A 115,343-nucleotide genomic window follows, 5' to 3' on the forward strand; every position below is an offset into this window, starting at 1 on the left:
AAAAAGGATCAGGATGGTTCTTTTAAAAAGGGAACTGTTCCAGGAGCGCTTATTCCTCACAGCGCAGCTTCTGCATCAGCAGTTGCATTTGTGATGTTCAGTAAATGTTTTATGGGACTGCCTTATTACAGACAGGAATCAGCATTTGATCAGCTTGGAGCAAAAATCCCAAGGGAAACTCTTGCTAACTGGTGTATCATTGCGGCAGAAAAATATCTTCTTCCAATCTATGAACGTATGCATATGGAATTAATCACCCGCGAAGTAATCCATGCAGATGAGACTACCTGCCAGGTATTGCGTGAAAAGGGAAAAACTGCACAGTCCACATCTTATATGTGGATTTACGCTTCCGGAACTGACGGTCTTCCTAAAATCGTCATGTATGAATACCAATCCGGCAGAGGGGGGATCCATCCACAGGAATTTCTGGAAGGATTTCATGGCCTGCTTCAATGCGATGGCTATCAGGGATACAATAAGGTTATCGATGTATTGCTTTGCTGCTGTATGGCTCACTGCAGAAGGAAATTTTTCGAAGCTCTACCGGCAGAGAAAAAGAAAACCATGAAACTTCTTGATATCAATTCGGAAGCAGCCATCAAAGAACCTGAAATCCCGGAATCAGACCTTGATAAATACATTCCTGCCGAAATCGGTGTTGCTTATTGCAACAAACTGTTTTATCTGGAACGGGAATTCAAGGATCTGCCACCGCAAGAACGTAAAGCAAAGCGTTTGGAGTTAGAAGTAACGATATGGGATAACTTCTGGAAATGGGTTGACTCCTTGAACACAACGAAGGGCAGCAAGCTCTCGAAAGCGGTGGACTATGCCCAAAATCACAGGGATAGTTTATGCAATTATCTACAGGATGGACGTTGCGAATTATCCAACAACGCCGCCGAACGGATGGCAAAATCTTATGCAATTGGAAGAAAAGCTTCCCTGTTCCATGCATCAGTCGCTGGTGCAAATGCAAGTGCCATCCTATATAGTCTCGTAGAGACTGCAAAAGCAAACAATCTGAACGTGTTCCAATATATCTATACATTGCTGTTGTACATGCCGGGTTACAAAAATGGGCCTGATGGTATTGAACAATTACTGCCATGGAGTGATTTCATAAAAGAGCATTGTTCCAGATTAATAGATGTTGAAACAGTAACGGTTGAAGATCATCCAGCCATGACTGTTTAAATTTATTGAAAACTAGTAAACGTTGGGAAAGTCTATACGCTATGTTATTCATCGCTTACCTTATATCGTCAAGTATTGTTTCCAAAGGTGTTTTGCTTAATGATATTTGCTTTAAACTTCTACCTAATGAAGATGTATAGGACAATTAGTCCAATATATCTTTCGAAATAAAATCATGATATTTTCCCTTATTCACTCTGATAATAGTTTCCAATTTGTATAAGAGATATTATAACATTATTGTTCCAATTCTCAAAAGAGTTTTATATAACAAAAACTGCACCAACCATGAAAAGTCAGTGCAGTCACTATAAATCTTGATTCTATGCAGTTTTCTTAGAACTTCCCAGCCTTAGCAGCTTCTTCAATCGAGACTGTGAGGGCTGGATTTATTAGGCTTTAGCTACCACTTGTGAGTTATATGTGTGCTACAGACCACATCTGACAATGGCTTAGAGCAAAAATAATGCAATGATCATATATGACTTCCAATATGAATTACTATTATTTTCCCATCATGAACGCCTAGTACTCCTGGATGAAAATATATTCTATCCTGCTTTTCTCTATCTCTGTTATAATTTTTAAATTTAGTATGTAATTCACAACATAAAGTTATATTTTCTTTAACAATGTCTGAATAAAATGTTCTAGTTAACTCTCGAGTTTTTGATCTTGAAGCTTGCGGAGAACATTCAATTCCAGAAAACTCCGAAAAATCATTACTCAGCATCCTATTGTCAGTCCCTAAGCTTCTATGCTTAAGAAACATTTCATAATACTCATCAAGCATTTTTAAATGATTTACTATCTCATATTTTAAATTATTAAAAGTATTATTTAGACTATTTAGTGATCTTTTAATTGTATTTTCAAAATATATATGTTGATAACATTCACCAACATTATTTAAAAAATCATCTTTGCTATCATAGTGTAATAAGAATCGCCTTTTAATATCATAATAATCATTTGTTGTCCATACACAAAAATCATTCTCTTTAATTAAGCTAACTAAAAATATTTTTTTTAGTTTGTCATATATTTGAATACTTTCCCTTTCAATCATATATTGATCATCATCAAGCTCTATTGCCTTTTCTATTTTAATCATCAATTCTTTTTTTAAATCTCTTAACTCACAACACGAATAATCATAGAGCCATTCTACAAATATAGTATTATTTATTTCTTGAGAATAAAGAGTGGAACTTTTATAATATATAGTGCTATATTTATTGGATATATCAATCATATCTAACATTTCTTCTATTCTTTCATATAAATGATCTTCAGAATCAAATTGCCTTGGTACATTATTACTCCAAAGTCCTTGTGTCTCCATATAAGTAAAATACCCTCTTTCGTATTCATTTACATTTTGCGCGAAGTTTACGCAACTCTTTCAAATCTTTCTCTTCTTGATCAAAAAATCCATCAGGCCATCTTTCTATATCCATACGTTCATTCAAACAAATTCTATTTACAGTATGCGATTGTTCAATAAAGGAAAAGTAATTAATACAAATATCAGATGGTTTTATTTGATTTTTTAATGAATGAATTCTTATTCCATTAATTACATGTTCACTATGCGTTTCTATGATTACTTGAACATTATCGGCTGCAATCTGGGAAAGGAAATATCCAATTCTTGACTGCCCACTTGGATGTAAGTGGGCTTCAGGATTTTCTACAATAAGCATGGCCCCTTCTTTCATTAATAAACCCATAACTATAATAGGTAATACATAAGATATACCAAATCCAAAATTGTTTGGTGATTGGAAACCAGTATCCATTAGCGGTTGACTGACTTGCATTTGAGTAAGCCTCATAGTTTGCTCATTTGAAAAGTTGACTTCAACTCCAGGCACTATATAACTAAGCCAATACTCAACTTGTTTTTCTAACCTATCAATTTGCTTCTTCTCATCAAACCCAAATTTACGCTTTTTTGATATTGATTTCATTTGGTTCTTATTAATAACATCAAAGGTATATTCACCATGAAAACCACAGAACCGCCCATCTATATTACCCATTTTTTGATAATTTCGTGGACCTAATCTCTCAGCATTTAAATAGCCAAATTGAACTAAAAAAATACTATCATGTTCCATTAATTGATCTAAAGTATACTCTGTTTGCAAAAATAGTGAACCATTATCTTTCTTATTCTTTTTTAATTCAAATTTTATATCATCAACTTGAATGCAAACTATATCGGTATCATGAGATGACATAATCTGTTCACTATCACCCAATTGTAGAGCATATTCTTTATTTAAATCAATATAAAACTCATTAATAGGATAGCCATCATATCTTTCCATTATATCATAAATTTGTCTAATTATTAGCAACGCTTGTATTAATGATGATTTTCCAACTGAGTTCATACCCACATTCGCCGTCAGTTTCGACAATTCTATCTCTGTCTTTTCTGAAAAACATTTAAAATTTTGTATCAATAGTTTTTTAATCATAGTAAATACCTTTCTAATAATTTCTTAATAGTACTAAATGTTATATCAACATTACGCGCATCATTAGTTGCCATTGATAATGCATTACTAAATTTAGTATTATTATCAATTTCCTCTTTCAATGCATTTTCTATTTTTTGCTCAATATGTTGCTCCGATATTTTATTACTATCATATTTATATAATGTTCTAGACATTGCTAAAAACAAAGATTTATTAATGAAATTAGTTTTTCTAAATGCTCTTTCACCAAATAATAAATATGCATTATACATAGCATTGGTGAAATTAGTCTCTATATCATTTAGTATTTGTACATTTTTTACACTATTTAAATAATCTAATGTATCATCTAAAAAAGCATCCATACCCCCCCTATATTCTTTTCTATTTAATAAACCATTGTCTAGCAAATAAAAAGCGATGAATCTAAGTACAATTTCTTTATCTGCCATTCTAGTAGAGCTAATGCTACCTTTCGTAGCTCTCAAAAACTCTTCTGACTGTGCCATTCTTTTAATGTATTCTCTTGTTTTTTTACTGGCTAAACAATTTCTAATTTCTTGGGCATTCAGAGATTTTCCGCCTGTATTTATCCTTTTAAATATATCAAACTTTACTTTTTCTGGTGTTTGAGGATCTATAACATTAAAATATAATTGTGTCTGCTTAATTCGTCTTATATATATAGGTTGTAAACTATCTGATGGCGGTTTTCCCTCTGCCATATACCACTTACCTTCACAATCTTTTAAATACTCTAAATTCTTCAATCTAAATTCATTATTAATAAATGAATTTATAACATTTAATCGCTGGATACCATCTACAACTGAAAAAATACCTTCCTTATCCTGAGATACATAAAACATTGGAAGCGGTATTCTTAACAAGAGTGACTCAATTAATCTTGATTTTCTTGTAATATCATTCCATACTAACTCTCTTTGAAAATCAGGCGAAATATCCATATCTCCATCTTTTATCATTCCCACAATCTGCTCTATAGGAAAATTTTTGGGATCAACTCGAATAAGTTTTGGATCATATGGATCATTATCTAATTCATTAATAATCTCGTCAGAATTATGAATATGTTCAAACCCATCAATTTCATCTTCTTGCCTAGTAATATCTAAAGCAAATAAGCATTCTATAAACTGCTGCTTTATTTCTTGTACATTTTCAATGATATTTTTACCTTTTTTTATTCCCATTATATTTTTCACTTCAGAATCTGTAATTATTTCCAAAGAATATTCAGGACCTACAGGATAATCATCTGTTTTGTTCCATATAATCTTATCTTCTTGTTTTTCTCCTACCAAAATAATATCAATATCTTCTTGATCAGTATCCAATATATTTAATAACAATTCGACTTTCATACGGTTAGTTACTCCATTTCTATAGTGTGAAATTTTTATCATACTTGAATAAAATACAATATGCTTACTTTGGCAATCTCTGGTTGGTTTATATCATATCATTTATTATGAAATATTTTCACAGTAGTCTTATCTGCCACTCACTACATCAAGTTAAATCACATTCTAAATTTAACTTTAACGTGGAAAAATATCTTTACTGTACTGGCCACTATTACAGTTTTTCACGTATCACTAATGGTAAACGTCGTAAAAAATAACAAGCAAGCAGCTCCGCTTTCCTTTGTAATTCCATTTTCCAAAAGTTATCTTCCTTTAATCTACTACATAAATTATTTCCGATATATCCAAGCATTTCAACTTTCATGTTACTATCACATGTATTTGGAATTAAGAAGCGAAAATTAAACGATCACCTCATTATATATTTGTAAATATTATACATGAATAAATGGGAAAAATCAAATTTTATTGTATTTTACTATTTATTCCTAAAATGAAATTTTAAATTCCGCTCCCTTATTCCCCAGTGGAATTTACTCTCGCACAGTTGATATTTACTCTTTCATATATTAGTGATACGGTTATGTCTCCTTCTGACAGCAGTAGGAGGAGATTTTATGAGCAAATATATTCCCGGCAACCAAAAACATTTTACCCTTGAAAACCGTATATACATTGAAAACTCTCTGAATAAAGGCTGTACCTTCAAGGCCATTGCCAAATCCCTGTGTAAAGATCCGACTACCATCTCTAAAGAAGTCAAGGTACATCGCCTGTCAGACTGGTATCATAAGGGCACTTTTTACAATTCAAAAAACTTCTGTGTCCATCGGTATCACTGCAAAAAGACCAATGCCTGTGGGAAGATTCTCGTCTGCGGTATCAAATGAGCTTCCTGCCCCACCTGTAACTAGACCTTCCCGATTTTGAGCAGGAACGCTGCACCAGACTTGATAAAGCTCCTACGTTTGCAATGGCTGTAACAAGAAAATCAATCACTGTACCATCGCACACAAATATAAATATGATGCCCGGTTTGCAGACACCGTGAGAAACTAAGCGATTCCCGTGCTGGAATTAACATGACAAAACACGAACTGCATAAAAGGACATGCTTATCACTCCTTTGATAGAGCAGGGGCAGTTCCCCTATCAGATCGCCACAAATCATCCGGAACTGGATATGTCTGTCCGCACCATGTACACCTATCTTGACAACGGATTATTCACAGCTAGGAACATTGACTTAATACGCAAATCTAAGTTCAAACCGCGCAAATACCATAAAACACAGATCACTGACCGGTCTATTTTTGCGAGTCGGACTTATGCGGATTTTCAGTCATTGAATCCTACGTTCATGTGGAAATGGACACCGTCCATTCTTCGCGGGAATCTAAGAAAACACTTTTAACCTTCCTTTTCCCGAAAGAAAAACTCTTCCTGGCATTCCGGATGAACCTCTGTACGTCTTGTTTTCGATCATCTAGAAAAACGTCTAGGAACCTATGAGTTCCTCTCTATGTTTGAATACCTGCTTACAGACAGAGGTTCTGAATTCGGCGATTCAGAGGCACTTGAAACAGGTGTTAAAGCAATCCAGCGCACCAGCATTTTATTGTGACCCTATGAGAGGTGGACAGAAAGGCGGTGTAGAAAATGCCCACACCATGCTCCGCATGGTAGTCTCTAAAGGGACAAGCTTTGAGTATCTGACTCAATGGGATGTGAATCTGATTGTGAACCACATCAACTCCACTCCCAGGAAAAGTCTGGATGGAAAAACACCTTATGACGCTGCATTGGAATCATTCGGTGAAAATACCCTGAAAGCACTTCAGCTTAAGCGTATTTCACCCGATGAGGTTAATCTGACGCCTAAGCTGATTCGCTTCAATCACTAACTATCTTATAAAAATCTGCTGTCGGACGGGAAGTAACCTTTTCACATTATTTGAAAGTGGCTGGTGGAATTTAGTCTCGCACTCAGAATTCCAGTAGCTCGTTTGCCATGTCCGGAAATCGGTTTTTTATAAGAAGTCAGCCTGATTATAGCAGATATCTGGAATCTTTACATTAAAAACCTCATAATTCAGGCTAAATTTTAAAGACCGGTGGAATTTAGTCCCGCACTGGAATTTACTTTTTCAATTTCTATACTCGTATTTTCGCACATGTTAAATATCCGAGTATAGACATATACTTTAAACATGAGGTGACAATATGATTAGCTATCAACCATTATTTGAGACTATGAAAAAAATGAATATTAGCTCCTATGAACTCTCTAAAAGGGGATTTTCACGATCTACTTATTATGCAATAAAAACGGGTAAAAGCATCACTACCCATACTGTAAACCAACTATGCAAAATTCTGGATTGTACAGTATCTGACATCATGGAATTTCTGGACGAAGATTAAACTTCCATCTTCCTTGACCTTTTGTATTACATGGTGCTTGCACCATGTAATATAATAAGAAACCAAGGATATATGTCCCTGTTTCAATCAATGTGGTTCCTCTCCAATAAACTACTGCTCCAGTTGCCACAATTAATGTTTAGCTCCTGCTGCTCCTCATACAGTCTATCCCGCTCCATGCAAATCTTTTTTCCATGCTTCAAGGCTTCTTTTATCCCTTTCCTCCGTTCCGGCTCTTTATGTTTATATTAACCTATCAAATTACGTATTTTAGTATTATGTTCTTTCACCAATTGTTTCTTAACTACCTTGTTTACTAATTTCTTTGCATCTTTATCTTCTTCCAAATCCGCATATTGAAGAAGTTTTGTGCACAGTAGTACCATAATACTTTTTTCTTTATTCGTCATATTCTTACTACTGACCATCTCATTTATCCATAATACATCAGCTAATTATCTACTAATACCACTATATTTTCGAGAGGACCGATTTTTATTTTTTTCTATCAGCTCTAATGATGCTGCCTGTGACAAAATATCATCCATCGGACCCTCGCCAATAATTCTCTTTATTCGATTTAGATCCTTCTCCTTCTCCTTCAACTGATCAATTACTTCTTTCTGATCGAGCATCCTATCTGATAATGCATTTATCCGCTCTTTCAATCGATCCATCCTTAATATCATATCCCTAATCTTTACAATCAAGCTTATACATTTAATTGTTAAAGACTTTACGACTTCTATCAGACGAGCCACTAAGGGTTTTACCTTGTTTTCCTTATAACTTCTTGCACTCATCAAAGGATTCGGATCAGGCAACTGCCAATCTGGTGATTCGTCATAAACACTCACATTTCTCTGTATAATATGTTTCATCTCGGAAAGCTGATTTATCTCTTTTCGTATGTGCTGTTGCCGCATTTCCATTTTTTCATTATCTTTAACAAGTTGCTGATTTTTATATTGTAACTCTGTATTACCAGATGTCAGCGACTCTTTTTCCATGACCAAGTCAACTACTTCACCTTTCAGTTCTTGCTCCTCATCGGAAATCTTTTTTAGATCCGATCTTTTAACTTCCTCCTTTTCTTCTAACTGATTTACCTCTTTTTGTCAATGCTGCTTTTCAAAATCCAGAACACTTAAGTGCTTATTGTGTGTCCCCTTCTGCTGCCACTTCAAACAAAACCATTCCATTTCTTTAGCCAGTTCCTTCTTCTCCGATTCTATCCACTGATTCCATTCAGTATTTCCTCTGGAACCACCTTTGAATCCCTGCGCCGCCAATGCACTCTTCAAAGAAACTCTGGTATCTAATCCTTTTTTACTGTTTTCTGTAAATGGCACAAAATCTATATGTAAATGAGGTGTTTTTTCATCCATATGCAAATATGCTGAAAATACTCTAAGATTTGGGTTTCGCTCCATAAAATTCCGAAAAAATAAACTTAGAATCATCTTGGCTAATTCACCATCTTTGGTTTTCGCATTCATATCATCTTTATTGCCAATTTGGAAAATAGCTTCATAAAATAACTTCTCTTGCTTACCGGTACGAATTTTCTCATAATAATCCTTTATCTGTCTGTCTTTTCTTCTCTGCTTGACATTATAACGCTCTAAGGCTTCGTCAAACAACTCATGGTACACTTGTTTAATATCTTTATAACAATACACCACATTCAGGGAGGTTCGTTCTTTATCAACATTATGTGCCGAAAACTTCCGGCTATTATGTGTAATGGAACCTTTACCCATCATCCCACTAATTGTTCTTTCCAAATAAAATATATCCCACCTTTCATTATCCATTTACCATTATGTTCACAGTTTTCCCGGGACATAGCCCCTGTTTTGTTACTTTTTCCAAAAGTAACGCAAAAGCACTTTCGACACCTGTGGCATCAAAAGTCCAGACCTGCAAGCAGGTTTCGCGCCCTGCTGGGGCTTTACATATCCCATCAATCTTGATTTCTTCGCCACTGCTCTTCAGTTAAGGCAGCAAGATTCCCCTTTCTTTAAGAACTGGTAATCTTGCCATCTTCTTTACTGGCACAATGACCAGTACCACTTATGACCTACCTTCACACTATCAATATTCATTACCTTTTTGGCATTCCATAGAGTTTTTTTCTTAATTCCCCTGTCTTTTGCTACCTCATCAATCTCATTACATGAAACCTGTCCATTAGCTAATATCTCTGTTAGAAATGCTTTAGCCTCTTGTGTTTTCTGCCCTCTCCGTTCTCCTGACAAAAGTTCTTCTACTGATATGTCACAGATTCCTTCCCATGAAAATCCTGTTTCCTTGTCCAAACGAAACGCAATAGATGAACCTTCCGGTGCCAGACTGCTTTTATCATGTGCGATAACCCTCATTGAGTTATCATCTTTTATCCGCCCCACCACTAATACACTTCTGGCTGTCGCCTGGAAATCGATGGAACCTAATCCCCGGTATGTTGATTTACTGCCGCTAGCTTTATTCATATGCCCGATCAGTATAATGGCGCTTCCAAACTTCTCTGCCATATCTCCCAGACGCTTCATAACAGGCCTAATTTCATTCGCCCGATGCATATCAACACTTGCTCCCAAATAGGCCTGAATCGGGTCTAATATCACGAGTTTGCTCCCGTTTCTTGCATTGCTTTTTCTAAGCGTTCATCTGTCATCGAAAGTTGTACTTCGGTTTCATCAATGACTAGTATACGGCTACATTCCGCATTAGCTTCTAACAGTCTTGGCTTGATCGTATCTTCCAGACCATCTTCGGCGGTTTGATAGATGATATTGATTGGTTTACGCTTTTTGTCATCGCACGGCAACATCTCTCCTTTTGACAGCAATGCCGCTATATGCAAAGCAAAAGTAGTCTTACCTTCACCTGGGTCACCCTGTACTATCGTGATCTTCCCAAATGGAATATATGGATACCATAGCCAATCCACTTCTCTGGCCTCTACCTCTGCCATATTGATTAATCTCAATTCATTTTTATTTTTTTCCATCTATATCCTTTCTTCGTTTGTTTATATTCCACCAGAGTATCTGATACACTACGATTGATGCTAAAGCATATCATAAACTCCGGTTTTTTAATAATCTATTCAATCCCCCTGCATCTTACAGCAGACATTTTTCTTTCGTATCTTCCACATCCATTTCTCTAAAATATCCTAGTTCTTCCCATACTTTTCGATCCGGGCAGAAATAGTTATACTCTGATGAGTGTTCTGATTTTATTGCATAACCAAAGTTAAAAAATCCATTCTGCAACCCGTATCTAATATACTGCGGATCTTTCCCCGTTGCTTTTGCAATTTCTGTAATCGGTACATTTCGCCCTGTGAAGTTTGGAAGGTTAATATAGTAACCTTTATTCATTGGCATCCCCCCTTTCATTTTCTTGTTGACTTTGCTGATGTCATAATCTATAATAACATTACAAAAAGTTTATAAAAAGAACTATTTATTATTCAAAGGAGGATTCTATGTTTAAAAAGTATAATATTGGAGCTGTTTTGAAAAATTTAATTAAAGAAAGGGGGTATACACAAGAAGAATTTGCAGAAGAGATAGGAATCGGATTATCTACTCTTAAAAAGTATATTACTGGTCAAGTTTGCTATTCTATTGAAACGCTAGAGCTATTCGCAGATTTTTTCAAATGTTCATACGATTATTTATTAGGCAAAAGCCTAACACCATATCGGGAGATACAAGACGTAAAACAAGCAACCCGCCTAACTGACGGAGCCTTAGATCGCTTAATCGGACATGGAAAAAATTATGATGAAAGCATTGATAGTAAAAGGTACTTAGACACGTTAAGCAACTTAATTCAATACGATTTTCTAATTGACCGTATCGTTGATTACTTTTATATTGACTCTGATGAAGAATTTATCTTTGAATCAGATACTTATTTACCTGGCAACTTTATTTCGGTTGGTAGTCAGATTCTCCATACACCTGATATTGAAGATGCCTATATATTCGGAATTGTCCGAGCATTGATAAATGCTAAAGAACATATTGGACAAGATGTACCTACAACATTGAGAAACTTGAAAACTAATCACGGAAATTTATATATTGATGAGGAGGATTAAATGGCAAAACAACTTCAAAGAGGTAAAGGCTCTGGCTCTGTTTACTACATGGGAAAACGACGCAGAAATCCATGGCGTGCAGTAAAAACAGCAGGATGGGAAACCCATCCCGAATCAGAAAAACTGGTTCAGAAACGTATCACCATTGGATACTTCCCTACAAAAGATGAAGCCTTAAAAGCATTACTCAATTACAACGATAACCCCTATGATATCAGAACGAACAGTATAACCTTTTCAGAAACATATGAAAAGTGGAACAAAGAATACTTTCCAACACTATCAAGTAAATCAAGCATTCGTACCGTTGAATGTGCTTATAGTTACTGTACATCTCTCCATAAGATGAGAATGAAAGATATCCGTGTCGAACATTTGGAAGGCACCATACATAATGCTGATGTAGGCAACGCTACTAAGGGTCGTATGAAATCCTTATTTAACATGATGTTCCGTTATGCACTTCGACACGAAATTGTAGAAAAGGACTATGCCGCACTCTGCAATCCAGTCAAACAAGACCCTCCTCTAAAAGAAGTAATTCCTTTTACAGATGAAGAGGTATCTCTTCTATGGAAAAATCTAAATGAAGTACCTTTTATAGATATGATATTAATCGGAATTTATAGTGGATGGCGACCACAGGAATTAGCAATCCTAAAAACAGAAGATATTAATTTAGTAGAAAAGACTATGCTTGGTGGCTTAAAAACCGATGCCGGTAAAAATCGTGTTGTTCCAATCCATCCGCTGATCTATCCTTTAATTGAGAAAAGATATGACGAAACAGAAGAATATCTGTTTAATGATGTAAATTCCACACAAGGAGTCGGTAAACGACTCTCTTACGACAAGTATAGAAACCGTTTCAACAAGGTGATGTTCCGTCTTAAACTAACACACCGCCCCCATGAAGCCAGACATACATTCATTACAAAAGCCAAAGCGTACCATATGGACGAATACATTTTAAAGTTGATTGTCGGACACGCAATCACGGATATTACAGAAAAGGTATATACCCACCGTACTATGGAGCAATTACATTCTGAAATAAAGAAAATCAAAAGATAAAGAGATGTACCAATCAAAATTGATACACCTCTAAAATACTATTTCTTTTCATTCTGATATTTGTGAGCTGTTTGTGTGAGTTACTTGTGAGTTGCATGTGTGCTACACAGAAATTTTCACACTATTTCACCAAATCTAACAATGTCTATAACCCTTGAAAACAAAGGATTCCTTAGAATTTCCCAGCCTTAGCAGCTTCTTCAATCGCAACTGCAACTGCAACAGTCATACCAACCATCGGGTTGTTACCAGCGCCGATCAGACCCATCATTTCAACATGAGCAGGTACGGAAGATGAACCAGCGAACTGAGCATCAGAGTGCATACGTCCCATAGTATCTGTCATACCGTAGGAAGCAGGACCTGCTGCCATGTTATCCGGGTGAAGTGTACGTCCTGTACCACCGCCTGATGCTACGGAGAAGTATTTCTTACCCTGATCAACACATTCTTTTTTGTAAGTACCAGCTACCGGATGCTGGAAACGAGTTGGGTTTGTGGAGTTTCCTGTGATGGAAACGTCAACAGCTTCTTTGTGCATGATAGCAACACCTTCTGTTACATCGTTTGCACCGTAGCAGTTAACTTTTGCACGAAGTCCTTCAGAGTATGCTTTACGGAATACTTCTTTTACTTCGCCTTTGTGGTAGTCCATCTCTGTTTCAACATATGTAAATCCGTTGATACGAGCGATGATCTGAGCTGCATCTTTTCCAAGTCCGTTTAAGATAACGCGTAATGGTTTTTTACGAACCTTGTTTGCTTTTTCTGCAATACCGATAGCGCCTTCAGCTGCTGCGAAAGACTCATGGCCTGCTAAGAATGCAAAACATTCTGTGTCTTCTTCCAGTAACATTTTACCAAGGTTACCATGTCCAAGACCTACTTTACGCTGGTCAGCAACGGATCCCGGGATACAGAAAGACTGAAGTCCTTCACCGATAGCTGCTGCTGCATCTGCTGCTCTTCTGCAGTCTTTTTTGATTGCAATTGCTGCGCCTACAGTGTAAGCCCATTTTGCATTTTCAAAACAGATTGGCTGAATACCTTCAACCTGATTATATACATCTAAGCCTGCTGCTTTTGTAACTTCTGCTGCTTCTTCGATAGAGTTAATACCATACTCTTTTAAAACAGCCAGAATTTGTTTTTCTCTTCTTTCATATGATTCAAATAAAGCCATTCTTTTCCCCTCCTCTATTATTCATGTCTTGGGTCGATGATTTTCACTGCGTCTGCAACTCTACCATACTGACCTTTAGCTTTTTCAAATGCTGTGTTAGCATCATCACCTGCTTTGATGAAATCCATCATTTTACCAAAACTTACGAACTGGTAACCGATGATTTCGTCATCTGCATCTAAAGCAACACCTGTAACATAGCCATCTGTCATTTCAAGATAACGAGGACCTTTTGCAAGAGTTCCATACATTGTACCAACCTGAGATCTGAGGCCTTTACCTAAATCTTCAAGTCCGGCACCGATTGGAAGTCCGTCTTCTGAGAAAGCACTCTGTGTTCTGCCATAAACAATCTGTAAGAATAATTCTCTCATTGCTGTATTGATAGCGTCACATACTAAGTCTGTATTTAAAGCTTCAAGGATTGTTCTTCCTGGTAAGATTTCGGAAGCCATTGCTGCGGAATGAGTCATACCTGAACATCCGATTGTCTCTACTAATGCTTCCTGGATAACGCCCTCTTTAACATTTAATGTTAATTTACAGGTACCCTGCTGAGGTGCACACCAGCCTACACCATGTGTTAAACCGGAAATGTCTTTAATTTCTTTTGCTTTTACCCATTTTGCTTCTTCTGGGATCGGAGCAGCACCATGAGCCACGCCTTGCGCTACTTTACACATCGTTTCTACTTCATGTGAATAAATCATTTTAAGACTCCTTTCAAAAATGAATTCTTTGGATATGTACGTGTTCATATCGTTAGATATTTAACACCATACTTGATATCATTTTCTCATAAAACGTCAAAATAGTCTAGTGTTTTTTGTAAAAAAGTGTTGCCTAAAACAGGGAAAACAGGAGAATACCCCTTTTAAGCCCGACAAACACCGCAGCAGTAAGAAAGAGAATGGAATTTTCCACTCTCTTTCTTTCCCTTAACTGGCAGCATTCTTCAATCGTACAACGCATTGATCATCACATTCTACATATTTAATCTGTTTAAGGGGTGCCTCGGAGCCCAGCCTGCATGCCGCATTATAATATTCTACTTTAAAATTAATGTGGTCCAGATTGCTTTCCAGTTCTTCTATATGCTTTTCCACTACGCGCTTATGCGCGATAACCATCTGACGGCGTTCTTTCAGAGTTACATCTCCCTTTGCGCACAGTGCTACAAATCTGCGAATGTCGGCTATTGGCATATCCGTTGCTTTCAGGCAGGATATAATCGATATCCAGTCAAGATCTTTGTCATTGTAAATCCGAACACCTGCTTCATTTCTCTTTACAGTTGGCAGCAACTGTTCTTTTTCATAATAGCGCAGTGTTGATGCCGGTAATCCCGTTATTTCAGAAACTTGCTTTATTTTATATTCCATAATATGACCCCCTTATCATACATTAAAGTAACTTTAACATTTGTCTTTTATTATAATATGAATCAGGGATAATTTCAATCAATAAAAAATACAAATCATGATTCCCCTAATAACTGCACGGGTTCAGGGATTATTTCCTTTATTTTATGTATCCGATTTCACCACATCACCTCTCAAATGAGGTTCTGAGATATATTTCATTTTCGGAAAGTACTTTTTCATTACATGGTCGGGAAAATATTTATCCAACCTCATTTCCACCACATTTTTAGCAGGTCTGTTTAACTGTCTCTCTGACATACGAAGCAGCGCCACACCAGATATGGTTGCAGTCACTACCATAAAACATACCGCTATTTTTGTTACTAATATCCCTGCTTTTCTCGGCGCCCGTTCAATTAATCCGGAAAGAAGCGGATAAACCCATTTTGCCCAGGCGATCGCTACCACTCCCCAGAAAATACAGAATATTAAATTCACATAATGTCCCAGGGTAAAGGGCAATCCGGAATAGTCCCAAAATGTAACCCCCAGCATCACCTGGCAGACATAACCGCAGATAAATTCAAATATGCCCCCTAAAACATATCCTTTAATGAATATATTAAAAGTTTTCATTTCTTTCGTGCTATGTAAAAAAACAGTAAATAAGGCGCATCCAAGACCCCATACGGAACTGAATGGCAGGAATAGGTTACTGGTTCTGCTGGAAATTTCCCCAAATGCAAAATAGCACCAGATTGTCTCCAGGATGCATCCCATTATCCCTCCCATCATAAAAATCCAAAATATTTTATATTTATTATATCCTACTGCAAATCTTTCTCTTTTCAAACTTCCCTTTGTGTTCATAGTTATACCTCCCGCATATCGCAGTCCTGCCTGCGATACTGCCTTAATAAATAGTTTGAAAGCGCTTTTCTTTCAAACTTTGCCTCCTTCATTTATAATGTGCTTCCCAGTCTGTGGCAGGAATATGCCACAATCCCCGGGATACATTCCATTAATTAAATCCATAAAGTCTTTGAAGTAAATGATAACAGCCAAGTACTGTGCGCCTTCCTAATCTACCCGGAAGATTTACACCAATACCAATGCAGCTATATCTCACTTTTCGATACATGCGGCTGTCAAGATTTTTTAAATATCTCCAAATCTGTTTCAGTTCTTTACCGCTGTCCGGTGTATCTTTCAGCATTGCCAGGATCGTGGCAATTGCCATTGCCAGTTTCAGATTTGTATACATCGTCTTACGCAAAGAACGTTCTTTGATCATAAACTGTTTCTTATGCATATAGTCAATTAAGTTACGGGTTACCCGGTAATGCTGATCCATTCGTCCAATCATTACGGATTCCTGAACCGACTGATCTTCTCTTCCTATAAAATACCGGTAGAAATTTAAATCCAGGTACCGAATTGTCCGAACATAAGGCAGGGGTTGAAAGACATAAATATTATCTACATAAAAAGTATGTTCAGGCAATACCAGCCCACTGTTTCTCACCAATTCTGTGCGGTAAATAAGGGAATGCATCATCAGATAATTGGTTACCGGAAGTCCTCTGGTATCTTTCCAGGTAAATGTTTCTCCGGTTTTCATATACCGCCGGTAATTAATTACCTTCTTCCGCTTTGCACCCTGTTTTTCATATACAAAATTAGATACTACCAGATCCGGCATTTCATCTGAAGCAATTAGTTCTTTCAGTTCTTCCAGAATCTTTTTGTATGCCTCCTGATTAACCCAGTCGTCACTGTCTACAACTTTCAGGTAGAGTCCTTTTGCATTGGCAATTCCTGTGTTCAGAGCTCCGCCATGCCCCTTATTCTCCTGATGTATAGCACGCACTATGTTTGGATATTTTGATTCATATTTCTGTGCAATAGATAGTGTATGGTCTTTTGAACCGTCATCAATTACAAGTATTTCCACATCATCCTGACCGGTCAGTAAGGTCTTGATACAATGTTCCATATAATCCTGTGATTGATAACAAGGTACTATGACAGATAAAATTTTCATAGGCTTCTTCCCTTCGTATAAATTCTGCTTTCGTTTTTCTATCACTCTAACAGACAAATATCAAGAATTTATCAACTTATTGTAAACTACTCTTCTGCGCTGATAGAGATTCTGGCGTTATATTCAACGCTTACTCTGATCTGTTTATCTTTTCCGTTATCCCTGGTATAATCGTCTCCGTAATGCTCACCGTTAATGCTGACTTCTCCATCATCCGTATCCAGATAAAAATCATATTCTTTTTCTGATTTTGCCAGAGTCAGGTCAACATCACCGTATTCGTTCTTGATATTAGTATCTGACGTGTTCAGGTTATCTATACTGCATTTTCCGTTTTCCTGACGAATATTATTTTTTACAGCCGTAATATCTGTTCCTTTGACTGTTCCATAATCACTTTCTATGTTCAGACTATTAGTCTTAACGTTTCTAAGACCGATAGCTCCGTATTCACCGTTTACTGTAAGCAGATTCATTCTTTTATTTTTCGTGTTTCCTTCCATATTACGCAGGTCCACAGAGCCGTTGTTATTCATAATCTCTACCTGATCGGCTTTCATCTGATCAACTGTAACATTACCGTAGTCTGTGCTTATTTTCACATTTTTTGCAGTAATATTTTTCAATTCCAAATCACCGGAACTGGTATCATTATCAATCTTCAGTTCTGGAACAACACAATTTTCCATTTCTAATTTACCATAATCCAGATTCAGACTGAGTTCTTCCATATTTACATTCGTAATATTGATATTTCCGCTGTCGCCTTCTAATATCAGTTTCTTAATATCTGCCTGATTCAGACTCAGCTCACCATAATCTGATCGTACTTTCAGCTGATCCAATTCAATACCTTTTGGCAGAATCAGTTTAATATAATCTTCTTTTTTCTGATTAGCGAAATTACCGATGCCAATGAGACTGATCCCGTTTTGATGGACACTTTTCAGGTTGAAACTAACCTTCCCATTATCAGCTTTATATTCCGGTTTGGCGAACATATCATCGTAGCCATATTCCAGCCGGAATGAATCCCCCTGTTCTATATAGATATTGCCATAACCCGCACTTATTTCTAAATTTTTTATATCTTTTAAACTTTTTGTTTCTTCTAAATATTTTCCCTGATCATTTCCAGTATAAATTCCTTCTGAAGTCAGTCTCAATCCCAGGCTGCCACCCAGTGCAAGACCGGTTACCATAACAATGCCTCCTGCAAGTGTCAGGCATCCTGCGGTGATCAGCAAAACTTTCTGATACTTTTTCATGACTTTTTCCTCCTCTTTAAAATGTTTCTGAACATTTTACCAATCCCTTTTACCATACGTCTGCCGATTCCGATAATCCCAAATCCTACAAAGATTCCAATTCCAACAGCTGCCATTCCAAGTCCGAGCAATGCAATGCCGGTCGCTGGTTGGGTAAATAAAAGGTAAATTCCACAAAATGCCGTAACAATCCCTCCGGCCAATGCACACAGGTCTACCAGAATTGCAGACCCCACAAACGCAACTACCACCAGGAGCATAGAAGCAAACAGGGCTACCATCGCAAATGCCATTGGAAGTGCCACAGGAGCTGCACAGATCCCTAATATTATGATCCAAAGAGTGCTGAATCCTTTTTTTACATCTACCTGTTCTTCCATCCGCTTAATTGCAGCATCCGTAATAATCTGATATGCTACTTCACGGGGAGTTCCAAGTTCCTGAATGATCTCCTGTTCCTTTTCCGGTCCGGCATCTTCAAAATATTCCGTATAATAATCCATCGCTGTATCGAACTCTTCCTTTGGCAGCTTTCGAAGTTCACGCGCCAGAGTCCGCAAATATTCATTCTTGCCCATTTTTAGTTCCTCCCAAAATTATTTCTTCTATTCCTGCTCGATAAGTAATCCATTCATCTACAAAATGCTGATATTGTTTCTTTCCTTCGGGAGTCAGATAATAATATTTTCGATTCCTCCCCTGAAATGGCTGGTCATAAGTTCCCAGATAGCCATGATTCTGTAATCTTCTCAATACCGGGTAAAGCGTAGACTCCTTTAAATCCGTTACCTTTTTCATTTCCTGGGAAATAGAGTATCCATACGTATCTCCCTTTGCAATAATCGCCAGGACAATTGCATCTGTAAGTGCCGCTCCCAATTGATAAGTCATCTTACCGCCTCCTCTCGTTTTGTTCAAAAAGTAAATCTAATACCTTTTGTTTGACTATATTATATGTCGTATAATATACTTTGTCAACATATATAATTATTTTTTTTATATAATACAGTCCGCTATATAGAATTATAGAATATATTATATTTCTCACTGCGTTTTGAAGAACAGGAACAGCAAAAAGGCTCCGCCAAAAGCAGCAGACTCATACTGCTTCTTCTGACGAAACCGTTAACCTGATATGATCCAGAGGCATGTCTAAACTCTTGTTTTTTTAATCAGTACTAAAGTAAGCGCAAAAATTGCTGCTGCAAATCCTACCTGCACCAAAATCCCCATCCATACATCCGTTCTCATCTGGTGGGTAATGCCGATTGCTCCTCCCAGCATATCATTCACTTTTACATACCAAAAGGACGGTACAAACTTACAGAATGCCAATACTTTTTCACTCATGACTTCCTGGGGAACAAAGACCCCGCCCATAAAGCAGAAGCCGAGACTGATAATATTTACCAGCGCCGTAAGGGCATTATCACTTTTTACCAGCATGCCCACCATAAATGCTATTGATGCTGCGAGCAATAAAAACGCTATTGTATTTAATATACCGTATTTTATGTTCCCATCTAATAACTGTCCCCTGTAAAGCACGACTGCCATGATCATAAATACACCCCATACGATGGCCGAAAATGCCACGCAGGCAATCATAATCTGTTTATTCCTCTGATTCATTGTCATGGCACCGCACTCATTCCTTTTTTTCAGATCCCTGTTTTGAAAAGCACGCAGTGCCGGACTGATTCCATATATCAGCACCGCCATCAGCGCATATGGAATATACCTCAGATAATAGTAAACAGATGGCATACTCGCCTTTACTGTATCCCCCTGCAGCGTAACCTGGCCTTTTAATTCCAGATCCTCAGATACATTTTTTGCTGCATCTGTCACCGAATAACCCGCCGCTAAATATGTTTTCAAAGATTTTAAATATTGGCTTACCTGACTGTCTGCAAAATATCCGGTATAGGAGCCGGGAACCTTAATATTTTCGGTATAAACCTCTTCCCCATTCTTTATTTTCTCTTCAAATCCAGCAGGGATGATCAGAATATATTCTACTTTTCTGGCAAATAAATTGTCCTGCATCTTTTCCTTATCATCTTCTATCTCAACCAGATTCTGTCTGGATCCCATATATTCCTTAAGTGCCCTGCTAAGTTCACTGCCGTCACGGTCAATGACTGCTATCTGTATCTTAGTATCCTGAAAACTCTGCATCTCTGTACCGGAAGTAACATTAGACATTAATATTGCAAGGCCGATAAAAATCCCAAAATAAAGTAATAATCCTCCTATGTTTTTTTTAATAATTTTGTAAAAACAATTAAAGACTTGCATATTTCTTCCTCCTTGCCAGCAAAAATCCCCCTATGCAGAATATTGCGGTAAAAATCAATAATATAATAATATTCTTAAAATAGCGGTCGTAAGTATCATAAATATCAAGTGCGTAAAATGCATCTGACAGCACCACTGCAGGATTGATACGGTTTATAATAGGGCAGACCTGTTCCACGTCATTTTTAATTGTATTTATGAATAAACCGCTGAAAAAGCATAAAAACATATTGAGTGCAATCATGATACCCGTTTTTACACTCAGGGATGTTCTTCCGATACAGCCTGCAAAAAATCCCATGGATACGCCAAGTAAAGTGCCGACAAATGCCAAAAACAGAATTGCCGGTATTTTATTTCCAAAGTTTACCCCAAGTACAAACCGCAGATATCCCATCAATATCAGCAGGGAACAAAATTGCACAGAGACTGCTGCCGCAAATTCACCCATTATCATAGTCATACGGTGGACAGGCGAAGTCATCTTTCTGGCAGCCAGTGTGGTAAGGTTTGCCTGAATATATCCTGCATTGTATAATCCCAGAAAACACCCGTACAGACATACCATCGCAAGAAGGGCATAGAAATACTGCATCATTGCATCCTGATTTCCGCTGCTCAGGGTTATTTCTTTATTTACGGTCACATCTTCATTCAGATTTTTCATTATAATCTCCGCAGAAGCCGGATTTAATTTTATTGCTTTTTTAATCATATTTTCCGCCTGGAGATAACTGTCCAGTGAGGAACTTAAAATACTTTGATTGATTCCAGTCTTTTTAACCATTAATTGTACTGTATCCGACACATAAAACACACCATCTACGTCACCGTCACTCAGGAGTTTCCCTGCGGCATCCTCATTCGTATATTGAATGTTCATTATCTGGTCTGCCCCCGGTTTGGATAATTCATCCAGTAGTTCTTTAAAATAGCTGTCCTGGTTTTCCATCACTGCTGCCACCGGAATCGCCTGTAATTTTTCTTCCCGATTCATAAAGTTTCCAAAGGTCACGAAGAAAAGAGTACCCAGAATCATGGGAAAAGCCAATGTCCAAAATAATCCCTGCCAATTTCGTACCAGCCCTTTCAGGCGGTATTTATAAATATGAAAAAACATAACGCCCTCCTAATCTCTCAGCTCTCTGCCTGTAATCTCTAAAAACACATCGTTTAAAGTTGGCATTTCTGAGAAAACCCTGCCAAAAGAAATTCCCTGATCCTGAAGATAATTCAATATTCTTATAAGATTATGATTCGCACTGCTGCACTTTATTTTTAATACGTTCTCTTCATATGCCACTGAATAGACATGTGGAAGTTCTTTGATTTTCAACAGAATGCTGCTTTCCAGACCCAGTATTTCGATCCGGATGGTTTCACCAACTTTGATCATGTTCTTAAGTTCTTCCGTTGTCCCAATTGCCAGATTCTGCCCATTATCCATAATGGCAACCCGGGTACAGATCTGTTCCACTTCCTCCATGTAATGGGAAGTATAGATGATTGTTGCCCCCTCTTGATTCAGTTTCTGTATTCCTTTTAGTATGTGGTTTCTGCTCTGGGGATCCACTGCTACGGTAGGTTCATCCATGATAATCAGTTCTGGTTTGTGGGCAATCCCGCATCCGATATTTAATCTTCTAAGAAGTCCACCGGATAACTTTCTGGGATAAAATTTTTTAAATTCCTGAAGTCCTACAAAGTCAATTGCCTCTTCTACCAGTTTCTTCCTTTCCTGTTTATCATTCACATACAGTCCACAAAAATAATCCAGATTTTCATGGACTGTCAGTTCCTCAAAAACGGCTACATTCTGCATAATAACCCCGATCTTCCGCTTGCTGTCATAGCTGTCCGGATGCATCGTTTTACCAAATACCTCTATCTTTCCCTTATCATAAGAAAGCAGGGATAAGAGACAGCTGATTGCCGTTGTCTTTCCCGATCCATTTGGGCCCAGCAGCCCAAAGATCTCTCCCCTTTTAATATCCAGATTGAAATGATCTAATGCTACCAGTTCTTTGTATCGTTTTACAAGATTTTCTATTTTAACAATTGTTTCACTCATTCTTAGCACCCTCCATTTATTTGATACTGCCATTATAAACCAATCAGCAGACCCAGAGAAGTGCCGTATGTCAGGATGTTAGATGACATTTGTCATAACATCCTGTTTTGATGAATCTGTTATTGAGATTTCAATCGCTAATAGGTATAATAAAGAAGTAAACTACAGCAGAGCATGTCTGTAAATTCATCACTTTCGACTGTAACATGCAAGGAGGAACCCCCATGGATACATTAATTGATAAATGCATTATATTGATTTGCTGCTGTATATTTTTAATCGACAGTTCCCTATCTATCCTGCCCGTATTTGTATTTGTCACTGCATTTGGCATCAGCTGTCTAAATACTTATTTCGATCAGCTCAAAGTCACGGTTCTCACAGGCTGTCTGTATCTTTTCCTGTGTTTTCTGATCCCGCCATTCTGCCTGCTGCTTCCTCTGATTATTTACGACTTTTGCACCTGGAAACTAAGGATCCTGACTATTATCGGCGCAGCAGCATGCTTTCGATATCTGGCAATCGATTTCCATCCGTTAAACCTGTCTGTTTTCGTCTTTTTTATATTGAGTTACCTGCTCTGCTACCGGACAGAAACCTTTCAAAAACTGTCCCAACAGCTGAAGATATCCCGGGACAGCAGCCGTGAACTCAATCTTTTATTGGAAAACAAAAACAAAGACCTGTTAGAAAAGCAAGACTATGAAATACACCTTGCCACGCTGAAAGAACGAAACCGCATTGCAAGAGAAATACATGATAATGTGGGACATATGCTGTCCCGCTCTATATTACAGACCGGTGCACTTTTGGCGGTTAATAAAGACAATAGCCTGAAAGCACCTCTGCTTTCCGTAAAAGATACGCTTTCCAGTGCTATGGACAGCATTCGGGAAAGCGTCCACGATCTCCATGATGACTCCATTGACCTTTATGATACCATCCGCACTATTTTGAAAGATTATAAAACTTACGAAACAACGTTAGAATACGATATGAGTGATACCATTCCAAGAAATGTAAAGTATTGTTTTATCATGCTGATCAAGGAAGGACTTTCAAATATAGTAAAACACAGTGATGCCAGCAATATTGTTATCATCGTCAGAGAACATCCTTCCTTTTATCAGATTCATATCAGCGACAATGGCAATCCTGTTCCCGGGAACATTTCTTCCCACGGAATCGGGCTTGAAAATATGCAGGAACGGGTTCAGGCTTTACATGGTACTTTCCGTACCGGCATTGATCACGGTTTTAAGATATTTGCGTCAGTTCCAAAAACGTACTGACTCTTATCAGAAAGGAAAATATATGAATATAATAATTGTAGATGACGACCAGCTGGTTGCCCTGTCACTGAAAACAATCTTAGAAAGTGATCCGGAGATAAAGGTCACTGCCGTTGGAAGCAGCGGCAATGAAGCAATTGAACTTTTTGAAGCACATCAGAAAGAAACGGACATCCTTTTAATGGATATCCGTATGGTACATATGAGCGGCCTGGAAGCCGGAGAGAAAATTTTAAAAAAAGATCCATTGGCAAAAATCCTTTACTTAACTACTTTTTCGGATGATGAATATATTATCCGGGCATTACATATCGGTGCAAAAGGTTATCTTCTGAAACAGAACTACGAAAGCATTGTACCTGCCCTAAAAGCTGTCTATTCCGGTCAAAGTGTGTTCGGAAGTGAAATTGTAAGGAAAATACCTGAGTTAATGCAGAACACGGAACAATACAATTATAGTTCCCATGGTGTTCTGCCAAAAGAACTGGAAATTATCAAACTGGTTGCAGATGGACTTAGTAATAAAGAAATTTCTGAGACTTTGTATCTAAGCGAAGGAACCGTAAGGAATTACCTTAGCACCATCTTAGATAAATTAGACCTGAGAGACCGGACACAACTGGCAATATTTTTCTACCAGCATCGCGGATAATTTGCGGCAGGTCTCCTTTGGTGCTATAATAAGGCTGACATAAAATATCTTACACATAATACGAAAGGATCGGCTCTGCTATGAAAACTATTTATAAACTGCTTACTTTTTGCATGCTTGCCTGTTGTCTGTTGCTTTCAGCGTGCAGTTCTTCCAGGGAACCAATCAGTAAGCAGGGCTTTTTACTGGATACGGTTATTCAGATTACCCTTTATGATACTGGAAATGAATCTCTTTTAGATGAATCCTTTGCTGTCTGCGAGAAATATGAACAACTTTTAAGTAAAACCGTTGCAACCAGCGATGTTTCCCGTATAAATCAAGCAGAAGGAAAACCCGTCACGGTATCTGATGAAACCATTGCATTAATTCAGAAATCCCTTACATACAGCGAGTTATCTGATGGTGCATTTGATATCACGATAGCACCTTTAAGTTCACTCTGGGATTTCAAGGATAAGAAAACAATACCCGACAGTCAGGATATTGAAAAAGCAAAGAATCTTGTGGATTATCATACCATTTCGATCAGTGGCAATACCGTAACCCTTTTAAATCCCAAAGCCTCAATTGATCTTGGAGCCATTGCCAAAGGTTATATCGCTGATAAAATTAAAGACTATCTCGTTTCAAAAAATGTAAAAAGCGGATTAATTAATCTGGGCGGCAATGTACTTACTATCGGTACAAAGCCAGACGGTTCTGCCTGGAATATCGGTATCCAAAAACCTTTTGATGAACAAAATGCTGCGATTACTTCTGTACATTTAAGCGATGAGTCTGTCGTTACCTCCGGCGTTTACGAACGGTATTTTAAACAGGACGGTGTAATCTATCACCATATTCTGGATGCCAAAACAGGTTACCCCTTTCAAAACGGGCTGCTTGGTGTCACCATAATTTCCGAACAATCCGTAGATGGTGACGCCCTCAGCACAACCTGCTTCGCCCTGGGGCTTCAAAAGGGCATGGAACTGATCCGGTCTCTTCCTGATATAGATGCTATTTTCATAACCGATGATTATCAGCTTCATGACTCCAGAGACACTGATTACAATTCCTGATTTAGAAAAATCTTCAAGCTGATACGATAAGAGATATACATAATCAGAATGCATAAAAACGGCAGAGAGGCGATTATTAATATTATAAAAGTCTCTCCCAGTGGCGGCAGTCCTGCGCTTTGCATCACATTTGCAGCGAAGTACACAACCGCTGTGGGAATCAGGAAACATACCATCATTAACAATCTGGCTTTCTCAGCTCCAAATTTATAGAGAAGCGGTAATATAACACTTCCAAACACCAAAGCAATTCCGATACAGCCGACTGCCGTTGCCAAAATATTAACCATATCAAATTCTTTTAAAAGAATGCCGCCAACACTGCATATAACGATTCCCACTATGCTTCCTACCAGGGAGAAAATAATCAAAACCATGTATTTGCTTTTTACTACATCTCTTCGTGAAAGTGGCATAATCATTGCATACCGGTTCCATTTTGATATATCATCAAAACTGATCGTCGTTATTAACATCATACTGCATATAATAACACAGACTCCCATAAAGCTGATAATTCCATTGGTAGGTACCAGTATCACAGCCATAACCACCAGCATCAACCCCATTAATTTTGCATTATGTGCTATATTGTACAAATCTTTTAATATTAATCCTCTCATACCGTTTCTCCTTTCACATACAGAAGCATAATATCATCAATGGAAACATCATTCATAAGACAGTTTTTATATTTTCGTTCCATTTTTGCTTTATCCGATACCAGAACTTCATATTCATAATCTTTTTTCCGGTAAGTAATGATGTCATTTCTGTCTATTTTTACAAACTGTTCCTTACCGCACTTGATAATTCCATAGTTATAAATTAGTTCATCCTTTGCCAAAGAAAATATCAGTTTACCTTCGTGAATGAAGGTAATATAATCCGCTATCTTTTCCAGATCACTGGTGATGTGGGAAGAAACTAAAACCGCATGTGTCTCATCCTGCACAAAATCAAGGAAAATATCCAGCACTTCATCTCTGACAATAGGATCCAGTCCGCTGGTTGCCTCATCTAAGATCAATAATCTTGGATTATGAGACAATGCCACTGCTATTGTAAACTTCATCTTCATGCCTTTAGAGTATTCCTTTATCTCCTTATTTTCAGAAAGCTGAAATTTTTTCAAGTATCCCTGAAAACAGTCTGTATCCCAATTAGAATAAATTTTCTTCATTATATTTCCGATTTTTCTGGGGGTCAGAGTCTCATAAAAGTTATCTCCGTCAAATACAACTCCGATGTCATTACGCATTCCCGTGTCGTTATCCGTCATCTCTTTCCCTAGAATCTTAATTTCTCCGCCATCTTTTTTAATAAGATTTAAAATAGAATTAATTGTAGTACTCTTTCCTGCTCCATTTTCACCGATTAAACCTACAATTGTACCCGACGGAATAGAAAAACTTATTTTGTCCAATGTAAAATCCTTATATTTTTTCTCCAGATCCCTTACTTCTAAAATATAATCCATCATGAATCCTCCTCGTCCTCATAAAATATGGTCAAAAGCTCTATCAGCTTCTTTAGGCTGATCCCACTGCTTCTGCCAATCTCTGCTGCCTCCTGAAGCTTTTCTTCTGCATTTCGCAGTTTTTCTTCCTGAAAAAATTCTTTATTAGTGCTAGCCACAAAAGTTCCCCTGCCGGTTACCGTTTCTATAAATCCATCGCGCTGCAGGTCTTCATAAGCCTTCTGTGCCGTAATCACACTGATATGTAAAGATTTAGCCAGCGCCCGCATAGAAGGAAGCATTTCCCCGGGCTGCATCTCCCCGCTCATTATGGCAGCTTTAATCTGAGATGTGATCTGCTCATAAATAGGTTTACTCTTATTGTTACTAATGATTATTTCCACATTCTAACCTCCAAGTATCATCCGGTGTACTTAAGTGTACTTATTGTACAAGTACAATATAGTACACTTTATAAAAAATGTCAAGAGGTAAATTGAATATAAAACTTCTTCTTATCAGCCACCTCTTTCCACAAAAAAAGAGCTGCACACTTCACAAGTGTAACAGCCCTTCCATTATTCATTATCTCTTTAACAATACATCACTCTCATACTGTTTCACATCTTTTAACCACTCTAATCCGGTTCCTGCATTTTTCTTTGCACAGTAATAATCCCAAACCATTGCAAATGGAGCTGCTTTGAATTCTTCTTTGTATGCAAGTCTTGCACTTACATCACCGTCTGCCTCCATTTTCTTCATCTGGTCTACTGGCTGTAATAAAGCTGCCAACATTGCTTTTCTGGTATTTCTAAGACCGATTACCCATGCTGCAACACGATTAATGGATGCATCAAAGAAATCAGTTGCAACATATGTATCTTTTAATTTATCCATACGAACCAGTTCTTCAAAAATAGCTCTGGTTTCATCATCAAATCCTACTACGTGATCGGAATCCCAGCGTACCGGACGTGTTACATGCAGTAATACGGAATTATCAAAGGTATAAATACTGGACAATTTTCCGGAAACTGTTTCTGTTGGATGATAATGTCCAGCATCTAAAGTCATAATGATGTGATCTTTATTTGCATTCATTACATAACCCATACAGAATTCATGAGATCCTACCGTATAGCTTTCTGCTCCGATACCGAATACTTTTGATTCAATACCATCAACAACACCTTCTACGTCCTTGGTTGCTTCAAAGATTTCATCATAGCTCTTTTTCAGGCGCTGTCTCGGTCCTAAGGTATCAACCGGAACTTCTTTATCTCCATCCGGTGTCCAGTGATTGATGACACAAGGTTTTCCTGTTTTCTTATAGAAATATTCACCGATCTGACGACATTTAATACCATGTTCTACCCAGAATTTACGAATATCTTCATCTGCACAGGAAAGTGTTCCTTTTTCTGTGCTCTTTGGATGAGCAAAATAAGTTGGGTTAAAATCCAGTCCCAATCCTTTTTCTACAGCCCAGTCAGCCCATTTTGCGAAATGTTCAGGCTGGATTTCATTACGGTCTACGAAACGGTCTGCTTCCTGGTAATTTGCGTGTACATTTACTTTTAATTCACCTGGGATAAATTTCATGGCTTCTTCGATATCAGCCCTTAATTCTTCTCCGTTTGTAGCTTTTCCGGGATAGTTACCGGTAGCCTGAATTCCTCCTGTAAGAGACTTGTCTTCTTTTACTTCTGTTCCAGCTACATCATCTCCCTGCCAGCAATGCATGGAAATTGGCGTTTTGTCTGCGATTTCAATTGCTTTATCTACATCAATACCATATTGTGCATAAAATTCTTTTGCTGCTTCATACCCTTTTTCAACATTATACATAAGTGTTTCCGCCTTTCATTTGTTATTTTTCTTCATTATAGTTTTTTCAGGGCAAAAAAACAAGGACGCAATTTTTCTAATTTACGTCCTTATTTTCCAATTATGAAGTTAGAAAGGTAAGTGTATATTTATATATCATAAAAGAGATATCTTAAATTTAACTTTACCATGACTATTCTGTCTTTCTTATTATTAAAGTATTCTTTTTATTAAATAGTTGTAAACAAATCCAATAATTCATAGAATTTCTTAAATGCTTTCTCTTCATCCTTTTCATAAAGATTAATTACATGTTCCCAACCTGCCCCGTGTGAACCTGCATTATAATAATCATTTACAAAACTACTAAAAGTTTCGAATTCTGTTTTGAATGTACTATCAATTTCATATTGACGATGCAAATAACCTGCTATATACATATGCAGACGGCTTATGCTTTTTTTTCCTATATACATCTCTGGCTTTAAACCAATTTCATATAATTTGTTTAATATCAAATCTTGTTTAATAATTAACACCCCTTTATCTTTTATTTAAAATGGAACTTCGAATGGAGGCATTTTTATTGCTGGAGGCATACAATTGAAATCATCTATCCATTGTTGTTTTGGTAATCCATAAGGATGAACATTACAATATACCCTTCCTTCATAGAGAACCCCTACATGTAAGCCATTATCTCCAGCTACCTTTCCTGCATAATCACTCCAAATATAACCTGAATCTCGTGGCGACCACATTAAATTGATTACTGCACCGTTTTGTTTATTCTTTTTTAAATATTCCACCATTTCATCAGCAGCGACTTTACATTTACCATATCCATCTTCATCAATATCATTATATCCATATTTACCTGCTATATCACCCAAGTCTCTAGCTATAGCCTCAAAATCCACTTCTCCTTTTCCAGCCTCATCCACCCCGGCCTCAATATTTCCTAATATTTCTCCTGCAGCGTCCATACCAGCAAAGTTCCTAAAAATGATTTTAATATCTTCCCATAACCCTTTTATATCATCCCAATAGTAAATAATGGTACCAACTAATGCCGTTGCCGCCAATACATCTAAAATGATTCCATCAAAGGGGTTTATGATTGCTGCTCCCAATGCAGCAAATCCATCTTTCACTGCAAGCGGTACACCAAGTGCTATTAAAGCATTTACGAGATCCGTCAGACTCCCTGCATTCTGCATGCTGCTGCTAAGCTGGTACTGGGCTGTTATGTCGATTGCCCCTACAGAACGGTTTTGGGGATTTATATTGACATAGCTTTTATCCCACCCCACAAAACTGTAGCCTTTTGCTACTGATACCGCCGGTGCTGTTGCATCTCCTCCCTCCGGCACCTCTTCTGTTTTTATTACCTCCCCCCGGTTCCAGAACCGTACTGTGATTGTCCTCATCGGCTCTGTATTTTTATCATACTGGGCATATACATTCTGGGATGACTGGATTCCAGTTAGCTGCCCGGACCATTCCCTAAAAGTATAGCCGGCATTGACCGGCAGTTTAGGTGGGTGGGCGTCTTCCCCTATCGGTACGTACTCCGTTTTCAACAGGATCCAGGAAAGGTTCCCTGTTATTCTACCATAAAAGTATACCGGTTGGGTTGCATAATTTCCTTCCCTGTATACAGCTTGTATTTTAACCGGGGCCGTAATGCGGTAAAATCCCCTGTCCCAGCCGGTAAAGGTATATCCTGTCTTATATGGTGCTACAGGGCTTTCTATAGCATATCCGTCTATTACATACTGCGGATTCATGAGGGCTTTTCCATCAAAATCTACAAACTCTACCTTATGCGTTTTGAGCTTCCCCCCATAATAATACGCATATATCGTATTGTTCTCCCTCACATTGGTGTAAGGCTTCCCTTTATCCCACCCCGCAAATGTATAGATTTCATTTTCTTCAAGTTCTGGCGGGGTTCCGTCTTCCCCCTCCACAACCCATTCTTCTTTCAAAATATGGCTTACCTGGTTCTGATTGCTTCGCCCATAATACTGGAGTACATATGTTGTATACTCCCCTAGGCGGTACTGTGCCCTCATCTTTACATCCTTTCGGATTTCCAGCCAGTTCCCTTTCCACCCTGCAAATGTATACCCTTCCCTTAACGGATCAAGTGGTTTTGGAGCATCCTGTCCGTCTATTACGTACTGTGGGTTCATGAGGGCTTTCCCATCAAAATCTACAAACTCTACCTTATGCGTTTTGATCTTCCCCGCATAATAATACGCATATATCGTATTGTTCTCCCTCACATTGGTGTAAGGCTTCCCTTTATCCCACCCCGCAAATGTATAGATTTCATTTTCTTCAAGTTCTGGTGGGGTTCCGTCTTCCCCCTCCACAACCCATTCTTCTTTCAAAATATGGCTTACCTGGTTCTGATTGCTTCGCCCATAATACCGGAGTACATATGTTGTATGCTCCCCAACTCGGTATTTTGCGCGAATTACCATATCTTTCCTAACTTCAAACCAACTTCCATCCCATCCGACAAATGTATTTCCTTCCATCACAGGGCTTACGGGGCTTGATGCATCCCAGCCTTCCACAACATACTGTGCATTTCTTATGGGCCTGTCATCGTAATCAAGAAATTCCATTCGATAAGTTGTGTACACTCCCTTTAGGTAGCTTGCATAAAGGTTTCTGTTATTCGTTACCTTAGTATAATCTCCGCTCCATCCTAAAAAAGTATACCCCGGCTTTTCTGGTCCTGCGGGTTCCTCTGCGTCCTCTCCTTCTTCCACTGTCTGCGTATCTATGACCATGTTATCTGCAAAAAATGTTACTGTATATATATTCCCTGCTGTCTGTTTCCCTGAAAACATATCCTCTGAGACATCGCTTTCTGTTTCCTGAATGATCTCAGAATCTATTTGATCTACTTTCTCTGGTTCAATATCAACAGGAACTTCCGACTCTGTTTCTATATCTGGTAAATCTTCCTCAGCATAACTTTCCGTTTCAACATCGACGAAAACTTCCAACTCTGTTTCTGCTAACACTTCTGTTGATCTTTCCATTTCAACGTCTAATGGCAGTTCAAAATCTTCCTCCTGTAGTTCTTCTGAATCCTCATTTAATAATATATCCGATTTTCTATCGGATGGTGCTTCTAATTCTTTCTCGATATCCTCTGATGTATCAGTTACTTCCTCCCAGGTTTCTTTCACCGCTGTACGGGATATCTTGGCATCAGCCATGGCTGTGCACGGCTGTAAAAGCAACATAACCATTACCATTAACATTGCTATCCATCTTTTCCAATTTCTGTGTAAAAAATTGTTTCTAACATTCATAACTCCCTCTCTCCTTTTCGACATATTATTATTATATTAACATAGACGCACCACATATATCATATAAAGTATTGAATAGCACGTTTTATGTAACGGAAAATGTCGGCTTACATCCATGAATTCTTGTCAGCACAGAACAGCTAAAATATAGAAAAAATACCCAGCCGAGGCCGAACAGTTAAAAAAGAGAAAATATACAGACGTGCGCATTGTAAAAGACCAGACACCTTCCAAAGAAGAAATTGCTTTTCTCACAAACCTGTCAGAAACAGAATTCCCCTGTTTGGAAATATCTGCACTGTACTTTAAAAGATGGAATATAGAAGAGGATTATAACACGTTAAAAAACAAGTTAAAATTTGAAAGTATAACGGGTGAGGCATCCATCTATGTATACCAGGATTTCTGGTCACAGATTCTGGTGTACAACATGGCGGAGGATGTTCTGCGCAGTGCCAACAACGAACTGCAGGAACAGGAAAAAAAAGAATACAGCTTTTAGCCAAGGCTTCTGTCTTGGAAGGTTTTGCACGAATAGGGGATAGCTGTATGGAATCCGGCCAACCAGAACTATGAAATTAGTGTTGCCGACAGGAATTCCTCGAAATATCATCTATTAAAAATCAAATAATCTGATCAATCCACAACTCTGATCGACTCTGTCAGAGTTGTGAAAAAATAGAAGAATAATAACGATGCCGTTCTTTTTTTAGCTAGTGACAGTACTTACTAAATATCTAATACACAATAAATATAAAAATAAAATTTTTACAATTAACAGAACTTATGTCGAAAAGACTTGATAAAAGTCGTGATTTCCTTCAGTTGATGATGTTACGCAGAGCAGGTGGTTTATTTGTTCTCCAAAGTTCCGTTTTTCGGATCAACGAAAAACTCCTCAATGGAAAACAGGGCCGTGCCCTAACAAAAACAGGCATATTGCTGTAGCCAGCAACATGCCCATTATAGAATCACATAATATTTTGTTAACATTTATTAGACCTTGCATTTGTCCAATACAACTGTCAGCTAACCTTCACACAAACACCATTATTATCAAATGTATAATATTTTTTATCACTTGCCAGAAGAGTCTGGTTTCTAGCCATCTTACCTGTTGGGAAGAAATAATAAAGCTTGCCGTCTATTTTCATCCATCCCTTTACTGCCGCTCCGATATTACCGGACTTCGAGGTGCTCATAAAATACATGGAACTGCCGCGTTTCAGCCATCCGATTCGCATATAGCCATCATTTTCAAAATAGTAATATTTTCCACCGATCAGGTTCCAGCCCCTCAGTTTCCTTCCATTTTTAAAGTATCTCCAGTTAACGACTGCAGCATTATTTTTTTTGAAGCGAACCGTACTGTTATCTCCTGTCCAGCCGTCTTTTCCTTTGTTGCTGGCAGACTGATATTTTTTAATCCAGTAGCCGTCTGCACCTACATACTTTTTACCCACCCATTTACAGGTGGCCATGGTACCATCACTCTGTACGTAAAACTTACGTCCATTGGTGGTAATCCACTTATTTGCATGCATAGCCCCATCTGTACCCATGTAATAATACTTGCTGTTTATCTCCTGCCACCCGGTAATTACATATCCGTTTCTGTCGAAATAGTACCGTTTCCCACCTATCGTCATCCAGGTGAATTTGGGGTATGTACCATCGCCATTGTCGTACCATTTCCCTTTACTGTTGGTTCTCCACTGAGGGTTTTTCAGCTTTCGGACCAATTCTCCGGATACGGCAAACTGGTATCTGTTTTTTCCGATCTTGCGTTTGCCGGTGTACATCACACCTTTTTTTCCAAGGTAATACTTCTTTCCACCAACATTCAACCATCCTGTGCGCATTGCACCCACCGGTGATTTAGTCGGTTCAAAATAATACCACTTGCTTCCTATCTTGCACCAGCCGGTAGCCATCCGGCCATTCTTATCTTTCTGTAAATAGAACTTTTTCCCCTGGTACTTCTTCCATCCGGTTTCATTTTTCCCATTTTTCGCATAGTACCATTTACTGCCCTTCTGATACCATCCATTTTTCTTCGATGCTGCCGAAGCCGTCATCGGAATCAACAGACAGATCAACAGAACCAGTAAGCAGATAATCCCTGATTTTTTCTTATTCATATGCCCTCCTGTCTTTTGCTGAACAACTACTCTTCTATTCTATAAAGAATTACTGCCGTTGTCAACGATAGCTTTTCGATAACATTTCGGGCTCATATGATAGTTTTCCTTGAAAATACGGTGAAAATAGCTTGTATTGTCATATCCTACCAGATAAATAATGTCAGTTATTGGAATTGTGGTATCCCGTATCAGATGTTCCGCCTGGGAAAGCCGCTTCTCCTGAAGAAGTTCTTTAAATGTTCTTCCTGTGGCATGTTTAATCTGCTTGCTCATATTGGAAACAGACTGGTTCATATCACCTGCAATTTCACTCAGCGTTGCCGCTTTATAGTTTTCTTCAATGTATTTTAACACCTGCATAATAAATAAATCCTGATGCTGTTCCTGATTACCCGCTTCGATGCAGTCTGTTGCATTCACCAGCTGCATAAACAGCAGTCCCATAGTGGTCTGGTTAATCTGGCGGTAATTCGGCTGATGGTTAAGCAAGGACCATACCAGATTTTCGATCAGATTTTGAATCGGAAGCACCTGGGCTACCCGGTAATGCAGATATCCTGCCGTATTGGTATTCCTGCGAAGAGTACTGACCAGAAAATTACTCAGTACATTTCCCTTGGTAAGCATGGGCAGTACTTCATCAAAAAACTCCGGGAGTATAATAAAGTTAATCCCAATATCCTCTTCCTTTGCCGCTAAAATCTCATGAGCGGAAAACTGGTTCATAAAAAGCAGATCCCCCTCTTTCAGCGTCACTTTGGTGCTGCCGTTTATAATATGGGAAGTCTGGCCTGCACACATATACATAATCTCAATATAATTGTGCTTATGGGAAGGAAAAGCAATGAACCTGGTATGAGTACGAATATCTATCAGTCTTCCCTTCTCAAGCATCTTTGCACTGTCCACCGTGAATTCCCTGCCGGTAGTATAAATCTCCTTCTGGATATGCCTGTCTCCGGTTAAAATCCTCTGCTCCTCTTCTGTGATGGGTTTCAGACGCTTAATCAATGATTGCTGCAATTATATTCCTCCTTTTGTTCACTGCTTTTTATAAATCAAAAACCCCGCCTCAAACGGCGGGATTTTTGACCCTCACGGCAGTCTCCATGCCATTAAGCTGGTTTTCCTGTTATTATCTTAACCGGACATTTTTCAGCACAGATTCCGCAGCCGGTACATTTCTCATAATCAATATGGGCTACATTATCTGTTACGGAAATCGCTCCGGCAGGACATTCTTTTTCACACTTTTTACATCCGATACATCCTGCTTTACAGGACTGCATCGTAATCTTGCCTTTATCCCTGGAAGAACACTTTACAAGATGTTTTGCCTCGTAAGGAACCATTTCAATCAGATGTTTCGGACAGTGGGCAATACATTTGCCGCAGGCTTTACAGCTCTCTTTATCCACTACTGCAATCCCGTCAATGATATGAATGGCATCAAAAGGACAAACCTTAACGCAGGTTCCAAATCCCAGGCATCCGTGGTTACAGCTCTTTGGACCGCCGCCTGGTACAAATGCCAGCATTTCGCAGTCCTGTGCGCCGCTGTAATCATAATCATTAGAAACCTTTTCACAGGTTCCCGCGCATTTTACAAAAGCCGTCATACGTTTACTGTCACCGGCTGCTTTACCCATGATTTCACCGATTTTTGCTGCTACCGGCGCTCCGCCAACGGGACAAGCCCCTACTTCTGCTTCACCTAAAGCGATTGCTTTTGCCAAAGCATCACAGCCTGCGTATCCGCAGCCGCCACAGTTATTTCCCGGCAGTTCATCACGGATCATAAGTTCTCTTTCATCTACTTCTACATTAAATTTCTTGCCGGCAAATCCCAGGAAAAGTCCCAATAATAAACCGGTACCTCCTACAATCGCTGCCGCTAGTAATATTCCTGTTAACATACTTATCATCCCCCCTTATTTCAATCCTGCGAAACCAAAGAAGGCAATCGCCATCAGGCACGCTGTGAGCAATACAATCGGGGAACCCTGAAATGCAGGTGAAACGTCATTATGCTCTGTCTTTTCCCTAATACCGGCCATAAGCACGATCGCTACGAAGAATCCCACTGCCGTAGCAAATCCGTTTACAACACCTTCTAACAGGTTATATGATTTCTGTACATTCAGTAATGCTACACCAAGTACTGCACAGTTTGTTGTAATTAAAGGCAGGTAAACACCCAGTGCATTGTAGAGACCGGGGCTTGACTTTTTCAAAAACATTTCCACAAACTGTACCAGCGCAGCAATTACCAGAATGAATACGATGGTCTGCAAATACGTCAAATTCAGTGGCGTCAGTATAAACTGGTATACCAGTCCCGTTATAAAGGATGATATGGTGATAACAAATATAACCGCTGCACCCATCCCGGCTGCCGTCCCGATCTTTTTAGATACGCCCAGGAACGGACATAATCCCAGGAACTGGCTTAATACTACGTTATTGATAAAAGCGGAGCCTATGCCAATCATGATTAATTCTTTCATTATGCTTCTCCTCCTTTACAGCTGCTCCCGCAAGAATCACAGGAACCGGTACATCCGGAACCAATCTTTGTTGCTTTGCCCTTCTTTTCTGCATTGATTTTCACTTTGTTCTGTATTGCAGTCAGCATAGCCAGTACCAGGAATGCTCCAGGTGCCAGGATAAAGATCGTAACCGGCTCATAGGCGGACGGCATGATCTGAAATCCAAACAGCTGTCCTGCGCCGATTAATTCCCTTACAGCGCCAATACAGGTCAAACCTACGGTAAATCCAAGTCCCATACCGATTCCGTCGAATAAGGACGGCATAACCGGATTTTTAGAAGCATAAGACTCCGCACGACCAAGGATAATACAGTTTACAACGATAAGCGGAATATAGATTCCAAGGCTGTCATACAGGGATGGAATATACGCCTCCAGTAAAAACTGAACAATCGTTACAAAGGAAGCTACAATTACAATAAAAGCCGGCACACGCACACCACCCGGTATTACTTTACGGAGTGCTGAAATAATCAGATTTGACATTGCCAGAATAACCAACGTTGTCAGCCCCATACCTACGCCGTTAATGGCAGAAGTGGTTACCGCCAGCGTGGGACACATACCAAGCATCAGCACAAAGGTAGGATTTTCTTTAATCAAACCATTATAAAGACGTTCTGTCATTTTATTCATCTAAAAGACCTCCTTCACTTAAAGACTTGAAGAAAGCAAGACCGGCATTTACACCATTTGTCATAGCATTTGTTGTAATCGTTGCCCCGCTCAAGGCATCAATCTGGTCATCGGACTGAGCCCCTCCTTTTGTATAAGAAAACTTTTCCACATTCTTATCTTTAAACTGGGACTTAAAAGCATCTTCATCTGCTTTCATTCCAAGACCTGCTGTTTCATTGATGGTTAATATTTCTATACCGTTTAAGGTTCCGTCATTTCGGACTCCCATGGTAAATATAATATCACCGCCGTAACCTTCACCAGTTGTCACGTTCATAACAACACCCAGCGATTTGCCGGAAGCATCCAGAACTCGCAGCACTTCATTAATTTTTTCAGCTGAAAAACCATTTTCACTTAATACCGCTGCGGCAGAATCAAGAGAAGCTTTTTGATCTTCAATTGCTTCCAGTTTGTCCGCATCGGGGAATACCGCTTTGTAGGCTTCTGCTTTCGCAGTTTCCTGCTGCTGTTTAATCGGATTTTTTGTAATCTCATATACGCCGCCAAGCAATATACCTGCCACAAGTGTAATCGCCATGAGAATCAATGCATTTTTTATTATATTATTCAAAACTTTTCGCCTCCTTTTCCAAAAGGCTTCGGATAGGTTACTTTCTCAATCAGCGGTACTAACATGTTTGAGATAATAATTGCATAAGAAACACCTTCCGCAGAATTTCCAAACATACGGAACAGTCCGGTAAATATACCCAGGACAATACCAAAAATTAGCTGTCCATTCTTCGTGATCGGTGAAGTCACATAATCCGTTGCCATGAAAAATGCCCCCAGCATCAGACCACCGCCGCAAAGCTGCGCTGCCAGATAGCTTCCATCCAGACCATGTCCCCCAAAAATTACGATAAATAACGCAAAGGTGATAATATATGTTGCAGGGATACGAAGATTGATAATCCCCGTAGCAAGGAGAAAAATTGCTCCAATAAGGATAGCAATTACGGATGTCTCACCGATGGTTCCTGCAGTCGTTCCAAAAAACATATCCTTCAGGCTCACTGCCTCTCCTGCTTTCAATGCAGCCAGAGGTGTTGCTCCGGAAATACCGTCATATGTAAAGTCTGTCATTCTTCCGGTAAAAGAAATTAACAGGAAGCATCTTGCTCCTAAAGCCGGGTTCATAAAATTTTGTCCCAGGCCTCCAAATAATTGTTTTACAATCAAGACTGCGAATACACTTCCAATAATGGGCAGCCACCAGGGCACCGTCGCCGGCAGGTTCAATGCCAGTAAAAGACCTGTTACAGCAGCACTGTAATCGTTAATCGTGATTTTTTTATGCATCAGCCTTTCGTAGATATACTCAGTAGCTACACTGGATGCAACAGATATGATAATAATAATAAAAGCATTTAATCCAAAATTCCAAACGCCAAACGCACTTGCCGGAAGCAGTGCCGCCAGTACCATAAGCATAATCTGGCTGCTCTTATATGGCGAGCGGATATGAGGATTTGAGGATACTTTTAATAAATCGCTCATTTTTGTTCACTCTCCCTTCTACTTCTTTTTTCTATTTGCAAGAACAATTTTACGCATAGATTTAATATACTGGGTTAACGGGCGCTTTGCAGGACAAATAAAGCTGCAGCAGCCGCATTCGCAGCATTCCATACCTTCATATTTAACAAAGGACTCCTCGTCATGGCGCATGGAATAATCCGCCAGTTTGGACGGTATAATACGTCCCGGACAGACACTCACACAGCGGCCGCAGTTGATACATGCGGTAGGCTCATACTGGGAAACTTCATCCTTTGTCAGGCATAAAAGAGCAGAAGATGTCTTCGTTGTAGGAACATCCAGATTATATAACCCAAATCCCATCATCGGACCTCCGGATACAATTTTCTCCGGCTGTGTCTTAAATCCCCCTGCTTCTTCAATCAGTTCATGATAATTTGTTCCGGTACACACACTGAAGTTCTGGGGATTAGCAATTGCATCTCCCGTTACCGTAACAATACGGTGCATCAGCGGTCTTCCTTCATAAACAGCCCGGTAAACGGCAGTAACCGTATCACAGTTATTTACAATGCATCCAACGTCTGCCGGAAGCATAGATGAATTAATCGCTCTCCCTGTAGTTGCATATATAAGCTGACGCTCTGCACCCTGGGGATATTTTGTTTTCAATTCCATGACTTCAATATTGGAATCATCCTTTGCTGCTTCTTTTAAAATGGCAATTGCATCTTTCTTATTGTCTTCCACCGCAATAATACCTTTTGCTTTTGGGAATAGTCTAAGAATTGCCCGTACTCCGCCAACGATTTTTTCCGGGGATTCTAACATCCTCCTGTAATCGCTTGTCAGATATGGCTCGCATTCTGCACAGTTTGCAATAATGTAGTCAATCTTATCGGGTTCCTTCGGAGATAATTTTACATGAGTTGGAAAACCAGCTCCACCCATACCGACAATGCCGGCCTCCTTTACCATCTCCAGAATTTCAGGCCCTGTGAGGTCTTTCAATGGCTTTCTTTTTGGCCACTGCAGTTCTTCATACTTACCGTCATTTTCGATGACGATGGCATCTGCCATTACTCCTGTAACTGTCAGCCTTGGCTCAATTGTCTTAACCGTACCAGATACGGAAGCATGAATCGGAGCGGATACAAATCCACCGGCTTCAGCAATTTTCTGTCCGATTACTACATGGTCACCCTTTGCTACAATCGGTTTGGCTGGCGCACCGATATGCTGAGAAAGCGGATACACCAGATCGCCTTTTGGCAACACAGTCCGAATCGGTTTGTCTTTAGACAGGTCTTTTCCATCGTTTGGATGGATCCCGCCCTTAAACGTGAATCGTGCCATTTTTTTTACCTTCCTTCTTTTTAAATATATCATAAAGATTATCAGCAGTTACCCACGGATAATTTTATAGCGTAAATTATTTCATCCTCATTAAAAATCTAATTTTGATCTATCGTTTTTTGATCTATCGTTTTTTGATCTATCGTTTTTTTATCTATCGTTTTTTATCTATCGTTTTTTATCCATCGTTATTTTGATCTATCGTTTTTTTATCTATCATTCTTTTTTGATTTATCATTTACACATTTTTTTGCATTCCTTTTTTTACTTTTCTTTTTCATCCATCTCTTTGTTCCGGTTGCTTTACTCAGATTCGGATATGCGCGGAACAGACGCCTGTCATTCCAGTTAATACCGGAAGCCATTTTAACATACTGATCCCTGACTGCAGACAGTTTATTTTTGATTTCACCCAGACTCTCTTCTTTCCCTTCCAGATTCAGGAATTTTAAGATACCTGCCTGGTACTGATCCATTTTTTCTTTCACATTTTGTTTGTTAAAGGACTGACGATAAGGTTCAAGCCGTTCTACCAGCTCTCCCGCCGAACTATAGATCCTGGTATTCTGAACATACTCTACCAATTCTCCCATAGCCCGTTCCAATCCACCAAGCTTCTGTCCCAGTTTCATAGCAGTAAGTGTAGAAAATGAAAAATCAACCACATACAAAACAGTAATAATGATAATCATGGCATGCCCCGTTGGTACAGAAAAGAGATTCACTACCCATTCTGCAAAAGGCTGGAACACTTTAAACATGATAACGGTAAAAAATCCCCAGGCAATAGAACTGCCCAGACATATTCTGCCTTGAAAATTATATGGTTTGCTGCTGTAGTCCCACCAGCTTGTATGAAAAAGAGTTTCCATCAGCAGCGCGGTAACATATTCCAAAACCGTAGCGACAAGAACTCCGCCCAGATACAGGATGATGAGTCTGTCTTCAAGAGGCCTTAGAATCAGGTAGACACCCACAGCCCCCACTCCGTAAATCGTACACAGTGGTCCGGTAACGAATCCTCTGTTAATGATCTTTTTCTCCTTTACAGAGACATAACAGCTCTCCCAGAGCCATCCCAAAAAACTATATAAGTACAGCCAACTCAATATATGATACAAGTCGACACCCAAAATCTGAAAATCCCACATATTACCTGATCTCCTCTTTCCTGCAATAAATCACCTATGACAATTGCTTGAAATGTGATATAATTCTGCTGAACAGTTACTTATGAAAAATTTGGAGGCGATCCTATGATTACTAAAACAACTGATATATCTATTCCTAACGTTCATCTGATAGCCAGACATTACAATCCTGCAGATGTACTGTTTTTTGATATCGAAACCACCGGCTTTTCACCTCGCAGCTCCAGCCTGTACCTCATTGGAGTAATGTATTATGAACATGATTCCTGGAAACTTCGTCAATGGCTGGCTGAAACAGAGTCAGACGAACCGCTGCTGCTCCACAGCTTCATCCAGTTTGCCGCCAACTATGTATACCTGATCCATTTTAATGGGGATCGCTTTGACCTTCCTTATGTGAAAGCAAAATGTGAAACCCATAACCAGACCTTTCTACCAGAACAGCTTAACAGCATTGACATATATCTGAAAGTAAAACCACTGAAGAAATACTTAAAGCTTACTCATTTAAACCAGCGATCGTTAGAGGAATATTTGGAAACAGACCGCACAGACACAGCCAATGGCGGGGAACTGATTCCAATTTGCCGGGAATACCAGAAAAACCATGATCCGCGGCTTTGTGAACAACTGCTCTGGCATAATCACGATGATTTAAGGGGATTAGCCGGATTATTCCCACTGTTATCCTATCTGGACCTTATAAATGGGAGATTTGCGATTACCCACACCGAAATATCAGAAGAATCTGATCATGCCTTTTCCCTTTTGATTACAGCTTCTCTTCCCTGTAATCTGCCAAAACCCATCTCCTGCAAACTGGATTTCGGGTATATGACAGCCCATGACAAAACCTGTAAAATCCAAATACCGGGATTCACTGGTACCTTAAAGTATTTTTTCCGTGATTATAAAAATTACTACTATTTACCGGCTGAAGATACCGCCATGCACAAAAGTGTGGCATCTTTCATAGATAAAGCCTACCGGGTTCCCGCAAAAGCTGCTACCTGCTTTCAAAAAAAATCCGGCAGCTTTCTTCCGCAGGCCGCGGAACTTTATGTCCCTGCCTTTAAAGAAAATTATTCTGACCCTGTCACGTACTTTGAATGTACTCCGGAGTTCCTGGAAAACACGGAAAATCTCCTGACTTATATTCAAAATTTGTTTTAAACTCCAGAGACAGTATAGCACATATTTCAGAAAAAAAACAGAAAAAAAGCCCAATTTCGGAAAGTTGTTTATTTAACGAGCTAGTTGTATAATTAACAGGCTAGTTGTTTATTTAACAATTTTCGATGTGGGCCTCTGTCCTCTAAATCCAACAAAAACGGCATTTCCAGATAACTGGAAATGCCTGTATCAATTATTCTGTAATTGACTCTTCAACCATATCCTCTGCAGCATCTTCTGCTACATCTTCATACATTTCCTGGGATACCGCATCTTCTGCATTTTCCAAAGCTTTCATGCTCAGGCTGATTTTCTTATCATCTTCATTGAAATCCACTACCTTTGCTGTAATTTCCTGTCCAACGGATAATACATCAGATGGTTTCTCTACGTGGTCATGAGAGATCTGAGATACATGAAGTAAAGCATCAACTCCTGGCTCTAATTCTACAAATGCACCAAAGTCAGTCATTCTTGCAACTTTTCCATCCACTACATTTCCTACTGCATACTTTTCAGCTGCTGTAAGCCATGGATTCTGGTTTTCAAATTTTAAGCTTAATGCGATCTTTGTTCCGCTGATTTCTTTTATCAATACGGAAATTGTTTCACCAACTTTGAATACTTTCTTTGGATTCTCTACTCTGCCCCAGGACATTTCGGAAATATGAAGTAAACCGTCAGCTCCGCCAAGATCAATAAATGCTCCAAAGTCTGTAACATTCTTAATAACGCCTTCTACAACGTCACCTTCATGGATTCTTTCAAAGAGTTCTTTTTGCATTACTTCTTTTTTAGCAACTAATAACTGCTTACGGTCACCAATGATTCTTCTTCTGCGTGGATTAAATTCGCTGATTACGAATTCAATTTCCTGTCCTTCATATTTACCCAGATTTTTCTCATAGGTATCAGAAACCAGGCTTGCAGGAATGAATACTCTGGACTCATCTACTACAACGCTTAATCCGCCGCCAAGTACCTGAGCTACCTGTGCTTTTAATACTTCATGGTTATTGAAAGCTTCTTCCAGTTTCTTGTTGCCTTTTTCTGCTGCTAATCTCTTATAAGTAAGTAATACCTGACCTTCGCCATCATTCACTTTTAATACTTTTGCTTCCATTTTGTCATTGACATTAACAAGTGTACGAAGGTCTACGTTCGGTTCGTTTGTATATTCACTTCTTGTGATGATACCGTCAGCTTTATAGCCTATATTTAAGATGATCTCATCTTCTTTGACGTCGATGATTGTACCTTCGACTACCTCTCCATTATGAATTGTTTTAAATGATTCTTCCAGCATTTGTTCAAAACTCATTTCTGACATTCTTTTGAACCTCCTCAATAATATTATTTGGGGTCGATGCCCCTGCGGTAATACCTACGCAACCCATGGATGGTAAAGAATGTACATCCAAATCAACGAGTGTCTGTATATAGTAAGTATTTTCACATTCATTTTTGCATATTTCAAATAGCTTCTGCGTATTGGAACTATGCCTGCCCCCGATGACAATCATGCCATCTACGCGCTTTGCAATCGCCCTCGCTTCGGTCTGCCTCTCTTCAGTCGCGTTGCAAATCGTATTTAAAACAATTATATCATAACCCTTTTTAGAAAGAATTTCAACTAATTTATTAAATTTATTGTAATTAAATGTCGTTTGGGACACAATGCAGAGCCTTTTTCCACTTTCCTGTACGAAATTCTCCGCTTCAGCAGCCGATTCTATCACCGTAACAGGTCCCGAACACCAACCTTTGATTCCTTCTACTTCCGGATGCTGATCATTTCCGATTATGATTATTTCTGATCCACTGGCGCTTTCCTTTTTTACAATATTGTGTATTTTTAAAACAAAAGGACAGGTTGCGTCAACCAGATGAAGCCCTTTTGATTCTATTATATCGTAAATTTCTTTTGCTACGCCATGAGAACGGATTACAACCGTGCCTTCCTTAAGCGCTTTTAATTCAGAGACAGAGTTAATCACGGAAACACCTTTACGCTCCAGATCTTTTACTACTTCTTCGTTATGAATAATCGGCCCATAAGTGCAGATAGGTTCTGTTCCTTTTTCTACCTGCTCATATACCTTATCAACAGCACGTTTTACTCCAAAGCAAAATCCAGCCGTCTTTGCCACAATTACTTCCATGTCCTACCTGCCTTTTCTTTCTTCATAGAGGGACAATATACACTCAACCACCTGGTCTATTCCCATGTTGGAGGAGTCTACAAGAACTGCATCTTCTGCCTGTTTCAAAGGCGCAATATCACGGTTCATGTCACGCTGGTCGCGTTCGATGATATCCCGTTCGATTTCTTCCAATTGACAGTTCTCCCCCTTTTCCTGCAATTCCAGATAACGCCGCTCTGCCCTGGTAGCTGAACTAGCCGTCAGGTAAATCTTAAGCTGGGCATTTGGAAGTACATTTGTCCCTATATCCCTGCCATCCATCAGAACATCCGAATTCCGGGCAAGATTTCTCTGAAGATCTAACAGCTTTTCCCTGACCGGCTGATTAGCGGATGCGGCTGAAGCCATATTCCCCACTTCTTCGGTCCTGATTAATCCCGTCACATTCTCTCCATTCAGGATGACCTGCTGTTCTCCATTTTCATAGGAAATCGTAATTTCTATATTCTCACAGGCTTTCTTCAGCGCCTCCTGGTCTGAAGGAGACACCTTACTGCGAATCAGATAAAGTGCAATCGCCCGATACATCGCTCCGGTATCCACATAAATAAAAGAAAGCTCTTTTGCCACTCTTTTTGCTATAGTACTTTTTCCTGCTCCTGCAGGTCCGTCAATTGCAATATTAAAACTCATTGAAAACCTCCATTATTTATTTAATTGCGGCATCTGCCGCATTTGTCACATCATTTCCTCCCTAAAATGCCGGGCAGTCCATAAATTTTGAACCCTCAGCTATTCAATAGCCTGTCCTGCAGCATAGGCGGTTGACCAGGCAATCTGCAGGTTAAATCCACCTGTCACTGCATCCAGATCCAAAACCTCCCCTGCAAAATACAGGCAGGATACCAGTTTTGACTCCATTGTAGACGGATTGACCTCTTTCACCGCCACACCGCCTCTGGTAATAATGGCTTCATTATAATCCCGCAGTCCCGTTACCGTAAGGGGCAGATGCTTAATCAGAGATACTAAATTCTGCCGTTCTTCCCTGGAAATTTCATTCACTTTCTTTTCCGGAGAAATTTCCGACAGATCTATCATAACAGGAATAAGCTTAGCCGGAAACAGGGTGTTTATGACATTTTTAAATTGCCTGTTCTTTCCCTCTTCAAATTCACGGAGTATACGATGATCCAGCTGCTCTTCGGAAAGTGCCGGTTTCAGATCTATATAAAGCTGCAGATCCTTTCCGCGATATTTTTTCGTCACCGTAGTACTGGCCGTAAGAATTAATGGTCCGGTGATGCCAAAATGAGTGAACATCATTTCTCCAAAATCCTCATACAGGCATTTTTTTCCATCACACAGGGTAATTCTTACATTACGCAGGGAAAGTCCCTGTAAGCGCTTCACAAATTCTTCTTTGGTATTCATAGGAACAAGGGAAGGAAGCAAATCTGTTACTTTATGTCCCGCATCTTTTGCAAAGCGGTATCCATCCCCGGTAGATCCTGTACTTTGATAAGAAAAACCTCCTGTAGTAACTATCACAGCATCTCCGTACAGCTTAGTTTTATCTTCCAGAATAATTCCTTTACATGACTCTTCTTCAATAATAATTCCTTTTACCGTTGTATTAAAATACGTCTTTACTCCAAGAGATTTCATTTTCCTGGTCAGGGCGGCAATCACATCAGAGGAATGATCTGAAACCGGAAATACCCGGCTGCCTCTCTCAATTTTCGTTTTCATGCCAGCTTCTTCAAAGAAATCAATTACGTCCTGATTGGTATATCCATAAAAAGCACTGTATAAAAACTTCTTATTTGTGCAGACACTATCAAATAATTCTTCCATATCGCAGGCATTGGTCAGATTACATCTTCCCTTACCGGTGATAAACAGCTTCTTGCCAAGCTTTTCGTTTTTTTCAAACACATGTACTTCATGGCCATTCGAAGCTGCTGCACATGCTGCAAACATTCCGGCTGCTCCACCGCCAATAATTAAAACCTTGCTCATTTTTATATCCACACCTGTTCTTCCTTCTTAATTTTCATCGGTTCTGCCGGGAAATTTCACTTCTATATGATTATCAATATAATTAATCTCATCATTGTTATATACCTGATACTCCTCCCAGACCTGTTCCAGCGTTTTTAAGGACTCTGCCATCTCAGCCTGGCGTCTCATGCAAAGAGACACTACAAGGGCGTTAATGAGGCTCATAGGCGCTGTCAGAGAGTCTGCAATCGAAGCCATGTCGCTTTTAGCCGTCAAATTACAGGTCGCATACAGTTTCATGGGCGAATAGATGCTGTCCGTAATGGATATCACTTTCGCACTCCGGTTGTTCGCCAGCTCCATCGCCTTTAAGGTACGCATGGAATAGCGTGGAAAACTGATACCGATAATCACATCCTCGGCACCAATCCGAAACAGCTGTTCAAACAACTCACTGGCACTGTTGGTACTGATTACCTTTACATTTTTAAACATCAGATTTAAATAAAATCCCAGGAAATTAGCCAGTGGTTCACAGCTTCTGACACCAATCACATATATATCCCTGGCATTTAAAATCATTTCCACTGCCACTTCGAAAGAAGTCTCATCAGCTTCATCAAGTGTCATTTGAAGATTTCGAATATCAGACTTCAGAATCGTCTTCAGAATATCTTCCTGAGGCATATCACTGAATACCGCATCCATTTTCATAGCCCGGTGCACACGGTTGGGACCATTGGGGTTTATATTTATCTTTTTTCCTTTTCGGTTTCTCTGACTTAACAATTCATTGGTCGTTGGCATAACATTTATATTCCTTCGTATTCTCTATAATTTTCATTCTAATTCCCCTGAATAGCGCAAGCAGGCTTGTACTATTCCTTAATTAGTAATTTGAAAGCGATTTTCTTTCAAATATTAATATTAACATGAAACCAGGGAAATTTCAATTTTTATCTGGTTTTTTCAGCATTGTGTAAAAACAAGCAAAAAGAGGTCTGAGGAATTTTAATTCCCCAAACCTCTTATTATAAATTTCTAAACCGGATAAGCCCCATTCTTCGTATCAGCCGTTTTCGGATCTACTTTCGTTTTCTGAGCTTCTCTGTATTTAAAGAAATCGGTAGCAACCTGTGGGAACAGTGCGTAGGTCAGGACATCTTCATCCTGTTCTTTCCACTGTGACATTTCAGCTTCGATTGTCTTTAATTCTGGTTTCAGCAAGTCAGCCGGACGGCAGGTAATCGGTGTCTTGTCACCAATACATTTCTTCTGGATTTCCTTGTTGAATGGTTTAACAGTTGCGCCGTATTCTCCGGACAGAACTGCCTTTGTTTCTTTGGTAACCATTTTGTAACGCTCTCCCATGATTACGTTAAATACAGCCTGTGTACCAACGATCTGTGAAGAAGGTGTTACAAGCGGCGGCTCACCAAGATCTTTACGCACTCTTGGAACTTCTGCAAGCACATCGTAATATTTGTCTTCTGCGTGCTGTTCTTTCAGCTGAGAAGTCAGGTTAGAAAGCATACCGCCAGGTACCTGATATAACAATGTCTTAATATCAACACCAAGGTTTTTCGGATTTAATAAACCGGAACTTAAAGCTTCATCTCTGATTGGTCTGAAGTAATCAGCGATTTCTGCTAATAATTTCTGATCGAATCCAGTATCATACTGTGTTCCTTTGAAAGTCTCAACCATAACTTCTGTTGCCGGCTGGGATGTTCCAAGAGCGAATGGTGACATTGCCGTATCAATTACGTCAACTCCAGCTTCTACTGCTTTTAAGTAAGTCATAGAAGCAACACCTGATGTATAATGGGTATGCAGCTGAATCGGTATTTTAACTGCTTTTTTCAGTTTGCCGATCAGTTCTGTAGCTTCATAAGGAAGTAAAAGGCCTGCCATATCCTTCAGACAGATTGAGTTTGCACCCATTTCTTCTACATTTTTAGCCATTTTGATCCAGTAATCATGTGTGTATGCATCTCCCAAAGTGTAAGAGAGCGCTACCTGTGCATGGCCTTTTTCCTTATTTGCAGCATCAACAGCTGCTTTTAGGTTACGTAAATCATTCATACAGTCAAATATACGAATAATATCAATACCATTTGAAAGGGATTTCTGAACAAAATATTCTACCACATCATCTGCGTATGGACGGTATCCAAGGATATTCTGTCCACGGAATAACATCTGTAACTTTGTATTTTTAAATCCGTCACGGAATTTACGAAGTCTTTCCCATGGATCTTCTTTCAAGAAACGAAGAGATGCATCAAAGGTTGCTCCACCCCAGCACTCTACGGAATGATATCCCACTTTATCCAGTTTCTCTACGATTGGCAGCATCTGTTCTGTTGTCATTCTGGTTGCAATCAGGGACTGATGTGCATCACGCAGTATTGTCTCGGTAATTTTAATTGGTTTTTTTACTACTTCTGACATTTTCTGACCTCCTTATATTTTGTCACTAGAGCGTGCTTAGGCGCTCAGACGGATTGTCATAATCCGTCCGGTTTCTACTTTATAACCTGTCTCTTATTTCAGGCTAAATCCCAAATATAGCCATGAAGGTACCGGCGGCAACTGCCGTACCGATAACGCCCGCTACGTTTGGTCCCATCGCATGCATCAGAAGGAAGTTTGTAGGATCTGCTTCCGCACCTACCTTCTGTGATACACGAGCCGCCATAGGAACTGCAGATACTCCTGCTGAACCGATTAACGGATTAATCTTGCCATGTGTCAGTTTACACATCAGCTTGCCAAGCAGAACACCGCCGGCAGTACCGAATGCGAAGGCTACAAGACCTAAAACAACGATTTTAATAGTATTCAGATTCAGGAATGCTTCTGCACTGGTAGATGCACCTACAGAGGTTCCAAGTAAAATAACTACGATGTACATAAGCGCATTTGATGCAGTTTCCGTGAGCTGTTTTACAACACCTGATTCTCTGAATAAGTTACCAAGCATTAACATACCAACAAGTGGCGCGGTTGTAGGCAGGATTAAGCATACAACGATACTGATAATGATGGGGAATAAGATTTTCTCTAATTTGGAAACAGGTCTTAACTGCTCCATTTTGATCTTTCTTTCTTTTTCTGTTGTTAACAGCTTCATAATCGGCGGCTGAATAATCGGTACGAGAGACATATATGAATATGCCGCCACCGCAATTGGCCCCATTAGGGTTGCCTGCCCCAGTTTACCGGCAAGGAAGATTGAGGTAGGACCATCAGCACCACCAATGATGGAGATTGCTGCTGCCGCTTTTCCATTAAATCCTAAGAGGATTGCCAGGAAATATGCAACATAAATACCAAGCTGAGCTGCAGCGCCAAGCAGGAAGCTTCGCGGATTCGCAATCAGCGGACCGAAGTCAGTCATAGCACCAACACCCATAAAAATAAGTGATGGTAAAATACTCCACTCATCCAGAATATAGAAGTAGTGAAGAAGTCCACCTACTCCATTGGCAGAATCTTCCGGTCTCATCATGATATCCGGATAGATATTTACCAAAAGCATACCAAACGCAATCGGTACCAGCAACAGAGGCTCAAACCCATGTTTAATAGCCAGGTACAAGAATATACATGCAACTGCAATCATAACATAGTTACCTACTGTCAGATTAAAGAACGCTGTCTGGTGAAGTAAGTTCGACAAAGTATCAAGAATATAAGACATGTTTTTACCTCCCATTTTAGTATTTCAGCAGATTTTTCTACTGGTGGGAATTTACATTATTTATGCAAATTCTAATTCATAGATGCTAAAGCATCTCCGTTTTCAACGGTATCACCAACAGCTACATCAATACTTGCAATGGTTCCATCCTGAGGTGCAACAACTGGAATTTCCATTTTCATTGCTTCCAGGATCATGATATTATCACCGGTTTTCACAGCCTGTCCAACACTGGCTTCAATCTTACATACTTTTCCAGGTACGGATGCAGCTACTTTTACAGCTCCTGCGGATCCACCTGCCGGTGCTGCAGCCTTTGGAGCTGCTTTTGGTGCTGCCTTCGGTGCTGCTTTTGGAGCTGCAGCCTGTGCTGCACCTGTGGTACCCTCTTCAACAGTTACATCATATGCTGTTCCGTTAACGGTAATTGTATAATTTTTCATTACGATTTCCTCCTATACTTAAGCGTTCTGCCATTTTCTTTTATTTGCTTTTCTGATTGAACGAACTACAAAACTATCTGTAGATGTATTTTCACTTGCTGCAATTGCAGCTGCTATTACTGCAACTAATTCACCATCATCTGCTAATTCCTCTTCCTGGACCGGAGCCACTGGAACCGGAATTGCTTTTGCTGCAACATCTAATTCTTTTTCATTCTTTTTGCCACGGTTTTCCAGTTTGCCAAAATGCTTGAACTGAGAAATTAAAAAGCTTAAGAAAATCAGCATTACAAATACAATTACAAGTCCCATAAGGGTATTTAATGCCGCTTTTTCCATCTTTGCAGCCATGGATGAATCCGCGCCTGTATCAAAAGTCATGCTTGACGGCGCAAGATCTTCCCGTCCTATTGTCAGTACAACTGCACCATCCGCTTTTTCGAAGGTTACGTTGGTTGTAACTACAATATTATCCTCGGATACTTCGATATCATGTCCGGTAGTCGCTTTAAATGCTCCAAGCTCATCTCTGACATCCTGCCACGCCTGAACAGCTTCAACAAAAAATTTGTTTGGTGCTGTTAATATGGAAGACGGTTTCATAATTTCATCCATCTGCTCATCTGTCATGGAAGTAATCTGCTCTACTGTCTGCTGCGCAAAACTTTCAATAGTCGCACGGTCTGAATCAGAAACAGCCGCTTCTTCTGCATAAACACACATTGGCATTGCAAGGGTGATTACCGCCATGCACATTGCCAATAAGATTCCTTTAAGTTTTCGTTTCATATCATTCACCCCGCTTAAACCGTGCCATGTTTTTTGTTCGGACGATCTTCTCTTTTTGTGAATAACATTTCAAAAGCTCCGATAACATATTTTCTGGTATCTTCTGCTTCAATCAACGTATCAACATACCCTCTTCTAGCTGCTGACATAGCGCTTGACTGTAAAGCTGCATATTCTGCTGCCTTTTCACTGATTGTCGCCGCATCAGCATCCGCATACATAATCCTGGCAGCCGATTTTGCATCCATCATACCGATCTGGGCATCTGTCCATGCAAATGTCATGTCTGCACCGATTGATTTACTGTTCATTGCTACATAAGCTGTTCCGTAAGCTGCACCGATAATAACGTTAACTTTAGGAACAGTAGCGTTTGCAAACGCATAAGTAAGTTGTGCAACAGCTTTTGCGATACATCTTTCAGAATGAGTATCTGCTTTAAATCCTTTGACATTTGTCAAGGATAATACCGGAATATTAAAAGCATCACAGAACTGAATAAATTCAGCTGCTTTTTTTGCACCTCTGTTAGTTAATACTGCTTCATATGTTTCTGCAACGTTGCCTTCTTCATCACAAACTTCTGTACGGTTGGCAACTGCACCTACGGTAATTCCGTTTAATTTAATAAAACCGGTTACCATTTCTTTTGCATAAGCTGCTTTCGTTTCAAAGAAAAGATTGTCATCAGAAATATCAGATAAAAGAATGGATGTGTCACCTGCTGCATTTGCAAGATCTTTACATACGCGGTTCAAATCATCTGTACACTCTTCATAAGACATATCGTCTTCGTTGTTAGCCGGGAGCATACATACAAGAGATCTGATCTGGGACAGTACATCAGCTTCGCTGCCTGTATAGTCTACCGTTCCTGCTTCTTCACTCTGGAATTTTGCGGAAGCTGTATCACATTTAGATACATCATTTCCATCCAGTGCATTTGGAGAATTCACAAATAATTTTGCTTTCTTTTCTTCCATAAATGTAAAGTCGGTAAGTTCGGAAGCGATTGCAAGTCCTCCGCCGCAATTACCAAATACGGCTGTGATCTGGGGAATTATACCGCTTGCCACTGACTGCTTCATGTAGATTTCACCAAATCCGTTTAAAGCATCGGTTGCTTCCTGAAGTCTCATACCTGCGCAGTCAACTAAACCGATCACTGGTGCACCCATTTTAAGCGCCAGATCATAAAGACCAGCAATTTTCTTTGCATGCATTTCTCCAATGGTACCTCCAAGTACGGATGCATCCTGGCTATATACATATACCAGGTTGCCGTCGATCACACCATAACCGGTAATGACGCCGTCTGCAGGGGTTTCCTTTTGCTGCATGTTGAAATCAGTATTTCTGGCAGTTACATATCCGCCGATTTCAACAAAACTGTTCTCATCAAGTAAAGAAGCGATTCTAGTACTTGCCAAGCTTTGTGCTGTATTACTCATTTTTCAGCCCTCCATTTTCTATATTATTAAAGTAAAACCAAATTTCTGCCAATTATATTTTATCTTGTTTACATAAAAAACGCAAGTGTTTTGTCTATATTTTAACAATTTTTTACCATAGACGCCAGCTCATGTCTGATAATGCATTTATTTTATTTATTCTTTTATATCCAATTTAGCAAATGCTGCAGCAAATGCATTATTGATTGGTTCTTTGGCTTCCTGCTTCTGTTTGCTCAGATAGTTCTGGACATCTTTCTTGCTGACACCCGCACCTTCCTTCTGCCTTCTCGCCTGAAAAGCTGACAATTTTTCCTTATGTCCGCAGACGCAGACAAAAGTTTCTTCGCTCCCTTTCATCACCATTTCCATTTTCTTATGGCAGTTTGGACATCTGGCATTTGTCACTCTTGCAATTGTTTCACGATGTCCGCATTCCCTGTCCTGGCATACCAGCATTCGGCTGTTCTTTCCATTAACCGCAAGCATACGTTTTCCGCAGACGGGACATTTTGAATTGGTCAGATTATCATGCCTGAAATTTCCTTCACCCTGTTTGATTTCTGTTATAATTTCATGGGTATAACTGCGGATGTCATTTAAAAAAGATACTCTTTTTAACTTCCCCTTTGCAATTTTAGACAGCTTCATCTCCCAGTCCGCTGTCAGTTCCGGCTTTTTCAGATCTTCCGGCACCAGTTCCAGAAGCTGTTTTGCTTTGGAAGTAACGAAGATATCCTTTCCACGTTTTTCCATCAGGAAGGTATTAAACAGCTTTTCTATAATATCCGCACGGGTTGCCACAGTACCAAGTCCTCCGGTCTCTCCAAGTGTTTTGGCTGCCTGGGCATCTTTGCTCTCCATATATTTCACGGGATTCTCCATAGCGGATAAAAGTGTAGCCTCGTTAAAGGGTGCAGGAGGCTTCGTCTTTCCTTCCGTCATGGTGACTTTCTCAATCTCCAGAACCTGTCCTTTATTTAATGCCGGAAGGCTTCCTGCGGAATCCTTTTCATCGTCTTCCTCATCATCCATAGCCATGTCTTCATACACAGCTTTCCATCCCAGGCTTTTGACAACTTTCCCTTTTGCAGTGAATAATTCCTCTCCTGCTTTTGCTTTCATTGTCGTCTGCTCATATTCAAAAGCCGGATATAAAACAGCCAGAAAACGCCTTACTACCAAATCATAGATCTTACGTTCATCCACGGACATATGATCCATCTGAACAAACTGCTCCGTTGGAATAATCGCATGATGGTCACTGACTTTCGCATTATCCACAAATGACTTGTTTGCCCGTATGGGTTTCATAATCAGGGTTCCAGCCAGCTTTTTGTAGGGACCGACTGCACATGCTTTCAGCCTTTCCTTTAATGTATCTACCACATCTGTACTGATATATCTGGAATCCGTTCGGGGATAGGTTAGTACTTTGTGATTCTCATATAAACGCTGCATCGTATTTAATGTATCTTTTGCTGAAAATCCGAACCTTTTATTTGCCTCACGCTGAAGCTCCGTCAGATCGTACAGGCCCGGAGCCTGTGACTGCTTCGCTTTCTTTTCAACGGATACTACCGTTAATTTTGCATTTTTAAGTTTCTCTGCTATCTTATCTGTCTTTTCTTTCTGGAATGTCCGGCTGCTTCCACTTTTTTCATCCTGCCAGTTCCAGACCATGCCTTTCGTACGAAGGGTAAGTCCATAGTAAGCCTCAGGCTTAAATTTCCTTATTTCCTCCTCCCTTGCTGCAATCATTGCCAGGGTTGGAGTCTGTACCCTGCCGCAGGACAACTGGGCATTATATTTACAGGTCAATGCCCTGGTAGCATTGATTCCCACCAGCCAGTCTGCTTCCGCCCTTGCCACTGCCGCATCATACAGCGGAATATATTCTCTTCCATCCTTTAAGTGACCAAAACCTTCCCGGATTGCTTTATCCGTTACCGAAGAAATCCACAGACGCTTTACCGGCTTGTGACTGCCGGCTTTTTCCAAAATCCATCTGGCTACCAGCTCGCCTTCCCTTCCTGCATCTGTGGCGATAATGATCTCTCCCACATCTTTGCGGTGTATCTGCGTTTTTACAGCTGCATACTGTTTCGCGCTCTGTTTAATTACAACCAGCTGCATTTTTTCAGGAATCATAGGAAGACTTTCCATTTTCCATTCCTTATATTTAACATCATATCCTTCCGGATCAGCCAGCGTAACCAGGTGCCCCAGCGCCCAGGTCACAACATATTGCCCGCCTTCCATAGCACCCGGAAGCTTTTTCTGGCATTTCAAAACCCTTGCGATATCCCTTGCAACAGATGGTTTCTCTGCGATTACTAGTGATTTCATATATTAATTCATCCTCTGCTTTTCTATGTCGTATTTGCGAAAAATCCGCTTCCTGTTATTATAGCATTGCACAGAGGTTTTTCAAAGTAGAAATTTTATACTTCAGGCTCACATTACAACTTAGGCAGCAAACCATCCCCATATCTTATCCAGGCACCAGGAAAAATCCAGTTTTTCAATATTCTGGGTGGTAATAATCGGATATTCTCTCAGTGGCTTTCCATTCAGGTAATAAGTAACCTTCCCAATCTCAGTATTACTTTTTACCGGTGCCGTAAGTTGTTCTTTCATCTGGTAATCGGCTGTTATTTTCTCATTTTCAGATAAGAGCATTTTGATAGTATCATCTTTGGAACACTTCAGGCTGGTATTTACGAAAGCAGTATCCTGCAGGTTCTGGCTTTCCGGAATTCCGGATTCTACTTTCAGGGGTTTTATAACATCGGATGCTACAAATACGCCAGGTTCATTTCCAATATGTATTTCCTTGAAATCATAATGCCGAAGCCCATAATTCATCAGCTTTCTGGTATCACTCCACTTATAGCTCTTATTATTTGGCCAACCGCATGCCAGCAAAGCGACAATGAAGGTCTTGCCGTCTTTTTTAAGTGCCCCTACATAACAGTACCCTGCATTGTTGGTGAACCCTGTCTTTCCGGAAAGTGCCCCTTCCATCATGCTTAAAAATGCATTGTGGTTTACACAGGAAAAATTTCTCGTCTGATCCGCATTAGCAAAACTATGGTTCGCAGCTCTTGTAATTTTTAAGAACATATCTTTTTGTGGTGATTCTGTGATACAGTACTTCATAATACGTGCCAGATTCGCTGCAGTAGTCGAATGGGTTCCTTTTTCATCGGTTGCGTCTAATCCGTTGGGTGATATAAAATATGTATCCGTGCATCCTATCTCTTTTGCTTTTGCATTCATCATATCTGCAAATCCCTGCACGCTTCCACCCAGATGCTCGGCTATGGCAACAGCGGCATCATTAAAAGACTCCAGCATAAGTGCATAGAGCAGGTCTTTGAGATAAAACCGTTCTCCTGTATTCATACCCAGCCTAACCTTTGGCTGAGACGCAGCAAGGGAAGATGCGGTAACTACAGAATCCAGATCTCCTTTTTCCAGTGTGAGTATACAGGTCATGATCTTTGTAGTACTTGCCATTGGCATTACATCATTTTCATTCTTTCCATAAAGAATACGCCCTGTATCACCATCCATTAAAACGGCACTACGGGCGTATAAATTATTCAGCTCTTCCGGCGTCTGATCCTCTGCCGCCAGAGCAGCCAGGCGATTTCCGGAAATACTGAGCAGCAGTATTAAAAGAATTGCTGTTATTTTCTTCATCCACTTCACATCCTATGGCTTTTCTACTAGTATATGTTGGATGTGAAAGAATATTATAAAGTATTTCAGAGTATCTCCATTTATTTGTAGTTTCTTTCAAAACGGTAATTGAGGTAGTCCATATCCGTAATGGTATTATAAAAATCTTCCATTACCGTAACCGTCTCCGGTACCGCCAGCCTAAACAAATGCAAAAGCATCTGGTTACTTTCCTCACAGCGTTTGCTTTTCTTCTTTTTTATAATTCTACCCTGAATTGCATCAGATGCTTTCGTAAAATGAGCCAGATTAAGAAAAAGATTTCTCTTAAAACAGTTGGAGCAGACCGTTATATTCGTATAGAACTTCATTGCTTTTAAGCAATGGCGCACCTGGCATTCGCTGATATCTGACAGCGCATTGGCAATTTCCCTGATTGTTTCTTTTTCCAGGTGAATTGAATCGGAGGGATGGAAACGGAAAGGATTGCGGTTATTGCGTTCCATCAATTCACGGTCGAACTCTGTTTCGATTTCGTCGTGGGATACCCCTGTCTTCTCGATATATTCATTTATATATGGATGACAGGTACTGTCCAGCATATAATGACATACAAATCCAAACATATACGCAAGGAGTATCTCACTTTCTTCCTGCATATATTTTTTCTTGCATTCCGCAAAGAAGACAGATGCAATCTCGTCATGCATCTCGTGTCCCTTCTGGCTGATTGGGTTATTACAAAAGGGTCTGTTATAGAAAAGTATATCAGGTCCATGCAGTCCGATCAAATATGCGGTTCTTTCATTTCCTATTATCTGTTTCATTTCTTCCGGAAGCTTTTGATAAACAATTTTTCCAAAAGCATCATGTGCATAAGTTGTAGGCATAAAAACTCTCCCATCTGTACTCCAGAGCCTGTAAACCACTCTAGATATTCAGTTTTAATTGAATTTCTTCTTCAGCCTCTGCCTTAAAATCCTCTAATTGCACGGGATTTACAGTTGGCAGATCCTCTAAAGAGTGTACCCCGAAATTCCTTAAGAATTCTTCTGTTGTTCCAAATAAAAGCGGACGTCCCGGTGCATCCAGCCGCCCCAGTTCTTTTACAAGATTATATTCAATCAGCTTATTCACTGCATGGTCGCTCTTAACACCACGGATTTTTTCAATCTCCATTTTTGTGATTGGCTGTTTATATGCTATAATGGAAAGAGTCTCCAGTGCAACATCCGTTAAAACCATTTTTTTCGGCTGCTTTGCAATTCGAATCAGATACTCATACATATCCTTCTTTGTACACATTTGAAAGGCATTTTCCAATTCTATGATCTGAATGCCACGCTCTTCCGTCTGATAACGGTCCATCATATTATGTATTATTTTTTTAGTTGTTTCTGAATCCTGTTCTACTGCTTTTGCAATTTTATCCACTTCCACGGATTCTCCCATAGTAAAGAGAATCGCCTCAATTGCAGCTTCTGTCTTCTTTAAATCCACTCGTATTCCTCGCTTTTCCTTTACACTTCATCGTATGCATATCATAAGCCTGCTTATAACATCCCCCAAATACGTATCAGAAATAATTTTCTGTCTTACAATTTACACTTAATTGGCCGTTATGTAGATATCATCAAAGATATCCTGCTGCATGATATTGATTTTACCCACTTTCATTAGTTCCAGAATGGCTAAAAAAGCAACAATTACATGTATTTTACTGGTCTGTAATACCAACAGATCACGAAATCTGCAGGATTTCCGGGTCAGTACATACTGTTCCACGAACTCCATTTTATCATCCAGACTGACTTCTTCTTTTTCCAGATTTCCAAAGGTGCTTCGAATCGGGTCAATTCTGTTCTCCTGCCGTTTCATTACCGCTTTAAATATCGCATTCAGTTTTGCCAGCGTCACTCCCGAAAGCAGTTCTTCTAAATGGATCGGCTCGCGGTACTCTTCTACCTCATCCGGTACGGTTGGAGGCTTATATAAAAATAATTGGGCATCTTCCTGGCGGTCACGCAATTCATAAGACATGTATTTAAACAATTTATACTGCAGCAGCTGTTCTACCAGCTCCTGCCGGGGATCTTCTTCTTCCCCCTCTTCATTTACTTCTTTGGGAAGGAGCATCCGGGACTTGATATCGATTAAGGTAGCCGCCATAACCAAAAACTCACTCATTACGCCTAAGTCCTGCCGTTCCATTTCCTGTATATATTCCAGATACTGTCTGGTGATTTCCACAATGGGAATATCATAGATACTAACTTTATTTTTATCAATCAAATGCAAGAGCAGATCCAGCGGACCTTCAAATGCCTCTAGCTTGACGGGAATTCCCATAATATTTCCTGCCTTCTTTTACTAATCTAAGTCTCTTCTCCACTTTATGTGGAAAACGCATATTCTTTATTGTACTAAGTTTTCTTAAGATTTGCAAGCAAATTACTGCAATTCCACAACAACCAGCTCGGTAGGGTTATGAAACCGCAGTTTGATGGAATGGCTGCCTAGCCCTGCGCTTACTACTAATTGATGTCTTCCTATATGAAAGAGCCCCTTATCATACTTTGGAAATATTTGTACCTGTGGACTGATAACACCGCCCAGCAGCGGAAGGCGTATCATTCCTCCATGCAAATGCCCCGATAAGGTTAAATCTGCCCCCCAGCTGGCATAAGTTTTAAAAAATACCGGATTATGAGCCAGCAGAATATGATATCCTTTTTCATCCGGTCTTCCAAGAGCCTGGTTCATTTCCTCCACGCCCAGCTTTTCCCTGGAAAAACGTTTAAAAAACCGCTTATCCAGTTCATATCCGTGAATAATCATTTTCATTCCTGCCGCCTTGCAGAGACATCTTTCATTTTCCAACAGGACAACGCCTATGGAACGGATCTCCTTTTGAAACCGTTCATAGACATCTCCGTAAATCTGCGGATATATTTTCATCCGGTATTCATGGTTCCCATTGCTGTAATAGACCGGATACTTCTTTACCAGGGCTTTTAGCAGAAACACTGTGGAATCCATATCCGTAGGCTTATCCGGTTTGGATACCAGCATATCACCTACTACCATAACTATATCGGGATTAATTTTATATACTGCCTGTATCAGCCGGATATTATTTTCCCCGTAAACCGTGCAGTGCAAATCCGCAAGTACCACTATTCTCACCGGACGGCTGGGGGAATTATTTTTTTGCATTGTCTTTATTTTATATGTTGCTATTTTAAATTTTCTCATTTATTCTCCATATAATTTCATCTTTAAAAAACCCGTTTGGGTTTTCAAAAGTATATCATAGTTTTACAAAAATGAAAAGAGCCCCTTTCGAGGCCCTCATTCCAATACCCTTTAGAAACAATATTCTTCCCAGGCTTCTTTCAGACAATCCAAAAATCCTGCTTCTTCAATATCCCGGTCAAACAGAATATTTACACTTCCGATCTCTTTTCCATTAATGAGATATACTGCTTTTCCTGCTACATCACCTTTTTTTACCGGTGCTGTAATCTCTTCACTCATTTTAATCTCTTTTTTTATCTGTGATAAATCCTGTCCTTTTGTATCCAGATATCGGAATTCGCCTTCGTAGTTACAGCCTGCCTGATCTTCTACCCCCTTTTTCACTGTGAGCATCGGCAGTTTATCATCATTCTTGTCTATGTACAGGGCACACTTTCCGAATCCATAGTTTAAAAGTGTTGCAGCATTGTTAAACCGGGTTTTCGTATCCGGAGCCTTTAAAATCACGCTGATTAACTCAATATCGTTACGGATCGCCGTAGCCGAAAGACAATACTTTGCCGTACTGGTACTTCCGGTTTTAAGTCCCATGCATCCATCATAGCTGCGCAGAAGTTTGTTCGTATTAGTCAGTCCAAATTCTGAAGAACCTTTATTCGTTACATGGGTAATATTTTCCATCCATATAGTAGAGTATTCATAGATCTTAGGGTAATTTGTAACCAGTTCTCTGGACATCACTGCAACATCGTATGCCGATGTATAATGATCCGGTGAATCGGTAAGACCGCAGCAGTCAATAAAATTAGTATCATTCATTCCCAGTTGTTTTGCTCTTTGGTTCATTTGACGGACAAATTCCTCTTCACTGCCTGAAATTCTTTCTGCCATTGTTACCGCAGCATCATTTCCGGAAGCAATAACGATACATTTTATCAAGGTCTCAACTGTCTGTTTCTCTCCTTCTTCCAGGTAAACCTGTGATCCGCCCATAGACTTTGCATGAGCACTGGTAACCACTTCCTCGTCCATTTTAATCTTACCTGCATCTAATGCCTCAAATATCAGCAGCAGTGTCATAATCTTTGTGACACTGGCAGGGTTTAATTTCTGATGTGCATCTTTTTCATAAAGTATTGTTCCCGTTGAAGCTTCCATTAACACTGCGGATGGCGCTTCAATCGTCACCGCAGCATCCGATGCTGTCTCTTCTTCTGCTTTTACAATTGCAACATTTTGAAAAAGCAGAATGACAGCCATAAATAATGCTAACCATCTCTTCATAAAAATAACCGCTCCCAAATCATTCTATACCTAAATATAAGCGATTTGAGAGCGGTTTATGCTTCTTTTATTCAGTTTTCTGAAAATCATCCCCGATAAAAGTTCACAAGGCTGTCCCGAAACTTTCTGGCACGTTTTGGCACAGACGGGAATTTGGCTTTACAAAGGTGAATGGTAAAATCGATCATGTAATAAACCATTAAGATACCGGCTGCCACACAGCCTACTTTATAACTGTAGCTGTCGGCCATCATCATGACTCCCTTTTGCAGGAAAGTAAATAATATAATGGTGTAAAAACCCCATGCAATCGAACTTTCCAGACATAAAATTCCTTTATAGTTAAAAGGTTTGTTAGAGTAATCCCACCATACTTCACCAAAAATATGTAACATTACTTTTGCTACGAACCATTCCCAGCCAGTGGCCAGAAGGCTTCCCGCAATAAACAGTACCACATAATTTCCTGCTAACGGCTCTAATATAAAATAAGCAGCCACAGCTCCAAAACCATAGATCGGGCAGATCGGTCCAAAGATAAATCCGCGGTTTACCCATCTCTTTTCACAAAATGACATATAAATGGATTCTACAACCCAGCCTAAAATACTATATATAAAAAACCACTGTACGATATGATAAATGTCCGTTCCTATAACCGGATAATTCCAAGGCATATATTCACTCCCCTTTGCTCATCTTTTTCAAATATTTCAGTAACTTGTCCTGATTTGCAATTATCTTATCATACTTTTTCTAAATATACTATACACTTTAGGAAAACTTAGAGAAACTTAAAAAAAATTAATAATATAAAATTTTTATAATAAAGGAGCAAATAAGCGTAGTAAATTTTGCAGGCCGCGGATTACAATATTACGCTCTCTGCAGAATTCCTCCGTTATTCTGGTACTTACTTCTATGGTTTCAAAAACATCTTTCTTAAGCTGCATCACCGCTTTCGTTCTGTACATCCAGACGGCACATTCAAAATGCAGATACAGGCTTCTATAATCCATATTAATAGTGCCTACAATTGCCAGTTCATCATCACAGACAAAGGATTTGGCATGTATAAATCCAGGCTGATATTCATAGATCTTCACTCCTGCTTCCAGGAGCTGTGCATAGTAAGACTGGGTCAGTAAGAAGACCATCTTCTTATCCGGTATCCCTGGTGTAACAATTCTTACATCCACTCCATTTTTTGCAGCCAGGCACAGCGCTGTCATCATCTCATTGTCGATAATCAGATAAGGAGTGAAAATATAGACATACCGCTTAGCCTTTGTAATTGCATTTATGTAAACATTTTCTCCCACGATTTCATCATCCAATGGGGTATCTGCGTAAGGCTGAACAAAGCCTTCCCCTCTAAATGGTTCTTTATGATATACGTGAGGCATATAATTTTCTAATTTATCTTCCATACCGGTAATTACATTCCACATCTGAATGAACATAACCGTAAAATTCCGTACCGCTTCTCCTTTTAACATAACCCCGGTATCTTTCCAGTGGCCAAAACGCTTCTTACGGTTTATATACTCGTCGGCGAGGTTAATTCCCCCGGTGAAGCTGGTGTGCCCATCAATAACAGTTATCTTCCTGTGGTCACGATTATTCATGATTACGGATACAATGGGGCGGAAGGGATTAAAAGCTGCGCATTTGATTCCTTTTGCCTGAAGCTGTTTGTAAAACTGCGCAGGCAGGGTATTAACGCATCCCATATCATCATAAATCAGCCGGACATCTACTCCTTCGGCTACTTTTCTCACCAGAATCTCCAATACAGACTCCCACATCATCCCCTTATCTATGATGAAGTATTCCATAAAGATAAAATGTTCTGCCCTCTCCAACTCCTGTATCAGGCTTTTATACAGCTCTTCCCCAATTCTGAAGTATTCCGTCTCTGTATTTTGATATACCGGAAATCCGGCATAATCACGGATATATTTAGACTGGTTATCCATATGATAATCCAGTTCATTTAAATTCTCCCTGACATCTTTCTTTTCTTTCAGAACAACATCTGTTTTTTTTACTTCATTATCAAATTTTTTCTGGGTTTCGCTTGCCAGTCTGGATTTTCCAAAAATCAGGTAAATCACTGCTCCAAAAACAGGAACCGACAAAATCAGCATGGTCCATGCCAGCTTATAAGACGGATTCATACGTTTATTGACAATCCATAGAACTGCAGCTATACAAGCTACCGTTATAAATACAGATAACACCGGAAACATTCGTTCCAATCGATATGCCATAAGTACAATCCAGAAGACTTGAAAACAAATAGCAACTCCAACATAAAACAGCCTGCTGAAAACAAGCTTTAGTATTTTTTTCATAATTTTACCCCTGAACAGCGCAAGCTGGCTTATGCTATTCCTTAATTAGTAGTTTGAAAGCAATTTTCTTTCAAATTTTTCCTTTAAAAAATCCTTGACCATAATCTAAACTATGGCCAAGGATTTTAACTGCACAAATTAATTAAATTTACGTTTACGAGCAGCTTCAGATTTTTTCTTACGTCTTACGCTTGGTTTTTCGTAATGTTCTCTTTTACGAATTTCCTGCTGGATACCAGCTTTAGCGCAGTTTCTTTTAAAACGACGTAAAGCGCTATCTAAAGTCTCATTCTCTTTTACGATTACATTCGACATAGTCTCACACCTAACCTCCCTCCAGTTGTAGATTGTGCATAATACAACTGTACGGGTATTTTTATTGCACTAATAGTTATTATATCATATTTTTTACATACGTCAACTAATTTTGCAATTTTTTTTACTGAAGCTGACTTTCCAGTACTTCTCTTACCTTAGCAATTGCATCATCCACACCCGCAGGGTTCTTTCCGCCTGCCTGAGCCATGTTCGGACGGCCGCCGCCGCCACCGCCAACAAGAGCTGCAATTCCTTTAATCAGATTACCTGCATGTGCGCCCTGTTTGCAAGCTTGATCGGTTGCCATTGCAAGAAGGCTTACTTTTCCATCGGTAACGGATGTCAGAACGATTACGCCTTCTCCCAGTTTTTCTTTCAACTGGTCTCCAAGATCGCGAAGTCCGTTCATATCTACATCTGCAAGTTTTGCTGCCAATAGTTTAATACCCTTTACTTCTACTACCTGATCCATAACGTCTCCAAGTGCATCTTTTGCAAGCTTGCTCTTCAGAGAATCAATTTCACTCTGCATCGCTTTTGCTTCCGCTGTCATGTGGTTCAGTTTGTCTAACAAAGTTGCGGGAGTTGCTTTTACCAGTTTGGCAGCTTCCAGCAGCTCTTCTTCCATCTCTTTATAATATGCAAATACACCATCGCCAGTCAGTGCCTCGATACGGCGGACACCTGCTGCAATCCCTGCTTCCGAAACAATCTTGAACGTTGTAATAACACCGGTATTTGCAACATGGGTACCACCACATAATTCTTTTGAGAAATCACCCATGGAAACCACGCGCACATCATCGGCATATTTTTCACCAAACAGTGCCATCGCACCGCTCTTTTTGGCTTCTTCCACATTCATTACTTGTGTCACCACCGGAAGCGCTGCCTGAATTTCTTCATTTACAAGAGCTTCTGTCTTTGCAATCTCTTCTTCTGTCATAGCGGCAAAATGCGCAAAATCAAAACGAAGACGGTCCGGAGTTACAAGAGAACCTTTCTGTTCAACATGAGCACCTAATACTGTCTTTAATGCTTTTTGCAGTAAGTGGGTGGCACTGTGGTTTTTGCAGGTATTTGTTCTGTTCTTTGCACTCACTTCCAGCGTAACGGTATCATTTACTTTGAACATACCTTTTATTACTTTACCTACATGACCTACTTTGCCTCCCAGCAGCTTAATAGTATCTTCCACTGCAAATTCTGCATCAGCAGTCTTAATAATACCTTTATCGCCTTCCTGACCACCCATGGTAGCATAGAAAGGAGTCTGCTCTACGAAAATCGTTCCTACTTCCCCATCCGCAATTGCTTCCACAATTTCTTTATCTGTTGTGAGAACTGTAATCTTAGAAGACACGCTCAAGCTGTCATATCCTACAAATTCCGTAGTCACAGATGGATCAATTTCATCATAAACCGTAGCATCCGCACCCATATAGTTTGTCACTTCACGGGCAGCGCGGGCTTTCTTCCTCTGTTCTTCCATCTCTGCTTTAAATCCCTCTTCATCGATGGTATAGCCCTTTTCTTCCAGAATCTCTTTTGTCAGATCCAGCGGGAAGCCATATGTGTCATACAGGGTAAATGCATTTACACCAGACAATGTCTTCTCTCCTGCTTTTTCCATATCTTCCTGCATTCCTGCAAGAATCGTGAGACCCTGATCAATTGTTTTATTAAATTTATCTTCTTCCTGTGTCAGTACTTTGAAGATAAAGTCTTTCTTTTCATCCAGTTCCGGATATCCGTCTTTGGATTCTGCAATAACTGTAGCACTTAAATCAGCCAGGAATTTACCTTTGATTCCAAGTAAACGTCCATGACGGGCCCCACGGCGGATCAGACGGCGAAGAACATATCCTCTGCCTTCATTTGTCGGCATAATTCCGTCGGAAATCATGAATGTTGCAGAACGGATATGATCTGTAATCAAACGGATCGATACATCTGATTCATCATTTTCTTTGTATTTAACATTTGCAAGTTCACAGACTTTGTTACGCAGTGTTGCTATGGTGTCTACATCAAAAATAGAATCTACTCCCTGAACTACAACAGCCAGTCTTTCCAATCCCATACCGGTATCGATATTCTTCTGCTGCAGTTCTGCATAGTTGCCTTCTCCATCGCTTTCAAACTGAGTGAATACGTTGTTCCATACTTCCATATAGCGGTCGCATTCACATCCAACGGTACAATCAGGGCTTCCGCAGCCGTACTCTTCACCGCGGTCATAATAAATCTCGGAACATGGACCACAAGGTCCGGCACCGTGCTCCCAATAGTTATCAGCCTTACCAAAGCGGAAAATACGTTCGGGTGCAATACCGATTTCTTTATTCCAGATCTCAAATGCTTCTTCGTCATCCTGATAAATTGACGGATATAATCTGTTCTCATCCAGACCGACTACTTTTGTCAAAAACTCCCAAGACCATGCAATAGCTTCACTTTTAAAATAATCCCCAAAAGAGAAATTACCAAGCATTTCAAAAAATGTACCATGCCTTGCTGTTTTGCCTACATTTTCAATATCGCCTGTACGGATACATTTCTGACAGGTAGTTACTCTCTTTCTCGGCGGAATCTCCGCACCTGTAAAATATGGCTTTAATGGAGCCATTCCCGAATTGATCAATAATAAGCTTTTATCATTATGCGGAACCAGAGAAAAGCTCTTCATTGCTAAATGTCCCTTACTTTCAAAATATTCCAAGAACATTTTACGCAGTTCATTTACACCGTATTTCTTCACAAATCTATCCTCCTGATTATCCTTCGTTGTTTATATTTAGACCGCTAGATCGTGTCTTACCTGTATCGGAACACACTTTATTTCTGCATAGACGTACTCACCTGCTCTGCAGCAACTTTTGCATCCTTGCGGTCTCGCAGAAACTTGCCAAATCTTATTCCCCCGAATGCTACTGCTGCTACCAGAATCATCTTCACTACTGTTTGTATAAACACTACCCAAAATTCCATTTAGCTACCTCCATAAATTGTGGTTAAGAGCGTGCAGACTGGTACAATGATTATTCAAACACGCTCTGGCCGGCAGCAACGTTTAACGCTGCCTGCCGGCTGATGTGATATTAGTCCACCTTAATTTGATGATACCCCTTTTTCCCTTTTTTAATCATTAAAACACCGTCTGCATCCAAGTCAGCAGAAGTAAACTTACGGTCAATTTCCGTTACTTTTACATCATTTACGCTGACACCGCCCTGGAGTATAATTCTTCGTCCTTCGGAACGTGACGCTGCCAGTTTGGTCTCAACCAGAAGTGTAATCAGGTCTTTTCCTTCATCCAGTTCTGCTTTGCTGTAAACCGTGGTGGGCATGTCCTTTGATTTGCCTCCGTCTGCAAATAATGCACGTGCTGCATCCTGTGCTTTTTTCGCTTCTTCTTCCCCGTGGACAATCTTGGTTATTTCAAATGCCAGAACATCTTTCGCATGATTGATTTCTGCACCTTCCAGCGCTCCCAGCCTGCGGACTTCATCCATCGGAAGGAAGGTTAACAGTCCAAGACACTCTTCTACTTTTACATCCTCAATGTTTCTCCAGTACTGGTAGAATTCGTAAGGAGAAGTCTTTTCCGGATCAAGCCATACGGCTCCCTTCATGGTTTTACCCATTTTAATCCCCTCACTGGTTGTCAGAAGTTTGAAGGTAAGTCCAAATGCCGGCTTCTGTTCTTTTCTACGGATCAGTTCCACACCTCCGATAATGTTGGACCACTGATCATTGCCGCCTAATTCCATTTTACAATCATACATTTTGTTTAATTTCCAGAAATCGTAGGACTGCATTAACATGTAGTTAAATTCAAAGAAAGTAAGTCCTTTCTCCATTCTCTGCTTGTAGCAGTCCGCAGTGAGCATTTTATTTACAGAAAAATGAACGCCGACCTCTCTTAAGAATTCTACATAATTTAAATCCAAAAGCCAGTCTGCATTATTGGCAATGATTGCTTTATCATTGTCAAAATCAATAAATCTGGATAACTGCTCTTGGAATCTCTTAGCATTGTGTTGAATTGTTTCCATTGTCATCATGGAACGCATGTCAGATTTTCCGGATGGGTCTCCGATCATAGTGGTACCGCCGCCTAAAAGAGCAATTGGCCTGTGTCCGGCCTGCTGCATATGCATCATAGCCATAACGGTGAGGAAATGTCCTGCGGTAAGGCTGTCTGCCGTCGCATCAAAACCAATATAAAATGTTACGGACTCCTTACCTAATAATTCGCGTATTTCTTCCTCGTGTGTTGTTTGTTCGATAAATCCTCTTTCTTTTAAAATATCGAATACATTTGCTGCCATCATCATTCCTCCTAATTCACTGTTTTTAATATAACATATGGGTTTGTGTATTTCAAGTAGGACGAGCATCTGTTTTTACCCACAAAAAAACTCCCGCCCTTTAAATTGAAAAGGACGAGAGTAAAAACTCACGTGTTACCACCTTTTTTCACAGCCAGCTCGCACTGTCTGCCTCTCTAAGTACAGAAATTCTATACTTTGTCACTATAACGTGTGCACAATCCGTCGCAGCCTACTTTTTCAATATATATTAAAAGTTCGGTACGCAGCTCAAAGAGGTATTCACAACAAGTCTCTCATGCGCCTCTCATCAACCGGCTGCTTTCTGTATGATACCTCTTATTGCTACTTATTCTTATCATCGCCTTATCTAATGCATTCATTATAAGAGCCGTTTTCGGTTTTGTCAACGGGTATTTTTATTTTACCTGCAATGACCTGGTAATCATATCTTGCCCGATCATCGCTTTGATGGTCACCATGCCCTTTTTCTTTGCTTTTACCAAGCCTTTTTTATTAATTGTGGCAATAGATGGCTTACTGCTTACCCATGTTACTTTTTGAGAAACTCCTTTTACTTTCAACTGCATCTTTTTACCAACTTGAAGGCTGGATTTAAATCCGGATATATAAACAGAGCTGATCCTGGATGCCTGTTTCAGATTTGCAATTGTAATTTTACCATTCGTCTTCCAGGAAACTCCTCTTGCCGGTTTCACCCAGACTTGAATCTTCGATACCTTCTGTCTGTATTTCCACTTTGATAAGTCTGCTGAGAACTGTTGCTTTCTGCTGGTTAAAATGGATGAGGCAGCTTCAAATATATGCTTTCCGTTGAAAAAGCGGACCCTTACATCTGCTTCCTTTGCCCTGGTTCCACTGACCATGATATCGAAGATAAAACGGCTTCTCGACTTAAAGCTCAGCGGCTTTTTAAATTTTTGTCCCACACCGCGGTATAAATTATTATTTGCATTACTGTCCACATTAAGTGTAGTTTCATTTCCGGAGGAATCCGTACCTCCGTTATATGTATAGTTCCAGAGATTAGCAAGGTTCTTCTGCCCCTTACTCTTCTTAACCAGATAAAGGTTCCCGTTATTATAGGTGGTCATCTTTTTAAATCTGCTCCAGTTAAACCCTGAAATCTTGCTGCTCCAGCTTGAAATACCGATTTCTTTTAATGCAAATTTACTAATAGTTTCTGATGCCGTTGTATCAATGTATTTAAATACATCCCAGATTCTTTTTTGCTTATATGCGTTTTCAGTCTGACCCGGACGATTACTCCAGATTCCGGCAAAAATCCCCTGATTTTCTTCTTCCACATGATCAACATGCCTGGTAATAATCAGGGAATCAATCTGGCTGTTGAACTCCGTGATGTAATAAGCATAGGCATAAGCTGCCGCCTGCAATTTTTCATCTTTTCCACGACCGCCTGTATAAGAGGAAAATCCCTGTTCTGACAAAATTACTCTGCAATTTTTATTCTTCTTTTTTACATAATCAGTCAATACTTTGATATTATTCATGGTAATATATTGGGAGCTGCTGCTGCCCCAGCCGATATCATCCCAGAAAACAGGGTCAGTCAGCGGCTGCGGGTAAGCATGATATGCCACATTCCATGGTATATTCCCCTCTTTTTTCAAAGCACCTACAAAGCCGTCCAGGGTACTTTTTGCTGTATAGGATCCTCCGTTTGGCTGTAATTGGTTCCAGCAGTTTGTCAAAGGAATATATACCCGTGCATTGCTGTAGATACTTCTCAGAGCTGTGGATATCACCCGGAAACTTCTGGCATAGCTTTTCGTATATTTGGACCTTGACATTCCGCCCATATAATTGTACCGGATATAATAATCTACTTCATTGCCTACTATCCAGTTAGATATCCTGCCATTTGCTTTGGACGAGCCCATATAACGCTCTCCCAGGAATGAAACCAGCGCCGACAGATTCTTAACCCCTTCTTCATTCATGGTATTCAGCCCATAATAAGCTTCTGCTCCACCCTGGGCACCCGGCGGAACCAGCACAGATGCCTGTGGCTCACCACGCAGAAGCAGGATTCCCGAGACAACCACATTGCTTTGTGTCAGGCTTCTCACCTGTGAATCCACACCACTGCAGCCTGACTTGGAAAACCAGTAAGTCTTTCCTTCAAAATTATAACGATATGCATTACTGTCATTTTTCTGCCATTCATCTACCATAAATTCATCCATCAGAATGTTAACTGCTGCGTGCTTAATCCCCAGATCTTCTGCATCTGCCAGCATTTGCGGACTAACCTGCAGCCCTTTTTTAGATGTTGCTTTTGGAAAAGCATAGCGGTATTTTGCTGCCGCATCCGGATTGGTAATATAAGACGGATCGCTGACAATCTCATATCCTCCGGACTTTCTCTTCACTGCAATGACAAACTTATTGTAAAGTACACTGTCGGGCTTATCCTTGTTCAATGCAGCCTTAAGCCCAATGGATTTACTACGCCTACAGGATGCCAATGGCTTGGTGCTTCCCTTTATTCTGGAGGCATAAGGCCTTAATGCAAACAAGTAATACTTTCCATCCGTACCCGATGCAGACACAGAGCCTTTCGCACGAATCACCACCTGATTCCTGTTTGCCGTATTAATCATACAGCTTTGGATCTCCATCCCTTTTTTCGCCGCCTGCACCGATACCGGAACAAATAGTAATACTAGTGCAAATAGAAAGATCCCTCCCTTAAATAACTTTTTCATAACACACATATATCTTTCTCCTTAACCCAGGTAACTTTTACTGCATTAATCCTTCGTCTACGATCAGATTTCTGCCATCTGCTGCTGTAGTAGCTAATTCATCACATCTCTCGTTTTGTGCATGGCCATCATGCCCCTTCACCCAGATGAATTTCACTTCATGCGGCTCTTTTGCAGCAAGAAGCCTTTTCCACAGATCTATATTCTTAACCGGTTCATTTTTTCCCCGTTTCCAGTTCTTCTTAAGCCAGCCGTCAATCCATTTTTGGTTAAATGCATCTACCACATATTTAGAGTCAGAATACAGCTCTACCTGGCAGGGACGGTTCAGGGCTTCCAGCCCCACAATTGCAGCCATCAGCTCCATACGGTTATTGGTAGTCTTCACATATCCCTGGCTGTATTCCCTTTTATGTTCCTGCCCCTGAGCATCCACACAGATCAGAATCGTTCCATAGCCCCCTGGTCCGTCGGGATTTCCTCTTGCCGCACCGTCGGTATAAATTTTTACCAGCATTTTACTCCTCCTTTAAATCCTTTGAATCTTTTCAATTACAGAGACCATTCTCCGGTCTCAATAAACCTCTTCGCTGTATTTTCGGCATTATTAATAATCTCTTTTTCATATCCGATAATGCTCAGCAGCTTGATCGCATTTCTGGATGTTGCCCTTCCTGAATACAGCTTATAATCAAATAAAATATCATTTTTATAGACTTCTTCCTGGAAATGGTAATTGTCATAATCCTGTTCCAGAATATGTGTCAGCTCGATATCATGGGTTGCCGCAAAGCTTAAAATATAACTTTGTGCCATACTTTTCAGTATCTGGGAAGAAGCCGCAATACGTTCTACAGTATTCGTTCCCCTGAGTACCTCATCCACAAAGCACATAATTGGCTTTCCCTCTTCCATCTTATCCAGAATACGTTTTAAGGATTTAATCTCTACAATGTAATAGCTCTCCTGGCTCATCAGGTCATCTCTTAATGCCATGGAAGAATACACTTCGTAAAAATTCGATTTAAAAGTTGTTGCCATACAGGTATAAATGGTCTGTGCCAGAATTCCATTAATGGCTACGGTTTTCAAAAATGTAGATTTACCCGAAGCATTGGATCCGGTCAATAGTACACCTTTATTTGCAGTGATGGAATTTTTCACAGGGTTATCAATCATTGGGTGATAAAGGTCATGTGCTTCCAGAAATGCATCTTTGGAATCTGAAAGTTCGGGAATGGCATAATCCTCCATCATGGTTCGAAAAGATGCGATGGCAATTGCAACTTCCAGCATTCCCATATTGTCCACCATGACTTTAAAGCTTTCCAGGTTATCTTTTAGTTCTTTAATTACGGTACGAAACTGAATCATATCGATATGAAATGTGTAATTTACATAATCCACTATAATATTCCCTACACCACCGCCACGGTCACTGCTGGCACTTCCCGCCAGTAAAAAGAATGTATTACGTTTAAACTTATTGAACTTCTTCCTTGCCTCAATTGCCTGCTCCACATATTTTTTCACTTCCACACTGTCAGTGCTTGTTATGTGATCGGCCATTTTTATCAGCTGCACCATTACTTTACAGGAAAGCGTATAGGGAGATACCTTCCTTGCCTCTGTAAAATAGGATGTCCAGCTATAAGCAAGTACGCAGATCATTCCCACGACACCCGACGGCGGGTTGACAAAAATCAACGCTGCCATAGCTATTGTTATCAGAATCGTAATGTAATGCTTCGCATTGGTCTGGGGTTCCAGATCTGCCAGATTATAGACATAATCAAACATGGAACGGCGTCCTGATTTTCCCATTTCCCCAAAACTCACCTGCAGCTTTTCCCGTTCCTCCTTATGAGTCATAAAATACTCAACTAAACGGTTCCGCTCTTCTAACTCCTCTTTCGAAAATGATGGTCTGCGCAGCACATCATACAGACAGCTTTCTCCAATACTGGAACCTGTATTATTTAAAAGCATGAAAATTGTATCCATGTCTAAATCATTCCAGGTAATATCATCAATTGCATATCCTTTTTTTCCGTTTAACTCAAAATAATGGCTGATAGCCTCAAATTCCGCATATTCATATTCCCTGTCCGGCCTTTGCCCCCATGCCAGACGTGCCTTTCGCAATATGCTCTTCTTCCGTCTGTTATTATCAAACACGCAATATGCGCCAAAGCATACCAGCACGAGTATTACCACGGCTAACACAACTAGTCCCTGTTCCATCTTGCTCCTCTCCAGCTATAAGATCTGCCTCACTTTTTCCACCACATCTTTTGCTTTCCTGTGGTCTGTTCCTGTTGCTGTAACTCCTACTACAATCTGCTCTTTCCTGGCTATACCCGGAAAGTAAAAATCGCACTTATTTTTGTCGCTGCATACATTTACTGTAATCCCCATGCATTTACAGACACTGTAGATATCATCATTTGTTTTGTGATCATTTGTGGCAGCGATCACAATATCTGCCCCATAAATATCTTCACGCTCATAATTTTTCCTGAGGATTCCAATCACGCCGCTGCTTTCCAGCTCCTGCAGTTCCGGATTTACTTCCGGTGCGATTACTACCAAATGGTTTGTGAATTCAATAAGGGAACGGATTCTCCTTTTGGCTATGGTACCTGCACCTACAACTACCACCTTTTTTTCGGACAAATCCACAAACATTGGAAAATAGGGTTTTTTCTTTTCTGCCATCTTCCTCACTCCCTTGCCATGTATTCCTATTTTCTTACGCTTACCATCATATCACATGCGAAAATAAAGTTAAACCTGATTTTACAAGAAATATCTAGAATTTTTATTATAGATGTATTATAATGGAACTGTTTTAGACCGTTCTGGGCCGGCGGAGCATTCAAATCCGCCCAATTTTACATATCCAGACTGTTTTGGAGCCTGGGAAAGAGGAGGAAATTATGAGCTTTGATTTTATCAAAAAACTTCCGACACCGGAAGAAATCCGTACAGAATATCCAGTATCTGATTATGTTGCCAATGTGAAACAGAAAAGAGACGCCATGATCCGAGACGTATTTACAGGTGCATCCGACAAATTTCTCGTAATCATCGGACCCTGTTCTGCTGATAATGAAGATGCTGTCTGCGACTATATTAACCGCCTGGCAAAGGTTCAGGAGAAAGTATCCGACAAGATTATTTTAATACCCCGTATCTATACAAATAAGCCAAGAACAACGGGAGAAGGCTATAAAGGAATGGTACATCAGCCGGATCCTGAAAAAAAACCGGATTTATTAGCAGGACTAATCGCTATTCGTAAATTACATATCCGCGCTATTGAAGAAACCGGACTGACAGCCGCTGATGAAATGCTGTATCCGGAAAACTACCGGTACCTCTCCGATTTACTCTCCTACGTTGCTATTGGCGCACGTTCCGTAGAGGATCAGCAGCATCGTCTAACCGTAAGCGGCATGGATGTGCCTGCAGGTATGAAAAACCCTACCAGCGGCGATTTTTCCGTAATGCTAAATTCTGTAGTTGCTGCCCAGTGTTCACACAGCTTCAGCTATCGCGGCTGGGAAGTAAAAACTACCGGCAATGACCTGGCTCACGTCATTCTTCGCGGTGCCGTAAATAAGCATGGCAACAACCTGCCAAATTATCACTATGAGGATTTGAATCTTCTGTTAGAAATGTATGACGCAAGGGATTTAAAAAATCCGGCAGCAATCATTGATGCAAACCATTCCAATTCAGGGAAACAATATGCAGAGCAGGTGCGTATTGTAAAAGAAGTATTGCACAGCCGCAGTGTAAATCCACGTATCAACGAAATGATCAAGGGTGTAATGGTAGAAAGTTATATAGAACCGGGATGCCAGAAGATCGGTACGGCTAATCATGTTTACGGAAAATCTATCACTGATCCTTGTCTTGGCTGGCCGGAATCAGAAGATCTGATTTACCAGATTCATGAAATGTGTTAAAAGAAATAATTCTGACATAATAAATCCGGATACACAGAGATATTTTTCTGAGTATCCGGATTTTTTTATCTTAAATAGTAATTTCATTATTGTTTATATCTTAAATAGTGACATCATTTTTGTTTATCCTCTCGGATGCGCTTTGGCATATACCTCTTTCACCCTGTTTGCATTCATATTCACATACATCTGTGTTGTAGAAATATCCGAGTGTCCAAGCATTTCCTGTACCGCCCTTAAATCTGCACCATTTTGTACCAGATGAAGTGCGAATGAATGGCGTAGTGTATGAGGAGTAATGTCCTTTGTAATGTTCGCTTTGGTGGTATACTGCTTAATCAATTTCCAAAATCCCTGTCTGCTCATGGGTTTTCCGGAGCAATTCACAAATAAACATTCATTTTCACTGTCTTTTAATAATACAGCCCTGCTTTCGGACAAATATTTTTTAAGTGCAGTCTCAGCTGCCTTTCCAAAAGGAATAAAACGCTCCTTATCTCCTTCTTTGCAAAGCACATAGTCCATATTCAGATTAATGTCCTGAACCCGCAGAGATATCAATTCGGATACTCGCATACCGGTTGCATACAGCAGTTCCAGCATAGCCTTGTCCCTGATTTCTTTTGGCGTTGCCCTGCCTGGCTGTTCTAAAAGAAGAACCACCTCTTCCATGGTAAGTACTTCCGGCGCTTTTTTGTCTATATGGGGAGCCTTTATCACATCCGTAGGATCTTTTTCGACCTTATGTAATCCGAACATGTAATGAAAAAATGCTTTCATCGATGCAATATTCCTGGACACTGTTGCAGTGGATAGTCCCTGCTTCTCCAAATGCAGTACGTAAGAATTTAAATTGGTAGACGTAACCTGCTCCGGTTCATTTACTCCCTTTTCATCCAAAAAAGCAAAAAGCTTTTTTAAGTCCCTTTGATAAGACATTACAGTACTGTTCGATGCATTTTTAATTTGTATTAAATAAGTAAGAAATTGTGGTATATCTTGTGTCATGTCAACAGCTCCTAACGGAATTATTCTAAAAAGATAAGAAAAATCAAGGTTACGCGTGTCCCTTGATCTCCCCGCAGCTAATATTATGTTAACATTATAATAATATTCCTGCATAAAATCAAATAGTTTTTTTACACAAAAATACCTAAATTTACAGCAATAGACCTGAAGATACCAGATATCGCCTCGACTCTATTGCTATGTACCACATATGGTAAAAATTCGCCATTATATTTCCTTTTATTTTCAATAAATCTTCAAAATCTGTCTTACGATCCAGGGATTGATATAACTTTCCGTGAATATGCCCAATAACATAACCCCTAATGTTCCCACTAAAAGCAGAACATAGTTCCATTCGAAGGTTACATTTCGATTATGGTTCTTATTTTGAAACCTTTTGATTGCTTTTTCATAAACCGATTTCAAAAATACTAAAAGTGCAGGAATATAAAACAAACAGTGTGGCAGGATTGACGCAATGAAAAACAAAATCCCAAACATGCCGATTTTCAATACGGATAATGTAATTACTACTCCTGCAGAATATCCTAGCCATACCAGAAAAATAAATATACATGGCAGTCCGGCTACAGTATACCCCAATAACCATAGCAGAAGAATCCACTTTAACCTTCTTTCAAGCACAAAGAAGAAGAAACTGTTCAAATCCAGCTCCATATACTTATACTGTCTGATAAAATAATTGCTTAGTATTCCTGTCTGATTAATATAAACATCCCCCGCAAAATTTGTCCAGAGGATCCCCCCCAGAAAACCCAGAAAGAAAACTCCGGCAAATATCCAAAAATGTTTCCCTATCCAATCTATTTTTTTCATCTTTAAACACTCCCGGCCCTTTACTATTATTCTATGCCGGGAATGTCCATATCATAACAAGAAAAGCCAAATCAACACATTACGATAATCTTATCCGGTGTTGTCTGGGGCGGAATACTCCTGGTCGTAGCGCCATAAAATACAATAAGCAAACGATTTCGTAAATTACATGTAAACCGCTGTCCATTTGGAGTCACCACATCTGTTCCACGTCCAACGTTCAGTTTTAAGGAATTGTTCACTGCTTCCAGGCGATTGTTAAAATAATCTACCATTACATTTTCCTGGGGTCTTTTCTCCGTAATTATCACAGCCTGATACTGTGGAGGGTAAATTAACGGAACCGGAAGGTTCACATCATAAAAAGCAGCCACATTCATGCCCCTGCGCAGTCTCTTTTCATTCACCACATAGGTATTTGGCGAAATTATAAAATTAACCACCCCGTTGTCTGTCAAAATCGACACGATCTGCTGACAGCATTCATTTCCAAACATCCGTATATCCTGGATTACTCCGTATACAGCAACGTAATTAGAATTTTCCATCTAAAACAACCTCACTTTCTGCTTTCATTTATTATATGCCGTGGAAAATAACCTGTGAAGAACAAAATTCGGCAAACATATCTCCTTTTCCCCACTACAAATTTCAATTTTCTGCAAAATTCCCGTAATTTCCTCTTGATTCTTTTCTCTTTTTGTTTTATTATAAAGATGTACAAAACATACGAGGCATACATGTCACGAATGATAAATTTATAAAGCACAAAAGACCGCTTATCTTAATTGATATGCAAAGTACAAATGATAAAAACACAAAAGACGAAAAGATTCGGTAAAGTACAAAAGATTTTAAAAAATTACAGAAGATAACATCAGAATATCTGATAAATTAAACAGGATAACTTACAAAAGATTGAGAAATACATAGGAAAACCTACAGATGATTTATTGAGGTACACCGGATAACTTACTAATGATTAATTGAATTACACCAGACAACTTACTAATGATTGATTAAGATACATAAGACAACTTACTAATGATTGATTAAGATACATAAGACAACTTACTAATGATTGATTAAGATACACAAGATAACTTTGCTAATGATTGATTAAATACACCAGATAACTTACTAATGATTGATTGAGATACACAAGATGACTTACTAATGATTGATTAATATACACAAGATAACTTACTAATGATTGATTGAGATACACAAGATGACTTACTAATGATTGATTAACATACACAAGATAACTTACTAATGATTGATTGAGATACACAAGATGACTTACTAATGATTGATTAAGATACACCAGATAACTTACTAATGATTGATTAAGATACGCCAGATAACTTACTAATGATTGGTTAAGATACACCAGATGACTTACTAATGATTGATTAAATACACAAGATGATCTACATAAGAGAAACAAAGACAGCTGATTTAGCTGTCTTTTTATTTTCTATACTTTATGCAATTTCCTGAGATTCTGTTGAAGCTAAGATAATCTGTTCTATCTCTTCCAGGGTTTTCCCGTTTTCTACCATAAGATTATATAGTCTGCCAACTTCTTCTTCTCGCTTTTGCTGTTCCAATGTCTCTTTTAATGCCAACAACTCGTCCAGTTTTCTACTGGCCTTTGCTACCTGCTCGTCTACATTTCTGATCTGTTCATCCAACTTTCTTCTGGGTCCTCTTGCCATTTTACGCCTCCTATGGTTATTTATGGTATTATTATATGCCCGCCATATTCATTTTATGCGTAAAATTCCAACTGATGACATCATCTTTTATGGATCAGAATCGTAACCACAGTCCCCTTACCCAATTCACTTTTAATGGTAAGATCACCTTTACACTGTGCCTGCAGCCTGTTTTTCACATTTTCAATTCCAATGTGGGAACGTCCATCTTCTTTTCTATGATACATATCGAATCCTGCCCCGTCATCAGACACAGTAATGATTATTGTATCTTCCCCATTCTTTGTTGAAATCGTAATCGTTCCACCCTCTGCCTTTTTTGTCACACCGTAACGAACTGCATTTTCTACTATCGGCTGTATCGTCAAAGAAGGTAATTCAAAATCATATGTTTGAATATTGTAATGAACCTTTAGCCGACTGCCGAACCGCAGCTGTTCCAATGCCAGATAGTTTTTAATGTGATTCAGCTCCTTATGAAATGAAATGAGAGAGGAACTGGTCAGCGAATCCAGATTCTCCCGCAGAAAACCGGCAAACTCTCCCACCGCCTGCTCTGCCCTGACCGGATCAATCACACACAGTTGTTTGATAGCCGTTAAGGAATTATAAAGGAAATGGGGCTGGATCTGACTAATAGCAATAGCAATACGATTTTGTGCAAGCTCCACTTCCAGTATTCTGGCATTTTTAATATCATTTATATTTATCTGTATGCAGCGCAGCATATAAAAAAATTGAATCAGCATAAACAAACCATACGAAATTTTTGTCATAAAATAAGTTGGTGTATAATTGGTGAAGTAATTTACCACATCAAAACCACATAATAGTAATACACTGCTTACCAGCAGCAAAAATTTAGCCTCTGAATTTTTATAAAAAACGGTTTCATATACAAGGCATCCAAAAACAATCACAATGCTGATTCCCATTATTACTAACAGTGGACTAAGCAAATCATATCCATCATATATCCCCAATCCCTGACAAATCAGATAACAAACCGCAAAACCGATTTGTATATAGACACTGATTATCAATGGAATTCTCGTCTTACCACTCAAAAATTCCAGAATATACATACAAAAAAGTGGCATGACCATAGACAGGCAAATCATACTTAATATATTATTAAAAATATTGTAAGGAATGATCAGCGATATAATTTTAAAGTCGAAGAAAAACCACAAGCCGCTTATGATAGCTAAAAATGCAAAATAAAAAGGTCTTCTGGAAAAAGGCGTTTTCATAACCCGGAGGAAAATTAAGATAATCAGCAAAAGACACCCTAAAAGGAAAATGCCCCCACCCAGGAACACCGATAATCCTACTCTGGGAAAAATCGCAAGAAATAAAACTCCGGAATCTCCGGACAATATTTGTTCTATGAAAAGGTTATATACAGTCTTCACATTGTTTGGATAAATATTTTCAAGCACAATTCTTATCTCATCACTCGTTTTGATACCAGGAGAATTGAATATATCCCATGTATTTCCAGGAGATTTAGAAAATCCAGGATAAGTTCCCGGTTCACCAAAAGAATAGATTTGATTTTCATCTTTAAATATTTTCACTTTGATATTAGGAATCCGAAACAGCAGGCTTTGACTTTCTTTAATCTCCTGGTCAAAACGTCCTGTCAATGTAACTTTACTGCTCTGATTCGCATCTATAACAGTGCCTTCTCTGAATTCTTTCGGTGTCAGATCAGAATTACTTTGATAAGTACCGGTAAAGTAAACCCGTTTCAGGTCATTCTCAAGATGTTTAAATTGCTTTTCTTCATGTAAGGTATATGTTAAAAAACACATTGCGTAAATCAGCAAAACACCTATTAGGATTGCCAATGACTTTTTTGTCCGAGTTTCCAAGTATATCCCTCCCTCTGTTCAGAAAGCATTTCATATAACATAACATTCTTAACGACCATTTTTATCTTTAAAGATAAAAAAGTGCATCATCGATAATAAAATTATCGTGACACACTTTATATAATAACTACATAGATTAATAAGTAATCGTACTTCTTTTATATCTGGAATACGCTGTATTTTAAGCTGCTATTGCAGCTGCACAGGATTCCTATTTCGCATAATCAACTACACGACTTTCACGTATAACGCTGACTTTAATCTGTCCAGGATATTCCAGTTCAGCTTCTATCTGCTTTGAAATATCTCTCGCCAACAGCACCATGTCGTTATCACTGATTACATCCGGAACTACCATTACGCGAATCTCTCTACCCGCCTGAATTGCAAAAGACTTGTCTACCCCTTTGAAGGTATTTGTAATATCCTCTAACTGTTTTAATCTGTTTGTATATGTTTCCAGAGTCTCTCTTCTTGCACCCGGACGCGCTGCAGAAATAGTATCTGCTGCTTGTACAATACATGCAATTAAGGATTCTGGTTCTACATCGCCATGATGTGATTCTACTGCATTGATGACTGTAGCGGACTCTTTATATTTCTTACATAAGTCTGCACCAATCTGAATGTGTGAGCCTTCAATTTCATGGTCAATGGATTTACCAATGTCATGCAATAAACCTGCGCGTTTTGCCATTCTGACATCCACGCCGATTTCTCCTGCTAATAGACCTGACAATTGTGCCACTTCTATGGAGTGCTTCAAAGCATTCTGGCCATAGCTGGTTCTAAATTTCATTCTTCCAAGTAAACGTACTAACTCAGGATGGATGCCATGTACACCAACTTCCAGAGTTGCCGATTCACCTTCTTCGCGAATCATCGCTTCTACTTCTTTTTGTGCTTTTTCTACCATTTCTTCAATTCTAGCCGGATGAATTCTTCCGTCTACAATTAACTTTTCAAGTGCTATTCTTGCAACTTCTCTTCTAATTGGATCAAAGCCTGATAAAATTACTGCTTCTGGTGTATCATCGATAATCAAATCTACACCGGTCAAAGTTTCTAAGGTACGAATATTTCTACCTTCTCTACCAATGATTCTTCCTTTCATTTCATCATTCGGAAGCTGTACCACAGAGATTGTTGTCTCTGCTACGTGGTCTGCAGCGCATTTTTGAATGGCTGTGACAATGTACTCTTTTGCTTTTTTGTTCGCTTCTTCTTTTGCTCTACATTCCATTTCTTTAATCATACGGGCTGTATCGCTTTTTACTTCATCTTCAACAGTTTTTAAAAGATAATCTTTTGCTTGTTCGGAGGTTAGGCCTGAAATTCTCTCCAGTTCCTGTACTCTCTTTTCACTAATCTTTTCAATTTCAACACTCTTTTTCTTTAACTCTTCTTCTTTTGCTGTTAATCCTGATTCTCTGCGTTCAATTGCATCCGCTTTCTTGTCAATGGATTCTTCCTTTGACAGTACTCTTTTCTCATAACGCTGTAACTCTGCTCTTCGCTCTTTTGTTTCTTTGTCGAGTTCATTTTTCGTCTTTAATGACTCTTCTTTGGCCTCAAGTAAAGCTTCCCGTTTCTTCGTCTCCGCAACTTTTAATGCATCATCTATTATTCTTCTTGCTTTGTCTTCTGCACTGCCGATCTTTTCTTCGACAATTTTCTTTCTATATGAAATAGCAGCAAACCAAGTAATAATAGTTATAATCACAATGATTACAACAGCAATGACAAACCACATTGCACTCGGCACAGGAGCACCTCCTTATTAAATTTTCATTGTACAAATACAACATACTAATTTTATACTATTTTCACAAAGAAGTCAACATAAAACATAGAAACCTTATAACATTGACCAAATTTCCTTTTTTGATTTAAAAACAAACATTTTGACAAGAATTCTTAGCAATTTTTTCCGGTAAAGTGCGGCACAAAACAAAAAAAGCGCCTGTAAATCAGGCACTTTTACAAGCAGATAAGGGGAGTCGAACCCCCCTCTTCGGCTTGGGAAGCCAACGTTCTACCGATGAACCATATCTGCATATTATTAGTATAGCACGAATTATTTAAAAATCAAGAAAAATTTCAATAAAAAGCACTCCATTAAAATGACTATAAAGTCTCAATTGGAGACCGCTGGCTGGCGGTCCCTAATCATATTCTCTTCCACGGATAACTTTGCTGATATCACTGGCCTGAAATCCTTTTCTCATTAAGAATCCATAAAGCCTGTTGATCTCTTTGGGGTCTGCCGTTTCTAAATCCACTCTCTTCTTAGCCACCCATTTACGGATCTGTTCTGTCTCGTCTTCCGGTTCCTTTTGTTCATAAATACTCTGGATCTGTTCTTTGGATATCCCTCTTCGCAGCAAGTCCTGAACGATTTGCTGTTTACTCTTGCTTCCTGTTCTTCCATCAATATAATATTGTGCGTAACGGTTGTCATCAATATAATGAAGATTCTTTACATAATCGATTGCCCTATTAATTGCTTCTTCCGGATAACCGCCCTGCTTTAATTTTGTTCGAAGCTGATATTCAGTCCGGTCCATGGATTTCAGCAAATAAATACACCTGATCTTCGCTCTTTTTGTCAGCACTTCATCTATAATTTCACGATAGGTTTCATCGCTGATTTCTTCATCTTTTTTTATCTTATAACGATACAGCTCGCCTTTGTATAACACAAATGCAAGCTGTTCATCGATATATACACGGCTTTTCGCTTTCGTAACCGCTTCTATATTCGTAATAATCATCCTTAATCCTCAGTAACTTCTTCCTTCACAGGAGCTTCCGGCTCAGCGCCTTCTGTCAATCCGTAATTCACTCTTACTTTTTCTTCAATCTCTGCAAGAATCTCCTGATTTTCCTTCAAATATGTCTTGGCATTCTCACGACCCTGTCCAATCTTGGCATCATTATATGCATACCATGCACCGCTCTTATTGACAATTCCCAGATTTGCTGCTAAATCAAGAACATCTCCTTCTTTTGAAATACCCTGTCCAAACATGATATCAAACTCTGCTTCCTTGAAAGGAGGTGCAATCTTATTCTTTACAACTTTAATACGTGTTCTATTTCCCACTACTTCGCCGCTTTGCTTTAATGCTTCAATTCTTCTTACATCTAAACGAATGGAAGAATAAAACTTTAATGCTCGTCCACCGGTAGTTGTCTCAGGACTTCCAAACATAACACCGACTTTTTCACGGAGCTGATTGATGAAGATTACAATACAATTTGATTTGCTGATTACCGCAGTCAATTTACGCAGTGCCTGTGACATCAGACGAGCCTGCAGACCTACGTGGCTGTCTCCCATGTCTCCATCAATTTCTGCCTTAGGTACTAATGCAGCTACGGAATCCACAATAATAATGTCAACTGCCCCGGAACGTACCATGGTCTCAGTGATTTCCAAAGCCTGTTCTCCATTATCCGGCTGTGATATATATAAATTGTCAATATCTACACCTATATTTTTAGCATAAGCAGGGTCTAACGCATGTTCTGCATCAATAAAACCTGCAATTCCGCCTATTTTCTGAACTTCTGCAACCATATGTAAAGCAACTGTGGTTTTACCACTGGACTCGGGTCCATATACCTCTACGATTCTTCCCTTGGGAATACCGCCTAAGCCAAGAGCAATATCCAGGCTTAGAGAACCGGTTGGAATCGTCTCTACATTCATATTTACGCCGGACTCTCCCAGCTTCATAATAGCCCCTTTACCAAAATCTTTCTCAATCTTACCAATTGCCGCATCCAGGGCTTTTAATCTATCTTCCTGCTGTCCCATAACATTTATCTCCTTTAATTTGCAAACTTATGTTCGTTTTCTATACCCATACTATTATATTTCGGTCAAAATGTCAACCATTATTTGAAACAATCTAAGCCATTTTCAAAACAATTCAAACCATAAGCGCCACCCCATTTACTTTTATTTTTCTGCATTGTGAAAATCGGCGAAAGTGCCATTGATAATAAGAATTTGTGATAGCTATATGCATCACGAAATGAATATTCTCATATCATATATTAATCTGCGCATATTGTCAATTGTTTTTTTGCATTTTAAATTAAATGTTATCGGTTTTGGGAAGCTTTCTGCTCAGTTTATCTGTCCCAGCTGATTATAGACAAAGCGGGCATCTTCCACATGAAAGGGATCTGTCTCATGGCTGCCTTCGGCTCCCGCGGTGACGAGAACATATTCTCTCCCATTTACTTTAGCCAGACTTGCAAGGCATAGACCTGCCTCATCTGTAAAACCCGTCTTTCCTCCCTCTATCTCTCCTCCGCTGATTTCTCCGGAATCCACATATGGTGACAATGTGCTGTAGAAGGTAATTCCTTCCGGATGCAGATTCGTTGCCGGTACAGAATGCATAAAAGAAGTAAATACCGTGCGGAAATTTTCATTTTGCAATGCGTGTTCCAGTAAAATAGCCATATCTTTCACAGTGGTATAGTGATTGACGTCATGGAGTCCGGTTGTATTGCTGAAATGGGTTCCTGTCATCCCGTAATCAGATGCTTTCTGATTCATGATTTCAATAAAAGATGATTCACTCCCTGCAGCGTAGTCAGCCAGTCCGATACTGCATTCCGCACCGGAGGGCAGCAGTGCCCCGTAGATCAGGTCTATGGCAGAAACTTCTTCCCCCGGTGAAAATCCTGCCATAGATGCCCCTTCTTCATATAATGAATCAAATTTGTCTGGCTGAAGTGTAACTGTCTGCTGCAGATCTCCTATGGTTTCTATTGCCGCAATTGCTGTCATAATCTTTGTCAGGGACGCAGGATAGATTTTCTTATCACTTTCTTTTTCAAATAATATTTTCCTGCTCTGCAAGTCAATCAGAAGCGCTGAGGCACTATAAAGCCTGTCTCCGTCAATATCTAATCCGCTATCTTCTTGGTTGCTTATTAACTGCATCGTCTCATCTGAATCCACTGTTTTACTGCTGTCTGCCTCCTCCCCCAAATAGCTGTCTGCCAATTTTTTCATTCCAAATGCACTTACCATTAAAAGTATTGCTATACAAATGATCTGCAGACCATAATGCCTTCTTCTCTTTCGTCTTCTCATGAATACACACCTCCGTTTTCTTCTTGCTTTTATAGTAACAGCAAGCATAGAAAAGTGTGTAAAACCAGACTTAGGACTCCATTAACATTTTCCTGATACTTCCTTTGCATCTTTATCAGTACTTCAGGAATCCTAAATAGTATCATAATAAAAAATTAAGAGTTTACTTCTCCATCTGACCGCTTACATAAAAACAAGAACATTTCACCAAAGCTGTTTCCCGGTTACTCCGGTTACTTCGTTTAAATGTTCTCATTTTTAATATCCCCGTACTATATTACCATTAATGGCAGTTCTACCGAAAAAGTGGTAAAAATTTCATCGCTCTGTCCATAAATTTTACCTCCGTGTGCCAATACAATTTCTTTTGCAATGGCAAGCCCCAGTCCGGCTCCTCCCGTATTGCTGGATCTAGCCGAATCCATACGGTAAAACTGTTCAAATATTTTCATGAGCATGTCATAAGGGATCTGGTCACCCCGGTTGCGAAACGTGATCCGTACATTGTTTTCTATTTTTTCTGCTTTAATTTCAATAATTGTATTTTCATAACTGTAGGCAATTGCATTTTTAAGGATATTATTAAAAACCCTTGCCAGTTTATTTGGATCCCCTTGTATCAACAGGGATTCATCTGCGTCCACCCGGGCACGCTTATTCTGTTCCATCAAGACCGGATAAAACTCCTCTGCCATCTGCATCAGCATATAGGCAAGATGGATCTCTTCTTTCTCCAGTTCAATGGACTGCATGTTAAAGCGGGTTACATCAAACAATTCATTAATCAGCTGTTCCAGCCGGTATGCCTTTTCCAGCGTTATCTCCATATACTTGGCGCGCTGTTCCGGCGGCATATCCGGTAATTCCAGCATCAGGTTCATATAACCAATTACTGAAGTAAGCGGCGTTTTGATATCATGCGCCAAATATACCACAAGGGAGTTTTTCCGCTGCTCTGCCTCAAATACATCTGCTGCGCGTTTTTTTAAAGTTCCTTTGACCTGATTCATTTCTGCTTCCATGAAATCCAGCTCGGGTGACAACCGGATTGGTTCTTCGGATTCCTGCAGCAGTTTTTTCATGCCCTGGCGGATTTCATCAAAATAGCGTGTGAACTTCAGCAGTGCGATATAAAATAAAATCAGAATTAATATAATAAATCCAGCCATCATCAGATAATCTTTGATATTGCGAAACACTTTCTGATAGACATTCACAGCCTCCATATAATCCAGATCAAATTTATTCTGGCACCAGGCAACAAAGCCTTCCGCAAAAGGTTCCTGTAAGATGCCGTCGATCACCATATACTGCAGGCAGGCACCTATTAAGATTGCAAATAATGCAACAATAAAAACCTGCTTTACAATCTTTCGTTTCAGCCTTGCAAACTCATTTTTCAATTCGATATCCAACTCCCCACACCGTTTTAATATATCTTGGATTTTCAGCGGAATCTTGCATCTTTTCCCTTAGATGCCTGATATGCACCATTATTGTATTGTTACTGTTGGAAAAATATTTATCGCCCCAGACCTCCTGGAACAGTTTATCTGCGCTGACTACCTTCCCCTTATTTTCGCATAGAATCCAGAGGATTGAAAATTCAGTAGGGGTCAGTGATATTGGTTTTTCATTCAAAATACATTCCCTGGTGCTCTTATTAAGCTCCAGACCCGAAACAATAAGCACATTATCCTGACTTTCATAGCTCCCCTGATTATAGCGTGTAAACCTGCGCAGCTGGGCTTTTACCCTGGCTACCAGTTCCAATGGCCGGAAGGGTTTTGTCATATAATCATCTGCCCCTAGAGTCAGACCCGTAATTTTGTCAATCTCATCTTCTTTTGCAGTTAACATGATTACCGGATAGTTATGCTTTTCCCTGATCTTTCTGCAAATTTCAAAACCATCTCCATCAGGCAGCATCACATCCAGTATTGCCAGATCAATATCTCCTGATCCAATACATTCAAGTGCCTCTTTCGCTGAGTAAAATTTGTAAACATTGAAATTTTCATTTTTTAAGTAGACCTCGACCAGATCCGCTATTTCTTTTTCATCATCTACAACTAAAATATTCTCTGACATATCCCCATCATCCTTCTGCTTAGAATCGAATAGCCTGGACAATTAAGTCTAGGCTATCATTATTTTAGCAAAGAATCCGTTGGAATGTCTTAATATTCCCACACGATAATTCTTAAAATAAATTAAGAAAAACCCCGGTTTATCCGAGGTTCATCACATAACGGGCAATTTTTACTGACTCATTCTGAGTATCCCGCTAAAATACATTAAAACTTCTCTGCAACTTCCCCACGTTTCTTATAAATACTTCCTCCATGCACAACCCCGCGCACAGAAGACAGGGGATAAATATTAGTATTGCTTCCCACTACCGTACCAGGATTTAAAATAGAGCCGCATCCAACCTCTACATTATCACCCAGCATTGCTCCGAATTTTTTCAGGCCGGTGGAAATCTTTTGCTCTCCATCTTTTACAACAACCAGTGTTTTATCTGATTTTACATTTGAGGTAATGGAACCTGCGCCCATGTGAGATTTGTAACCCAGGATGGAATCACCCACGTAATTATAGTGAGGCACCTGAACTTTGTTGAATAATACAACATTTTTCAGTTCGGTAGAGTTCCCTACAACGGCACCTTCGCCAACGATAGCATTGCCTCTGATAAATGCGCAGTGGCGCACTTCAGCATCTTTACCGATGATTGCCGGTCCGTTAATGAACGCTGTAGGAGCAACTTTTGCTGATTTTGCAATCCAGACATTTTCTCCACGTTTCTCATACTCTTCTTCACTCAGGGAATTTCCCAGTTCCAGGATAAAGCTGCTGATCTTAGGAAGAACTTCCCATGGATATTCTGCTCCCTTAAATAATTCTTTTGCAATTGTTTCCTCCAGGTTATAAAGGTTTTTAATCTTACATGTTTCCATTATTTTTGACTTCCTTTCTTATAATATTGTGCTGCCGCATCAAAATACTGACGCAGTGCATATTGATAGTTGGTTTTTAATACCCCTTCTGTTCTGGATCGTATGAAGTTATCCAGTTTTGTCATATATTCATCCGGTGTGATCTCCCCATCCGCCACATAATTCAGACCCTTTTCCCAACTGGCGGTTAATTCCGGATTCAGCAGTGAACGGATTGACGCATTTACTACATCAAATATCATCTCACCCAGTAATGAGGGCGTCAGTATCTGCGTTTTTTTATTTAATGCTATATATTTATTCCCTATGAGTTTTTTCAGTATCTCTGCCCTGGTAGCACTGGTTCCGATTCCACTGCCCTTGATCTGGGAGCGGAGTTCTTCATCTTCGATCAGCTGCCCTGCATTTTCCATTGCCAGAATGATGGAACCGGAGTTGTATCGTTTTGGCGGTGAGGTTTCTCCTTCTTTAATCTGCAGCTTATCTACATTTAACTGGGCGCCTTTTTTCAGATCCTTTAATGCTTCCAGCATGGCTGTATCACATTTCGTGTCATCCTCCTGCCCTCCTGAGTTCTCCTCGGGCTTTTTCTTGCTGAATGAATTCTCAATTACTTTCAGATATCCCTCTGAAATCAGTACTTTAAAACTGGAAAAGAACTTTTCTCCCTGCATCTTTGTAGTCAGATTGATTTTCTGATAGACTGCAGGGGGATAAAAAATACTTAAAAATCTTCTGACGATTGTCTCGTAAACATTTACCGCATTACTATTCAAGGAGCGAAGTGCACTGATCCCCTGCCCCGTTGGAACGATTGCATAATGGTCTGTAATCTGCTTATCATTTACATATCTTGTCTTTGCGATATTTTTATAACTGCTACCGCCTAGAATCTCTTCGGCAAACTCTTTCACCATAGGTATGTTACGCAGTCCTCCGATATTTTTATGAATTTCTTTGGCAACTGCCGTTGACAATACTCTGGCATCCGTTCTCGGATAAGTTACCAGCTTTTTTTCATATAATTCCTGAACTACACGCAGCGTTTCATCCGGACTTATTTTAAATAGTTTCGAACATTCATTCTGTAGTTCCGCCAGGTTGAATAACAGCGGTGGATTTTTATTTTCCTTTTTCTTCTCAACGGCATCTGCCACTGCGGTTAATGGCTGTTCCACACTTAGTTCATCAATTAATACCTGGGCCTCTTTTTTTTCTTTAAATCCATTTTCTTTATATAATTTAGGGGACAGATAATATTTAGAGCCTTCTACTGCACGGAATTCGCCGTCAAATACTTTTCCATTATAATTTATGGTATTAAGAACACGGTAGAACGGCGTTTTCACAAATTCCCTGATTTCCCGTTCCCGTCTTACAATCATTCCAAGTACACAGGTCATTACCCTTCCCACCGATACAACCGTATATTTTGTATGTAAATAATTTGAAATGGCATTCCCATATTTTAAGGAAAGCAGCCTGGAAAAATTAATTCCCATCAAATAGTCTTCTTTTGCCCTCAGATAGGCTGCCTCTGACAAATTATCATATGCAGATAAATCTTTTGCTGTTTCAATACCCCGCAGTATTTCTTCTTCTGTCTGGGAATCGATCCAGACCCTTTTTCTGGCTTTCCCTTTTACATTTGCCATCTGCTCTACCAGACGATAGATATATTCTCCTTCCCGTCCGGAGTCAGTACAGACATAAATGGTATCGATATCTTCCCGGTTTAACAGACCGCTTACAATTTTAAATTGTTTTGTTACAGAAGGAATGACCTCGTACAGGAATTCATCCGGGAGAAATGGCAGAGTGTCCAGACTCCACCTTTTAAATTTTACATCATATACTTCCGGATAACTCATAGTCACCAAATGGCCAACACACCAGGTCACCACCGCCGTGTCAGCTTCCAGATATCCATCATGCCTGGATGTTTTTATCTTCAGTGCCCTGGCAAACTCCTGAGCTACACTGGGTTTTTCTGCAATATATAAAGCTTTTGACATCTATAAATCCTCATTCCCCATTACAGGGGCAAATCTCTCTTTTCAAATATTTTTATTCCTATAAAATACATTGCCCAGCCGCCAACAATTAAGGCCAGAAGCATCCATAGGATATTGACATTGATCCTCAGAATATATTCGGTATGGAATAGTGAAAAAAAGGTACCGTATTTCAGAACCTCCATACGATCATCCATATCTGATACGATATGAACCATATAAAAAAACGCTATGATAATACCGGAAAAAAGCCATGCTCTCCCGGCTGACCGACACGTACAGGACACTAAAAAACAAATTCCACTGACAAAGATATGAAGGCAGAATGCCCCCAGATTCAACAACAGAAAAGATGTAATATCACAATTTTCCACGAATTGATACAAACCGCCCGCTACCCCAAGAACCGAAGTAAAAATAAACATAACTGCCAGATATGACACCAATGTGACTGCCTGGGTACATAAAAGCCTCGATCTGCTGTTGGGCGTTGCCAGATAATATGCCATTGTTCCCCGATCCACTAAATGAGCTGTCAAACGTCCCGCCATAATAATGCTGTATACGGAAGGAACAATGAAAAAGGTAAATTCACTAAAATAGGATGCTAAAAATCCTGCTGATGTATGCCCTTCGGTATGAAGCCCTAGGGCTGCCAGCATTCCCGACAAAAGTATTGCAAGGAATGCAAGGAAAATTACATAATTTGATTTTATATTTTGTTTTAATAATGGAAAACTAAGCATGCAGCTGACCTCCGTAAAAATGTGGAAATATCTCTTCCAGGCTTTGGACTGTCATTTCCAGATTCGTCACTTTGTAGTCATTGAGTGTATGAATCAGAGACATCATCTCACCTTTTACATTGACAATAATCTGTTTTTCCTTAATCTGAATTACCTCAAATGGCTCTTTCATAAATCGAAACACTTCCTGCTGGTCGGCAAATTTAATAATATAATTCTTCCGCTGGTCTGCCCTCAGGCTTTCAATATCACTGATATTTACCAGGTTCCCATCTCGGATCATCCCTACACGGTCACAAACTCTGTCTACTTCGTCAAATACCTGGGAGGTCATAAAAATTGTCTTTCCTTTTTCCTTTTCCTCCAGCATCAGCTCAATAAACCGTTCCTGCATCAGCGGCTCCAGACCCACAGCCGGCTCGTCCAGAATCAGCATTTTCGGATCATGCATAAACGCACTGATAATCTGAACCTTTTTCCGGTCTTCCTTTGACATGAATCGTATCTTCTCCTCCATGTCCAGTTCAAACCGGTCTACAAGTTCAAATGCCCGCTCCAGGTTCTTCATTCCCCGCATGGCACCCATCAGCCGTATGAATTTGTTGCCTGTCATTTCCTTAGGAAGCCCCGCATTTCCCGGCAGATAGCCGATAAATCCCTGAATATTGTCGGACCATTTACAGGTATCTTTCCCATTTATCACACATTTCCCTTTCATAGGAGCCATAAATCCCATCAAAAGACGGATAGCTGTAGTTTTGCCGGCACCTGCCGGCCCCATCAGGGCAAAAACTTCTTCATCTTCTACTTCCAGTGATAAATCAAATACTCCTTTTGTTTTCCCGAATTCTTTTGTTACATTCTTTATCCTAATCATTTATATCCCACTCTTTAACCCTTTCGCTTTGTCCGCAGACAAAACTCTGTTATTAATTGTAAGATATAATGCGGCAAAAAACAAGTTAATTTTCTCGAAACAGGAGGATTACTTATTGCCAAAACCATCAGGACACAAAAAAACAGCATTTAGAAGTATACTCTTTTAAATGCTGTTTTCTACTGTTTCATACTGCTTATTTTGCCTGTATATATCCCTGAGCTTTTAATAGTTCAGCGCAAAGTACTGCACCGCCTGCTGCTCCACGCACTGTGTTGTGGGACAATCCTACGAATTTATAATCATATACGGTGTCTTCCCTCAGTCTTCCAACTGAGACACCCATTCCGTTCTCAAAATCTACATCTGCTGTTACCTGTGGGCGGTTATCCTCTTCCAGATACTGGATGAACTGCTTTGGTGCACTCGGAAGTTCCAGTTCCTGAGGCAAGCCCTTGAAATTCACTAATTTTTCAATTAACTGTTCTTTTGTCGGCTGTTTTTTGAATTTTACAAATACAGCTGCTGTATGTCCGTTTAATACCGGAACACGGATACACTGGCAGGTAATCACTGGTGAAGCTGCTTTTTTGATTACACCGTCTTCAATATTTCCCCAGAGTCTTAATGGTTCCTGCTCACTTTTTTCTTCTTCTCCGCCAATATACGGAATAATATTTTCTACCATCTCCGGCCAGTCTTTGAAAGTCTTTCCGGCACCTGAAATAGCCTGATAAGTAGTAGCTACCACTTCATATGGCTCAAACTCTTTCCATGCGGTAAGTACCGGTGCATAACTCTGGATAGAACAGTTTGGTTTAACTGCTACAAATCCTCTGGTTGTACCAAGACGTTCTTTCTGGAATTTAATTACTTCAAAATGCTCCGGATTAATTTCCGGCACTACCATCGGTACATCCGGTGTCCATCTGTGTGCACTGTTGTTGGATACAACCGGAGTTTCTGTCTTTGCATAAGCTTCTTCGATGGCTTTGATCTCATCTTTGCTCATATCTACAGCCGAAAATACAAAGTCTACGCCGGATGCCACTTTTTCAACTTCATTTACGTTCATTACAACGATATTCTTAACTGCTTCCGGCATCGGTGTGGTCATTTTCCATCTTCCGCCTACTGCTTCTTCATATGTTTTCCCAGCACTTCTCGGGCTTGCCGCAAGGGTTACTACTTCAAACCATGGGTGATTTTCCAATAATGAAATAAATCTCTGTCCTACCATACCGGTAGCGCCTAATACGCCTACTTTTAATTTCTGACTCATTTTAACATTCTCCTCACACAAATTATTCTTACAAAAAACGTGCTTCCGGCATTTTTCCGGCAGAAAGTTTTTCATAAATTCAAGGGCCAAATGGACATTACAGCAGGTTGTGTTTTTCTACCGCGTACATTTGTCTTTCCTTTGAACAATAGTATACCATTTTTCCCGAAAATGCAAGTACTTTTTTAATTTTTCAGCAAATATTCTTTTTCCAGGGCGATGACTTTCTTCATTGCTTCTTCAGAAGGAGCACCGATCGTTATTCTCTTTTCCACGCAGGTCTTCATGCTGATTGCTTCATAGATATCCTCTTCAAAAACAGGGCTGATCTCTTTGTATTCCGAAAGGCTCATATCATCCAGCGCTATATTTTTTTCAATACAGTAGAGTACCAGACGTCCCACGATCCCATGGGCATCACGGAAAGGTACGCCATGATTTACCAGATAGTCTGCTGCATCCGTAGCATTGGTAAAGCCATTTTTCGCACTATTTTCCATAACTGCTTTATTGAACCGCATGGTAGCTGCCATACCGGTAAATAATGCAATACAGCCCTTGACGGTATCGATTGCATCAAAGGTAAGCTCTTTATCCTCCTGCATATCTTTATTATATGCAAGGGGTATTCCTTTCATTGTGGTCAGAATCGACATTAGCGCACCGTAAACACGGCCAGTCTTTCCCCGTACAAGTTCTGCAATATCCGGATTTTTCTTCTGGGGCATAATACTGCTTCCGGTACTGTAAGCGTCATCCAGCTCCACAAACTGATATTCATTAGAATTCCAGATGATAATTTCCTCTGAAAAACGGCTCAGATGCATCATGATTGTAGACATGGCAGACAATAATTCAATTACATAATCTCTGTCAGCCACTGAATCCATACTATTTAAAGTAGGTCCGTCAAATTCCAGCAGTTCAGCCGTGTAATCACGATCCAGCGGATAAGTAGTACCAGCCAGTGCACCGGAACCCAGTGGGCAATAATTCATTCTCTTATATATATCAAATAACCTTAACCGGTCTCTTTTGAACATTTCAAAATAAGCACCTACATGATGAGCCAGGGTAATGGGCTGTGCTTTTTGTAAATGAGTAAATCCCGGCATATAAGTCCTGGTATTCTCTTCCATGATTTTAAGCAGCGTATTTAAGAGGTTCTTCAGTAATGCATCCATCTCTAAAATCTCGTCTCTGGTATAGAGTTTCATATCCAGGGCAACCTGGTCATTACGGCTTCGCCCCGTATGAAGTTTCTTACCTGCATCTCCAATACGGTCAATCAGGTTTGCTTCAACAAAACTGTGAATGTCTTCATACTGATCCGTAATTTCCAGGGTTCCGTTTTCCACATCTGCCAGGATACCATTTAAGCCCCCGATGATTTCTTCCTTTTCTTCCGGTGTAAGAATTCCCTGTTTTGCCAGCATTGTCACATGTGCTTTGCTTCCTTCGATATCCTGTTTGTAAAATTTCCGGTCAAAGGAAATTGATGCATTAAAGTTATACACTAACTGATCTGTTTCTTTGGTGAAGCGTCCGCCCCATAACTGTGCCATAATATTTTCCTCATTTCTTTTTCTTTTATCTGTATGTCCGCATAAATCTGCCGGATTTGCCTATAAGTCTACCATAAATTCTATATTTATACAATATTTTTGATTGTATATTCACTGATTATCTCTTTCTTTTTTAGAAAAAATACAGCCGCAATAATCCTGCCGGTAAAGTCCGTACTGGCCGGAAAGTGTGATGGATCTTTTATATCCGTTTTTCTTCTTAAAATCAGATACCAGATACGGAACCTGTATTTCAGCCGCCAGGCGTTCTCCGATTTCGTTTAGCTTCACTGCATTTTTTAAAGGACTGATGGACAATGTAGTGGTGAAATAATCATATCCCTGTTGTTTTGCAATCCGTGCTGTTTCACGAAGCCGCAACTCATAACAGGCATAACAGCGCTCCCCGCCCTCTCTGATTTTTTCAAGCCCGCGAATACCGCTGTAAAATTCATCCTGCTCATAGCGTCCCCCGCAGAATTCTACCGGATACTTCGCCGGAAGGCTCTGAATAAAATGCTGTTGTTCCAGCACTCTTTTCTCATACTCCTGCTGTGGATAAATGTTAGGATTATAGTAGAATACGGTAATTTTAAAATAATTTGAAAGATATTCCAGAACATAGCTGCTGCAAGGGGCACAACAGCTGTGAAGCAGCAAAGTTGGAACTTTATCGTCTCTCTTGATCTTCTCTATTTCCTGATCCAGTTCTTTCTGGTAATTTCGTTTCTTCTCTTCTCTTGCCAATGCCGTGATATTTTTTACAAATTCTGACTTCGCAAAGGTATATCCATCCCTGTCATGTTCATATTTTTTTTTCAGTCTATCCTTGAGATCTGCATATTTTGCCGCAGCGTCTGAATGAATCCGAAGATAATCCCGAAAATAGATTTCATCCCAATCTCCCTGGTAGCGTATATGTAAATGATACACTTCCTTTTCAAATCCCAAGGGCGTATAGCCTTTTTGGAACATCATATGGGGTGCAGGTTTATGGGGCTGGGGTGAATACATATATCCGGCCTCTTCCAGATTCGAAATGAGTAAATTCAAATCGCATTCTTTTCTTATTTCCAACAAGATATCAACGGTTGGTTTGGCACGCAAACCGTAGACCGAAGTACTTCCTATATGATGAATTCTGGCTGCGTTATTTTTCCCTGCAGCATTAATGATGATTTCCTGTTCTTTCTGGTACCAGTCCTTCCATTGGGGATTATAATCCTCCAGTACAATGGGGAATATTTCCCATAACTCTTCATTTGACATTTCCTGCAAATTTTTCATAAACTCTCCTTATCTCCGGACTATTTCTGATAATCTCCGGCTTCTCTTAATCACTTTCTGATGTTGGTAGTCCATAAAGTTTCTATTCCCAATAAAGACGCAGGTAACTATTTTAACTTTACCGTTCTCCTTGAAGAACCATAGGTTATAATCCTGCTTCCCTGCTTTTTCAAAACGGATATATTATGTTTCACAGCCGGGAATTTACGGAGCCAGGAGGGCGCATCTATAAATGTTACCCGGGGCCTCACTGCCTTGAAGAACCGTTCTCTCTTATTATTATTTCCATGATGGGGAGCCTGTAAATAGTTAGACCTAAGTTTCTTCCCGTACTTTTTCACCAGCATATTTGCGCGTCTGGAATTAATATCCCCGGTAAAAATCATACTTTTTCCATTGTAGGCAGCTTTAAATACAAGGGAAGAATCATTGCAGATATCCTTGCTGGTTTTCTCTAATCTGCCATCATAGGAACTGAAGAACTGAAGGCTGAGTCCGGAAATATCTATCGTATCCCCTCCTTTTATGTACTGAAGATTTCCGGCACCGGACATGATGCCGTTAAACTCTTCAAATATGCTGTATTCATCCCACTCCTGGGCATATTTCTGATAAACTGCCGGATTAATCTTAGGGGCTAAAACCTTCCGGATACGAATCCCCTGAGGATTGGATACGATTGCATTAAAAGCTCCCACATGATCCGGATGGGGATGGGTGATAATCCAAAGATCCACATTGTTACCAAGCCTTTGAATGGCACTGCGTACCCGGGATTCGTTTTGTTTCCATCCACCGTCTATGACGATTAATTTTCCTTTACGATTGCTTATGGTATAGAACATAGACTGACTTCCATCACTGTCACTGCCGTACTGCTGAACAGTCCACGCATTTTTACTGGCGGCTCTTCTGTCCGCTCTGCGCCCTCCCCTGCCGGCTGCTGCTCCGGTTATGGAAAAGGAGCATAGGATTACCAGGAATAGTGTAATAAAGATTTGTTTTTTATATTTCATAAATCAACTCTGCTTTCCAGAGTCTGTTTAAAATCCTGAATATTACTTGTTCCAAAATTCCCGTTCTGGTTTAGTGATATTTTAAACAGGCTCTAATATGGTTTTGGTAGTATGAGGTACACCAGTTATCATTTTCTGGTTTATTGATTTGGCAATTATATCATTAAATGGGAGAAAGGGCAAGAAATGTGGGGAGGTTTTGGGGAGAACTTATCGTAACTTTATCCTGATTTGGATGTAAAAGTCTATACACGTATCTCTTCTTATGCTAAACTAAAATACAAGAATACTACCTTTTTACCTACATTAAATATTTAATTAAGGAGAACTATTTATGGAAATAAAACAAAAAAATACTGACAACTATGAACTGGTCTTTGAACACGACCGTCAGATTTTCCTGCACATGGATTTTAAGAAACTTGCACTTAGAACCGGGCTTGCATTTTCCGGGGATGGACAATACCTGCTGCTGCCGGTTCTGGATAAATGCTATATGGTCAGTATCTCGGACGGAAGCATCTTTGACCAGGCTTGTCCGGATCTGGAAATTCCGGTGCATACCCGTTTGCTGCTGATCCACTATCTGATTTATGCCAAAGATACTGCTGCAGTTACCGGAGAGGAAATTCCCTTTCATTCCATCCGCGGTGTCAGCCACTTTGAGGCTGCTTTTATTCGCGAGACAATTCCGCCCCTGAAGAAAGCATTTGAAGGGCACACAGACTGGTTTATACAGGCCGGGAAAGCACTTCACGGTACTATCTGCACTTATGGGGATGCGTCGGTACGCCTGCAGCTGTTTCCCCTGATTGCCATTACCTATATTCTCTGGGAGGGTGATGATGAGTTCCCCATGAATATCAATGTGCTTTTTGATAAAGGCATTACAGACTGTACCCATCCAGAAGATGTTCCTGTCCTGGGTTCTTATGGTGCAAAACAATTGATTGAAGCTTCTCTTACTCTGAATTCTTGAACATTTCGGCGTCATTTTCATACACTATGATATAACAATATAGGAGGTACGAAATGCAGACCTTATTAGAACTAAAAGACGTGAACTTTTCCTATCATAGTGTAAGCGGAGAAACTTATGCTTTATCTGATATCTCCTTTCAGGTGAATGACGGCGAATTCATCGCTATTGTCGGTCCCAGCGGTTGCGGCAAATCTACTCTGCTTTCCTTAATCAGCGGACTCTTAAAGCCTGAATCCGGTTCCATTCTCCTAAATGGGAAAGATGTAAAAGAAGCTCATACGAATATAGGCTATATGCTCCAAAAAGACCATTTGTTTGAATGGCGTACAATTTACCGCAATGTTCTCCTGGGTCTGGAGATTCAGAAAAAAATTACAGATGAAAGTAAAGCAATGGTTGACCAGATGCTGAAAGATTATGGATTATACAAATTTAAGGATAAAAAGCCTTCCGAACTATCCGGCGGAATGCGTCAGCGTGCAGCACTGATTCGTACACTGGCACTGCAGCCGGAACTTCTGCTTTTAGATGAACCTTTTTCTGCTCTTGATTATCAGACACGCCTATCCGTATGTGATGATATTTCTTCTATTCTAAAGAAAGCCCACAAAACCGCTATTCTGGTTACCCACGACCTGTCGGAAGCAATCAGCGTTGCAGACCGCATTATCGTTCTTACCAAACGGCCGGCAAAAATCAAAAGCATTATACCGGTTCATATGAGTATCGAAGACCGTACTCCAATGAAATCCCGAAACGCTCCTGAATTCAAAGATTATTTCAATCAAATCTGGAAGGAGCTGAATGTAAATGAATAACGCTTCTGTCAATCAAAAAGAATATTTAAAACAGCGGCTTCACCATAAACGCATGGTAACAATCATGCGGATTCTTATTTTAGTACTGTTTATTGCGCTTTGGGAAATCACTGCAAGACTTGGCATCATCGACAGCTTTATTTTCAGCAGCCCCTCACGGGTATTAAATACCTTTATTTCCATGGTTCAGGATAAATCCATCTTCCTCCATGTTGGCGTTACGCTAGCAGAAACACTGATCAGCTTCGCTTTAGTAGTTCTGCTGGGAATCGCAACTGCCGTACTGTTATGGCTCAGCAAAAAACTTTCTGAAATATTAGAACCCTACCTGGTCGTTTTAAACAGCCTTCCAAAATCAGCGCTGGCTCCACTTTTAATCGTATGGCTGGGTGCAAATATGAAAACAATTATTGTAGCCGGAATTTCGGTAGCGATCTTCGGTACAATATTAAATCTATATACCGGATTTAAAGAAGTATCTCCGGATAAAATAAAATTGATTTACACTCTGCAGGGCACGAAAAAAGACGTCCTGCTGCGTGTCGTTCTTCCAAGCACCATTCCTACCATTATCAGTGTCATGAAGGTAAATATCGGTCTTGCCCTGGTTGGTGTGGTAATCGGTGAATTTATCGGTTCCAAGCAGGGACTTGGCTACCTGATTATATATGGCAGTCAGGTTTTTAAGTTGGATTGGGTTATTATGAGCATTGTTATACTTTGCATTATCGCCATGGGACTTTATAAGATTATTAACTTTGTAGAGAAGTCTTATTTGAAAAACTTATAGAAAATATATAACCCCCCTCGGATATGAGGAGGGATACATACATTTATTTATCACCAAAAACCTTCTTAATGGCATCCAGATAAGCCATTCCATTTACCGTATCCGGTTCCAGGTAGCTTCCTTCCGTCCACTCATTCCATGCATTTATCGTACAAATATTGAAGCTTTTTTCTGATTTATCCAGGAATTCTTTCGCATCATACAGCGCTTTTTCAAATTCCATAGGGGTATTATCCATATACACCGGATAATATGGATAGCCGATACTGTCAAACCGGTCTGTCTGCACGGTTCTCGGTGTGGAATCCCAGCCTACGGTCACATTTGGAATATAGGGAAGGGGATACTGATTTTGCAGTCTGGCATGCTCATCTTTGCATATTTCCCTCATTTTTCTATAGGAAGTGTCCGGAAAATGTTCGAATTCGATATGGTGAACCCATACATAGCTGGTGACACTGTCTATTCCCAAATATTCGATGATTTCATTGGGATTGGTCAGAGTATTTTCCGTAGGAAGGGTTTCGATTCCCCATACTACAGCGTTTAAGTGCAGTTCGCCAAGCCCTCTCTCCCTCACTCTTGACCGAAGTTCTTCTAATACCCTCTTTGTGTTCTCAAGTCCTCCCAGACCTTTTACGAGGCTCATCATTTCATAGATCGAAAAATATAACCTGCCTTCTACTTTCCAATAGGATGGATGTACAAAATAGGTATCGATTATGTGGTCTGTTGCCTGGATAAATACTTCTTCAGAGACTTCGCCTTTCATTCTCACCGGATAAGGCTGAAATCTGGTGGCAGGATGTATTTCCAGCCAGTCATGATTTGCCCACATAATTGCAAATTTTAAATCTTTGTTATTCTCTGCCTGCAGATATCCTTCTTCCAGGCATCTGTCCAGGAATGGCCCTTCTTTATGCCAGTACCAGTCAAATATGAATGCACTTAGTCCATGGCTTGCCGCCGCTTCAATCTTTTTCTCCATCACTCTGGGATCTGCCTCGTTTTCGTATCCCCAGAGAGGTATCTTGGGCTGCACATGTCCTTCAAATCTGGGCTTTGCATTTTTTACCAGCTCCCATTCATTCCATCCTTCCCCGTGCCATTCCTGCACTCTGTCATCATAGTGATAATTTGGGAAATAATATGCTGCTACTTCGTATTGTTTATTCATATGTAATTCCTTTCTGTATTAAATATTAATTGTTTCAACTAATGTAATGAATTGTGAATGCCTGGATTTACCAGACAACACCCAATTCTCGGAAACGGCTGACCGCAGCGCCTTACGCATTGCCCCGGGAGATTCCTACTGTATGTCCACCCATTCCATCAGATGTTCTTTCTCTGACTCTCTTAGCCCTTGACTGCTCCTGCTGCTCCTCCCTGATAAAACTGTTTCTGTAGCAGGATGAAAAGAAGGATCGGCGGCACTACTGCAACAACCAGCATTGCGTAGATTGCACCGAAATTCGTCTGATGTTCATTTACAAAAGAGTAAACAGCCAGGGTAATTGGTTTTTTCTTCTCGGATGATATGACCATAAGAGGCATTAAGAAATCGTTCCATACATATACCAAAGTGGTAAGCGCATAAGTGACCATAACCGGTTTCATAAGTGGAAACAGAACTTTGAAAAACCGCTGTAAATATCCGCATCCGTCAATAATTGCCGCTTCATCCAGTTCTCTGGGAATCCCCTTAATGAATCCTGTGAATAAAAGAATTCCCATGGGGATCTGGGTGGCTGCATAAATCAGCACTAACGCCGTCTTGGTATCTTTTAAGCCAAATTTCAGGATAATACTGTAAATGGAAGGCAGATTGGCTACTACCGGAATCATCATGGCGCTTAAGAATAATAAGTAAAGAAAGGAAAAATATTTTTCTTTTCTCCTTGCCATCGCATAGGATGCCAAAGCGCATAGAAGAATATCAATGGCTATGGTAAAGATCGATATAATACCGGAATTGGCAAAACTTCTCACCGCCGTATCATTTTGAAATACCGCTTTGTAATTCTCCAGGTAGAATCCGGAGGGGAGGGAAACCATTTTGTTCACCTCTCCCGGGTTCTTGAAGGAGGATAAAAACATGTATAAGATCGGCAGAATAATCAATAATGCAATCATATAGATGAAAATATATTTTAAAACCGTTAATATTGTTTTTTTTCGAACCATCTTAATATTCCACCTCCCTGCTTCTGGTTATTTTCAATTGGATCACCGTAACCGTAGCTATAATCAGGAAGAAAATAACGCCGATCGCACTTGAATATCCAAATCTTTCATATAGAAAAGCATTATCATAAATTGTCATACTGATTGTCTTGCTGGCATTAATCGGTCCGCCTCCTGTCATAACAAAAGGCAGGTCGAACAGTCTCAGCGCTCCTGTGATGGAAATAAATACGTTAACGGTTACTGATGGCATTAACAGAGGCAGTGTGATATACCTGAATTTTTTAAATCCACAGGCACCGTCTAACATGCCGGCTTCGTATACATCCTGGGAAATACTGCTTAAGCCCGTCATGAAGATTATCATACCGTATCCTGCCCACTGCCAGGTATTGATGAAAATCAATACATTTTTCACGATGCTGACATCTCCCAGCCAATCCACCCGCAGCCCCTCTAATCCAAGCTTAGACAGCACTTCATTAATGATTCCGGCGTACTGGAAAAAGTTTACCCAGGTAAGGGATACAATGACCGGGCTGATAATACAGGGTGCATAAATAATTGCTCTCAGTACATTTCTGCCCTTCAGTTTTTCAAATAAAAATATTGCCAGCATCAGCTGTAAGGCAAGGCCGATTACTACTACCAATACGGTAAAATACATTGTATTGCCAAATGTCTGAAGCACTTCGGTATCTTTGAATACCTGAACGAAATTATCAATCCCTACAAAATTAAAATTCTTACTGAATCCATTCCAGTCTGTCACGGAATATCCCAAAGTCATCAGCAATGGAATATACGTAAATATTAAAAAGAGTATCAATGCCGGTATTGTTGCAAATACTCCATATATCTTTTCTCTTTTACTGTTCACATTTTCACCTTCTTATCAAACATTTTTTATTCGGATACAACCACCGTTATCCGGGTTTTCTTCCATGAATTTCCCAATGAATGCCTTATTTGTAACTGCTTCTTTACCACAAGCTGCAACGCTGGTGACCATAATTGCGGCTAAAATGATTGATGTGATTTTCTTTTTCATCTGACTACCTCCTGTTTATATTTTTTGTTGTTTGTTGATCTGCTTATATTATAGCGAATAACAGGCATTCGCCGAAATAGGTCATTTTTAATAAAAGGTGGGTTATTTTATCACAGCAGGAAGCGGCATGGCTTCAAGTACATAAGAAATGCGACCAGCTAAGTGGCCGCATCAACTTATACATTTTTCATAAAATAATATGTCTGCCTGACAGCTGCCGGTTCAATCTGCCCGGTGCCTGATGTAAATATAGATTTATCTTACGTTCACTTTCACTTTATAGATCTTGCCATTGGCTGTCTTTACTGTAATTCTCGCTTCTCCCTTCCTTTTAGCCGTGATTTTACCACTCTTATTAACATTTGCTACTCTTCTGTCAGAAGTCTCAAAAGTAATTTTTTCTGTTGCCGTAACTGGATTTCTTGTCACGTTCAGTTTTCGGGATCTGCCTTTTGCCAAGGTCAGTTTTGATACATCTGCCTTGATACTCTTAGTTGTAACTTTGCTCTTTACCACATTAACGGTAAGCTTTGCGGATGCACCCTTACGGGTTGTGACCGTGATGGTTGCTTTTCCCGTTTTCTTCGCTGTAATCTTTCCTTTTTTATCTACGGCTGCCACTGACTTTTTGGAGCTGGTCCAGCTCTTAATTTTATCGCCTTTTTGTAAACCGGACGCTTTAATCGCCTTCGTTGATTTTTTCAATTGCAGCGGAATGGATTTTGCATTGAGTTTTACCGCCGCCTTTACTACCGTTATATTGCAGCTTGCACTTTTACCGCTTCCATCCATTGCTCTGGCTGTAATGACAGTTGTTCCCTTTTTCTTTGCTGTCACATTTCCTGATGCATCTACCGCTGCTACTGAGGAATTGCTGCTGGACCATGTAACTGTGCGGTCTTTGGCATCTGCCGGACTTACGGAAGCGCTCAGCTTCATTCTGTCTTTGACAAACAGCCTGTCACTGACCTTATTAAGCTTGATACTGCCCACTTTCACCGGTTCTGCCGGAGGATTTGGCTTGACAGTAACACGTACAAGTGCCTGATCCGCCTGGTATAAGGAGACGTATGCCTTGTCAACGGTTTGCTTTCCGGCATCATAAACAGCCAGTACACTCCTGGCATTTTCAAGCGCCCGGGCGAATACTTTCCAGCTTTCGGGTGTATAATCTTTTGCCTGTTTTCCCTCTGCGGTACGTACTAATGCCTGCAGATCTATTTTGTCACTCTTTTCCTCTAATCCGTTTACAGCTGCCGTTAGCGCATTCGTGACACCATTCACATCTGCGGAAGCGGCATACGGGTCCATCAGCAGTCTGCCTGCTGCCTGAAGCTGTACCTGTAATTCTTCCCAGCTGGCATTTGTATATATTTGTCTGCTGTTATTCTTTATTTTCCAGTCACTATACAGAGTCTGCATTTCATCCGTCTGTGTTGGCTGTGGATGATCCGGAGTTGCCAGATCAGCATACAGTTCAATTTCAGCAATCTGTTTGTTCGTGGAATTGTTTGGTGCATTGAGCCACAACAGCTTCACATACCGGTATTGACCTGCAAGTGTTTCATAAACAGCCTGTCCGCCATCCTTTTGGAAGACCTGAGGATCACGTAATGTTGCATCTGCCAGTATCGTCCAGTCTGTTTTGTTATTTGATCCTTCGATCCGGTATTTCGGCAGATACGCACCATTTCCAAGTTTAACCACGATGCCGTGCAGCCCGTTTTCCTGCAGCAGATCCATTAATATGGTCTGTGAACCAATAGGAGCGTATGGTACCCATTCCATATGGGGATCACCATCAAATAAACCAGAATCTGTATTTGAATAAATGCCGTCTTCCGTGTAAATGCCACTGCCGACACTTTTTACCAGCGGAGTCTGCACAACTCCTTCATACTGCGGAACTTCATCATCTTCCGGCGGCGCAATTGCTTCACTATATACCTCAAACTCAGACATTGTAGCCCAATTTCCCTGAACATCATTGAATGTCAGCTTAAGGTACTGGTAATTACAGTCTGTTAGTATCTCCACAAGGGACAGACCACCTTTATTTATGGTTTCTTTGTCTGTTTCTTCTGTTATGAGACTCCAGTTGTTTCCATCCTCTGACCCTTCCAGCCGATAGCTGACAACAGACGTTCCTCCAACCATATACATATTGATAAAACCAATTTTTCTGCTTTTACCCAAATCATACTCAATCCACTGGGGCATATTACCGCTGCCTGCACACCAGTAGGTAGTATTGTCCCCATCTGCCGATTTGGGCGGTGCGCTCACTGGGGCAGAAGCTGAACTTGCTGTTACCTGTGCATCCGCCGCATGATTGACATTTGAAAATGCAGGATCGTTATAAACCTCTAATTCTACAATCGTTGCCCAGTTTCCTTCTACCTTGTTAAACTCTGCCTTCAGATACCTATAGGTACCTGCTGCGGGTATATCCAAAACAACAGACTGTGAGTTTGCTGCCTGTTCCGGTTTCTCATCCACTCCTTTATAAAGCGGCTGCCAGTCTTCTTTATCATTGGAACCAAGAATTGTATAGTCTACAGAAGACGTGCCTCCATACATATACATATTGATATTATTAAATGTCTGTTCTTCCTTTAAATCTACGCTCAGCCATTGAGGCATATTCCCGCTGTCCGCACACCACCAGGTTGATGAGTTGCCATCCACTGCCTTATCTGCCGTGGAATCACTGGATGCTGAACCTGACTCTGCAATGCTAAAACTTGCCAGATTTTCCAGTTCGTCTGTTTCCTCTTCCGGTGACTTGTCTGCAAATACCTCAACTTCATACACGGCTGCCCAGTTTGATGTAATGTCTGTATATTCCAGTCTGAGGTAACGGTAGGTACCCTCCTTGGTGATGCGTAAACGATCCATATTTTTAACTACCGTCGGTTTTTGATCGGTTGCTGCAAAGACCTCCTCCCAGTTTTCTCCATCCAGAGAACCTTTAAGATTATAAGAAACCTTTTCCGTTCTTGTACTCATTCCTCTGTGCATCAGGATATTTATTTCCTGGAATGATTTCGGATCACCCATATCGATTTCCAGCCATTGGGGCATGTCTCCGCTGTCTGCACACCAATAGGTAGCATAATCTCCATCAACTGCACAATCCGGGGCAAAGCTTATAAGATCGCTATTATCTGAGCTTGCAGTAGCTGAAGCTCCAACCGCCAGATTTTCCCGATGGGAAATATACGGATCATCATATATTGCTTCTGTTTCATATGCTCCCAGATCATCGCTGGTCAGTAAAAATACCCAATCCCCGGTAGTTGGCTTCTTTGGAATCTCATACGTTCCATCTGCCGCCGTGATACCATCTCCCGCATCTGTAAACTTTCCGGTTAATGGATTATACCAGCGTGCTGTATACACTTCATCCGTATTCAGGGCTGACAAGAGACCGGTAGATAAATCCTTATTATAAAAATATGCCACATAGGTTTTCCCATCTTCGGTAGATGCCACTACTTTATTTTCCGCTGTGCAATTTGAATACGCTGTATCATTGAACCGGGGAATCAGTTCATAAAACCTTACATATTCAAAAAATTTGCGCAGATATGTCATTTCAAATGATCCTGGTTTATCCAGCCCCATATACCAAGGTTCAAAGCTAAAACTCCCATACCACCCCATATTTCCGGCTGTGGAGTAGCTATTTGCCCAGACACCTGTAGTTCCATAGGTAAATCCATAGCTGCCCAAAAGATTCGTGCGCCATGCTGAGATACGTGATGCATCATATCCATTGAAACCACCGCAGGTTATATCTTCATAGTTTGCCTCTAATTCCAGGAAAGGCTTTACCTTCTCATTATCCCAGTAGCTCTTATAGAAATCCTTGCCCTGCTGTGTGGGGCCATGTCCATTTTGCAACCCCCACCATTCATGCCAGGGCTGTTTATCCAAATCTCTGGGATAGGCATTATTGTTGTCCATGGGAAACATGTGCGCTCCCTGGGGATGATTGTACCCGTCACCTTTATCTACGATTTCAGCTGAGGCTTTCCATACATTATAATGGGGTTCTCCGGTAATCTCCTGAGCGGTAATCCATACCACCGGATAGCTGGCATATCGCGCAGTCAGATAACGTGAAATCTGCTCAACTGCTTCCTGTCCCATGCCATTCACCGTATGGCTGTGCACACCGTAACCAAGTGCAATCACCATACCGTTATCTGCCAGATAATCAAACATGCCGTCTATCTTGTCCGTAAATGTATCCGGATTAATGGTGTTGTATTTATCCAGCCATAAGCTTGGCTCACTTGTTGTAGCAAGCTGACCGCCCCCATCATTTTCACCGCTGTCAAAGTAAGTCTGGTATACGGTAAACCCTTTATCCAGTCTGTCATCTACTTCATGCTGAAACTGGTTTTGGCATTTACAGTCCGGATAGTTGCACTGGGTTGTGGAAACATAGTTCGGTGCCTGCCAGTTGGTATCCCCCAGCCAGTAAAAAGGTGTTCCGTCATCGTATGTAAAATATCTTCCATTGTCGCTGATGCGTACAAAACCGTGTCGGTCAAGATCTGTGTTTCCTGTGTTTGGCACAGCCTCTACCTTGCCGGATACATTATGCAGCCCTGTATTGGCTGCGTCCGAACTGGTAATGGTATAGCTCCAGGTTCCTGTCTTAGTAGGTGAAAAACGCACGCGCCACTCATCTTCTCCATTCCAGAAGCCATATAAATGAATTTTTGTTCCGTCTGTATGTTCAAACACTGCATCAATCTCAACATCCAGGTATGGATTAGTATATTCCTTATCACTGGTCAGGATAATATCCGTCCGCTTCCATACTTCTGCCTGAGTTGTGGGCAGCGTTTTCCCGGTCTTAGCCTGGCCCGCCAGAACCGTCACATTTTCCGTCAAACCAACAGATAATACTACACAGATGCTTAATAACACTGCTATTAATCTACGAAATGTTTTTTTCATTCTTTTCCCCCTTGCACATGTTTCATAAAGGCTAGTACAGCGTTACGTGTTTCGTGCGCCTTTAAAACTATGCGAACCTATTCATCGTTTTCTTTTCACCTTCTTAAGAACAATCACCTATTCAGACACAACTACCGATGATTTTATTTTTTCAAATTCTGTATTTAACTTCTGCAGTTCTGTCTCCGCAGGCGATCCAGCCAGTATAGACTGCAGTCCGTTTTCCATCATGGTCATAAATCCTGCCGGCATGGTCGCTTTCTGGCTCATGATGATTTCATATTTATCACTGGATAATGCTGCTACGTAGCTTTCCAGTACCGGATCCACTTTATAATCGATTGGCAGGAAATTGGTTAAGGACTGGGAGGTCAGATATTCACTTAAATTTTCTTCCTTCGTAAACCAGTCATACAGTTTTCCGGCTGCTTCTGCATTTTTGGTGTTGGCCGAAATTACAATACTTCTGTCTGAGGAGCCGGTCATATATATTTTGCCGTCTGTTTCGTCAACCGGAGTGATAAAGCATCCCAGTTCAAATTTTTCCGGGTCCGCATTTTTAATCTCATCCAGTCCTGGCACCCAGGTTCCCTGTGGCAGCATTGCGGCCTTTCCCTCTACAAAGTAGGTAACGGACTGTGGGTAAGTCATGGTCAGGGAAGACTTTCCTATATATCCTTCCTGGCACATTTTTTCCGCCAGTTCGAATTCTTTTTTGAACAGCTCGGATGCCTGTTTGTCCCCGTTGTAAAGTGCAAGTCCCCATTCCGGTGTGTCTTTTAAGTAATCACCAAATTGTCTGCTTCTGAAAAACATTTCAAAAGTCCATGCATCTTTATCCCCAAATACAAATGGTTCCACACCGTCTGCTTTTATTTTATCAGACGCTGCCCACAGGTCCTCCATGGTTTTTGGCTCTTCCAGATTTAATTTTTCAAAATACTTTTTATTATAGAAGATGGGGTCTGGTCCTCCCTGGGTGCAGACAGGAAAGCCGTACTGTTTGCCGTCGATTGTATACAAATCTTCCAGAGATTTGGATTTTGCCAGGGTTTCCTTTGACGGGCGGTCGCTTACATCCATCAGATATCCTTCTTTGACGAACTTTTCATACTGTGCCGGCTGAATTAAAAAGACATCCGGAGCATCATCGGAAATCAGTCTGGTCTTTAACAGCTTATCGTAATTAGTGCCGTCCACTGCCTCAACCTCTACTTTGATATCCGGGTTCTCTTCCATGAATTTCTCAATGAATGCCTTGTCTTCCCCACCGGTCATCCATGACACAAACCGGATTGTGGTCTGCTCTGTGGTACTGCCGGTTTCCTTTGCTCCTTCAGCTGACTGACTCTCTGCTCCTTTTGCATCTGTTCCCTTCGTCTCTGCTCCTTTTGAGCAGCCTGCTGCACTTACCGCCATGATCCCAGCTAAAGCCAGTAATAAGATTCTCTTTCTCATACTTTAATACCTCCCAATGTTTTCGTTTTTTGGATCTAACCATATTATATCGAATTAAGTGTATTTCCTGAAATAGGTCATTTTTAATAAACAGTGGGTTATTTTATCCCAATATGAAATATATCCACAAAAGAGAGGAATCCCACTGCTTACGGCGTTGGATTCCTCTCTTTTATGGTCTTTTTATATTACCCTTTCTTATATTGTCCGGGTGTAATTCCCTCCCATTTTTTAAATGTCTTATAAAAATGCTTCACATCCGCAAATCCAATTTTATCACAGATATCCGCTGTTTTCGCATTTTGGTCTAACAGACGCTTAGCTTCTTCGATCCGAACCTTATTCACGTAGTCTATAAAGTTCAGCCCTTCTTCATTTTTAAAAAACTTACTAAAATACGCCGGGCTGAAATTAACATGTTCCGCCACACTTTCCAGCGTAAGATGAAATCCCAAATTCTGTTCGATGTATTCTTTTGCCCGGATTATAATTTTTTCATTTCCAAGCCCGGACTGTTGTTCCAATGCCTTCATACACAATAAAATTTTTTCAAGCAGGAAGGCCTTCATCTCTTCTATCGTGTCGAACGTCTGTATCTTATTATAGAGGGAAAACTCATTATCCAATACCCTGGAACTGTCAATCTCCTTTTTTTCCAGTTCTTTATGCAGCAGCACAAAAAGGTTCAGATGCATTTTATTTAATTTTTTTACATCCGCCAGCATTAAATTAAGAAACGGCGCATACAAATCATCCACATATTTTTTAATCTGCCCGATATCACCCTGATATAAACTTTTTATAATTGCTTCTTCCAGTATCTGACCCGCATCACTGTTTTTCCTGGCACTGGTCTGTTCCTCGGATGCGAAATATATCACACCGCCTCCCAGTATAAGCCTCTTATTCACCGTATCTTTTGCGGAAGTATACGCCTCTTGTATTCTTTGTAATCCGGATACTTCCCTGCCAACTCCAAAGGTCAGCTCTGCTTGTTTAAAATAGCTGATATACCGGCGGATATTATCAAACAGCTGTTGGTATATCAGTTTATCATCTTTATTTGCAGAATCATAATTCATGAGGATTCCGTTTATATTTTTATCGGAAAAGAAACAGGCATTCATAACATTCATTTTTGCAATTTCATTTGTTATATTCTCAATGCCAAATTGAATAATCTCCTGATCTTCCCTGGTAATTTCCTGATCAGAACAATCTTTGATGGTATAGCAGCAGATTTGAAACAACGTTTTCTCAAGTCGTACCGGTTCCTCACGAAATGCATTGCCGTATTTTTCCGAATTACTGTTGTTGCCGGATATGATATCGTAGATATACTGCTTTTTTAATAATTCCCTGGCTCTTGCCCTGCTTTTATTCAGTTCCGCATACTGTTCCTTTTTAAATTGAATAATGGAAAGCTTCTCCTCTACTGCATCCATTGCTTCTTTTAACTTTTTATCGTCTATGGGTTTCAGCAGATAATTATATGCTCCAAGCTCCATGGTACGCTGGGCATATTCAAATTTATTATGACCGCTTAGAATAATATAGATAATATCCTTTTGTAAAGCATCTGCCTTCTCCATAAACTCTATTCCAGACATCTCCGGCATGCAGATATCCAGAAAAACCACATCGGGCAATTCCCTTTCCAGGGTCCTTAATGCGTCCTGTCCATTGTCCTCCATTAAAATATCCCAGTATTGAAATTTATTCAATTGACTTTTTAAAATGTCCCTTGCAAGGCTTTCATCATCAATAACCAGTATCTTCATTTCATTCTTCCCCCTTTATCACTTTCACCTTTGGATATCTGATTCTGACCGTGGTCTCATTATCATGACTGCTGATAAACTTCAGGCCGTATTGTTCCCCATAATAATAACGGATTCTTGCATTCACATTAAATATCCCGACTTTATCTTTATTTTTCATCACATATTGATCTTCTTTTACTGCTAGCTGTTCATTTATTTCTTTTAACTTTTCTTCTTCAATCGTCTTGCCGGTATTTGAGATGTAGATATTAAATTCATCCCTTACATTCAGGGCCACAATTTTTATTTGTCCCTCCTGTATGGATTTTTCCAAACCATGTTTAAAAGCATTTTCAATGATGGGCTGCAAGATCATCCTTGGAATCTCATTATCCAGAACATCGTCATCAATTTCTTTTATAATCGTATATTTATCATTGAACCGGATTTTCTGCAAATAGATGTACTTATCTATGTACTCCAGCTCTTCTAAGAAAGAAACGATATATACTCCCCGGTTCAGGGAATATCGGAAATTATCGGAAAGGTACTGGATCATATCCGCCGTCTTACCGCTGTCCCCCTGCAGTGCCTCGGCCTTGATGGAATTCAGGGTATTAAATAAAAAGTGCGGGTTGATCTGGCTCTGATAATTTTCAAATTCCGCCTGCTTTTTTAACAATTCTAATTTATATTCTTTGTTAATCAAATTTCGGATGTTGGCAATCATATTATTAAATGCATTCGCGATTGACCCAAATTCATCTTTTCTTTTAATGTCCACCTGCTCATACATATTTCCATTCTGAAATGATTTAATGGAAGAAATCAGCTTTCGAATGGGAGTATTAATGGTAACGGACACGATGATTGAAAGGGCTGTGCATACGAAAAACAGAATTATGGTGAGGACGGTATTGTTCCTTTTGATAAATTCAGCCTTCGCCGCTATATTTTCAGAATCCAGGATAGATACCATTTTCCAGTAGTTGTCTGTTGATTCTCCCCAGGTAATGATTTTTTTACTTCCCAGGTCATTAAATCCTTTATTATTAAAAATATCCTTCATTTCATTCTCATCCAGATCGGCATTTGAATAAAAGACATTTCCCTGGTAATCGTATACAATATTTATTTCCCCTTCTTCTCTCTCTACATTGGAAAAAATCTGTTCAAAGGTCTTCATTTTCTGATCAATTTTTAATACGCCCACTGTTTTGTCATTGTATGGATTTACAATGGTACGGCAGACGGAAACCACCTGGTCACGGGAGTTGGTGTAAGTATTTTCATGGGGAGCCACGATGACAGCTCGTCCATTTGCATCGATAGCATCCTGGAACCAGCTTTCGTCTGCCACCGTCTTCAGATTCTGTGATGCCATATTCCGGTCATAAAAGAACTTTACTTCACCGCCCAGATCAATCATGCTGATACAGTCCAGTTTGAAATTCCCCTGTATGATGCTCACCAGGCTCCCGTAAACGGAATTATAATTATTGATGTATTCCTCGGTAAGGTTCTCCGTGTCCGTGTCCAGCACATAGGAGATGTTCTCAAAGTTATACAGGGCAATGGACTGGCTCTTCAACACATTAAAGTTTTCTTTTATATTTTGGGCAATCTGATTATTTAAGTTTCCCTTACTGTCCATATAGCTGTCATAAATGCTTCTGTATGACATGTAATAGGAAATTGCCGAAAATATAATGATTGGAATACATATACTGACAAATAACATGAAGAATAATTTAAATACTATTTTCTCTCTGAGTAAATTTTTCATACCTCTCCTCTTTCCCATAGATAACTGACATACATGGTATGCATGATCACAGTTACTTTCATCTAAACTACATTATATCTGACATTTACAGTTTTAGAAAGAACTTTTATAAATATAATTAGTATAAAAATATGATCTTCTATTTTCATAAAAAAGTAGATTGCTTTTTCTCCTGATATCTTTTATGATGATATATAGCAAACAAATAAAGGATAAGAGGGATTTTGAGATGAAAACAAATAAAATACTAAAAGAATATTCGGCAATCACATTTGGCACCCTGCTGATTGCCATTTCTGTATACTTCTTTATGATTCCAAGCAAGGTAATCGTAGGAAGCCTGTCCGGACTTGTCATTGTACTTTCTAATTTCCTGCCGTTTTCCATATCAGTTATGACGTTTTGTTTAAATGCGGTACTCCTGGTCATTGGATTTATATTTATCGGAAAAGAATTCGGTGCAAAGACGGTCTATACTTCCGCACTGCTGCCGGTATTTTTATTCTTATTTGAATTGTTCTTCCCCAATGTAAAATCCTTAACCGGAGATATCCTCATCGATACGCTCTGTTACATTTTGCTTGTCAGTGTAGGACTTGCCATGTTGTTTCATGTAAATGCCTCCTCCGGAGGACTGGATATTGCTGCCAAACTGCTGAATAAAATTACACATATTGAGATGGGTAAGGCAATGACTCTTACCGGCATGTGTGTAGCTGTGAGTTCCATCTTTGTCTACGACACCAAATCCGTTGTTATGAGTATTTTAGCTACCTATGCCAATGGCATTGTAATTGACTACTTTATAGACGGCTTTAACCGGAAAAAGAGAGTCTGTATCCTTTCTGATAAATACCTGGAAATCCAGGAGTTCATCGTAAAAGAGATCAAACGGGGCGTTACTCTTTATCCTGCTTACGGTGGGTTTAACAAAGAAGAAAAAATGGAACTGCAGACCATACTTTCCAGAAATGAATATGCTAAGTTATTAGAATATCTCAGTGAAATTGATGTAAAAGCATTTGTTACTGTGGGAACCATTAACGAAGTGATCGGGGAATGGAATCCGAAACATAAATAGAGCCACAAACCACCAAAGACGGGATATGTTTTCACATACCCCGTCTTTTAAACATGTTGCCTGTCAGTTTCGTCCTTATTATCTCACTTTAATTACTTTTGACGCACTATAATTTCCATATACCTTTTTACCCCTGGAATCCAATTTATAAGCTCTTACCTTAACGTAATAAGTCTTTTTAGATTTCAATTTAGTAACAGACTTTGTCGTTTTTCCAGTCGTTATATACTTGACACCTTTTTTAAACATCTTGTCCGTGCTATAGGCAATCTGGTATCCTTTTGCTCCGCTGATTTTCTTCTTCAGCTTCACGGTAAATGCTTTTTTCTTCGCTGACAAGGTCTTGACAGCCGGCTTGCTTACTTTCACTTTTTCCCATTTTGCATACAGGGTATAGTCACCGCTGCTGATGTATTTCACTTTTGTCTTGAACCTGCGGTCTTTATACCATCCCTTAAATGCATATCTGGCTTTTTGCGGTGCCTTTAAGGTTATTTTGGATCCATCATAACTCGCCAGGTTTTGTTTTGCAT

At 39.9% G+C, this 115,343-nt stretch carries 100 protein-coding genes, 1 tRNA gene, 4 pseudogenes and 1 other annotated feature (1 of these 106 running past the window's edge); of the genes and pseudogenes, 16 read left to right on the plus strand and 89 right to left on the minus strand.

What is annotated here, in order from left to right:
- Nucleotides 1–1,200, plus strand: a 1,200-nt coding sequence (gene tnpC / locus RHS_RS01300) for an IS66 family transposase (protein ID WP_047832146.1), incomplete at its 5' end; no start/stop codon positions are given.
- 475 nt (nucleotides 1,201–1,675) lie between these two features.
- Here the strand turns inward: tnpC and RHS_RS01305 are convergent.
- Genes RHS_RS01305 through RHS_RS01315 form a run of 3 tightly spaced genes read right to left on the minus strand, consistent with a single transcriptional unit; the run spans nucleotide 1,676 to nucleotide 5,077 of the window.
- A complete protein-coding gene (locus RHS_RS01305) occupies nucleotides 1,676–2,545 on the minus strand; it encodes a hypothetical protein (protein ID WP_047832147.1) in 870 nt (289 codons plus the stop codon).
- Between the two features lie 25 nt (nucleotides 2,546–2,570).
- A complete protein-coding gene (locus RHS_RS01310; protein ID WP_047832148.1) occupies nucleotides 2,571–3,689 on the minus strand; it encodes a DUF3696 domain-containing protein in 1,119 nt (372 codons plus the stop codon).
- A complete protein-coding gene (locus RHS_RS01315) occupies nucleotides 3,686–5,077 on the minus strand; it encodes a DUF262 domain-containing protein (RefSeq protein WP_047832149.1) in 1,392 nt (463 codons plus the stop codon). The genes RHS_RS01310 and RHS_RS01315 overlap by 4 nt, the downstream gene beginning before the upstream one ends.
- A gap of 620 nt (nucleotides 5,078–5,697) precedes the next feature.
- Between RHS_RS01315 and RHS_RS01320 the strand changes: the two genes are divergently transcribed.
- The 3 genes from RHS_RS01320 (at nucleotide 5,698) to RHS_RS01330 (ending at nucleotide 7,504) form a co-directional block, all read left to right on the plus strand.
- Nucleotides 5,698–5,970 (plus strand): helix-turn-helix domain-containing protein, encoded by a 273-nt coding sequence (locus tag RHS_RS01320; protein WP_047832150.1) that lies wholly within the window; start codon nucleotides 5,698–5,700, stop codon nucleotides 5,968–5,970.
- A 696-nt stretch (nucleotides 5,971–6,666) separates the two neighbouring features.
- Nucleotides 6,667–6,984, plus strand: a complete 318-nt coding sequence (locus RHS_RS01325; RefSeq protein ID WP_395020996.1) for a helix-turn-helix domain-containing protein — start codon at nucleotides 6,667–6,669, stop codon at nucleotides 6,982–6,984.
- A 319-nt stretch (nucleotides 6,985–7,303) separates the two neighbouring features.
- Nucleotides 7,304–7,504 carry a helix-turn-helix domain-containing protein gene (locus RHS_RS01330; protein ID WP_047832152.1) on the plus strand — a complete coding sequence of 67 codons (201 nt, stop codon included), beginning with the start codon at nucleotides 7,304–7,306 and terminating at the stop codon, nucleotides 7,502–7,504.
- Between the two features lie 455 nt (nucleotides 7,505–7,959).
- On the opposite strand, the pseudogene RHS_RS01340 reads toward RHS_RS01330, so the two are convergent.
- The 3 genes and pseudogenes from RHS_RS01340 to RHS_RS01350 form a co-directional block, all read right to left on the minus strand.
- Nucleotides 7,960–9,270, minus strand: a pseudogene (locus tag RHS_RS01340) (plasmid recombination protein).
- A 285-nt stretch (nucleotides 9,271–9,555) separates the two neighbouring features.
- Nucleotides 9,556–10,520 (minus strand): annotated as a pseudogene (locus tag RHS_RS01345) (AAA family ATPase).
- 115 nt (nucleotides 10,521–10,635) lie between these two features.
- Nucleotides 10,636–10,896 carry a hypothetical protein gene (locus RHS_RS01350; protein WP_047832154.1) on the minus strand — a complete coding sequence of 87 codons (261 nt, stop codon included), beginning with the start codon at nucleotides 10,894–10,896 and terminating at the stop codon, nucleotides 10,636–10,638.
- A gap of 107 nt (nucleotides 10,897–11,003) precedes the next feature.
- Here RHS_RS01350 and RHS_RS29865 point away from each other — a divergent pair, with 107 nt between their 5' ends.
- Nucleotides 11,004–11,624: a helix-turn-helix domain-containing protein gene (locus RHS_RS29865; protein WP_395020970.1), complete on the plus strand. Its 621-nt coding sequence runs from the start codon at nucleotides 11,004–11,006 to the stop codon at nucleotides 11,622–11,624.
- Entirely contained in the window at nucleotides 11,625–12,698 is a 1,074-nt protein-coding gene (locus RHS_RS01360) for a tyrosine-type recombinase/integrase (protein ID WP_047832155.1), read from the plus strand.
- A gap of 172 nt (nucleotides 12,699–12,870) precedes the next feature.
- On the opposite strand, the gene RHS_RS01365 is transcribed toward RHS_RS01360, so the two are convergent.
- The 11 genes from RHS_RS01365 to RHS_RS01415 all read right to left on the minus strand — a co-directional run bounded on the left by RHS_RS01365 (nucleotide 12,871) and on the right by RHS_RS01415 (nucleotide 22,929).
- The gene (locus RHS_RS01365; protein WP_027294646.1) at nucleotides 12,871–13,881 is read right to left on the minus strand and encodes a GGGtGRT protein; all 1,011 of its coding nucleotides are present in this window, start codon (nucleotides 13,879–13,881) and stop codon (nucleotides 12,871–12,873) included.
- A gap of 17 nt (nucleotides 13,882–13,898) precedes the next feature.
- A complete protein-coding gene (locus RHS_RS01370) occupies nucleotides 13,899–14,591 on the minus strand; it encodes an iron-sulfur cluster assembly scaffold protein (RefSeq protein WP_027294647.1) in 693 nt (230 codons plus the stop codon).
- Between the two features lie 228 nt (nucleotides 14,592–14,819).
- Complete coding sequence (locus tag RHS_RS01375) at nucleotides 14,820–15,263, minus strand: MerR family transcriptional regulator (RefSeq protein ID WP_044289442.1); 444 nt, start codon at nucleotides 15,261–15,263, stop codon at nucleotides 14,820–14,822.
- A gap of 144 nt (nucleotides 15,264–15,407) precedes the next feature.
- Complete coding sequence (locus RHS_RS01380) at nucleotides 15,408–16,115, minus strand: putative ABC transporter permease (protein ID WP_044295032.1); 708 nt, start codon at nucleotides 16,113–16,115, stop codon at nucleotides 15,408–15,410.
- Nucleotides 16,116–16,266: 151 nt separating this feature from the next.
- Nucleotides 16,267–17,289: a glycosyltransferase family 2 protein gene (locus RHS_RS01385; RefSeq protein WP_027294650.1), complete on the minus strand. Its 1,023-nt coding sequence runs from the start codon at nucleotides 17,287–17,289 to the stop codon at nucleotides 16,267–16,269.
- An 86-nt stretch (nucleotides 17,290–17,375) separates the two neighbouring features.
- The gene (locus RHS_RS01390; protein WP_047832156.1) at nucleotides 17,376–18,557 is read right to left on the minus strand and encodes a DUF4097 family beta strand repeat-containing protein; all 1,182 of its coding nucleotides are present in this window, start codon (nucleotides 18,555–18,557) and stop codon (nucleotides 17,376–17,378) included.
- Nucleotides 18,554–19,135 carry a DUF1700 domain-containing protein gene (locus RHS_RS01395; protein ID WP_047832157.1) on the minus strand — a complete coding sequence of 194 codons (582 nt, stop codon included), beginning with the start codon at nucleotides 19,133–19,135 and terminating at the stop codon, nucleotides 18,554–18,556. The genes RHS_RS01390 and RHS_RS01395 overlap by 4 nt, the downstream gene beginning before the upstream one ends.
- Nucleotides 19,122–19,448: a PadR family transcriptional regulator gene (locus tag RHS_RS01400; protein WP_027294653.1), complete on the minus strand. Its 327-nt coding sequence runs from the start codon at nucleotides 19,446–19,448 to the stop codon at nucleotides 19,122–19,124. Before RHS_RS01400 ends, RHS_RS01395 begins: the two co-directional genes overlap by 14 nt.
- Before the next feature lie 261 nt (nucleotides 19,449–19,709).
- Entirely contained in the window at nucleotides 19,710–20,858 is a 1,149-nt protein-coding gene (locus tag RHS_RS01405) for an ABC transporter permease (RefSeq protein ID WP_047832158.1), read from the minus strand.
- On the minus strand, nucleotides 20,845–21,978 hold the full coding sequence (locus RHS_RS01410) for an ABC transporter permease (protein WP_047832159.1): 1,134 nt from the start codon (nucleotides 21,976–21,978) through the stop codon (nucleotides 20,845–20,847). Before RHS_RS01410 ends, RHS_RS01405 begins: the two co-directional genes overlap by 14 nt.
- Nucleotides 21,979–21,987: 9 nt before the next feature.
- Nucleotides 21,988–22,929 carry an ABC transporter ATP-binding protein gene (locus tag RHS_RS01415; protein ID WP_176731111.1) on the minus strand — a complete coding sequence of 314 codons (942 nt, stop codon included), beginning with the start codon at nucleotides 22,927–22,929 and terminating at the stop codon, nucleotides 21,988–21,990.
- A gap of 224 nt (nucleotides 22,930–23,153) precedes the next feature.
- Between RHS_RS01415 and RHS_RS01420 the strand changes: the two genes are divergently transcribed.
- The 3 genes from RHS_RS01420 to RHS_RS01430 all read left to right on the plus strand — a co-directional run bounded on the left by RHS_RS01420 (nucleotide 23,154) and on the right by RHS_RS01430 (nucleotide 25,937).
- A complete protein-coding gene (locus RHS_RS01420) occupies nucleotides 23,154–24,221 on the plus strand; it encodes a sensor histidine kinase (protein WP_027294657.1) in 1,068 nt (355 codons plus the stop codon).
- 22 nt (nucleotides 24,222–24,243) lie between these two features.
- Nucleotides 24,244–24,873 carry a response regulator transcription factor gene (locus RHS_RS01425; protein WP_027294658.1) on the plus strand — a complete coding sequence of 210 codons (630 nt, stop codon included), beginning with the start codon at nucleotides 24,244–24,246 and terminating at the stop codon, nucleotides 24,871–24,873.
- 80 nt (nucleotides 24,874–24,953) lie between these two features.
- Nucleotides 24,954–25,937, plus strand: coding sequence for an FAD:protein FMN transferase (locus tag RHS_RS01430; protein WP_027294659.1), 984 nt, complete (start codon nucleotides 24,954–24,956; stop codon nucleotides 25,935–25,937).
- Here the strand turns inward: RHS_RS01430 and RHS_RS01435 are convergent.
- The 6 genes from RHS_RS01435 to RHS_RS01460 all read right to left on the minus strand — a co-directional run bounded on the left by RHS_RS01435 (nucleotide 25,925) and on the right by RHS_RS01460 (nucleotide 32,564).
- Nucleotides 25,925–26,560, minus strand: a complete 636-nt coding sequence (locus RHS_RS01435) for an ABC-2 transporter permease (protein ID WP_047832160.1) — start codon at nucleotides 26,558–26,560, stop codon at nucleotides 25,925–25,927. The two genes, RHS_RS01430 and RHS_RS01435, sit on opposite strands and share 13 nt — an antisense overlap.
- Nucleotides 26,557–27,417 (minus strand): ABC transporter ATP-binding protein, encoded by an 861-nt coding sequence (locus RHS_RS01440; RefSeq protein WP_027294661.1) that lies wholly within the window; start codon nucleotides 27,415–27,417, stop codon nucleotides 26,557–26,559. The genes RHS_RS01435 and RHS_RS01440 overlap by 4 nt, the downstream gene beginning before the upstream one ends.
- Nucleotides 27,417–27,800, minus strand: a complete 384-nt coding sequence (locus RHS_RS01445) for a GntR family transcriptional regulator (protein WP_027294662.1) — start codon at nucleotides 27,798–27,800, stop codon at nucleotides 27,417–27,419. The genes RHS_RS01440 and RHS_RS01445 overlap by 1 nt, the downstream gene beginning before the upstream one ends.
- A gap of 181 nt (nucleotides 27,801–27,981) precedes the next feature.
- Nucleotides 27,982–29,247: an L-rhamnose isomerase gene (locus RHS_RS01450; protein WP_027294663.1), complete on the minus strand. Its 1,266-nt coding sequence runs from the start codon at nucleotides 29,245–29,247 to the stop codon at nucleotides 27,982–27,984.
- Nucleotides 29,248–29,456: 209 nt separating this feature from the next.
- Nucleotides 29,457–29,765 (minus strand): hypothetical protein, encoded by a 309-nt coding sequence (locus RHS_RS01455; RefSeq protein ID WP_047832161.1) that lies wholly within the window; start codon nucleotides 29,763–29,765, stop codon nucleotides 29,457–29,459.
- Between the two features lie 15 nt (nucleotides 29,766–29,780).
- A complete protein-coding gene (locus tag RHS_RS01460; RefSeq protein ID WP_047832162.1) occupies nucleotides 29,781–32,564 on the minus strand; it encodes an InlB B-repeat-containing protein in 2,784 nt (927 codons plus the stop codon).
- A gap of 193 nt (nucleotides 32,565–32,757) precedes the next feature.
- Here RHS_RS01460 and RHS_RS01465 point away from each other — a divergent pair.
- Nucleotides 32,758–33,066, plus strand: a pseudogene (locus RHS_RS01465) (transposase); the annotation flags it as partial.
- 523 nt (nucleotides 33,067–33,589) lie between these two features.
- Here the strand turns inward: RHS_RS01465 and RHS_RS01470 are convergent.
- The 9 genes from RHS_RS01470 to RHS_RS01510 form a co-directional block, all read right to left on the minus strand.
- Complete coding sequence (locus RHS_RS01470) at nucleotides 33,590–34,705, minus strand: hypothetical protein (RefSeq protein WP_027294664.1); 1,116 nt, start codon at nucleotides 34,703–34,705, stop codon at nucleotides 33,590–33,592.
- A gap of 39 nt (nucleotides 34,706–34,744) precedes the next feature.
- Entirely contained in the window at nucleotides 34,745–35,731 is a 987-nt protein-coding gene (locus RHS_RS01475; RefSeq protein ID WP_027294665.1) for an AraC family transcriptional regulator, read from the minus strand.
- Nucleotides 35,732–35,823: 92 nt separating this feature from the next.
- Nucleotides 35,824–36,624 (minus strand): RnfABCDGE type electron transport complex subunit B, encoded by an 801-nt coding sequence (locus tag RHS_RS01480; protein WP_044297019.1) that lies wholly within the window; start codon nucleotides 36,622–36,624, stop codon nucleotides 35,824–35,826.
- Nucleotides 36,625–36,639: 15 nt separating this feature from the next.
- A complete protein-coding gene (gene rsxA / locus RHS_RS01485; RefSeq protein WP_027294667.1) occupies nucleotides 36,640–37,215 on the minus strand; it encodes an electron transport complex subunit RsxA in 576 nt (191 codons plus the stop codon).
- A complete protein-coding gene (gene rsxE, locus RHS_RS01490; RefSeq protein WP_027294668.1) occupies nucleotides 37,215–37,895 on the minus strand; it encodes an electron transport complex subunit RsxE in 681 nt (226 codons plus the stop codon). The genes rsxA and rsxE overlap by 1 nt, the downstream gene beginning before the upstream one ends.
- The gene (locus RHS_RS01495) at nucleotides 37,888–38,511 is read right to left on the minus strand and encodes an RnfABCDGE type electron transport complex subunit G (RefSeq protein WP_047832164.1); all 624 of its coding nucleotides are present in this window, start codon (nucleotides 38,509–38,511) and stop codon (nucleotides 37,888–37,890) included. The genes rsxE and RHS_RS01495 overlap by 8 nt, the downstream gene beginning before the upstream one ends.
- Nucleotides 38,508–39,440 (minus strand): RnfABCDGE type electron transport complex subunit D, encoded by a 933-nt coding sequence (locus RHS_RS01500; RefSeq protein WP_027294670.1) that lies wholly within the window; start codon nucleotides 39,438–39,440, stop codon nucleotides 38,508–38,510. The genes RHS_RS01495 and RHS_RS01500 overlap by 4 nt, the downstream gene beginning before the upstream one ends.
- Before the next feature lie 18 nt (nucleotides 39,441–39,458).
- The gene (rsxC, locus tag RHS_RS01505) at nucleotides 39,459–40,778 is read right to left on the minus strand and encodes an electron transport complex subunit RsxC (protein WP_047832165.1); all 1,320 of its coding nucleotides are present in this window, start codon (nucleotides 40,776–40,778) and stop codon (nucleotides 39,459–39,461) included.
- A gap of 209 nt (nucleotides 40,779–40,987) precedes the next feature.
- Complete coding sequence (locus tag RHS_RS01510; protein WP_047832166.1) at nucleotides 40,988–41,929, minus strand: hypothetical protein; 942 nt, start codon at nucleotides 41,927–41,929, stop codon at nucleotides 40,988–40,990.
- A 105-nt stretch (nucleotides 41,930–42,034) separates the two neighbouring features.
- Here RHS_RS01510 and RHS_RS01515 point away from each other — a divergent pair, with 105 nt between their 5' ends.
- Nucleotides 42,035–43,102 carry a ribonuclease H-like domain-containing protein gene (locus tag RHS_RS01515; RefSeq protein WP_047832167.1) on the plus strand — a complete coding sequence of 356 codons (1,068 nt, stop codon included), beginning with the start codon at nucleotides 42,035–42,037 and terminating at the stop codon, nucleotides 43,100–43,102.
- 193 nt (nucleotides 43,103–43,295) lie between these two features.
- On the opposite strand, the gene rpsA is transcribed toward RHS_RS01515, so the two are convergent.
- The 27 genes from rpsA to RHS_RS01645 form a co-directional block, all read right to left on the minus strand.
- On the minus strand, nucleotides 43,296–44,432 hold the full coding sequence (rpsA, locus tag RHS_RS01520; RefSeq protein ID WP_027294672.1) for a 30S ribosomal protein S1: 1,137 nt from the start codon (nucleotides 44,430–44,432) through the stop codon (nucleotides 43,296–43,298).
- Nucleotides 44,413–45,264, minus strand: a complete 852-nt coding sequence (gene ispH, locus RHS_RS01525) for a 4-hydroxy-3-methylbut-2-enyl diphosphate reductase (RefSeq protein ID WP_027294673.1) — start codon at nucleotides 45,262–45,264, stop codon at nucleotides 44,413–44,415. Before ispH ends, rpsA begins: the two co-directional genes overlap by 20 nt.
- A 3-nt stretch (nucleotides 45,265–45,267) precedes the next feature.
- Nucleotides 45,268–45,939 (minus strand): (d)CMP kinase, encoded by a 672-nt coding sequence (gene cmk, locus RHS_RS01530; RefSeq protein ID WP_044297025.1) that lies wholly within the window; start codon nucleotides 45,937–45,939, stop codon nucleotides 45,268–45,270.
- A 99-nt stretch (nucleotides 45,940–46,038) separates the two neighbouring features.
- Nucleotides 46,039–47,268, minus strand: coding sequence for an aminoacetone oxidase family FAD-binding enzyme (locus RHS_RS01535; protein WP_047832183.1), 1,230 nt, complete (start codon nucleotides 47,266–47,268; stop codon nucleotides 46,039–46,041).
- Between the two features lie 27 nt (nucleotides 47,269–47,295).
- Nucleotides 47,296–48,057, minus strand: coding sequence for a MurR/RpiR family transcriptional regulator (locus RHS_RS01540; RefSeq protein ID WP_052377847.1), 762 nt, complete (start codon nucleotides 48,055–48,057; stop codon nucleotides 47,296–47,298).
- A gap of 234 nt (nucleotides 48,058–48,291) precedes the next feature.
- Nucleotides 48,292–49,704 (minus strand): oxaloacetate decarboxylase subunit alpha, encoded by a 1,413-nt coding sequence (locus tag RHS_RS01545; protein WP_027294676.1) that lies wholly within the window; start codon nucleotides 49,702–49,704, stop codon nucleotides 48,292–48,294.
- Nucleotides 49,705–49,807: 103 nt separating this feature from the next.
- Nucleotides 49,808–50,956 carry a sodium ion-translocating decarboxylase subunit beta gene (locus tag RHS_RS01550; RefSeq protein WP_027294677.1) on the minus strand — a complete coding sequence of 383 codons (1,149 nt, stop codon included), beginning with the start codon at nucleotides 50,954–50,956 and terminating at the stop codon, nucleotides 49,808–49,810.
- A 71-nt stretch (nucleotides 50,957–51,027) separates the two neighbouring features.
- Nucleotides 51,028–51,399 carry a biotin/lipoyl-containing protein gene (locus tag RHS_RS01555; protein WP_027294678.1) on the minus strand — a complete coding sequence of 124 codons (372 nt, stop codon included), beginning with the start codon at nucleotides 51,397–51,399 and terminating at the stop codon, nucleotides 51,028–51,030.
- Nucleotides 51,400–51,417: 18 nt separating this feature from the next.
- Nucleotides 51,418–52,188: an OadG family transporter subunit gene (locus tag RHS_RS01560; RefSeq protein ID WP_052431029.1), complete on the minus strand. Its 771-nt coding sequence runs from the start codon at nucleotides 52,186–52,188 to the stop codon at nucleotides 51,418–51,420.
- 14 nt (nucleotides 52,189–52,202) lie between these two features.
- Nucleotides 52,203–53,639: an acyl-CoA carboxylase subunit beta gene (locus tag RHS_RS01565; RefSeq protein ID WP_027294680.1), complete on the minus strand. Its 1,437-nt coding sequence runs from the start codon at nucleotides 53,637–53,639 to the stop codon at nucleotides 52,203–52,205.
- Between the two features lie 156 nt (nucleotides 53,640–53,795).
- Nucleotides 53,796–55,988 (minus strand): DNA topoisomerase 3, encoded by a 2,193-nt coding sequence (locus tag RHS_RS01570; protein WP_047832168.1) that lies wholly within the window; start codon nucleotides 55,986–55,988, stop codon nucleotides 53,796–53,798.
- 120 nt (nucleotides 55,989–56,108) lie between these two features.
- Nucleotides 56,109–57,347 carry a D-alanyl-D-alanine carboxypeptidase family protein gene (locus RHS_RS01575; protein ID WP_027294682.1) on the minus strand — a complete coding sequence of 413 codons (1,239 nt, stop codon included), beginning with the start codon at nucleotides 57,345–57,347 and terminating at the stop codon, nucleotides 56,109–56,111.
- An 80-nt stretch (nucleotides 57,348–57,427) separates the two neighbouring features.
- A complete protein-coding gene (locus RHS_RS01580; protein WP_027294683.1) occupies nucleotides 57,428–58,216 on the minus strand; it encodes a zinc dependent phospholipase C family protein in 789 nt (262 codons plus the stop codon).
- Between the two features lie 40 nt (nucleotides 58,217–58,256).
- Nucleotides 58,257–58,826: an SMC-Scp complex subunit ScpB gene (gene scpB, locus RHS_RS01585; RefSeq protein WP_027294684.1), complete on the minus strand. Its 570-nt coding sequence runs from the start codon at nucleotides 58,824–58,826 to the stop codon at nucleotides 58,257–58,259.
- Between the two features lie 108 nt (nucleotides 58,827–58,934).
- The gene (locus tag RHS_RS01590) at nucleotides 58,935–59,675 is read right to left on the minus strand and encodes a ScpA family protein (RefSeq protein WP_027294685.1); all 741 of its coding nucleotides are present in this window, start codon (nucleotides 59,673–59,675) and stop codon (nucleotides 58,935–58,937) included.
- A 102-nt stretch (nucleotides 59,676–59,777) separates the two neighbouring features.
- Nucleotides 59,778–60,581: a metallophosphoesterase gene (locus RHS_RS01595; RefSeq protein WP_047832169.1), complete on the minus strand. Its 804-nt coding sequence runs from the start codon at nucleotides 60,579–60,581 to the stop codon at nucleotides 59,778–59,780.
- 111 nt (nucleotides 60,582–60,692) lie between these two features.
- Nucleotides 60,693–61,868, minus strand: a complete 1,176-nt coding sequence (locus RHS_RS01600) for a D-alanyl-D-alanine carboxypeptidase family protein (RefSeq protein ID WP_044289447.1) — start codon at nucleotides 61,866–61,868, stop codon at nucleotides 60,693–60,695.
- An 86-nt stretch (nucleotides 61,869–61,954) separates the two neighbouring features.
- Nucleotides 61,955–62,545, minus strand: coding sequence for a putative ABC transporter permease (locus tag RHS_RS01605; RefSeq protein ID WP_027294687.1), 591 nt, complete (start codon nucleotides 62,543–62,545; stop codon nucleotides 61,955–61,957).
- A 144-nt stretch (nucleotides 62,546–62,689) separates the two neighbouring features.
- Nucleotides 62,690–64,225, minus strand: a complete 1,536-nt coding sequence (cls, locus tag RHS_RS01610) for a cardiolipin synthase (protein WP_047832170.1) — start codon at nucleotides 64,223–64,225, stop codon at nucleotides 62,690–62,692.
- Nucleotides 64,226–64,363: 138 nt separating this feature from the next.
- Entirely contained in the window at nucleotides 64,364–64,540 is a 177-nt protein-coding gene (gene rpsU / locus RHS_RS01615) for a 30S ribosomal protein S21 (RefSeq protein WP_006864570.1), read from the minus strand.
- Between the two features lie 124 nt (nucleotides 64,541–64,664).
- On the minus strand, nucleotides 64,665–67,304 hold the full coding sequence (gene alaS, locus RHS_RS01620) for an alanine--tRNA ligase (RefSeq protein ID WP_044297036.1): 2,640 nt from the start codon (nucleotides 67,302–67,304) through the stop codon (nucleotides 64,665–64,667).
- 77 nt (nucleotides 67,305–67,381) lie between these two features.
- Nucleotides 67,382–67,534, minus strand: coding sequence for a hypothetical protein (locus RHS_RS29870; protein WP_197041669.1), 153 nt, complete (start codon nucleotides 67,532–67,534; stop codon nucleotides 67,382–67,384).
- 110 nt (nucleotides 67,535–67,644) lie between these two features.
- The gene (gene tyrS, locus RHS_RS01625) at nucleotides 67,645–68,877 is read right to left on the minus strand and encodes a tyrosine--tRNA ligase (protein WP_027294694.1); all 1,233 of its coding nucleotides are present in this window, start codon (nucleotides 68,875–68,877) and stop codon (nucleotides 67,645–67,647) included.
- A 107-nt stretch (nucleotides 68,878–68,984) separates the two neighbouring features.
- Nucleotides 68,985–69,248: a binding site (T-box leader), on the minus strand.
- Nucleotides 69,249–69,296: 48 nt separating this feature from the next.
- A complete protein-coding gene (locus RHS_RS01630; protein ID WP_047832171.1) occupies nucleotides 69,297–71,639 on the minus strand; it encodes a DUF5722 domain-containing protein in 2,343 nt (780 codons plus the stop codon).
- A 28-nt stretch (nucleotides 71,640–71,667) separates the two neighbouring features.
- A complete protein-coding gene (rnhA, locus tag RHS_RS01635) occupies nucleotides 71,668–72,147 on the minus strand; it encodes a ribonuclease HI (protein ID WP_027294696.1) in 480 nt (159 codons plus the stop codon).
- Between the two features lie 35 nt (nucleotides 72,148–72,182).
- Nucleotides 72,183–73,874, minus strand: coding sequence for a hypothetical protein (locus tag RHS_RS01640; RefSeq protein WP_044297038.1), 1,692 nt, complete (start codon nucleotides 73,872–73,874; stop codon nucleotides 72,183–72,185).
- A gap of 15 nt (nucleotides 73,875–73,889) precedes the next feature.
- Nucleotides 73,890–74,348: a bifunctional precorrin-2 dehydrogenase/sirohydrochlorin ferrochelatase gene (locus RHS_RS01645; RefSeq protein ID WP_027294698.1), complete on the minus strand. Its 459-nt coding sequence runs from the start codon at nucleotides 74,346–74,348 to the stop codon at nucleotides 73,890–73,892.
- A gap of 221 nt (nucleotides 74,349–74,569) precedes the next feature.
- Here RHS_RS01645 and RHS_RS01650 point away from each other — a divergent pair, with 221 nt between their 5' ends.
- Nucleotides 74,570–75,604 (plus strand): 3-deoxy-7-phosphoheptulonate synthase, encoded by a 1,035-nt coding sequence (locus tag RHS_RS01650; RefSeq protein ID WP_044297040.1) that lies wholly within the window; start codon nucleotides 74,570–74,572, stop codon nucleotides 75,602–75,604.
- Nucleotides 75,605–75,727: 123 nt separating this feature from the next.
- Here RHS_RS01650 and xerD read toward each other — a convergent pair whose 3' ends face one another.
- The 21 genes and pseudogenes from xerD to RHS_RS01750 all read right to left on the minus strand — a co-directional run bounded on the left by xerD (nucleotide 75,728) and on the right by RHS_RS01750 (nucleotide 97,920).
- Entirely contained in the window at nucleotides 75,728–76,612 is an 885-nt protein-coding gene (gene xerD / locus RHS_RS01655) for a site-specific tyrosine recombinase XerD (protein ID WP_027294700.1), read from the minus strand.
- A 246-nt stretch (nucleotides 76,613–76,858) separates the two neighbouring features.
- On the minus strand, nucleotides 76,859–77,452 hold the full coding sequence (locus RHS_RS01660; protein WP_027294701.1) for a stage II sporulation protein M: 594 nt from the start codon (nucleotides 77,450–77,452) through the stop codon (nucleotides 76,859–76,861).
- A gap of 71 nt (nucleotides 77,453–77,523) precedes the next feature.
- Entirely contained in the window at nucleotides 77,524–78,000 is a 477-nt protein-coding gene (locus RHS_RS01665; RefSeq protein ID WP_047832172.1) for a hypothetical protein, read from the minus strand.
- A 939-nt stretch (nucleotides 78,001–78,939) separates the two neighbouring features.
- Entirely contained in the window at nucleotides 78,940–79,173 is a 234-nt protein-coding gene (locus RHS_RS01670) for a hypothetical protein (protein ID WP_027294703.1), read from the minus strand.
- A gap of 80 nt (nucleotides 79,174–79,253) precedes the next feature.
- Nucleotides 79,254–81,050 carry a sensor histidine kinase gene (locus tag RHS_RS29875; RefSeq protein ID WP_395020986.1) on the minus strand — a complete coding sequence of 599 codons (1,797 nt, stop codon included), beginning with the start codon at nucleotides 81,048–81,050 and terminating at the stop codon, nucleotides 79,254–79,256.
- Between the two features lie 211 nt (nucleotides 81,051–81,261).
- A complete protein-coding gene (rny, locus tag RHS_RS01680) occupies nucleotides 81,262–82,803 on the minus strand; it encodes a ribonuclease Y (RefSeq protein WP_027294704.1) in 1,542 nt (513 codons plus the stop codon).
- Nucleotides 82,804–83,035: 232 nt separating this feature from the next.
- Nucleotides 83,036–83,106 (minus strand) — tRNA-Gly (locus RHS_RS01685).
- 109 nt (nucleotides 83,107–83,215) lie between these two features.
- Complete coding sequence (locus tag RHS_RS01690; protein ID WP_027294705.1) at nucleotides 83,216–83,824, minus strand: regulatory protein RecX; 609 nt, start codon at nucleotides 83,822–83,824, stop codon at nucleotides 83,216–83,218.
- 2 nt (nucleotides 83,825–83,826) lie between these two features.
- A complete protein-coding gene (gene recA, locus RHS_RS01695) occupies nucleotides 83,827–84,873 on the minus strand; it encodes a recombinase RecA (protein WP_044297046.1) in 1,047 nt (348 codons plus the stop codon).
- Nucleotides 84,874–85,188: 315 nt separating this feature from the next.
- A complete protein-coding gene (locus tag RHS_RS01700; RefSeq protein WP_027294706.1) occupies nucleotides 85,189–86,169 on the minus strand; it encodes a D-alanyl-D-alanine carboxypeptidase family protein in 981 nt (326 codons plus the stop codon).
- 272 nt (nucleotides 86,170–86,441) lie between these two features.
- Nucleotides 86,442–87,572: a cell wall metabolism sensor histidine kinase WalK gene (locus RHS_RS01705; protein ID WP_047832173.1), complete on the minus strand. Its 1,131-nt coding sequence runs from the start codon at nucleotides 87,570–87,572 to the stop codon at nucleotides 86,442–86,444.
- Nucleotides 87,562–88,260, minus strand: coding sequence for a VanR-ABDEGLN family response regulator transcription factor (gene vanR, locus RHS_RS01710; RefSeq protein WP_027294708.1), 699 nt, complete (start codon nucleotides 88,258–88,260; stop codon nucleotides 87,562–87,564). The genes RHS_RS01705 and vanR overlap by 11 nt, the downstream gene beginning before the upstream one ends.
- A gap of 206 nt (nucleotides 88,261–88,466) precedes the next feature.
- The gene (locus RHS_RS01715) at nucleotides 88,467–89,132 is read right to left on the minus strand and encodes a UDP-N-acetylglucosamine pyrophosphorylase (protein WP_027294709.1); all 666 of its coding nucleotides are present in this window, start codon (nucleotides 89,130–89,132) and stop codon (nucleotides 88,467–88,469) included.
- Nucleotides 89,132–91,147 (minus strand): DNA topoisomerase, encoded by a 2,016-nt coding sequence (locus tag RHS_RS01720; RefSeq protein ID WP_044289457.1) that lies wholly within the window; start codon nucleotides 91,145–91,147, stop codon nucleotides 89,132–89,134. Before RHS_RS01720 ends, RHS_RS01715 begins: the two co-directional genes overlap by 1 nt.
- A 20-nt stretch (nucleotides 91,148–91,167) precedes the next feature.
- Nucleotides 91,168–91,893, minus strand: a complete 726-nt coding sequence (locus RHS_RS01725; protein WP_047832174.1) for an ABC transporter permease — start codon at nucleotides 91,891–91,893, stop codon at nucleotides 91,168–91,170.
- The gene (locus tag RHS_RS01730; protein ID WP_027294711.1) at nucleotides 91,886–92,770 is read right to left on the minus strand and encodes an ABC transporter ATP-binding protein; all 885 of its coding nucleotides are present in this window, start codon (nucleotides 92,768–92,770) and stop codon (nucleotides 91,886–91,888) included. Before RHS_RS01730 ends, RHS_RS01725 begins: the two co-directional genes overlap by 8 nt.
- Nucleotides 92,771–92,966: 196 nt before the next feature.
- Entirely contained in the window at nucleotides 92,967–94,052 is a 1,086-nt protein-coding gene (gene asd / locus RHS_RS01735) for an aspartate-semialdehyde dehydrogenase (RefSeq protein WP_027294712.1), read from the minus strand.
- A 185-nt stretch (nucleotides 94,053–94,237) separates the two neighbouring features.
- Nucleotides 94,238–95,617: an argininosuccinate lyase gene (gene argH / locus RHS_RS01740; protein ID WP_027294713.1), complete on the minus strand. Its 1,380-nt coding sequence runs from the start codon at nucleotides 95,615–95,617 to the stop codon at nucleotides 94,238–94,240.
- A gap of 111 nt (nucleotides 95,618–95,728) precedes the next feature.
- Nucleotides 95,729–96,364: an epoxyqueuosine reductase QueH gene (locus RHS_RS01745; RefSeq protein ID WP_047832184.1), complete on the minus strand. Its 636-nt coding sequence runs from the start codon at nucleotides 96,362–96,364 to the stop codon at nucleotides 95,729–95,731.
- 15 nt (nucleotides 96,365–96,379) lie between these two features.
- Nucleotides 96,380–96,904: pseudogene (locus RHS_RS29880) on the minus strand (GrpB family protein); the annotation flags it as partial.
- A gap of 107 nt (nucleotides 96,905–97,011) precedes the next feature.
- Entirely contained in the window at nucleotides 97,012–97,920 is a 909-nt protein-coding gene (locus RHS_RS01750; protein WP_044297054.1) for a ComEC/Rec2 family competence protein, read from the minus strand.
- 334 nt (nucleotides 97,921–98,254) lie between these two features.
- On the opposite strand from RHS_RS01750, the gene RHS_RS01755 reads away from it, so the two are divergent.
- From RHS_RS01755 to RHS_RS01765, 3 genes are read left to right on the plus strand one after another with little or no spacing between them, the layout of a single operon-like run.
- Complete coding sequence (locus RHS_RS01755; RefSeq protein ID WP_047832175.1) at nucleotides 98,255–98,899, plus strand: DUF3786 domain-containing protein; 645 nt, start codon at nucleotides 98,255–98,257, stop codon at nucleotides 98,897–98,899.
- A 53-nt stretch (nucleotides 98,900–98,952) separates the two neighbouring features.
- On the plus strand, nucleotides 98,953–99,720 hold the full coding sequence (locus RHS_RS01760; protein WP_027294717.1) for an ABC transporter ATP-binding protein: 768 nt from the start codon (nucleotides 98,953–98,955) through the stop codon (nucleotides 99,718–99,720).
- Nucleotides 99,713–100,510 (plus strand): ABC transporter permease, encoded by a 798-nt coding sequence (locus RHS_RS01765; RefSeq protein WP_027294718.1) that lies wholly within the window; start codon nucleotides 99,713–99,715, stop codon nucleotides 100,508–100,510. The genes RHS_RS01760 and RHS_RS01765 overlap by 8 nt, the downstream gene beginning before the upstream one ends.
- Before the next feature lie 43 nt (nucleotides 100,511–100,553).
- On the opposite strand, the gene RHS_RS01770 is transcribed toward RHS_RS01765, so the two are convergent.
- The 8 genes from RHS_RS01770 to RHS_RS01800 all read right to left on the minus strand — a co-directional run bounded on the left by RHS_RS01770 (nucleotide 100,554) and on the right by RHS_RS01800 (nucleotide 113,729).
- Nucleotides 100,554–101,687: a glycoside hydrolase family 99-like domain-containing protein gene (locus tag RHS_RS01770; protein ID WP_047832176.1), complete on the minus strand. Its 1,134-nt coding sequence runs from the start codon at nucleotides 101,685–101,687 to the stop codon at nucleotides 100,554–100,556.
- 182 nt (nucleotides 101,688–101,869) lie between these two features.
- Nucleotides 101,870–102,697: a carbohydrate ABC transporter permease gene (locus tag RHS_RS01775; RefSeq protein WP_027294719.1), complete on the minus strand. Its 828-nt coding sequence runs from the start codon at nucleotides 102,695–102,697 to the stop codon at nucleotides 101,870–101,872.
- A gap of 1 nt (nucleotide 102,698) precedes the next feature.
- Nucleotides 102,699–103,577, minus strand: coding sequence for a carbohydrate ABC transporter permease (locus RHS_RS01780; RefSeq protein ID WP_047832177.1), 879 nt, complete (start codon nucleotides 103,575–103,577; stop codon nucleotides 102,699–102,701).
- A gap of 15 nt (nucleotides 103,578–103,592) precedes the next feature.
- Entirely contained in the window at nucleotides 103,593–103,748 is a 156-nt protein-coding gene (locus tag RHS_RS29885) for a surface glycoprotein (RefSeq protein WP_138002553.1), read from the minus strand.
- A gap of 255 nt (nucleotides 103,749–104,003) precedes the next feature.
- Nucleotides 104,004–108,722, minus strand: a complete 4,719-nt coding sequence (locus tag RHS_RS01785; protein ID WP_047832178.1) for a discoidin domain-containing protein — start codon at nucleotides 108,720–108,722, stop codon at nucleotides 104,004–104,006.
- Between the two features lie 117 nt (nucleotides 108,723–108,839).
- On the minus strand, nucleotides 108,840–110,180 hold the full coding sequence (locus tag RHS_RS01790; protein ID WP_027294721.1) for an ABC transporter substrate-binding protein: 1,341 nt from the start codon (nucleotides 110,178–110,180) through the stop codon (nucleotides 108,840–108,842).
- Between the two features lie 188 nt (nucleotides 110,181–110,368).
- Nucleotides 110,369–111,961 carry a response regulator gene (locus RHS_RS01795; protein WP_027294722.1) on the minus strand — a complete coding sequence of 531 codons (1,593 nt, stop codon included), beginning with the start codon at nucleotides 111,959–111,961 and terminating at the stop codon, nucleotides 110,369–110,371.
- Nucleotide 111,962: 1 nt separating this feature from the next.
- Nucleotides 111,963–113,729, minus strand: coding sequence for a histidine kinase (locus RHS_RS01800; RefSeq protein ID WP_047832179.1), 1,767 nt, complete (start codon nucleotides 113,727–113,729; stop codon nucleotides 111,963–111,965).
- A gap of 229 nt (nucleotides 113,730–113,958) precedes the next feature.
- Between RHS_RS01800 and RHS_RS01805 the strand changes: the two genes are divergently transcribed.
- Complete coding sequence (locus RHS_RS01805; protein ID WP_027294724.1) at nucleotides 113,959–114,810, plus strand: YitT family protein; 852 nt, start codon at nucleotides 113,959–113,961, stop codon at nucleotides 114,808–114,810.
- A 78-nt stretch (nucleotides 114,811–114,888) separates the two neighbouring features.
- Here RHS_RS01805 and RHS_RS29890 read toward each other — a convergent pair whose 3' ends face one another.
- Nucleotides 114,889–115,343, minus strand: the 3' end of a protein-coding gene (locus tag RHS_RS29890) for a family 43 glycosylhydrolase (RefSeq protein ID WP_395020993.1). The gene runs 4,462 nt beyond the window's last position; only the last 455 of its 4,917 coding nucleotides appear in the window; its start codon lies beyond the right edge, outside the window — the gene reads right to left on this strand; the stop codon is at nucleotides 114,889–114,891.

The organism is Robinsoniella sp. RHS, from assembly GCF_001029355.1.
Classification (GTDB): domain Bacteria; phylum Bacillota; class Clostridia; order Lachnospirales; family Lachnospiraceae; genus Robinsoniella; species Robinsoniella peoriensis.

What these genes read in the sequence shown, in the direction of transcription:
- vanR (WP_027294708.1), bottom strand. Translation starts at nt 88,260, where the DNA reads ATGTCAGAGAATATTTTAGTTGTAGATGATGAAAAAGAAATAGCGGAT.
- RHS_RS01470 (WP_027294664.1), bottom strand. Translation starts at nt 34,705, where the DNA reads ATGAATAAGAAAAAATCAGGGATTATCTGCTTACTGGTTCTGTTGATC.
- RHS_RS01515 (WP_047832167.1), top strand. Translation starts at nt 42,035, where the DNA reads ATGATTACTAAAACAACTGATATATCTATTCCTAACGTTCATCTGATA.
- RHS_RS01435 (WP_047832160.1), bottom strand. Translation starts at nt 26,560, where the DNA reads ATGAGAGGATTAATATTAAAAGATTTGTACAATATAGCACATAATGCA.
- RHS_RS01750 (WP_044297054.1), bottom strand. Translation starts at nt 97,920, where the DNA reads ATGAAATATAAAAAACAAATCTTTATTACACTATTCCTGGTAATCCTA.
- argH (WP_027294713.1), bottom strand. Translation starts at nt 95,617, where the DNA reads ATGGCACAGTTATGGGGCGGACGCTTCACCAAAGAAACAGATCAGTTA.
- RHS_RS01320 (WP_047832150.1), top strand. Translation starts at nt 5,698, where the DNA reads ATGAGCAAATATATTCCCGGCAACCAAAAACATTTTACCCTTGAAAAC.
- RHS_RS01420 (WP_027294657.1), top strand. Translation starts at nt 23,154, where the DNA reads ATGGATACATTAATTGATAAATGCATTATATTGATTTGCTGCTGTATA.
- RHS_RS01605 (WP_027294687.1), bottom strand. Translation starts at nt 62,545, where the DNA reads ATGCCTTGGAATTATCCGGTTATAGGAACGGACATTTATCATATCGTA.
- RHS_RS01725 (WP_047832174.1), bottom strand. Translation starts at nt 91,893, where the DNA reads ATGCTTAGTTTTCCATTATTAAAACAAAATATAAAATCAAATTATGTA.
- RHS_RS01795 (WP_027294722.1), bottom strand. Translation starts at nt 111,961, where the DNA reads ATGAAGATACTGGTTATTGATGATGAAAGCCTTGCAAGGGACATTTTA.
- RHS_RS01440 (WP_027294661.1), bottom strand. Translation starts at nt 27,417, where the DNA reads ATGGATTATATTTTAGAAGTAAGGGATCTGGAGAAAAAATATAAGGAT.
- rsxC (WP_047832165.1), bottom strand. Translation starts at nt 40,778, where the DNA reads ATGGCACGATTCACGTTTAAGGGCGGGATCCATCCAAACGATGGAAAA.
- RHS_RS01460 (WP_047832162.1), bottom strand. Translation starts at nt 32,564, where the DNA reads ATGAATGTTAGAAACAATTTTTTACACAGAAATTGGAAAAGATGGATA.
- RHS_RS01555 (WP_027294678.1), bottom strand. Translation starts at nt 51,399, where the DNA reads ATGAAAAATTATACAATTACCGTTAACGGAACAGCATATGATGTAACT.
- cmk (WP_044297025.1), bottom strand. Translation starts at nt 45,939, where the DNA reads ATGAGTTTTAATATTGCAATTGACGGACCTGCAGGAGCAGGAAAAAGT.
- RHS_RS01480 (WP_044297019.1), bottom strand. Translation starts at nt 36,624, where the DNA reads ATGTTAACAGGAATATTACTAGCGGCAGCGATTGTAGGAGGTACCGGT.
- RHS_RS01430 (WP_027294659.1), top strand. Translation starts at nt 24,954, where the DNA reads ATGAAAACTATTTATAAACTGCTTACTTTTTGCATGCTTGCCTGTTGT.
- RHS_RS01755 (WP_047832175.1), top strand. Translation starts at nt 98,255, where the DNA reads ATGGAAATAAAACAAAAAAATACTGACAACTATGAACTGGTCTTTGAA.
- RHS_RS01700 (WP_027294706.1), bottom strand. Translation starts at nt 86,169, where the DNA reads ATGAGAAGACGAAAGAGAAGAAGGCATTATGGTCTGCAGATCATTTGT.
- RHS_RS01380 (WP_044295032.1), bottom strand. Translation starts at nt 16,115, where the DNA reads ATGAACACAAAGGGAAGTTTGAAAAGAGAAAGATTTGCAGTAGGATAT.
- RHS_RS01565 (WP_027294680.1), bottom strand. Translation starts at nt 53,639, where the DNA reads ATGAGTAATACAGCACAAAGCTTGGCAAGTACTAGAATCGCTTCTTTA.
- RHS_RS01370 (WP_027294647.1), bottom strand. Translation starts at nt 14,591, where the DNA reads ATGATTTATTCACATGAAGTAGAAACGATGTGTAAAGTAGCGCAAGGC.
- RHS_RS01775 (WP_027294719.1), bottom strand. Translation starts at nt 102,697, where the DNA reads ATGGTTCGAAAAAAAACAATATTAACGGTTTTAAAATATATTTTCATC.
- RHS_RS01785 (WP_047832178.1), bottom strand. Translation starts at nt 108,722, where the DNA reads ATGAAAAAAACATTTCGTAGATTAATAGCAGTGTTATTAAGCATCTGT.
- RHS_RS01395 (WP_047832157.1), bottom strand. Translation starts at nt 19,135, where the DNA reads ATGGGCAAGAATGAATATTTGCGGACTCTGGCGCGTGAACTTCGAAAG.
- RHS_RS01365 (WP_027294646.1), bottom strand. Translation starts at nt 13,881, where the DNA reads ATGGCTTTATTTGAATCATATGAAAGAAGAGAAAAACAAATTCTGGCT.
- RHS_RS01330 (WP_047832152.1), top strand. Translation starts at nt 7,304, where the DNA reads ATGATTAGCTATCAACCATTATTTGAGACTATGAAAAAAATGAATATT.
- RHS_RS01560 (WP_052431029.1), bottom strand. Translation starts at nt 52,188, where the DNA reads ATGAAACGAAAACTTAAAGGAATCTTATTGGCAATGTGCATGGCGGTA.
- RHS_RS01600 (WP_044289447.1), bottom strand. Translation starts at nt 61,868, where the DNA reads ATGAAGAGATGGTTAGCATTATTTATGGCTGTCATTCTGCTTTTTCAA.
- RHS_RS01540 (WP_052377847.1), bottom strand. Translation starts at nt 48,057, where the DNA reads ATGCCAACGACCAATGAATTGTTAAGTCAGAGAAACCGAAAAGGAAAA.
- RHS_RS01570 (WP_047832168.1), bottom strand. Translation starts at nt 55,988, where the DNA reads ATGAAATCACTAGTAATCGCAGAGAAACCATCTGTTGCAAGGGATATC.
- RHS_RS01575 (WP_027294682.1), bottom strand. Translation starts at nt 57,347, where the DNA reads ATGAAGAAAATAACAGCAATTCTTTTAATACTGCTGCTCAGTATTTCC.
- xerD (WP_027294700.1), bottom strand. Translation starts at nt 76,612, where the DNA reads ATGACACAAGATATACCACAATTTCTTACTTATTTAATACAAATTAAA.
- RHS_RS01595 (WP_047832169.1), bottom strand. Translation starts at nt 60,581, where the DNA reads ATGAGAAAATTTAAAATAGCAACATATAAAATAAAGACAATGCAAAAA.
- RHS_RS01310 (WP_047832148.1), bottom strand. Translation starts at nt 3,689, where the DNA reads ATGATTAAAAAACTATTGATACAAAATTTTAAATGTTTTTCAGAAAAG.
- rpsU (WP_006864570.1), bottom strand. Translation starts at nt 64,540, where the DNA reads ATGTCGAATGTAATCGTAAAAGAGAATGAGACTTTAGATAGCGCTTTA.
- RHS_RS01670 (WP_027294703.1), bottom strand. Translation starts at nt 79,173, where the DNA reads ATGGCAAGAGGACCCAGAAGAAAGTTGGATGAACAGATCAGAAATGTA.
- RHS_RS29870 (WP_197041669.1), bottom strand. Translation starts at nt 67,534, where the DNA reads ATGGAATTTTGGGTAGTGTTTATACAAACAGTAGTGAAGATGATTCTG.
- RHS_RS01500 (WP_027294670.1), bottom strand. Translation starts at nt 39,440, where the DNA reads ATGAGCGATTTATTAAAAGTATCCTCAAATCCTCATATCCGCTCGCCA.
- RHS_RS01730 (WP_027294711.1), bottom strand. Translation starts at nt 92,770, where the DNA reads ATGATTAGGATAAAGAATGTAACAAAAGAATTCGGGAAAACAAAAGGA.
- rsxA (WP_027294667.1), bottom strand. Translation starts at nt 37,215, where the DNA reads ATGAAAGAATTAATCATGATTGGCATAGGCTCCGCTTTTATCAATAAC.
- recA (WP_044297046.1), bottom strand. Translation starts at nt 84,873, where the DNA reads ATGGGACAGCAGGAAGATAGATTAAAAGCCCTGGATGCGGCAATTGGT.
- tyrS (WP_027294694.1), bottom strand. Translation starts at nt 68,877, where the DNA reads ATGGCAGCAAATGTATTCGATATTTTAAAAGAAAGAGGATTTATCGAA.
- RHS_RS01805 (WP_027294724.1), top strand. Translation starts at nt 113,959, where the DNA reads ATGAAAACAAATAAAATACTAAAAGAATATTCGGCAATCACATTTGGC.
- RHS_RS01535 (WP_047832183.1), bottom strand. Translation starts at nt 47,268, where the DNA reads ATGAGCAAGGTTTTAATTATTGGCGGTGGAGCAGCCGGAATGTTTGCA.
- rnhA (WP_027294696.1), bottom strand. Translation starts at nt 72,147, where the DNA reads ATGCTGGTAAAAATTTATACCGACGGTGCGGCAAGAGGAAATCCCGAC.
- RHS_RS01375 (WP_044289442.1), bottom strand. Translation starts at nt 15,263, where the DNA reads ATGGAATATAAAATAAAGCAAGTTTCTGAAATAACGGGATTACCGGCA.
- RHS_RS01385 (WP_027294650.1), bottom strand. Translation starts at nt 17,289, where the DNA reads ATGAAAATTTTATCTGTCATAGTACCTTGTTATCAATCACAGGATTAT.
- RHS_RS01665 (WP_047832172.1), bottom strand. Translation starts at nt 78,000, where the DNA reads ATGGAAAATTCTAATTACGTTGCTGTATACGGAGTAATCCAGGATATA.
- RHS_RS01590 (WP_027294685.1), bottom strand. Translation starts at nt 59,675, where the DNA reads ATGGGAATTCCCGTCAAGCTAGAGGCATTTGAAGGTCCGCTGGATCTG.
- asd (WP_027294712.1), bottom strand. Translation starts at nt 94,052, where the DNA reads ATGAGTCAGAAATTAAAAGTAGGCGTATTAGGCGCTACCGGTATGGTA.
- RHS_RS01640 (WP_044297038.1), bottom strand. Translation starts at nt 73,874, where the DNA reads ATGGAACAGGGACTAGTTGTGTTAGCCGTGGTAATACTCGTGCTGGTA.
- rny (WP_027294704.1), bottom strand. Translation starts at nt 82,803, where the DNA reads ATGTGGTTTGTCATTGCTGTTGTAATCATTGTGATTATAACTATTATT.
- RHS_RS01450 (WP_027294663.1), bottom strand. Translation starts at nt 29,247, where the DNA reads ATGTATAATGTTGAAAAAGGGTATGAAGCAGCAAAAGAATTTTATGCA.
- RHS_RS01760 (WP_027294717.1), top strand. Translation starts at nt 98,953, where the DNA reads ATGCAGACCTTATTAGAACTAAAAGACGTGAACTTTTCCTATCATAGT.
- RHS_RS29865 (WP_395020970.1), top strand. Translation starts at nt 11,004, where the DNA reads ATGTTTAAAAAGTATAATATTGGAGCTGTTTTGAAAAATTTAATTAAA.
- RHS_RS01550 (WP_027294677.1), bottom strand. Translation starts at nt 50,956, where the DNA reads ATGTCTTATATTCTTGATACTTTGTCGAACTTACTTCACCAGACAGCG.
- RHS_RS01650 (WP_044297040.1), top strand. Translation starts at nt 74,570, where the DNA reads ATGAGCTTTGATTTTATCAAAAAACTTCCGACACCGGAAGAAATCCGT.
- RHS_RS01410 (WP_047832159.1), bottom strand. Translation starts at nt 21,978, where the DNA reads ATGTTTTTTCATATTTATAAATACCGCCTGAAAGGGCTGGTACGAAAT.
- RHS_RS01645 (WP_027294698.1), bottom strand. Translation starts at nt 74,348, where the DNA reads ATGGCAGAAAAGAAAAAACCCTATTTTCCAATGTTTGTGGATTTGTCC.
- RHS_RS01765 (WP_027294718.1), top strand. Translation starts at nt 99,713, where the DNA reads ATGAATAACGCTTCTGTCAATCAAAAAGAATATTTAAAACAGCGGCTT.
- RHS_RS01315 (WP_047832149.1), bottom strand. Translation starts at nt 5,077, where the DNA reads ATGAAAGTCGAATTGTTATTAAATATATTGGATACTGATCAAGAAGAT.
- RHS_RS01425 (WP_027294658.1), top strand. Translation starts at nt 24,244, where the DNA reads ATGAATATAATAATTGTAGATGACGACCAGCTGGTTGCCCTGTCACTG.
- RHS_RS01405 (WP_047832158.1), bottom strand. Translation starts at nt 20,858, where the DNA reads ATGCAAGTCTTTAATTGTTTTTACAAAATTATTAAAAAAAACATAGGA.
- RHS_RS01580 (WP_027294683.1), bottom strand. Translation starts at nt 58,216, where the DNA reads ATGCCTACAACTTATGCACATGATGCTTTTGGAAAAATTGTTTATCAA.
- RHS_RS01720 (WP_044289457.1), bottom strand. Translation starts at nt 91,147, where the DNA reads ATGTCAAAAGCTTTATATATTGCAGAAAAACCCAGTGTAGCTCAGGAG.
- RHS_RS01510 (WP_047832166.1), bottom strand. Translation starts at nt 41,929, where the DNA reads ATGTGGGATTTTCAGATTTTGGGTGTCGACTTGTATCATATATTGAGT.
- RHS_RS01305 (WP_047832147.1), bottom strand. Translation starts at nt 2,545, where the DNA reads ATGGAGACACAAGGACTTTGGAGTAATAATGTACCAAGGCAATTTGAT.
- RHS_RS01690 (WP_027294705.1), bottom strand. Translation starts at nt 83,824, where the DNA reads ATGATTATTACGAATATAGAAGCGGTTACGAAAGCGAAAAGCCGTGTA.
- RHS_RS01545 (WP_027294676.1), bottom strand. Translation starts at nt 49,704, where the DNA reads ATGTCAGAAGTAGTAAAAAAACCAATTAAAATTACCGAGACAATACTG.
- RHS_RS01400 (WP_027294653.1), bottom strand. Translation starts at nt 19,448, where the DNA reads ATGACTTATCAATTGGGAGCGGCACTTACAGATGCAATTGTCCTGGCG.
- RHS_RS01630 (WP_047832171.1), bottom strand. Translation starts at nt 71,639, where the DNA reads ATGTGTGTTATGAAAAAGTTATTTAAGGGAGGGATCTTTCTATTTGCA.
- RHS_RS01715 (WP_027294709.1), bottom strand. Translation starts at nt 89,132, where the DNA reads ATGGAAACATGTAAGATTAAAAACCTTTATAACCTGGAGGAAACAATT.
- RHS_RS01350 (WP_047832154.1), bottom strand. Translation starts at nt 10,896, where the DNA reads ATGAATAAAGGTTACTATATTAACCTTCCAAACTTCACAGGGCGAAAT.
- RHS_RS01660 (WP_027294701.1), bottom strand. Translation starts at nt 77,452, where the DNA reads ATGAAAAAAATAGATTGGATAGGGAAACATTTTTGGATATTTGCCGGA.
- rpsA (WP_027294672.1), bottom strand. Translation starts at nt 44,432, where the DNA reads ATGTCAGAAATGAGTTTTGAACAAATGCTGGAAGAATCATTTAAAACA.
- cls (WP_047832170.1), bottom strand. Translation starts at nt 64,225, where the DNA reads ATGAAAAAAATACTAAAGCTTGTTTTCAGCAGGCTGTTTTATGTTGGA.
- RHS_RS29885 (WP_138002553.1), bottom strand. Translation starts at nt 103,748, where the DNA reads ATGAAAAAGAAAATCACATCAATCATTTTAGCCGCAATTATGGTCACC.
- rsxE (WP_027294668.1), bottom strand. Translation starts at nt 37,895, where the DNA reads ATGAATAAAATGACAGAACGTCTTTATAATGGTTTGATTAAAGAAAAT.
- ispH (WP_027294673.1), bottom strand. Translation starts at nt 45,264, where the DNA reads ATGGAAGTAATTGTGGCAAAGACGGCTGGATTTTGCTTTGGAGTAAAA.
- RHS_RS01390 (WP_047832156.1), bottom strand. Translation starts at nt 18,557, where the DNA reads ATGAAAAAGTATCAGAAAGTTTTGCTGATCACCGCAGGATGCCTGACA.
- RHS_RS01800 (WP_047832179.1), bottom strand. Translation starts at nt 113,729, where the DNA reads ATGAAAAATTTACTCAGAGAGAAAATAGTATTTAAATTATTCTTCATG.
- RHS_RS01770 (WP_047832176.1), bottom strand. Translation starts at nt 101,687, where the DNA reads ATGAATAAACAATACGAAGTAGCAGCATATTATTTCCCAAATTATCAC.
- RHS_RS01360 (WP_047832155.1), top strand. Translation starts at nt 11,625, where the DNA reads ATGGCAAAACAACTTCAAAGAGGTAAAGGCTCTGGCTCTGTTTACTAC.
- RHS_RS01415 (WP_176731111.1), bottom strand. Translation starts at nt 22,929, where the DNA reads ATGAGTGAAACAATTGTTAAAATAGAAAATCTTGTAAAACGATACAAA.
- RHS_RS01790 (WP_027294721.1), bottom strand. Translation starts at nt 110,180, where the DNA reads ATGAGAAAGAGAATCTTATTACTGGCTTTAGCTGGGATCATGGCGGTA.